Raw genomic sequence first — 115,343 nt, 5'->3', positions numbered from 1 at the left:
AAACGAGTATTTCCAAGCACGCCGTGCGCTCGTCAATGCCGAATACGACCTGTCGCTCGCCAAAGCGCGAGTTCTGGGAGTGAACGGCACTTTGCTGAGTGCGCTTAAGCTGCGCCCCTTGGAAGTGAACGTCCCCGAGCAAAACGGTGGCACCGACGCCAACGACGACGCGATGCTGTGCGCCAGTGACCTAGGCCCCGACATCGTTCTAGACAAGAGCACGTTGCCAAAACCCACCTTGGCAACACCCGTAGCTGCGGTCGTCCCGGCACCGGCTCCCCTGCCAGTGCCCGTGGCACCTGCTGCACCCAACAAGGCTTTGTGTGATGCGGTAGCGCCTTCCGTTGAAAAGTGGATCGCATCGTGGAATAGCAAAGACATCAATGGCTATTTCAGCGCGTATTCCGACAGCTTTGTACCTGCACAAGGCCTGAGCCGTTCGCAGTGGGAAAACTTGCGTAAAAAGCGGGTGGGCAAGCAAGGTGGAATCTCCACCGTGCTGAAAAACATCACCCCCGCGCGCTGCGATGGCAAGACCACCGAAGTGTCTTTCACCCAAGAATACGGCTCCGAAGACTACCGCGATACCGTTGAGAAAACACTCTCGATGGAGTACGCGAACGGCGCCTGGAAAATCCTGAAGGAAACCGTCACCAAAGGCCGCACCTTTTAAGCCGCAGTCCTCCACGAAAAAAGCGACCCGAGGGTCGCTTTTTTTATGGGCATCACCAAGCGGCAGAGCCGCTGTTGCAAGCCAAACTCTGGTGACCGAGTCTTAAAACGGAATGTCGTCGTCCATATCGTCAAAGCCGCTGGCCGGGCGCGGGGCCGGCGCCTGGCGAGGCGCAGGGGCCGGAGCAGCAGCGCGCGGGGGCGGTGCCATGCGGCGGGGTGGTGGCGCACCCCCCTCATCGCCCGCATCCGAAGGACCGCCCATGCCTTCACGACCACCCAACAATTGCAGCTCGGTAGCCACGATATCGACCGTATTCTTTTCAATACCAGACTGGTCGGTGTATTTGCCGTATTTCAAACGCCCTTCGACATAGATCGGGCGACCTTTTTTAACGTACTCACCGGCGATCTCTGCCAAGCGGTCGTAAAACGTCACACGGTGCCATTGGGTATCTTCTACGGTTTCGCCCGTATTTCGGTCTTTGCGACGACTACTGGTGGCCACACTGACGTTCGCCACCGCCTGACCGGAGGGCAAGTAGCGGATTTCAGGATCGCGGCCGCAATTGCCGACCAGAATGACTTTATTGACGGATGCCATGGTTTTCTCCAGATTAGTCGCTGATTATCCCGCCTTTGCCGCAGGTTTAGCAGCAGGCGCCTCCATTCGCCACGCGACGAGCAGCCATGCCACCATGGCGCCACCACTGGCCACAAACAGGGCCTGAGCTCCGGCGGACTTGACTAACCAGCCGCCCAAAGCGCCCCCAGCAAAGAAACCCAGGGACTGCAAGGTGTTGTAAACCCCCAGTGCCGCACCACGGGCCGAGGCTGGCGCCGCCTTCGAGGCCAAGCTGGGCTGACTGGCCTCCAGCACATTGAAGCCACAAAAAAACACAAACAGGACAAGACCCATGGTCCAGATACTGGGCCCGGCCTGGGTGAGCAGCCATAGCGCCACTTGCACCACCGCAATCAGCCCAATGGCGGACAAAAACACCGCGCGCAGATAGCCTTTTTTCTCGAGCGGAAAGAGGGTGGCTCCCATAACGAAGAACGAGGCCAACACCGCCGGCAGATACACCTGCCAATGTTGATCGCGCGCCAATCCCGCTTGCACCAACATGGCAGGCAGCGCCACCCACATGGCCAGCTGCACCGCATGGAGTACAAAAACACCAAAATCCAATCTCAGCAAAGCAGGGTGGCGCAGGACGGCGAGCACACCGCTTCTGGCTTGGTCGACCTGCTGCAGTGGCGCTGGCGGTACCCACCAGATCACCACCGCGACCCCGCCCAGCGCCAACGCGGAGGTCAGGGCAAACAAGCCGTGCAAACCGATGTGGGCCGCGAGCAAGGGAGACAGCACCAGAGACACGGCAAACATCAACCCGATACTCGCCCCCACCAAAGCCATGGCTTTGGTACGCACGATGTCCCGGGTCTGGTCTGCCAACAAGGCAGTTACCGCTGCGGAGATAGCCCCTGCGCCTTGAAGTGCCCGGCCGGCTACCAGCCACTCCAGGGTAGGCGCCCACGCGGCCACAGCACTCCCCAGCGCAAACACCAGCAATCCAACCACCATCACCGGCTTGCGCCCGAACCGGTCGGAAGCCATGCCGAAGGGAATCTGCAACAAGCCCTGCGTCAGGCCATACACGCCCATCGCAATCCCCACCAGCGCCGCATCGTCCCCACCGGGGTATTTGCGGGCTTCCAGCGCGAATACCGGGAGCACCAGAAAAAGCCCCAGCATCCGCAACGCAAAAATCAGTGCCAGCGATGCACTGGAACGCCGCTCCAGCGGGGTCATGGTGGTGTCGGAATCAGTGGGGACGGACAAATCGGTCACTCTCAAGCGTTAAAGGGTGGCAGAAACCGGAGGGTGACGCCACAGCCCGACATTGTCTATCATGGCGGGTTACTCTTCCGGCGGCCACTCTCTTGAACTCCTCTTCTGACGACGGTAAATATCTCGCCCGCGCTTTGCAGCAGCAAAACATCAGTGTGCGGGGTGCGCGCACCCACAACCTGAAGAATATCGACATCGATATTCCGCGAAACCAGTTGGTGGTCATCACCGGCCTGTCGGGCTCGGGCAAGTCCAGCCTCGCGTTTGACACCCTCTACGCGGAGGGGCAGCGCCGCTATGTGGAGAGCCTCTCGACCTACGCGCGCCAGTTCCTGCAACTGATGGACAAGCCCGATGTGGACATGATCGAAGGGCTCTCGCCCGCCATCAGCATCGAGCAAAAAGCCACCAGCCACAACCCGCGCTCCACAGTGGGTACCGTCACCGAAATTCACGACTACCTGCGCCTGCTGTTCGCCCGCGCTGGCACCCCTTATTGCCCGGACCACGACCTGCCCCTGCAAAGTCAGACCGTCAGTCAGATGGTGGATGCCGTGCTGGCGCTGCCGGAAGACACCAAGCTGATGATTCTGGCGCCCGTGGCGCGGGAGAAGAAAGGGGAATTCCAGGACCTGTTTGCCCAGATGCAGGCGCAGGGCTATGTGCGATTCCGGCTCAATGGCAAGCCCTATGAAGCGGAAGACCTGCCTGAACTCAAAAAAACCGAGAAGCACGACATTGACGTAGTGGTCGACCGCATTAAGGTGCGGCAGGACCTCAAGCAACGGCTGGCCGAGAGCTTTGAGGCCGCCCTGCGCATTGCCAGCGGCCGCGCGATTGCGCTCGAAATGGACACGGGCGTGGAACACCTGTTCAACGCCAAGTTCGCATGCCCAGTGTGCAACTATTCGATCGCGGAGCTGGAGCCGCGGCTGTTTTCGTTCAACTCACCGGTCGGCGCCTGCACGACCTGTGACGGTTTGGGCCAACATGAGTTTTTTGATCCGGCCCGCGTGGTGGCCTTCCCCACGCTGAGCCTGGCCAGCGGCGCCATCAAAGGCTGGGACCGGCGCAACGGCTACTACTTCAGCATGCTGGAGAGCCTAGCCAAGCACTACGGGTTCGACATTGACGCCTCGTTTGAGAGCCTGCCGCACACGGTGCAGCACGCCATCCTGCAGGGCTCTGGCTCTGAGGAGATCAAGTTCAGCTACATCATGGATTCCGGCGCTTCTCAGGGCAAGAAGGTCACGAAAAAGCACCCCTTCGAGGGCATCATCCCCAACATGCAGCGCCGCTACCGGGAAACCGACTCTGCAGTCGTCCGGGAAGACCTGGGCCGCTTGCGCAGCACCCAGCCCTGCCCGGACTGCGGCGGCTCCCGCCTGCGCAAAGAAGCCCGCCATGTGAAGATCGGCGAAGGCACCGAGGCGCGTGCGATCTACGAGATCAGCCACGTCACGCTACGCGAAAGCTTTGAGTACTTCAACAGCCTGCAGATGCCGGGCGCGCGCGGCGAAATTGCAGCCAAGGTTATCCGCGAAATCGGCCTGCGCCTGAAGTTTTTGAACGACGTGGGTCTGAACTACCTGAGTCTAGACCGCAGTGCAGAAACACTTAGTGGCGGTGAGAGCCAGCGCATCCGCCTGGCCAGCCAGATCGGCTCGGGCCTGACCGGCGTGATGTATGTGCTTGATGAGCCCAGTATCGGCCTGCACCAGCGCGACAATGACCGCCTGATCGGCACGCTGCAACACCTGCGCGATATCGGCAACAGCGTGCTGGTGGTCGAGCACGACGAGGACATGATGCGCGCGGCCGACCATGTGATCGACATGGGCCTGGGCGCGGGCGTGCACGGTGGGCGGGTGATCGCCCAGGGCACGTTTGACGAGGTCAAAGCCACCCCGGCGTCGCTCACCGGCCAGTACCTGGCCAAGACCCTGCAAATTGAAGTGCCCAAGCGCCGCACCCCTTGGCTACCCGTGGTGGAAGAGGCCAAGCCGGTTGCCAAAGGTGCCGGCAAAGGCGCTCCCAGCAAGGCAGCATTGGCCTGGGCGGAGCGGCAGGCGCAGCACATTGCCACCCAAGGCGAACTGCAAGCCATCCGCATCACCGGCGCCACGGGGCACAACCTCAAACACGTGAGTGTGGACTTCCCGGTCGGCTTGCTGACCTGCGTGACCGGCGTGTCCGGCTCAGGCAAATCCACGCTGGTCAACAACACCTTGTACGCCGCGGTAGCGCGTCAGCTTTACCGCGCACACGACGAGCCGGCGGCGCATGAGAGCATCGATGGCATCCAGTATTTCGACAAGGTCATCAACGTCGACCAGTCGCCCATCGGCCGCACGCCGCGCTCCAACCCGGCCACCTACACCGGTCTGTTCACCCCTATTCGCGAGCTGATGGCGGAGGTGCCCACCGCGCGCGAACGGGGCTACGGCCCGGGCCGCTTCAGCTTCAACGTGGCCGGTGGCCGCTGCGAGGCTTGCCAAGGCGACGGTATGGTGAAAGTGGAGATGCACTTTTTGCCCGATGTGTATGTGCCCTGCGATGTGTGCGCCGGCCAGCGCTACAACCGCGAGACGCTGGAAGTGCTCTACAAAGGCAAGAACATCGCCCAGATTCTGGACATGACGGTGGAAGCTGCCTACGAGTTTTTGCACGCAGTGCCCACCATCGCCCGCAAGCTACAAACGCTGCTGGATGTAGGCCTGTCCTACATCCGCCTCGGGCAGGCTGCTACCACGCTATCCGGTGGCGAAGCACAGCGGGTGAAGCTGGCGCTGGAGCTATCCAAAAAAGACACCGGCCGCACGCTCTACATCCTGGACGAGCCCACCACCGGCCTGCACTTTGCCGACATTGCGCTGCTGCTCAAAGTGCTGCACCAGTTGCGCGATGCGGGCAACACCATCGTCATCATTGAACACAACCTGGACGTGATCAAAACCGCTGACTGGCTGATCGACATTGGCCCCGAAGGCGGCGCAGGTGGTGGCACCGTGGTCGGCGTGGGCACGCCGGAAGACATTGCCGCCAACCCGGCCAGCCACACGGGGCGCTATTTGAAGGCGCTGCTCTGAATCAGTATGTAGGCGCCTTCTTTGAACAAAACAAGGCTCTAGCCCTTATAAAACATGCGCAAGTAGCTACAAATTCAGTAGCAAATATTGGCGGCGAATCAAACGCCGGCAGCAGCCAGCTTGCGGTACAGCGTCTGCCGGCTGATGCCCAGCTGGCGAGCGGCCAGCGACACATTGCCGCGCGTGGCCTCCAAGGTCTGCTGAATGGCCACTTGCGAGAGTGCTTGCAAGCTCTGGGGCACCTGCATTGCCGCGGGCTGAGCCCCTAGTGGTGCAGTCCCTGCAGCCACTGCCGGGCCCGGGGAGCTCGCCGCCGCCACAGGCGCTACGGCTTGTAGCGCCTCCAGCAGGTCGTCGGGCATGTGCGCCCAGTCCAGCGTGTCTTCGCTGTCTTGCAACATCGCGCAGGCAGTGCGCAGCACGCTGGCGTATTGCCGCAAGTTGCCGGGCCACGGGTAGGCCGCCAGACGGCTGAGCAGCTCCGGGGCGACCTGCAGTGCCAGAGCGGGGCTCAGGTCGCTCAACAGCCGCTCGGTGAGTGCTGCGAAGTCACTGCGATCGCGCAGGGCAGGCAAGGTAACCGTCAGGCCGTTGATGCGGTAATACAGGTCGTGGCGGAACTTGCCATTGGCCGCCGCTTCCGCCAGCTTGCAATGGGTGGCGCACACTAGCGCAAAGTCCACCGCCACGGCTTTGCCTGCGCCCACCGGGGTCACGGTGCGCTCTTGCAACACGCGCAGCAAGCGAGTTTGCATGGTCAGCGGCATATCACCGATTTCGTCCAGAAACAAAGTGCCGCCGTGGGCCTCGCGCAAGCGGCCGGGGCTGCCCTCTTTGCGCGCACCGGTAAAAGCGCCCGCCACATAACCAAACAGCTCGGACTCGATCAGGCTCTCGGGGATAGCCCCGCAGTTAATGGCCACAAATGGGCCGTCACGGCGCGGGCCACTGGCGTGCAGGGCGCGGGCAAACATCTCTTTGCCTACCCCGGATTCCCCCTGTACCAGCAGCGGGATCGGCTTAGCCACGATGCGGCGCGCCTTGTCGGCGGCGCTGCGCCAGCGGGCATCGCCGGTGTCCAAGGCGCTCAGTGCGTCGACTCCGGGCCTAGCAGCAGGCGTGGCAACAGGCGATGCTGCGGCATAGCTGATGGCGGGCAGCACCGCAGGATCTACCTGAATCTGCGCGAACACGATAGCGCCGTTGTGCAGTCGCAGTTGCTGGGCTTGCAGAGGCCGGCGCTTGTGGCGGGAGAGCAGGTCGTCGAGCCGCACATCCAGCACCCGCTCCAGCAAGGTGGCACCGATGTCGCCGGTGTTGAGCCGCAGCAGCGCTAGGCCCACGCGGTTGGCGCCCACAATCCAGCCGTCGTCTGACAGCGCAATGATGCCTTCGGCCACACTGCCGATGCCCTCCGGGTGCGCGTGCAAATGCAGCCGGATATTGCGCTTACAGGTGGCCACCATGAGGCGGTTTTCAATCATGCGGGCGGCGGTGCTGACCAACCCCAAGGTGTGGGCGTGGCCATTGCGGTGGTCTCCGGAGATATCCAGAATGCCGCTTAACTCGCCGGTGGCCGACAAAATCGGCGAAGCCGCGCAAGTCAAGAAACCATTGCGCTCCAAGAAATGCTCCGAGCCATGGATCTCCACCGCACCGCGCTCCGCCAGCGCAGTGCCGATGGCGTTGGTGCCCCGGTGGCTTTCGTTCCAAGATGCACCGCTAGTCAGTGCCACCCGTTCGGCCTTGTCGACAAAATGCGGGTCGCCCAGGGTGTGCATCAACATGCCGGCGGAATCGGCCAGCACCACCACGCTCTGGCTTTGGCGCACCTGGTCAAACACATATTCCATGACCGGGCGCGAGTGGGCCAACAGCGCATGGTTACTTGCTAGCACATGGCGCAAATGGTGGGTGCTGGCATGTTCGGGTGAGACCCGGGCAGTGGGCGCCAAACCCGCCGCCATGCTGCGGTGCCACGAGCGAGCGAGCCGCTCATCCACGATACCGGCCGGGCACTGCCCGGTTTCCAAAAGCTGCTGTCGGGCCTGACGTAAGGCCAGCAAAGGGGAAGGTGATCGCACGTTGTCTCCTGCGCGGAGTCATGTCGCCCCGCTCTGCGTTTCAGTATGGGGGTTGTGCGCGCAGGGAGCAATGGCGCAGACCCTCAAAACTGTCCGAGTGTTCCATTTTGTGACACCTGTCACTGTGGCAAAGCGTGACAGCACAGGCTAGCGGACACTGGCGGACGAACTTGTAGACAGAAAAAACCCAATGAAATCAACGCTGGTCATGCGCACCTGCAGGTGGCACGCCTCTTGAGTCACAAGAGCACCTGCCGGAAGCCACTCCGCAGGAAATCAAACCAAGCACAAGAGGACGACAACCATGGCTATTTACGCAGCACCCGGCGCAGCAGGCGCCAAGATCTCGTACAAATCCCAGTACAACAACTTCATCGGCGGCAAGTTTGTGCCACCGGTCAAGGGCCAGTACTTTGACGTCATCACCCCGGTCAGCGGCAAGGTTTACACCCAAGCTGCGCGCTCCACCGCAGAAGATATTGAACTGGCACTCGACGCTGCCCACGCCGCCAGCGACGCTTGGGGCAAGACCGATGCGGCCACCCGCAGCAACATCTTGCTCAAGATTGCTGACCGCATCGAGCAAAACCTGGAGCTGCTGGCCTATGCCGAAACCGTGGACAACGGCAAAGCCATCCGCGAAACCCTGAATGCCGACATTCCGCTCACCGTGGACCACTTCCGCTACTTTGCAGGCTGCGTGCGTGCACAAGAAGGCGCCTTGTCCAACATCGACGAGAACACCGTGGCATATCACATCCAGGAACCCCTGGGCGTGGTCGGCCAGATCATTCCTTGGAACTTCCCGATCTTGATGGCAGCCTGGAAGCTGGCGCCTGCCTTGGGCGCCGGCAACTGCGTGGTCCTCAAGCCCGCAGAGAGCACCCCCATCTCCATCCTGATCCTGGCCGAGCTGATTGCAGACTTGCTGCCGCCCGGTGTGCTCAACATCGTGAACGGTTACGGTCGTGAAGCCGGTATGCCTTTGGCGACTTCCAAGCGCATCGCCAAGATCGCGTTCACCGGCTCCACCACCACCGGCCGCGTGATTGCCCAAGCTGCTGCCAACAACCTGATCCCTGCCACGCTGGAACTGGGCGGCAAGAGCCCCAATGTGTTCTTTGCGGACATCATGGACAAGGACGACGCCTTCCTGGACAAAGCCATTGAAGGCCTGGTGCTGTTTGCCTTCAACCAAGGCGAGGTTTGCACCTGCCCAAGCCGCGCACTGATCCAAGAAAGCATTTACGACAAGTTCATGGAGCGTGTATTGAAGCGCGTGGCCGCCATCAAGCACGCCAACCCCCTGGACACCGACAGCATGATGGGCGCGCAAGCCTCCAAAGAGCAGCTGACCAAAATCCTGAGCTACTTGGACCTGGGCAAGCAAGAGGGTGCTGAAGTACTCATCGGCGGCGGCCAAGCCCACCTCGGTGGCGACTTGGAAGGCGGCTATTACGTGCAGCCCACCCTGTTCAAGGGCCACAACAAGATGCGCATCTTCCAGGAAGAAATCTTCGGCCCCGTGCTGGCCGTGACCACCTTCAAGGACGAAGCCGAAGCCTTGGCGATTGCCAACAACACGCTCTACGGCCTGGGCGCCGGTGTGTGGAGCCGCAACGGCAATGTGGCCTACCGCATGGGCCGCGCTATCAAAGCGGGCCGCGTGTGGACCAACTGCTACCACGCCTACCCCGCACATGCTGCATTCGGTGGCTACAAGGAATCAGGCATCGGCCGCGAAACCCACAAAATGATGCTGGACCACTACCAGCAGACCAAGAACTTGTTGGTGTCGTACTCTGAAAACAAGTTGGGCTTCTTTTAAAGCGAATCACGTCAACTGACACCCAACGCGATAACCCGACGGGGCGGCCACCGATTTCTGGTACTCCAGCATGAGGTGGACGCCCCGTTGGGTTATTGCGTTGCGAGAGCCAACAAAAGCCGTTTGGCTGTGAGCATCTAGAACGTAGATTCAAGTGATATTGCGAACAGGAGACAAAACCATGGTCGACAAAGTAGTAGCCACCCCCGCTGCCCTGGAGCTGGTGGCCTTCCTCAAAACCAAGCATGGCCCCGATTTGATGTTCCACCAAAGTGGCGGTTGCTGCGACAACAGCGCAGCCAACTGCTACCTGCCCGGCGAAATCACCATGGGTGCGGGCGATGTGTATTTGGGCGACATTGGCGGCAGCCCCTTCTACATCGGCATCGGGCAATACGAGTACTGGAAACACACCCAGCTCATCATCGACGTGATCGAAGGCCACGGCGGCACGTTCTCACTCGAAGGGCCAGAGGGGAAAGCGTTTCACACGCGTTCCCGGGTGTTCACGGATGCTGAACTCGCCGAGCTGGGCATTGAGAAGCCTCAGCTCTAAATAATGCATAAAATCAGGCTGTAGCGCACGTAAAACATGCGCCTACAGCTCCTGATTTCATAGCATCACGTCATAAAACCCAGATCCCACGGGTAGTCTGCCCGGCCGGCGGGCGCCCCGAAGTTGTTGATATTGCCCAGCACTTGGGGCATTTCGGTGTTGGTCACGCCGAACCATTTGGCCAGCGTGGCGGCGTACTGATCGACCGAGGTGCGGGGGAGCAAGCGGCCCTGACCAACATGCCATTGTTCAGCTGCGGTGTAGACCCTGGGCCAGCCGGTGCCATCGGTCACATTGATGGGCGGGGCTTCACCGAAATAGCGCTGGCCATCCACTGCACCGCCCACGACAAAGTGGTGGCTACCCCACCCGTGGTCGGAGCCATCGCCATTGGACGACAGGGTGCGGCCAAAGTCAGACGCAGTGAACGAGGTGACCTGGTTTTCCACGCCCATTTCCACCGTCGCGTTGTAAAACGCGGTCATGGCATCGCTGACCCGGCCTAGCAAAGTGCCATGGTCCCGGATCAGGTTGTCGTGCAAATCGAATCCGCCGATCGACACAAAAAACACCTGCCGACGCACGCCCAAGGCGGCCCGCCCTTTGATCAAGCGCGCCACCATCTTGAGCTGGTTGCCCAGTGAATCATTCGGGAACACGGTGGAGGGCTCTGCCTCTGACAAGGCGGTGGTTACCGCAGACTCGGCATCCAAAGCGCGCTTGGTGACGGCGTTGTATTCGTTCTCCAGTTTGTGCACGCGGTTTTCCCGCATCAGACTGGTAATCGCAGCTGCGACGGAAGGGTTTCCATAAACCCAGGTGTTAGTCGCTGGCTTGATTTTGATCGCTCCAGCGGTGCTGACCTGGTACTGGAGCGCTGTATCGCCGGACAAGAACACCGCGTTCCCCGAAACCGAAATCCCGGTGAACACCGATTTGCTGTTCAAACTGTTCTCAAGCGTCAGATCGCCCAGGTTACCGCCCCAGCCGACCGTCGACCCCTCGGGGGAAGACGATTGCCAAATACTTTGCTGGTCGTTATGCGAAAACAACTGTGGAGGTCGCGGAAAGCTGACCCGGTCGTTGCTGTCGTACTGGGCGCGCGTCAGCGGCTTCACCAGCGGCCCGACGTTGAGCTGCACTGCCATCTTGCCGGTATTGAAAAGGCCGGCAAGCCCGGTCATGGTGGGATTCAGGGCAAACTGCCGCCCGGTTTGGCCTTGGCTATCCACCGGGGCAGCAATCGGGTTCAACAGGGTTGACGTCAAGCTCGATTTGGCAAGCGCGATGCCACCGGCCGTCTGGCCACTGCCGCCGCCACGAATCGCGCTGTAAAGGTTGTAATTGGCGTCGTCGTAAGGGATCAAGGTGTTGGCGTAGTCATTGCCGCCATACAAAAACACGCACACCAGGGCCTTGTAATCCCCTGAAGGGGCATTGAACGCTGCGGCTTCACCCAAGGCGGCCAGGTTCATTGCAAATGGCAGGGCGGTACCGGTCAGGGCGAGTTGGCCCGAGCGGCGCAAAAACGCACGGCGCTGCATATCAGGAAGGGTTGAGCTTGTCATCGGTTTGCGCCTTATTTTTGAACCAGATATTCCACACTCGCCATCACCATGAGAACCGCCGCGCACACCCGGTTGCGCTTTATCGCGGCACTGCTGCTGGCTGTCACGTTCACACCAGACAGAGCGGTGACAATGGTACTCACCGTGCTAGCGGACAACTGCCCTGCAGCCATCAGCAGGTTCAGGCGTTGCACCAACGCTGTTGGGTCGAGCACCAGCGTCAGCTCGGTGGTGTACGCGGCCTTGATGTCGCCGGAGTTAAAACCCGTGTCGATCACATTCATCATGAGGTTCAGGTAGCCTCCGACGCTGCTCTCGTTCACGATCTGGAATTCGGGGGCCACTTTCCCAGCACTCAAGCCAGTCGCCGGTGGCGCCACTGTAGACGGCGGCACATAGCCGGGACGGAAAAAATTAAACACCGACGGAGACCGCAAGGGGCTTTGGCCCAAGGAATCAGCCGCGTTGCTCGTATTCCAAATCTTCCAGGTGCCCGCGGCGGAGGTCACGTTGAAGGTGCGTAACCACTGCACCAAGCGCAACATGGGCTCACGCAGCTTGCCGAACTCCGGGGCAGTCAACCCGGTGGCGTTGCGTGCCTCGTCGTCATTCAAGATGGCGGCAAACACATAGGCCATGTCGCCCCGCACACCCGCCCCGTTATTGGCAAAAACGGCCGCCACACGGGCCACGTAGGCCGGAGTGGGGTTGCTCGTAACCAAGCGCTGGATCAACTGTTTGCAAATGAATGGGGCCGTATTTTGGTGGTTGAACAAGGTTTTCAGCGCGGCCCTTAAGGCATCTGCTCCCAGCGTGTTCTCCGATATGGTGCTTCCCAAGAATTCGACTTTCAATTTCGAATGCTTGGATTCCGTGAGCGTCATCGGCAAGCGGACATAACTGGTGTTAGGAATGGTACGGGTGCCGCCACCGGTTTGGGGGATCACGGTATCTACGTTCTGGCTGCGATCGAAGTCATAGCCGGTGAATACACGGGCCAAGTTGGCAACATCGCTGGGGGTGTAGGTTTCTTGCGGTTTGCCGTTGCCGTCCAACTGCTGAGTGCCATCCGGGTTCAGCTTGTAGAGCCCGATGGTGAATAGCTGCATGACCTCGCGGGCGTAATTCTCATCGGGCAGGCGCCCAGTGCTGGCGTTTTCTTTCAGGTTGCCTTTGGTATTGAGGTAGACCCCCATCGCAGCATTCAGGGTCACGGCCTCCAGCAGGTCCCTGAAGTTGCCGAACGCGTGCTGCACCAAAATGTCCCAGTACCGTGCGATCGCATGGCTGCGCCAGCTGATATCCAAGCCAGTGAGGGACACCACCAATATCTCTGAAAGTGCCAAGGCGGCGCGCTTGCGCATGGGATCTGAAGCGGTCGCCAATTGGCTCCAGATCATGTGGTCGCCGGGAGACTCAGAGTCGTAAAAGTTGCCGGGGTTCAAGGCATTGCCGTAACCCTGCGAGTCGAGCCAGTCCCATCCACTGATGCCTGACGGTTTGGCGATCTCGGCCTTCATCCAACCGGCGTAGCCCAAGCTGCGCACCGAGGCAATCTCGGCGCTGCTCGCAGACAAACCCGCCTGCAAGAGAAACCGGGCCGCCTGCGCATCATTGACAGGCGCGGCAGAGCTGGTCAAGGCCACGCTCCTGCCTGTGTCTACCGGTGTGTAAGTCGTCGTCGTGGCGGCAGTACTACCACCCTCTCCTCCGCCGCAAGCGGCAAGCGCAGCTGCTGAGAGCCCCACCATGGAGATGCCGGCACTCCGCTGAGGTGCACTGGCGCGCGGCTGCTGTGTAATAGGAGATGTATCTGTTTCCATACCGTCTTTCATTGGCGGATTGACTTGCGCACCCTTGCTAACAAGCCCTTCAATGAAGATTACGGTGTGGTACCCCTATTCCATCAGCTGCGTTACAAACACTTACCGACGGTGACTAAGCAGCCGCCGCCTGCTGCAAGGTTGCGCGGGTCCGGATTGCTTCTGCCCGGGCAGCAGACGCAAAGTCCATACCCGCAGACGCATACAAAATCGCACGGGAAGAGTTCACCGCGATCGGCGCGGTCGTCTCGCCGTTCACCGACTTCCAACCGGCCTTGACGGTGGCGACCGCATCGCCGCCCTGAGCGCCGACCCCGGGAATCAGCAGGGGAACCGTGGGCGCCAATGCCCGCACCCGCTCGATCTCCGCTGGATAGGTCGCTCCGACCACCAGCCCTAACTGGCCGTTGAGGTTCCATGGCCCTTGTGCGAGGGCTGCAATGTGTTCATACAGCCGTGGCTGCCCGGGCACATCCAGCAAGCGCTGCGGCTGGAAATCGTCGCCCCCGGGGTTGGAGGTGCGGCACAACAGGAACGCGCCTTTGCCGCGGTACTTCAAATACGGAGCGACCGAGTCAAAACCCATGAAGGGCGAAAGGGTGACCGCATCGGCGCCGTAGCGCTCAAACGCCTCTTTGGCGTACTGTTCTGCGGTGCTGCCGATGTCGCCGCGCTTGGCATCCAGAATGACCGGCACGCCCGGCGCGGTACGGCGCATGTGCTCCATCAGCTTTTCGAGTTGGGCCTCGGCTCCATGGGCGGCAAAGTAGGCAATCTGCGGCTTGAACGAGTTCACCAGATCCGCCGTGGCGTCGACGATGGCCGCGCAAAAGTCGTAAATCTTGCTGGCGTCTCCGCGCCAATGGGTCGGAAATTTGGCCGGCTCCGGGTCCAGCCCCACGCACAACAACGAGCCGTTTTCGCGCTCGGCAGTGCGCAATTGTTCAATAAATGTCATGGGGACCTATTTTAAGAAGGGGTGACGCTGTCCATGGCCAGGCACAAGTCGGCCCAGGCTTTGGCTTTGTCCGCGCTATTGCGCAGCAACAGCTTGGGGTGGTAACTCACCACCACCGGAATGCCGCGGTAGCGGTACACCATGCCGCGCAGCTTGCCCAAGGGTTGGGTGGCCAGCGCGCCATGCTCGGACAACAGCGTCTGAATAGCGAAGCGGCCTACCGCAAAAATCACTTTCGGCCGGACCAGCTCCACCTCGCGCTGCAGGAACTGCGCGCACTCCGCCAGGTCGGCAGGCGCGGGGTTGCGGCCATGCGGCGGGCGGCACTTCACCACATTGGTGGCATAGGCGCCTTGCGGCCCGCTGCCGGTGCGGCTTGCTCCCACGGCTTGCAGCATGTTGTCGAGCAGTTGCCCGGGTGCACCGGTGAAGGCTTGGGCGGCGGCGTCTTCCTCCTCTTCCGGCGGATCCCCCACCACCATCCAATCGGCCTGGGTTTGGGCGGCTGGTTGCAGGGTGCCGAATTTGCGGCCCGCGCACAAGCCGCAGGCGGTGCAGGCCGCGGCAGTGTCTGCCAAGCCATTCCAGTCCAGCGTGGCCAAGTCCGAAGGTTGCACCGGCAACGCCTCCGGGGCGGCTGCAGGGGCCTTGGGCACTACCGGTGCGGGCTGCGGCGCACGGAGCACCGGGCTGGCCACCGCCGCACGGGTGGGCGCTACGGGTGCCGGGTCGTTATCTGCCTGGACTGCGAAGGCGGTGCCTGGCAACCAGACGCGAACGCCCATTTCCAGCAGCATGGCGCGTTGGCGCTCGTCGAGTTGCAATGTCATGGTGTTCAGTGCTCCAGTGCCAGGCTCATGACAATGGCGTCTTCGCGCTGCCCGCGGTCTGCGGGGTAATAGGCTTTGCGCATGCCCACGCGGCGAAAGCCATGCGCCTCGTAGACCTGGATGGCGCGTGCGTTATGCACCCGCACCTCCAGCCAGAGCCACTGTGCGCCTTGCCCGCGGGCCCAGACGCCCAAGGCATCGAGCATGACGCGGGCCCAGCCCTGGCCTTGGTATTCGGGGGCGACCGTGATGTTGAGCAAGTGCACTTCGTCCACCCCTTTCATGGCCACAAAGTAACCCAACAACTCGCCGCGGCCAGTGATCATCTGGGCCTGGTAGCCACTGTGCAGGGCATCAATAAAGTTGGCACGACTCCAGGGGTGGGCGTAGGTGCGTTGCTCCACCTGAAGCACCCGGTCCAGCGAATCCGCGAGCATGGGCTCGAACGTGGCTTCGTGGACTACGTCTGCTGCGGGCACCGCGCGATAGGGGCTCATGGCACAGCGGCCGCAAGGGCAGCGGCTTTTTCAGCCTCCCGCTCGGCAGTGGTTTTGGCGACTTTGTCGCGGATGTAGCTGGGCATGGCCAAAGCAGCATCCACGGCCAGACCCTGGGCGAGCAAGGCAGGTGCCACACGCAACATGGCGGCAGCCAAAGGCAAGGCCGGCACGACCTGAGCAGCCTGCAGCGATGCAGGAGACAGGCGATCGGCATATACCGTAAATACATTGCCCGCGACGACATGGGGCGCGTCGTCCGCGGGGCTGGCAGCCCAGTCCTCGGGCCGCAGTAGGGCACTGGCGCTCAAGGTCTGCCACTGGCCGTTTTCAAAACGATAACGGGCGGCATACATCTCGTCCATGCGGGCATCCAACAGGGCGGTCACTTGCAGCACCGGCACGTCCGGCAGGGCACGAAACCGCGCGTCTTCGGCAACAACCAACAGCGAGTCCACCGGCAACACCGGCACCCCTGCCCCGAAGGCCAAGCCCTGCACCACCGAGCAAGCGGTGCGCAAACCGGTAAACGAGCCCGGGCCGCTGCCAAAGCAAATGGCGTCCAGGTCTGCCAAGCGCACCCCAGCGTCTGCCAGCATCTGCAATACGGCCGCAATCAAATCGGTCGATGCCTTGGCCCCCCCGGCGCTCTGATGCTCGACGACACGCGAGCCATGGGGCCCGTCGGTGCGCAGGGCGATCGAGAGAAATTCGGTTCCGGTATCTAGGGCCAACAGGTTCATGCCCCAATTATCCCTGCTGGGGCGGGCCGGATAATGCCCCCATGTTGTTCTCCCGCTCACTTTCCCGCTCCGCCTGTGCCGCCCTCGCCGTGTGGGCCCTGCACGCCGCCGTCTCGGCCCAAGCCCTGCCCCCCGAAGTCGATGCAGCGCTGGCCCGCGCCAAAGTACCGCGCGATGCAGTGTCTTTCCTCGTGACCGATGCCCAAGGCGGCGCAACACCGCGTTTGGCCCACCGCAGCACCAGCCCCATGAACCCGGCGTCCACCATGAAACTGGTGACCACCATTGCCGCCCTCGACCTGCTGGGGCCCGCTTACACCTGGACCACGCCGGTGTACCTCGATGGAACGGTACAAAACGGCGTGCTCAATGGCAGCCTCTACCTCAAGGGCCAGGGCGACCCCAAGCTGGTGATGGAGCGACTGTGGCTGCTGATGCGCCGGGTGCAGGGCATGGGCATCAAGACCATTGCCGGCGACATCGTGCTCGACCGCAGCGCACTCGACGTGCCCGAGCCCGACCCGGCCAAGTTCGATGGTGAGCCCCTGCGCCCCTACAACGTGGCCCCCGATGCGATGCTGCTCAACTTCAAGTCGGTGGTGATGACATTCACCCCGGACCGCAGCGCCAACCTCGCCTATGTGCAGTACGACCCACCCCTGGCCGGAGTGAGCCTGCCCGCCACCGTAGCGCTCAACACCACCGCCGCCGAATGCGGGGACTACCGCGGCGCTCTCAAGGCCGATTTTTCAGACCCCTTGCGCGTCCGCTTTGGCGGCAACTACCCCGCGGCGTGCGGTGAAAAAGTCTGGCCTGTCGCCTACGCCGACCCTAAAGCCTATGCCGTACGCACCGTGCAAGGCCTGTGGGAGAGCATGGGGGGCCGGGTGCTGGGCAGCGTGCGCACTGGCAGCGTGCCAGCAGCCCTGTTGGCCGGCAAACCGGCACTGATGACCCAGTCCGCGTCGCTGGCGGAGGTGATTCGCGACATCAACAAATACAGCAACAACGTGATGGCCCAGCAGGTGTTTTTGACGCTGGGCCGCGTGGCAGGCACCGCCCAAGGGTTGCCGGTCGACACAGTGGCGGACGTCAACCTGCCACCGGGCAGCTTTGCCGCCAGCCGCACGCTGGTGCAACGCTGGTGGAAAGACCGGATCGGCACCGACGACGCCCCAGTGCTGGACAACGGCTCCGGCCTCTCCCGCCAGGAGCGCATCAGCGCGCAAGCCATGGGCCGGCTGTTGCAAGCCACGTTCACCGCCCCCTTTATGCCGGAGTTGATGTCATCCCTACCGATCACGGGGGTCGATGGCACGCTCAAGCGCATCAAGACCCGCACCAGCGGCACCGCTCACCTGAAAACCGGCACCCTCAACGGCGTGGTCACCTTGGCGGGCTATGTGCATGCGGTGAGTGGCAAGCGCTATGTGCTGGTTGCCTTTATCAACCACCCCAACGCCAATGAGGCCCGCCCTGCGCTGGACGCCTTGGTGGACTGGGCCGGGCGGGATCAGTAAAACGCAGGGTGGCGGGCGGCTTCAGGCCGCTGCGCGGGTCAGGCGGTCGCGCACGCCATCCCACTCGGGGGTGTCGGGCGGAGTTTCAACCCAGATCAGCTTCACGCCGAGCGCATCCATCTCCCGCAGCTTGGAGAACAGCTCGTGCGCCGCCGGCTGGGCATGCACCGGCATGCGGTGGGGGGACACCAACGGCGAACGCACCTGCAGCGGGCTGCGGTGGTACAGCGCAATCGTGGGGCGCGGGTCCGCAGGTTTTGCGCTGCTCAGCAAATCAAGGGCCGCTTGCAGGGCCTGGGCGTCCATCAGACGCACGGTGGCGCTGGGCGCATAGTGAGACTCCAGAGTCCCGGAGGCCCGGGGCGCCTGCTGCGTCTGCGCCTCCAGCTCTTCTTTTGATAGCAATTTACGCCCGCACGCGTCTTCGACCTGCTGGGCAGTGATGGACCCCGGGCGCAAGAGCACCGGCGCACCCCGGGTGCAGTCGATGATGGTGGACTCAATGCCCACCTCGCAGGGGCCGCCATCGAGGATCAACAAGTCGTCCCCAAATTCGCTGTGCACATGGGCCGCGGTGGTAGGGCTGACCCGGCCGAATTTGTTGGCGCTAGGGGCCGCAATCCCCCAGACCACGCGCCCGCCATCGGAGGGCTTGCGCAGCAAAGACAGCACCGCTTGGGCCACCGGGTGTGACGGGCAGCGCAGTCCGATGCTGTTTTGCCCGCCGGCAGCCGCTGCGCCTACGCCGTCCTTGCGCGGCAGGATCAGGGTCAGTGGACCGGGCCAAAAGGCCGACATCAGCTGCTGGGCAAACGCCGGCACCCGGGCGCAATAGTGCGCCACACCGCCCATGCCGCCATCAAAGGCCGCCACATGCACGATCAGGGGGTGGTCCGCCGGACGCCCCTTGGCGGCGAATATCTGCCCCACGGCCGCCGGGTCGGAGGCGTCAGCCCCCAAGCCGTACACCGTCTCGGTAGGCAAGCCCATCAGGCCTCCAGCGCGCACGGCATCTGCGGCAGCAGCTATGGAATCAGGAGCAAGCTCAATACCGTCAGCGAAATGGTAGGCAGAAACAATCATGCAGGTTGCGCTCGGGTAAGGACCGGTCAAAAAGCGGCAATGCCGAGAATGCGGGCCGCTTCCAGCGCGGTGGCGCGCACCTGCTCGATGGTGGCGCCGGTGATATTGAGGTGCCCCATCTTGCGGCCCTTTTTGGCGTCGAGCTTGCCATACAGGTGCAGGTGGGTGCCGGGCAAGGCCAGCACGGCAGACCAATCGGGCACACCGCCATTACGACCATCCTCAGGCCACACATCGCCCAGCAGGTTGAGCATGATGGACGGGCTGTGCTGGCGCGGTTGCACCAGCGGCAAGCCAGCCAGCGTGCGCACCTGCAGGTGGAACTGCGAGACATCGCAGGCGTCCATGCTGTAGTGGCCGCTGTTGTGCGGACGCGGCGCCATTTCGTTGACCACCAAGCCGCCCAGGCCAGCAGCGGCAGGGTTCGACTCATCGAGCACAAAGAACTCCACACACAGCACACCGACGTAGCCCACACCCTGCGCTATCGATTTCGCAGCAGCAACCGCACGCTCCGCGAGGGCTGGAGGCACATTTCCTTCATAAACCTCAGTGACCGCCAGAATACCGTCGCGGTGCAGGTTGCGCTGCACTGGCAGGTTCACGCAAGTGCCATCGGCACCGCGCGCCACGATGACGCTGCACTCCCACTGAAGGGGCAACATCTTCTCCAGCACACAGGGCACTTGCCCCAAGTCGGTCCATGCGGCAGCCAACTCGACGGGGGTTTTGACCCGCACCTGGCCTTTGCCGTCGTAGCCCATGCGGGCGGTCTTCAGAATACCGGGCAGCAGATTGGCATCAATGACGGCCAATTGCTCAGCCGTCTCGATCACTGCGTAAGGGGCGCAAGGCACGCCGCATTGCACAAAGTGCGCCTTTTCCGCCGTGCGGTCTTGCGCGATGGCAACCGCAGCCCCGCTGGGCGCCACCGGGCGGCTTCGCGCCAGTTGGTTCAGCGCCTCGGCCGGCACATTCTCAAACTCGGTGGTGATGGCGGCAGACACCGCAGCCAATCGGGCCAAGCCCTCAGGGTCGGTGTACGCAGTTTGCACATGGTGGTGGCTGATGCGACCGGCAGGGCTGGTCGTATCCGGGTCCAGCACGGCGGTGAAAAAACCCATCTGCTGCGCAGCATGCGCAAACATGCGACCTAGCTGGCCACCACCCATCACGCCCAAGGTGGTCTCTTTGCTGCCGCCTAACGCGGCAGCGGCCGGTGCGGTGTCCATCGCGGCCATTAGGTCGCGCTACCGGTCACCGGCAGGGTCATGTTGCGGGCGGTTTGCGTCTGGTCGATGCGGAACGCATCCAGCTCCATACGCAGGTCAGGGTTTTCGTTGGCCAGCAGCGCTACTGCAAACAGGGCAGCGTTGGCAGCACCGGCGCTGCCGATGGCAAAGGTCGCGACCGGAATGCCCTTGGGCATTTGCACAATGCTGTGCAAAGAGTCGACCCCGGAGAGCGCTTTGCTCTGCACCGGCACACCCAGCACCGGCACCGTGGTTTTGGCCGCCAGCATGCCCGGCAGATGGGCCGCACCGCCCGCTCCGGCGATGATGGCCTTCAGGCCCCGGCCCGCAGCGGCCTCGGCGTAGCGGAACATGTCGTCAGGCATGCGATGGGCGGAAATGACGCGCGCCTCAAAGCCGATACCAAACTGTTGGAGAATCTGGACTGCGTGTTGCATGGTGTCCCAATCCGAGTTGGAACCCATGACGACGCCGATTTGAATTGTTTTCATAGTTGAATTTTACTTTTTCACCCCGAGCTAACTTCCCATGATCGACGTCACCCTAGAAAACTTCGAAACCGAAGTCATCGCCGCCTCCCACCAGGTGCCCGTTCTGGTCGATTTTTGGGCGCCTTGGTGCGGCCCTTGCAAGACGCTGGGACCGCTGCTCGAGAAGGTAGAAGCCGACTACGGCGGCCGCTTCAAGCTGGTGAAAATCGACTCCGACCAGGAGCAACAGCTCGCCCAGGCTTTCGGCATCCGCAGCATTCCGACCTGCGTGCTGATGATCAACGGCAAGCCGGCAGATGGCTTCATGGGCGCGGTGCCTGAGAGCAAGCTCAAAGAGTTTCTGGACAAGCACGTGCCCACCGAAGAAGTGCTGGAAGCCGAAGCCGATGTGGAAGACGCCCAGTCTCTGGCAGAAGCAGGTGACCCCCGTGCCGCTTTACAAAAGCTGCACGAAGCCCTGACCCTGAACCCCGGCAACGATGACGCTCGCTACGACTACGTCAAGCTGCTGATCGAGAGCGACATGATCGAAGACGCCGAGGCCGCCTTGGCCCCGACCTTGGCCTACATCCCCAAGCAGCAGCGCTTTGAGGCACTGGCGCAGTTTCTGGATGCCATCAAGTTCGTACTGACCGACGACAAAGGCCTGTGGACCCCGTCCCAGTTTGACGAAGTGATCGCCACCAACAAGCGCGACTTCGACACCCGCTTAGCCAAAGCCCGTGTGCTCATGGTGGGTGGTGACTGGACCGGCTCGATGGACGAGCTGCTGGAAATCATCATGCGCGACAAGGCCTGGAACAACGAAGTACCGCGCAAGACCTTTGTGGCTATTCTGGAACTACTGACCCCGCCCAAACCCAAAGTCGACCCGGCAGCTGCCGGCAAGGCCACAGGCGGTATCGAGGTGCTGGGCAAAGTGGTCACGGAACAAGACCCGCAAGCGCAGCTGGTCGCCAGCTACCGCCGCAAGCTCAGCATGGCGCTGAACTGAGCGAAGGCACCTTCCGCCCAATAAAAAAGGCCCCTCGGGGCCTTTTTTGTTTCACGCCGTCGCTGCTGGGGCCACAGGCGAAGTGCCTGTGGCCTTGCCTCAACACATCAAGCGGTCAAGCGCTGCAGGGCTTCGCGGTACTTGTCAGCGGTCTTCTCGATCACCTCCCGGGGCACGCGGGGTGCGGGGGGCGTTTTGTCCCACGGCTTGCCGTCCACCAGCGCTTGCTCCAACCAGTCGCGTACAAACTGCTTGTCGTAACTCGGGGGGTTGGTGCCAACCTGGTAACTCTCCACAGGCCAGTAGCGGGATGAATCGGGGGTCAAGACCTCGTCCATCAGCGTCAAGGTGCCATCTTTGTCCAGGCCGAATTCGAACTTGGTGTCCGCGATGATGATGCCCTTGGTGAGCGCAAACTCGGCTGCCACTTTGTAAATCTGGATACTGATGTCGCGAATCTGTGTCGCCAGATCGAGACCGATCATCTCGACAGTTTTCTCGAACGTGATGTTCTCATCATGGTCACCGACCGCGGCCTTCGCGGCAGGGGTGTAAATCGGCTCCGGCAGCTTGCTGGCATTTTGCAAACCAGCCGGCAAAGGCACGCCGCAGACTGCGCTGTTCTGCTGGTACTCTTTCCAACCGCTGCCCGCCAGATAGCCGCGCACGACGGCTTCGACCGGTAGGGGCTTGAGGCGCTTCACCAACATCGAGCGCCCGGTCACTTGGGCCACCTCTGCAGCAGTCACCACGCTCTCGGGGGCGTCACCCGTCAAATGGTTGGGGCACACATCGGCGCCATTTTTACCCAGCTTCTCGAACCAGAACAGCGCCATCTGCGTCAGCAGCGCGCCTTTGCCCGGAATCGGCTCACCCATGATCACGTCAAACGCGCTCAAACGGTCGCTGGCCACCATCAGGATACGGTCGTCGCCCACCGCATAGTTGTCGCGCACCTTGCCGCGGGCAAGCAATGGAAGGGACAGGGCGGAGGTGTGCAAAGCTGAAGTCATGGCGTCCAACAAATTAAAAAGGCTTCGCCCCGGAATGGAAGGCGAAGCCTTGGATTATCGCAAGTTCGCGCCGGCGTGCGGCGAGTGAGCGGCTCAGGCGGTGACCGCGCTGTCCTGCACCACTTGAGACAACTCGCCACGCGCGTACTGGCCAGCCACCACTTGCAGGCTGTGGCCCTTGATGCTGGCCGCACGACCTTCGCAACCGAACTCGATGTAACGCTGTTTGCACAACTGTTTGGCAGCTTCACGGGCGGGCTTGAGCCACTCGCGGGCATCGAACTTTTCAGGGTTCTCAAACATGAACTTGCGCACAGCAGCGGTCATGGCCATGCGAATATCGGTGTCGATATTGACTTTGCGCACACCGAATTGAATGGCGCGCTGCACTTCTTCGACTGGCACGCCCCAGGTCTGGGCCATCTTGCCGCCGTATTGGTTGATGGCGGCCAGCAACTCTTGCGGTACTGCGCTGGAGCCGTGCATCACCAAATGGGTGTTGGGAATACGGGCGTGAATTTCTTTGATGCGCTCAATCGCCAAGATATCGCCCGTGGGCTGGCGGGTGAACTTGTATGCGCCGTGGCTGGTACCGATGGCAATGGCCAAAGCGTCCAGCTGGGTACGTTTGACAAACTCAGCGGCTTCTTCAGGGTCTGTCAGGAGCTGCTCACGGGTCATGACAGCGTCCGTGCCGTGGCCGTCTTCCTTGTCACCCTTCATGGTCTCCAGGGAGCCGAGGCAGCCCAACTCGCCTTCCACGGTCACACCCAACTTGTGGGCCATGTCCACCACCTTGCGGGTGACTTCGACGTTGTATTCAAAGCTGGCGATGGTTTTGCCGTCGGCTTCCAAAGAGCCGTCCATCATCACCGAGCTGAAGCCCAGGTCGATCGCGCCCTGGCATACCGCGGGGCTTTGGCCATGGTCTTGGTGCATCACCACCGGAATGGTGGGGTAGCTCTCAACAGCCGCCTGGATCAGGTGCTTGAGAAAGTGTTCGCCGGCATATTTGCGGGCGCCGGCGCTAGCCTGCATGATCACGGGGGCACCGGTTTCCTTGGCGGCCTCCATGATGGCCTGGACTTGCTCCAGGTTGTTGACGTTAAACGCTGGAATCGCATAGTTATGCGTTGCCGCGTGGTCCAGAAGCTCGCGCATCGAAACGAGTGCCATTTTTCTATCCCCAGGAAGTTAAAAATCCGTCAACGGCCCGACTTGGTAACCGCTTGGTAACTTTTACCGTTGCCGGATTCTACTCGCCAAGGGTTAACCCCCGCCACTTCGACTTGGGGGCATAAAAAAGGGAGCCTCAGCTCCCTTTTTCGTCTGCAGTTGCCGCTTAGCTGACCGCGCAAATCTTCAACATGTTGGTACCACCCGGTGCGCCCATCGGCTCGCCACAAGTGATGGCGTAGATGTCGCCCTTTTGCACAATACCGCGGGTCTTGAGGTGCTTTTCAGCATCCATCAACGCGGTATCGCGGTCCGCGCTGGTGCCCATCAGCAAAGGGCGCACGTTGCGGTACAGCGTCATCTTGCGCTGGGTGCTGACCTTGGGGGTCAAGGCGTAAATCGGCACATGGATCAGGTGGCGGCTCATCCACAAGGCGGTACTGCCGCTGTCAGTCATGGCCACGATGGCTTTGGCACCCAGGTGGTGAGCAGTGAACAGCGCGCCCATGGCGATGGACTGGTCGATGCGGGTGAAGGTCTTGCCGGTGAAGTCTGCATCCAGCTTGACCATTTCGCTGCTCTCGGCTGCCAAGCAAATCTTGGCCATTTCGATCACGGTTTCCAGCGGGTACTTGCCAGCTGCGGTTTCAGCGGACAACATCACCGCGTCGGTGCCGTCCAGCACCGCGTTGGCCACGTCGCTCACCTCCGCGCGGGTGGGCACAGGGTTGGTGATCATGGATTCCATCATCTGGGTCGCAGTGATCACCACTTTGTCGTGCTCGCGGGCCATCTTGATCATGCGCTTTTGCAGTGCGGGGACTGCAGCGTTACCCACCTCCACAGCCAAGTCACCACGGGCCACCATGATGCCGTCCGATGCCAGCAGAATTTCTTCGAGCTTAGGGATGGCTTCAGCGCGCTCGATCTTGGCGATCAAACCGGGCTTGTGGTTGTACTCGGCGGCGGCCACGTTGCAGAGCTGGCGTGCCATTTCCATGTCGGTGGCGTTCTTTGGGAAGCTCACGGCCACGTAGTCCGCCTGGAAGCTCATCGCAGTGCGGATATCTTCCATGTCTTTGCCGGTCAGGGCAGGCGCTGTCAAGCCGCCGCCTTGTTTGTTGATGCCCTTGTTGTTGGACAGCTCGCCGCCCAGCTTGACGGTGGTGTGCACCTTGTCGCCGACCACAGAGTCCACCACGATCACGATCAAACCGTCATTGAGCAAGAGCACGTCGCCGGCTTTGACTTCGCTGGGCAGGGATTTGTAATCGAGACCCACCGCGTCGATATCACCCAGCTCGGTGCGGGCTGCATCCAGCACAAATTTCTGGCCTTGCTCCAGAAATACCTTACCTTCGGCAAACTTGCCGACGCGAATTTTGGGGCCCTGCAGGTCGGCCATGATGGCCACTTCACGCCCTGCGCGCTGCGCCGCTTCGCGCACCAAACGGGCGCGATCAATATGGTCTTGCGCCTTGCCGTGGCTGAAATTCAGCCGGACCACGTTCACACCGGCCCGGATCATCTGCTCCAGAATGGCGGCATCGCTGGAGGCGGGTCCGAGGGTGGCAACAATTTTGGTGGCGCGGCGCGGCATATGTCTGTCTCCTAGAGGTAGTTACCTATTTTTACACGCTTGTATGTACCTTGGTTACATGCAAGGGACAAGATCGCACAGTGGCGGGTATCTACGGGGGCCGGCGAGTTACGGGTCATGGTGGAATCACCAGCTTTGCCGCTTATTAGTTCATCGCCCGCACCATGAATGCCGCTGCCTCACACACTGCCGCCTTGCTGGACAGCACCCACGGCAAGCCCAAGCTTCTGGTGGTCGACGACCAGCCCGTACACCTGCAGTTGCTGATGCACACGCTCTCTGCGGATTACCAGGTCTATATGGCGACCAGCGGTGAGCAGGCCTTGGCGCTGTGCCGTAGCGACCCGCCCGACCTGGTGCTGTTGGATGTGCTGATGCCGGGCATGGATGGCTTCACCGTGTGCAAAGCCCTGAAAGCCGACCCTCAGACGGCTGCGCTCCCCATCATTTTTGTGACCGCCCGCTCAGACCCCGGCCAGGAAACCCACGGCCTGAGCTTGGGCGCAGTGGACTTTATTGCTAAGCCGATCAACCCGGCAGTGGTCAAGGCACGGGTGCACACCCAGCTCACACTCAAGTTCCAGGCAGACATGCTGAAGAAACTGGTACTGCTCGACGGCTTGTCTGGGGTGTTCAATCGCCGCTATTTTGATCAACAGCTCGCCTCGGAGTGGGCGCGCTCGACCCGCAGCGGCCAATCACTTTCTTTGATTCTGGTGGATGTGGACCACTTCGAGGCCTACAACACCCGCTACGGCCATCAAGCCGGAGATGACTGCTTGCGCACAATTGCGTTAGCGCTCAAAGAGGTGTTGCGCCGCCCGGCCGACGTAGTGGCCCGTTTTGCCGGAGAAGAATTCGCCTGTCTATTGCCAGACACCTCGCCCGCACACGCGCGCAAGCTTGCGAACCACATGGAGCAACGTGTGCGCGAACTCGTGGGGCTAAAGCCGGATCAGTCTGCAGGGCGACAGGTCACGATCAGCCTGGGACTGGTGACCCGCTTGCAGGCCGCGCCTGTGACTTGGGAAGCGTTTTTACAGGCCGCCAGCGAGCAACTCCAACACGCCAAAAAAGCAGGGACCGGGCAGATCCGTGCCCTGCAACTCGACGGCGCAACCCAGCCGGCCACCTGATCGCGAACACGCCCATAAAAAAAGGCACTGCCAGCTGAATGCCGGAAGTGCCCTTAGCGCACATAGAACTTGCGCCTCTAGCTATTAAAATAATAGCAAATCAACCCGCTGCGCGCTTGCCCAAAATCTCGAAAGCCGGCAGGGTTTTGCCTTCCAGCACTTCGAGGAACGCACCGCCACCGGTAGAGATGTAACCCACTTGTTTTTCGATGCCGTACTTGGCAATCGCAGCCAGCGTGTCGCCACCGCCGGCAATGCTGAAGGCACTGCTCTCCGCGATGGCGTGGGCAATCACCTTGGTGCCGTTCTCGAAAGCCGGGAATTCAAACACACCCACCGGGCCGTTCCACACAATGGTGCCGGCCTTCTTGAGTTGCTCAGCCAACGCCTGGGCCGTCTGCGGGCCGATATCCAGAATCAGGTCATCATCCGCCACGTCGGTCGCAGCCTTGATGGTGGCGGGCGCATCAGCCGCAAAGGTTTTGGCAGTGACCACGTCCGTCGGGATAGGCACTGCGGCACCGCGCGCTTTCATGGCCTCGATCACTGCAGTGGCCTCTGCCAACAAATCGGGCTCAGCCAAGCTCTTGCCGATTTTCAAGCCGGCCGCCAGCATGAAGGTATTCGCGATACCGCCGCCCACAATCAACTGGTCCACGTTGTCGGCCAAGCTCTTCAAAATGGTGAGCTTGGTGGACACCTTGGAACCCGCCACGATGGCCACCAGCGGGCGCTTGGGCGCCAGCAGGGCTTTGCTGATCGCATCCATTTCCGCGGCCAGCAAGGGGCCTGCACACGCCACCGGCGCGAATTGGGCGATACCGTAAGTGGAAGCTTCCGCGCGGTGGGCAGTACCAAACGCGTCGTGCACAAAGATGTCACACAGAGCGGCCATTTTCTTGGCGAGTTCTTCGTTGTTCTTTTTCTCGCCCTTGTTGACGCGGCAGTTTTCCAGCATCACCAGCTGGCCGGGTGCAACCGTCACGCCGTCGGTCCAATTGGCCAACACCGGAATCTCGCGGCCCATCAGCTCGCCCATGCGCTTGGCCACAGGGGCCAAAGAGTCTTCAGGCTTGAACTCGCCCTCAGTGGGGCGCCCCAAGTGGCTGGTCACCATCACGGCAGCTCCGGCATTCAGCGCCATCTCGATGCACGGAATGCTGGCGCGGATGCGGGTGTCTTCAGTGATGTGACCGGCATCGTCTTGAGGCACATTCAAATCGGCACGGATGAAAACACGTTTGCCGGCCACCTGGCCTTGGGCGACCAGATCAGAAAAGCGGATCACTTGCATGAAAAAACCTCGAGATAGTTAATTGAAAAACCGGTTCGGCAGCCGCGCAGCGCTGTCACTGCGCGCATTGTAGAAGCGCACTACCGGTGTGCGGGTTCCCTACCCGGTACGGTACGGTGCAGCGCCTACCAGCCCCAGCCAATATGCAGCGGCAGATACACCGCCATGCCGGACATGATGGTGCCCAGCACGGCCTGCCCCCGTCCACGCCGCCAGAAAAAATACGCCAAACCCGCGGCGACCGCATACAGGCGCGCGTCTTTGAGCGTGTGAATTATCTGGCCCTGAACCATCACGATCTCCGGCACGATCACGGCTGCCAAAGCGGCGATGGGCGCATATTGCAAGCCACGCTGCGCCCATGCAGGCATTTCCCAGTGCCTGTCGAAGATGAAAAAGAAAGAGCGCGCAACCACGGTTACGCACGCCAGCCCCACGATCGTCAGCAGGGTCCAGACATCGGTGTTTTCAAAGAGACTCATCCCGCAGCCTCCTCCGGCTTAAGGGGTGCGAGCCGTGACTCCAGCAACAGGCAAACCGCCACCGCAGCAGCAATCGCCACCAGAATATTGAGTTTGAGGGGCAAAGCAAAAGCCGCCACCGCAGCAGAACCGGCAACGCCGGCCGACACCCAACGCATGCGGCTGCTGGCCAACGAGGCCAACATGCCGACCAGTGCCAAGATGCCCGCAAACCCCAAGCCCCAGGCCGTGGGAACAAAATTGGCCAGCACCACCCCGGCCACGCTGCTACTCACCCAGCTGGCCCAGTTGATACCGCCATTGCCCGCGAGATAGGCCATTTGGGCGCGCCGGGCTGCTTCCCCTTCACCCGGCTGCGGGTAGCGCTGGGTAAACAGCACATAGGTCAAATCGGCAGACAAGTAGCCGGTGACCAGACGCTGCCAACGGGGCAGGTGCATCAGATACGGCCGCAAATGCGCACTGAACACTACGAAACGCAAATTCACACAAAAGCCGGTCGCCAAAATCACCCAGACCGGCGCACCGGCTTGAATGAGCGGCATGGCCGCGAGTTGCGAGCTACCGGCAAACACGGTGAGCGCCATCAGCAAGGCTTCAGTGACGCTCAATCCGGACTTCACCATGGCCACGCCCGTCATCAGGCCCCACGCGGCGATGCCGGGGGCCACGCCGGCCATGTCGCGAAAGCCTTTGCGAAACTCAGGGTGGCGGTAGTTTTCCCGCAGAAAAAACATGGATGAGCCAGCCCTTACAGCGGCGGCACATCGAAGCGCTGGCCGACCTGCAAGGGCATGCCGCGCAAAAAGTCAGCCACCGGGAGGCGCTTGCCCCCGGGGCGCTGCAACTCCGTCAATAGCACTACAGAATTCATAGCAGCCACCGCAATACCATCGGGCGTTACAGCAACAATTTGCCCAGAAGGAACCGCTGTTTCCGTCGCCTGAGCTTGCGCAGCCCAGACCTTGATCACCTCACCCTCCAACACGGTGCTGGCACCGGGAAATGGGTTGAAGGCCCGAATGCGCCGCACGATGGCACCCGCATCGTCGGCCCACCGGATAGGCGCTTCGTCTTTATCGATTTTGTGGGCGTAGGTCACACCCTCAGCAGGCTGGACCACCGGCTGCAAAACGCCCTGCGCAGCATCGGCCAAGGCTTGCACCACCATGCGCGCGCCTAGCGCGGCCACCTTGTCATGCAAGGTCGAGGTGGTGTCGCTATCGGCAATCGGGAGCGATTCTTTGAGCAACATATCGCCGGTATCCAGGCCCAGATCCATTTGCATGATGGTGACGCCGGTTTGGGTATCGCCGGACTCGATTGCCCGGTGGATAGGCGCAGCCCCCCGCCAACGCGGGAGCAAGGAGCCGTGGATATTCAAGCAGCCATAGCGGGGCCGTCCATCGGCATGGGGGGCGGCCATGTCGTCGAGCACCCACTGGGGCAATATCAGCCCATAGGCAGCCACCACCATGACATCCGCTTGCGCGTCGGCAATCGTCGTGCGGGCCAAACCGGCATCGTCCGGATACTTGCCGTCCAAGCGCAAGCTGCGTGGTTGGGCGACAGGAATTTGGTGTTCCACCGCATATTGCTTGACCGCCGAGGCCTGCAACTTCATGCCACGACCCGCAGGCCGATCAGGCTGGCTCAACACCAGCGCGATGGTGTGGCCGGCGGCATGGAGCTCAGCCAAAGCGAGCCGGGCGAATTCAGGGGTGCCTGCAAATATGACCCGAAGCGGCTTGAACGCTGCCGGCACTTAGCGCGCTTCCTCGCGCTTGGCCTTGAGCATCTTGGTTTTGATCCGGTTGCGCTTGAGCGGCGACAGGTACTCGACGAACACTTTGCCCATCAGGTGATCCATCTCGTGCTGGATGCAAACTGCCAGCAAACCGTCCGCTTCGATCACCCGACTTTTGCCGTCCGCGTCCAGAGCCTTGCAATGGACCGCGTTAAAACGCGTCACGCCATCGTAAATGCCCGGCACGGAGAGGCAGCCCTCTTCATTCAGGTGCGTTTCCGCGCTGGTCCAGACCAATTCGGGGTTGATCAACACCATGGGTTGGTCGCGGTCTTCCGACACATCAATCACGATGACACGCTCATGGACATCGATCTGGCTGGCAGCCAGGCCGATGCCACTGGCGTCGTACATGGTTTCGAGCATGTCCCGCGTCAATGCGCGGATGCGGTCATCAACAGCGCTTACGGGTTGGGCCACCGTGTGCAAACGGGGATCGGGAAAACAAAGGATGGGAAGTAGAGCCATGAATGCTGCCTTGGAGATGTGGGTATTTTCGCCACTTTTACGCTTGCTTGCATTACGGGCTGCCCAAAATCGTTGCTGAATCAAGGGCTTGAGCGCAAAATCGCGCGTAAATTATCAAGTTTAGACCCTGATTTGCACCCTATGACGACACACCTGATGGCGAAATCCCGCTTGGCCTTGGCCGCTGTAGCTGCTCTGGCTGGGGCGCTGACAAGCGCAAGCGTAGGGGCGCAAAGTTTCCCGATTACCAGCGAACAGCGCCAGACCGCCGCTGCAGTGGCGCAAAAGGGTGTGCCCTTGAGCGAATTGGCCGCCAACGCGCCCGATCGTTACACCATCAAGAGCGGCGACACGCTATGGGGCATCTCAACCCTCTTCTTGAAGAGCCCTTGGCGCTGGCCTGAGCTCTGGGGCATGAACCTTGAGGACATCAAGAACCCTCATCGCATCTACCCGGGCCAAATTTTGCTGCTGGAGCGGAACAACGGCGTTGCTACCTTGAGGCTCGCCAATGCCGTCGGCACAGCGAACGGTGCACCGGACACCGTGCGGCTCAGCCCTCGTACCCGCTCCGAGAATTTGCCTGACTTTGCGCTCCCCACACTTCGCACCAGTGTGATTGAGGCGTTTTTGGCAGAGCCGATGATCGTAGATGAAGCAGGTCTGGAAGGCGCTGCCCGCATTGTGGCGACGCAAGAAGAGCGGGTGCTGCTGGGACGTGGCGACCGGGCCTACGCCCGCGGCACCGATTCGCCCCTGCTGGACAACCAAAACAAGGAACAACTGTTCCGCGTGTTCCGCAATGCCAAGCCTCTTAAAGATCCCGGCACCGGCGAGGTGCTGGCGTATGAGGCGCAGTACGTCGGGAAGGCGGTCCTTGCGCGGAGTGAAAGCACATCCGAGGTCAACGGCTCCGATGGGAAGGTGCAGAGCGCAGTAGTGCCCGCCACCATCGATATCGTGTCGGCCAAGGAAGAGATGCGGGTGGGTGATCGGCTGATTCCCGAACCACCCAAGCAGTTCGCCAGCTACACGCCGCGTGCCCCGGAAGCGCGCGTCAACGGCCGCATTGTGTCGGTCTATGGAAGCACGTCGATTGTGAACGCCTCCCAGAATCAAGTGGTGGCGATCAGCTTGGGCAAACGCGATGGCATTGAGTCCGGCCATGTGTTGGCCATCCAAAAGGATGGAGCGCGGGTGGTGGATCGATCCGACCCGTCCCGTCCTCTGATGAAGTTGCCCGATGAACGCAATGGCATTTTGATGGTGTTCAGTTCTTACGAACGGGTGTCGTATGCGCTGATTCTGGAGATCAGTGACTCCGTTCGGATCGGCGACCGCCTGATCAACCCCCGCTGATCCACGGCAAGGCAGGGACTGTGGAGTCGATTGAACTGCGCGCATGGCTGCGCTTGGGGCTCACGGATGGCGTGGGTGATGTCACCGCGCGGAGTCTCCTGCAACACTTCGGTCTGCCACAAGCAATTTTTGAGGCCAGTGAGTCAGAGCTGCGTGCTTGTGTCACGGTCCGCCAAGCGGGTTCACTATGCCTCGTACCGGAAGGCTTAGATGCCCTTGTCTTGCGCACGGAAGAGTGGCTGAGCCAAGCCCCGAGTCAACGGCGCATCATCACACTGGGCGATAGCGCCTACCCGCAGGCCTTGTTGGACACCGAGGATCCTCCGCTCATGCTCTACGCGCTGGGGCGTGTCGAGAAGCTCGTCGAAGGCTTTCAGGATTGTGCCCGGACTGGCGTGGCCGTGGTGGGTAGCAGGAACCCAACGCCACAGGGCGTGCAGAATGCGCGGCAGTTTTCGGAGTCACTGGGGCAATCGGGCATCACCGTCGTTTCCGGACTTGCCTTGGGGATTGATGGCGCTGCCCACGAGGGCGCGCTTGCAGGCTATGCAGGTCCAGCCTGGGGTACCGTGGCAGTTGTAGGGACCGGGTTAGACCGTGTCTACCCGAGAGCCCATTTTGAGCTTGCACACCGTATTGCAGAAAACGGGGTTCTCCTCAGCGAGTATCCCTTGGGGTCTGCGCCGCTCTCGGCAAACTTCCCCAAGCGCAACCGCATCATCTCGGGCCTGTGCAAAGCCACCTTGGTGGTAGAGGCGGCCTTGAAGTCAGGCTCCCTGATCACGGCCCGCTTGGCCGTGGAGCAGGGCAAAGACGTGTTTGCGATTCCCGGCTCTATCCATTCCACACAAGCACGGGGTTGTCATGCGCTGATCAAACAAGGTGCCAAATTGGTCGAGTTTGCGCAAGACATTCTGGATGAACTCCCCATCGCCTCCGGTGGCCGCGATTTATCCTCATCTGCCGGGACTTCCAATAGCGGGCAAAGCGACGCTGCTTTGGATGGACTTTCGTCTCTGGAGACGGGTTTACTCAACGCCCTGGGCTTTGAGCCGACCACGCTCGATAGCCTGCAGCAACGCAGCGGGATGGACACCCCCACTTTGCAGGCTTTGCTGATGGGTCTCGAGCTTGCCGGCCGGGTTGCCCGCTTGCCGGGCGGCAAGTTCCAGCAGCTCGGACGGGCCTGAAAAACACTTCTAACGGTTCAATCCGAGGAAATAGGGGGCAGTTCTGGCCGCCTTGGGAAGTCGGTTTTTTGTGCGATATATTGGCTTCCATGTTTGAAGTCCTCGCCTTTGTGTACGAAAACTTTTACGCGGAAGACAGCTGCCCGGAACCGGCGCATCTGCAACGCAAACTCAGCGGTGTGGGGTTTGACCCCGAAGAAATCGCTGACGCACTGGATTGGCTCACGGGTCTTGGCAACGCCGCTCGTTTTGCCAAACCGGCAGTGGCGGCGATTCCCACTGTCTTGCCTGCCGCGGGCTTTCATTTACCGACGGCCGGCAGCATGCGGATCTACTCGCCACGGGAGCAGAACCATTTGAAGTCCGAATGCATTGGCTACCTTCACTTTTTGGATCATGCGGGGATCACACCCGCCCATATCCGCGAAGTCGTGTTGGAGCGCGCAATGGCGGTGCAAGAGGGCCCCGTCTCACTGGATGAATTGAAGATCATCATCCTGATGGTATTTTGGAGCTTCGGCCAGGAGCCGGACGCCCTCGCACTGGATGAGCTGTGCGAAACGCACGAGACACGCACGATTCACTGAGCGGCCTACTGAAAAATCAGGCGAGTAATCGCTCCGGATTGGCTTCCAATTTCGCTAACGCATCACGGGTGGCCCGGACCGTCAGCGCCTCCTCTTCCTGGGGCAACAAAAGTCCCGCCTGCAAGTAGGCAGCCAATCGTCCGCCTTGGATCAGGAAACTCTTGCCGGCGGTGGAAGCAAACAAATTAAGGTGCTTCTTGTCGCTGCGCCAAGCGAACTGAACTTGGATGATCTGATGGTTGTGGTCGAGGGTGTACCAGCTACCAATCTGCAGCTCATGTGCCCAAGTCAGCATGGCAGCGGTGGGTTTAGAGCCTCCATTCACCACCACCTCAATCGCTGAAGCATCGATGCCAAGCATCATTTCGATGCTTTCGGCATCCAGCGGCAAATCGCCCATGCCATCCTCGGAAACAAAGTCCTCAAGATGACCAAGGCGCTGCGCCATCGCATCAATTTGGGCCTGCGGGATCGCTTGGGTTTTCGACATGAACGCGTCGGCGAGGGTATCGCTGATTCGCTTGACATTCGCCTCTTGCTCAGACGGAGCCATGGCCAACAAGGTCATGCCGGAGCGCAAGCGTAGCAAAAGATTCGGCAAATCCTGGATGACACGAGCCCTGTCGTTGCGGTCCGGCTTGGCGCTTGCCGCCCACACCAAATCCGTCGCAGTTTTTTTCAAAATCAGCGTGTCTGCATGCTGTGGGCCTTTGCGAACGGCCGCAACGGCCAAAACCTCTGACCAGACTTTGAACAAAAACTCACGGATCTCGTCCCGCACAGGCATGTCTTTCAACATGTTGCGCATTTCGATGGTGTATTGAATCGCAAGCGTCTCTTTTTGCTCGACCTGCTGTGCGACTCCCACCACCTTTTGGGCGGGGCCCTTTTCAGTCAAAAACTTGGCAAGGAATTTTTGGAACTCGTCAAAAACGATCTGATAAACCTTCTTGCCGGTTTCAGGATACTGCTCAATGACCTGAACGATCCGCTTGATCTCCGCTTCCATCGCGCTGCCATGTACGCCCACCGCGTCAAAACCCATGACACAGGAACCCATGCGGTCAATCAACATCCGGGCGGGATGCGTAGCGGTACCGAAAAAATCCGCATCCTCCAAAGCGACCCGCAACACAGGCATTTGCAGTCGGGCAAACCAAACGCGTATGCCCGTGGGGATGCGCTCTTCAGCCAGAATTGCCTGAAACATGAGGGCGACGATTTCAATCGTGGCTTTTTCCCCCTTGGTTTCCGCTTTCTTTTTGAGCTCCTGGGTTTTCTGACGCAAATCACCAGCGACACGTGCAACCCCTGCAGGGCTGTAGTCTTCAAATTGCGTGCCGCCAGGCGCATAGTCTCCCGCCACGCCAGGTCGATAGGCCATGGCAGCAGCCAAAGCGGGTGATGGTGGCTGGTGCTCAGCGACACCATAATCGCCGCCCGCATGACTCACAAACAGTCTGCGAATTTGGCCGATGACCCCTTGTGCACGACTCCGCGCCCGCGCGAGCGGCGTGGTTGCTGTCAGCATGCGCGTCTCGTCAGTCGCGCCGTATGCGTTGCCCGATGCACTGATGGTCGTGGACTGTCGCCAGAATGGCGTAGGTGTCGAAGTGCCTACTCCTTGCGCACCCGAAGCTAACGCTGCACCTGCGCTCGATGAATCGGCGGCAGCCCCGCCCCAACCCAAACGGCCACTGAAAAGGCGGGCATCCCGCGCCTCAGAGCCCGAAGCAACAGCTCCCCCGGCATAACCCCCCCCATAAGAGGCCCTATCTCCAGCCAATGAAGGTGCACCCGTGCCTTGAGAGCCGCGCGGACCACCAAAGCCTGCTTGGTAGGGGTCACCATTTTCATACCCTGCTCCGCTTAACTCAGCACCACCAGATACAGGTGCGCCTGAATTGGGCGGGCGTTGGTTGGGTCCTTTGACAGGTGATTTGACCCGGTCTTTCAACTCGATCGTAGGCAATACGCCCTTGCTGATCAGAACATCGTTCGCATTTTTGTAGGCAGTAATCAGTCGCTCAATCAATAAGCGCTGGACAACTTCTGTCACCATCGGCCAAGAGTCACCCGGCATTCCTGAAACAGACCATTGCTCCACCAGCAAGAGGACCAGCACCTCCGGGCGGAAAAGGTCTTTTCCGTCCAGATCATCCAGGCCCTCAAGGTATTTGATCCGCACGCGCAAGTCTTCAAGCTGCGGCAAGACTTTTTCGTTCACGGACAATACCATCCGCGACGCGAGGATTTTGTTTTCGACGACCTCGGTGCCCACAAGCTCCAGGTTCACGGAACGGACTTCTGTCGCCTTCTTTACTTCAGAAGGAGACAGGCATTCTCGCCAAGACTTCTGTGTGCCCTCGACCCACAAGGGACGGCTTTGCTTGTAAGCCATCCAGATGTCACGACGAGTTTGCGAATCACGGGCATTGCTAGGCTCGTCGACCAGCTCTGTGAGCCGATCCTGAACTGCTGCGCCGATTTCCAACAAGGCTTTGCAAGATTCCGCGAAAAACCGCTCCCGCAGTGCGCGAGCGAGTTGCAATCGAGGCGAAAGCGCCTGGCCGGTAGCCATGTTGGGAGAGTCCTTTTACTAAACTGCCGCCCCTGCGTTCGGGTCGTTTGGATCGAGATCCTTTTTGGGCCCGCCTTTTACCAAATCTTCCCGCTGGATACCTAACCACATGGAAATGGAAGCAGCCACAAACACAGACGAATAAATGCCAAACAAGATGCCGATCGTGAGCGCCATCGCAAAGTAATGAAGCGTGGCACCGCCGAAAATCAACATCGACAACACCATCAACTGGGTCGAGCCATGGGTGATTATGGTTCGACTGATTGTGGAGGTAATCGCATTGTCAATGATTTGCTCCGTGTTCATCTTGCGGTAGCGCCGGAAATTCTCACGGATCCGGTCAAAAATCACAACCGACTCGTTTACCGAATAACCCAAGACAGCCAAAACCGCTGCCAGTACCGGGAGTGAGAACTCCCACTGGAAAAAGGCGAAGAAACCGAGAATGATGATCACATCATGCAAGTTGGCGATGATGGCTGCGACGGCAAACTTCCACTCAAAACGGATAGCCAAGTAAATCATGATGCCGACCACCACGAACGCAAGCGCTTTCAAACCATCAGCGGCCAGTTCATCGCCAACCTGAGGTCCCACAAACTCCGTGCGGCGCAAGGTTGCTGTGGCATCAGACGCCTTCAGCGCAGTCAACACCATGTCGCTTTGCTGCCCGGAAGTACTGCCTTTTTGAACTGGCATCCGGATCAACACATCCTGTGCAGTGCCAAAGTTTTGGACCTGCACATCATTGATTCCCAACTTTGCCACCGTGGTGCGAATAGCGTCGAGGTTGGCAGGCTGGGAGTAGCTCACCTCCATCAACGTTCCGCCGGTGAACTCTACCGACAGGTGCAGACCGCGGGAGAACAGAAAAAATACGGCCGCCAAAAAAGTGACGAACGAAATTACATTGAAAACCAAAGCATTCCGCATGAACGGAATGTCACGGCGGATTTTAAAAAATTCCATGACTTTTCCTTAAGGGGTAGTGACTTCGGTGCCGCTGTCCGGACGCCACACGGTCCCAATAGAAACCGTTTTCAGCTTCTTCTGACGACCGTACCACAAATTAACCAAACCACGCGAGAAGAACACGCCGGAGAACATGCTGGTCAAAATACCCAAACAGTGCACAACCGCGAAACCTCGCACGGGGCCGGAACCGAATGCTAACAATGCCAAGCCTGCGATCAGGGTGGTTACGTTCGAGTCGATGATGGTCGCCCATGCGCGGTCATAACCGGCGTGAATCGCGGCTTGGGGAGATGCGCCATTGCGTAACTCTTCCCGAACGCGTTCATTGATCAACACGTTAGCATCAATCGCCATACCCAGAACCAGCGCCATCGCGGCCATGCCTGGCAATGTCAAAGTCGCTTGCAGCATGGAGAGCACCGCCACCAACAACAAAAGGTTGAAGGCCAGCGCTAGGCTGGAAATCACGCCGAACAGCATGTAATAAGCGCACATGAAAATGGCAACCGCCACAAAGCCCCAGGTCACGCTCAGGAAACCCTTGGCAATATTCTCGGCACCCAAGCTCGGCCCGATCGTGCGCTCCTCGATGATCTCCATCGGAGCCGCCAAAGATCCGGCACGCAACAGCAGCGCAGTGTCTGCCGCTTCCACGGTGGTCATCCGGCCGGAAATCTGAACACGCCCGCCACCGATTTCGGCGCGAATCACCGGTGCGGTCACGACTTCGCCTTTGCCTTTTTCAAACAACAAAATCGCCATGCGCTTGTTGATGTTCTCGCGGGTCACATCACGGAAGATTCGGGCGCCCTTGGCATCCAGCGACAAATTCACGGTGGGCTCTTGGGTCTGGCCATCAAATCCGGGTTGCGCGTCTGTCAGGTTCTCGCCCGTCAGAATCACTTGCTTCTTTACGATGACCGGGATGCCTTCGCGATCCAGGTAACGCTCAGAGCCGAAGGGAACAGGGCCGGTTCCGGTTTCCGCCGCACGGGCTTCGGAGCCTTCATCGACCAGGCGCACTTCCAGTGTTGCAGTGCGTCCGAGGATGTCTTTGGCCTTCGCTGTGTCCTGCACGCCAGGCAACTGCACCACGATACGGTCCAGGCCTTGCTGCTGAATCACTGGTTCTGCAACACCCAGCTCATTGATCCGGTTGTGCAAGGTGGTTATGTTTTGCTTGAGCGCTTGGTCTTGGATGGTTTTTCCGGAGACCTGTTTGATCGTGGCGACCAGTTTGACGTCCTGCCCATCAGCGGCAGACACAGCATCCAGATCGGTGAACTGGTCCTGAATGATGCGCTGGGCTGCCTGAGCGGTAGCCGCGTCCCGGAACCGGATCTCGATGGCTTGGCCGTTGCGGGCAATACCGCTGTGGCGCACGTTCTTTTCACGCAAGATGGTGCGAATGTCGCCGGACAGCGACTCTGCCCGTTTGGTGAGCGCTGCCTGCATGTCGACCTGCAACATGAAGTGCACACCACCGCGCAAATCCAATCCCAAGTACATCGGCGATGCGCGCAAGGACGTCAGCCAGGCAGGCGAACGCGACAGCAAATTGAGCGCAACGATGTAGGAAGGATCCGCACTTTCAGGGTTGATCGCTTTCTGAACCGCATCTTTGGCCTTGAGCTGCGTGTCCGTGTCGGAGAAGCGCGCCTTGATGGACGCACCATCCAAGGCCACTGCATCGGGCGTCAAGCCGGCGCTCTTCAGCGCCTGCTCTACCTTGGCCAGTGTGGCTGCATCGACCTTCACCGACGACTTGGCCGTTGAAACCTGCACTGCCGGTGCTTCGCCAAACAGATTGGGCAGGGCATACAAGCCACTGACCACCAGCGCGACCAGAATGATCGCGTACTTCCACACCGGATAACGGTTCATGATCGCGCTTCGCTAACAGTTAAAAACGGCCGCTTACTTGATGGAGCCTTTGGGCAACACTTGCACTACCGCGCTACGCTGCACTTGGATTTCCACGCCGCTGGCCACTTCCAGGCCGACATAGCTGTCACCCATCTTGCTGACCTTGCCCAGTACGCCACCAGCAGTTACCACTTCATCACCCTTGGCCAAGGCGTCGATCATGGCGCGGTGCTCTTTCTGCTTCTTCATTTGGGGGCGGATCATCACGAAGTACAGCACCACAAACATCAGCACCAAAGGCAGCATGCTCATCAAAGAGGATTGCATGTCACCGCCAGCGGCAGCAGGAGCAGTTTGAGCAAAAGCAGAAGAAATGAACACAGGCAAACTCCACAAAAGGGATCAGAACAAATAGTTTTCCACCCGCGGCACAGCCGCACGCGAACCGACCGGCTGATAACCAGTCAACCAGTCATTGTAAGCGGGGGAAAAGGCCCGCCCATGATGGGCGGGCAAGGCCTTAGGCGGCTCGGGCCTGTTGGGTAGCGGGGCTTGCGTGGTAGCGGGCCAACAAATCGACCCACTGGGTCCGAGCAGCCTTCAAGTGACGGGCCTTGACATGGCCATAGCCGCGGATGTGCTCGGGCACACGGGCGAACGCCAGCGCGGCATCACGGTTGGACGCGCTCAAAGCAGGCAACATTCCTTCAATGGCTGAGCGGTATTCGCCAATCAGCGCCCGCTCCTCACGGCGTTCCTCGGTGTATCCGAAGACGTCCAGTGCGGTACCCCGGAGCACTTTCATGGGTGCCAGAAGACGGAAGCCCCAGCCCATCCAGGCGCCAAACCGAGACTTCAAGGCCTCGCCCTGCTCGTTTTTACGCGACCAGATCGGGGGTGCCAAGTGGTAGGCGAGCTTGAAATCTCCCTCAAACATCCCGCTGATCTTGCGGTGAAATGCGGTATCGGTGTGCAGACGGGCGACCTCGTACTCGTCTTTGTAGGCCATCAGCTTGAACAAGTAGCGCGCAACCGCTTCCGTCAATGCCAGCTTGCCCCCCTCGATGCCAGACTCTGCTGTGCGCACCCGGGTAACAAAGTCGACATAACGGCCCGCGTACGCTGCATTTTGGTAAGCCGTTAAAAACTCGCTGCGCCGCTGGATAAGTTCATCCAACGTTTCTTTGCTGCGGGGAACAAATGCCAGTACCTGTCCTGGCGACATGGCCCGCTGCACAGCAGGCCAATCCACCGCAGCACGGCGTCCCCACTCGAATGCCGCCTTGTTGTTGCCCACCGCCACTGCATTGAGCTCGATGGCGCGCATCAGCGATGCCAGCCCCAAGGGAATCCAGCCCTTTTGCCACGCGTAGCCCAGCATCATGGGGTTGGTGTAAATGCTGTCTCCCAACAATTTGGTAGAGGCGGCATCCGCATCGAACAAGCCCACATGCGCCTCACCCACCGTGCGGGTGATGTCGGCGACGCACTGGTCGCCGGGGTTGGCCCAGTCGGCGTTGCGCACAAAGCCGGCGGTCGGCACCGTGTTGGCGTTGAGGGCCACATGGGTGCGACCGGGACGCATGCGGATCAGCGTTTCTTTGCCAGCCACCACGACCGGATCACAGCCCAGCACCAAATCTGCAGACGCGGTGCCCACACGGGTCGTGCGGATCGCGTCTTGGGATGCGCCGATCAACACATGGCTCCAAGTCGCGCCGCCCTTTTGTGCCAAACCACCGGCGTCCTGGGTGACGATACCTTTGCCCTCTAGGTGGGCTGCTACGCCTAGCAGCTGTCCGATGGTGATCACGCCCGTACCGCCCACGCCGGCCACGATGGTGCCCCACACGCCGCCTTGTACCCTTGCGAGGTCGGGGAGCTGCGGGTCCGGCAGCGCCGGCCAGCCGCTGGCATCAGTTTGCAGCTTGACTGGTTTCTTCAGGCTGCCGCCTTCCACCGTTACAAAGCTGGGGCAAAAGCCTTTGACGCAAGAAATGTCTTTGTTGCAGGTACTCTGGTTGATTTGGCGCTTACGTCCGAAAGGTGTTTCCAGCGGCTCCACGCTCATGCAGTTGCTTTGCACGCCGCAATCGCCACAGCCTTCGCACACCAACTCGTTGATGACCACGCGCTTGGCGGGGTCCACCATGGTGCCGCGCTTGCGGCGGCGGCGCTTTTCGGTCGCGCAAGTCTGGTCGTAAATGATGACGGTAGTGCCTTTGATGTCGCGGAACTCGCGCTGGATGCGGTCCAGCTCGTCGCGGTGCTCGATGGCAATACCTTCGGGCAGTCCATCCACATCGTCGTATTTTTCAGGTTCGTCCGTCACCACTATGATTTTGATAGCGCCTTCCGCACGCATGCTCTGGGCTATCTGTACCACCGAGTGCCCTTCCGGCCGCTCACCCACTTGCTGGCCGCCAGTCATGGCCACCGCATCGTTGTAGAGGATTTTGTAGGTGATGTTGACGCCGGCCGCAATGCTCTGGCGAATCGCCAGCAAGCCGCTGTGGAAGTAAGTGCCATCGCCCAGGTTGGCGAAGATGTGTTTGTCGTTGGTGAACGGCTGCTGCCCGACCCATGGCACGCCCTCGCCGCCCATCTGGGTAAAACCATCGGTGCTGCGGTCCATCCAGATGGTCATGAAATGGCAGCCGATGCCGGCCATGGCGCGCGAACCATCGGGCACCCGTGTGCTGGTGTTGTGCGGACAGCCTGAGCAGAACCAGGGCTGGCGAACCGCAGCCGCTGCACCGGAGTTACCCAAGTCAATGACGTGCATAGCCCGCTCTTTGGCTTCCAGAATCGCCATCTGGGCATCGATGCGGGCGCTGGTGTCGGCATCCAGCCCCAGCTTTTTGATGCGCTGGGCAATCGCGCGGGCGATGATCGCCGGCGACAAATCTGCATTCGCACGCAACAAGGTGTTGGCGCTCGGGTTGGGCATGGACCACTCGCCACCGGCGCCATAGTGATCTGGCGTTTCCACCTCGTTGAATTTGCCCAACACTGTGGGGCGCACGTCCGCGCGCCAGTTGTACAGCTCTTCCTTGAGCTGATATTCGATGACCTGGCGCTTTTCTTCCACCACCAGAATCTCCTGCAAGCCGGTGGCGAATTCGCGGGTCAGTTGCGCCTCCAGCGGCCACACCACGCCCACCTTGTGCAGGCGGATGCCGATGCGGCGGCAGGTGTCATCGTCCAACCCCAGGTCCAACAACGCCTGGCGGGTGTCGTTGTACGCCTTGCCACTGGAAATGATGCCGAAGCGGTCATGCGGCCCTTCAATCACGTTGTGGTTCAGTCGGTTGGCGCGGATGTAGGCCAGCGCGGCATACCACTTGTAGTCAAACAGGCGGGCTTCCTGGTCCAGCGCATGGTCGGGCCAGCGGATATGCAGGCCGCCGGGTGGCAACTCAAAGTCGGCCGGCATGCGGGTGAGGACGCGCTCGGGGTCGATGGTGACGGTGGCGCTGGACTCCACAATTTCCTGGATCGTCTTCATGCCGGCCCACACGCCGGAAAAACGGCTCATGGCAAAGGCGTGCAGACCGAGGTCCAGAATCTCCTGCACATTGGCCGGGAAGAACACCGGGAACCCGCAAGCCTTGAAGATATGGTCGCTCTGGTGGGCGGCGGTAGAGCTTTTGGAGATGTGGTCATCCCCCGCCACGGCGATCACACCGCCCCAGGGCGTGGTACCGGCCATGTTGGCGTGCTTGAACACGTCAGAGCAGCGGTCCACGCCGGGGCCCTTGCCGTACCAGATGCCGAACACGCCGTCGTATTTGTTAGTGCCGGGTGGTGCAAAGCCCAGTTGCTGGGTACCCCACAGGGCGGTGGCCGCCAGCTCCTCATTCACCCCCGGCTGGAACTTGATGTGGTGGGCCTCCAGGTACTTTTCTGCCTTGACCAGCGACTGGTCATAAGTGCCCAAGGGCGAGCCACGGTAACCGCTGATAAAGCCGGCCGTGTTCTTGCCCGCACGCTGGTCGCGCACGCGCTGCAGCATGGGCAGCTTGACCAGCGCCTGCACACCGCTCATGAAAGCGCGGCCGTGGTCCAGGGCGTATTTGTCGTTCGAGGGTGACCGAATCCAGCGCCGTGCGGATGTGCGCGGGCAGGTCCCGGTTGAGGGGTGCATTCATGGTGCTTGTCTCCGTGTTTTTGTTCGGCAAAGTGTATGCCCGCAACTCAGATAGGTGTTTGCGTTCTTTGCCTGAAAACCACCTCTCAAAGAACGATTCTTTCTCCATAATGCGTTTTATGGAAACACTTGACCGTTATGACCTGGCCATCCTGAGCGAGCTGCAAAACGATGGGCGCCTCAGCAACGCCGAACTCGCCACCCGCGTGGGCCTTAGTGCGGCGCCGTGCTGGCGGCGGGTGAAGGCGCTGGAGGACAGCGGCTTCATCACCGGCTACCGGGCAGAAATCAACCGCCAAAAAATCGGGTTGGGGGTGCTGGCCTTTGTGCGCCTGGACGCCAACCGGAACAGCGGCGATGTGCTGCACGAACTTGAAGAGGCGATTCGGCGGATCCCGGAGGTCATCAGCTGCCACTACATCAGCGGCACCGGTACTTTTGAGCTGCAGGTGGTCAGCCGCGACCTGAACAGTTTCAGCCAGTTTGCACGCGAGGTGCTGATCAACCTGCCCAACGTGAAAGACCTGCACACCAGCTTCTCGCTGGGCGAGGTCAAGGCCAGTAGTGCGCTGCCCTTGAGCCAATTACAAGCGCCGCCCACAGGCGCCACCATGAAAGGACGCCCATGAACCGCAGAGATTGGCTGGCTTTAGCATTGTTTTGGCACCTGGCGCCCGTTGCGCATGCGCAAGCAGCTATCAATTCAGGAGCAAACGCAACCCCCTTGCCCTTGCGCAATCTGCTCATCGGAGTGCGGCAGGTGCAATCCGAAGATGGCCAGCAGGCGGGCTTAGACGTACAAGGCGGCAGGGTCACAGGCGGCCTGGCGCAAGGCCGGAGCAGCGGCACGGCGGTGCAACAAATCCTCATTCTGAATGGCCGGCCTGCACGCATCGCGGTGCAAACGCAAACGCCATTGCGCTTGCTGCAAAGCTTTGTGCGCAACGGGCAAATCGTGACCACCCAAGGGACCGTGCTGATCGAGGCGGGAACGGGCTTTAGCGCGCTGCCGCGCTGGGAGAGTGGCGATGTGGTCGAGGTCGAACTCAATACCCAGCAAGCTCTGCGCCCCCTGTTTCCCCAAGCCGGGGCAGTGAATGCCCCACCGGCACAGTCCAGCACCGGCAACAGCATGCTGCTCCCTTTGGGCGAGTGGATGACAGTGGCAGAGACCGAGCAAAACCTGCAGAACAACCAACAGAGCCTGCGTGGCGCGCAGATCCAGAGTGGCGTGACCCGAACGGAGGTTCAGCTCAGGGTGAGCTTGCGCTGATAGCCCGCGGCGGCCACCTCAGGCCGCCGGGTGGCGCTGCCCTTAGCGGTGCAGCACTTCGCGGATGGTGGCGGCCAGTTCTTCTTCCACGAACTTGGCAATGTAGGCATCCGCCCCCACGCTCTTCACATGGCTCTCGTTGGTGGCGCCGGTTAGCGAGGAGTGAATGATCACCGGAAGGCTGCTGAACCGGCCATCTTGCTTGATGTTGCGGGTCAAAGTGAAACCGTCCATTTCGGGCATTTCGAGATCGGTCAACACCAAGGCCACTTTGTCTTTGATGGACTTGCCTTCATCCGTGGCTTGGGCGTTGAGCGATTGCAGTTTCTCCCACGCTTCCTTGCCGGTTTTGGTCATGATGTAAGGGACATCCATGCCTTTGAGGCCCTTCTCGATCATCATGCGTGCCACGGCAGAATCGTCAGCCGCCAGAATGATCTGACCCGGCTCCAAGCGCAGCTTGGGCGCGGTGCTTGGCACCTCTTCCTTGACTTCTTGGGGCATCACATCACGGAGGATCTGCTCGACATCCAGCACTTGGGCCAAGCGGGTGTTTTCGGCATTGCCATCCAAGCGCGCAATACTGGTCACCAAGCCGCCGCCGGTGTTTTCGGCAGACAGCACTTGCTTCCACTCCAGGCGCACGATTTCGTTGACCTCTTCGACCGCAAAGGCTTGTGTCGTGCGGGCGAACTCGGTCACCAGCAGAATACCCAGCCCCTTGGTCGGGGTACAGCCCACCACCTGCGGCAAGTTGATCACGGTGATCATTTGGCCCCGGATGTTGGCGACGCCCATCACGGCGGGCGGTGAATTCACCATGGCGGTGATTTCGGGCATCACCAGGATTTCTCGAACCTTGAACACATTGATGCCGAACAATTCGCGGCGCTGGGTGCCGGGGGCCTCGCCCAATCGGAACAGCAGCAGTTCGAACATGCTGTTGGCGGCCAGATTGGTCCGCTCATCAATGTCGCGCATCTCTTTGCTCATAAGTCCGTCCTTAATTTCCGAATCTCACAGATTGAATGTATCCATACTAACGGTTTCTACGCTATTTGGGCCACAAAATCCACATTTGCAATGGTTGTCGCATACGACCAGCTAGCTCTGCCGCGTCCGGCCCCCAGCCGGCAAAGTAGTCGGCACGTACCGCACCGACAATCGCGCTCCCGGTATCTTGTGCAAGTACCAATTTTTGCAAATTTGTTTGATTTCCCGTTGAAGTCAACCAGACCGGCGCGCCATAAGGGATGCTGCCGGGGTCTACGGCGATGGAGCGCCCGGGCGTCAAGGCAACGCCTTGGGCGCCTTTGGGCCCGAAGGCAGCATCCAACTCACCGAGTGGCTCTTCCTTGAAAAAAACCACCCGCGGGTTCGACCACAGCAGCTCCTGCTGGCGCTGCGGGTTTTGCGCCAGCCAGGCTTTGATGCCGGGCCATGAGGCGTCTTTGATCAAGCCTTGATCCAAGAGCCAACGGCCGACACTGCGGTAGGGCTGCTCGTTGGTACCCGCGTAGGCCAGGCGAACCCAGCGCACGCTGCCGTCAGGCTGGGTAATCCGTACCCGCCCGGAACCCTGAATCTGGAGCACCAACGCATCCACCGGATCCGCCAGGTACGCGATCGCCTTGCCACGCAGGGCTGCCTGCGCTTCCGGCAAGGTCTCCATTTCCTGGCGGGTGAACCACGGTTTGCGGGGCGTCATTCCGGCGGGCAGCTGGTACAGCGGCACTGAAAAGCCGGGTGCCTGTTGCCGACTGGCATCCAATATCGGCTCGTAATAGCCGGTCAACAACCCTGTGGGCTCACCTTGCAATGTCTCCACACGGTGCGGCTGGAGGCGGGCTTGCATCCACTCCATTTGCTCTTGGGGACTTCCAATACTCAAACGGCGCACTTCTGCACACAAGGCAGACATGGGCGGCTGAGGCCTCTCGCAGCTCTTTAACCACGCGTTCCACGCCTCAAACAGGTTGTCAGCACCCCAACCGGGAAGGCTGTCCCACGGAACCGGCACCCAACGGCTGCGCGATTGGGTCACTACCGGGCCGACTGCAGGCGCGGGGCCAGGCGCTGCCGGTACCACGGTGCGTACTGGCTCGACCGGTGCGCGCACCACTGGCGGCGCGCTACCGCACGCGGCCAGAATTCCTACAATCAGGGCCGATACAGACCACCCCAAACAACGACGCATGACTTTGCTACTCCTCGAAGCGCTAGGCGCTGGCCTGATATTCATAGGCATCATCTGGTGGACCATGTTTCACGGGCGCAAGAACGGGGAACTGCCGCCCGAAGAGAATAATGACAAAAAAGAGGACTAGCCCAGACACTGATTGCGCAAATTGCTACTAATTTAATAGCAATCATCCCAAAATCCGGTGCTGGAGCGCCGGCAACTGGGCGCGGCAATGCTGGAGCTGACGATAGTCCAGTTCCGCCAGCACCACGCCCGGGCCTTCGGCTTGCTCAGCGAGCACTTTGCCCCACGGATCGATCAGCAGACTTTGCCCCCAGGTGCGCCGCCCGCTCGGATGCACGCCCCCTTGAGCGGCCGCAGCCACGAACGACAAGTTTTCAATCGCCCGGGCACGCAAGAGCACCTCCCAATGTGCCTCTCCCGTGGTGTGGGTAAAAGCACTCGGGGCCAAGAGCAAATCGACACCGCGTGCGGCGTATTCCCGGTAGAGCTCGGCAAAGCGCATGTCGTAGCAGACGCTCATGCCCACCGACCAGATGTGCCCATCCCGAGACGGAAGGCTGAAGACGGTGGGCGTGCTGCCCCGCTCGAGCACCCGGGATTCGTCGTAACTCTCGGCACCGTTATTGAAGCGAAACAGGTGGATCTTGTCGTACCGGGCAACGCACTCCCCCTGCGGATTGAAGGCCAGCGAACTATTGAACACATGGTCGGGCTGGCTGGCCGTCAAGGGCAAGGTACCGGCCACGATCCAGATCCCCAGCGAGCGTGCTACCCCGGCCACAAAGTCCTGGATGGGGCCGCTCCCGAAGGGCTCTTGAATCGCCAGCTTGTCGGAATCACGCAGCCCGATCAAACAAAAATACTCGGGCAACACGGCGAGCTCGGCCCCTTGGAGTGCGGCCTCTGTCAGCAAGGCTTGGGCGATCTGCAAGTTGTCCTGCACATGGCCGGTAGACACCATCTGGATGGCTGCGACTTTCATAGATCAACTCCGTATCAAACGTATCAGTGCGTCAGGGCTTGCGCGGCACCTGGGTTACTTTGGGGTCCAGCCAAGTGCCGTCCACCACAAACTCTTGGGTAGCCGCATTCACCAATGGGCCACGCAATAGCAGCTGGGCCAGAAAGGTGCTCAAGCCGACCACCGGATTGATAGCTGACGCGATCAGGGAGGCGCTACCCGCATTGATTTCTGGCACCACCACCACCCGCAGGTTCTGCGTTTCTTTGCTGATGTCGGCCTGGCCATCCATCAGGACTGCGGCATTGACGCCTTTCATCTGTAAATTATTGGTCTTGGCGACCCCTTGCTCGATCGCAATGTCGCCCCGGAAATAATCAAAGGCAAAGCCTTCGCTGAACACATCGCGGAAATCGAGCATCAGCCGGCGCGGCAGGCTTTGCAAGCTCAGCACGCCCAGCAGTTTGGCAATACCGGGTTCGGCTTTGAGAAACTGGCCTGTTTCCACGTTCACATTGAATTTGCCGCTCATGCTGGGGTAATCCACCGTGATCGGGGAGCCGGCCCACGCAACTTGGCCCTCTACTTTGCCTTCGCCCTTGCGCACCACCCCGGGCATGCCCAAACGGCTGAGCAGTTCGCCCGAGTCGCGGATATCGAGCTTGAAGTTCAGGACCGTGCGGCGACGATCCCGCACACTGCTCCCCGGTGATGCGGCAGACGCATTGATAGCAGCCCAGTTGCCACTGGCTGTCAGCTCGGCTTCGGGGGTACGGATATTGAAACGGTTGAGACGCCATTCACGGGCACCCGCACTCCCCAGGTTCACCGCCTCGACATCGATCCGGCCCAATTTTTTGCCACGCAGCACAAAGTCTTCAACCTCGATATCCAGCGCTGGAATCGCGGCAGGCTGCTCGTCCAAAAGCGACTCCACATCTTGCGCACCACTCTGGGCAATAGAGAGCCGGGCCAAGCGCGCGTACAAGCGCCCGGCATTGCTACCAGAAGGCTGGCGGTATTCGACATAGCCGGACAGCTCCGTCGCGTCCACGTTGGCGCGCCACAAAGGACCTTCGCGCCCGCCCCCCACCACAACGTTGTTGAGTTGGCGTCCGGAGGCCAGCAGCTCCTTGGAGCGGAGCACCAGCACATTGGGCAGGTACTCGGAGGCGGACATCGCACCCGGCGAGGGGCTTTTTGCAGTGTCAGCCACTCCATCGGTACCGAGCTTGTCCGCAACTGCGGTCCACGCATCCACATCCAACCGCGGGATGTTGAGGTTAGCGACGACACCGGCATCGGGCAACGGAGCCGCCTCATCAGGGCCCAGACCGACGGCAATCGCTCCACTTTGCACATGGGGCTCCGGGCCTGAAATATCGCGCACAAAAATGACCGAAGCCAGCCGCCCGACGTCCAGTTGCAAACGGTCTTTCAGGCGTGTGGCCACCGCCGGCCCTGCCGGGCGCAGCACCGCCGAGTCGAACCGCACCGGTAACGCTGCCTCGGCGGTTTTGGTCAAGGGTGCTGGCAAGTTCAATGCCATGCCGACCAGATTGGAGTTGATTTGCAGCTCCGGCACTCCCGAGCGAAAACCCAGGGTCGCGATGTAACTGGCGCTACCGCTGGCGAACTGGGCTGCTCGTGCGGCGGGGCCTAGTTCCTTAGCCTGACGCAAGCCTTCAGAAGTGGCGGTGCCACTGAAGCGCAACTGCGACGCCACAGGCTTGGCGGCACCCGCGCTGCCAGACACCGGGGCCACCGACAAGCCCCCTTCAATACGCACATCCCCTCCCAGAGCGCGGGCTTGCGCACCGCTCAAACTGAAGCCCGATTGGTTGAAGTTGATGGTGCCCCGAAGGCGGGAGAGTTTGGGGGTATCGGGGCGAATCTGCAGGTCATTGCCCGGCAACACCACGGTGCCTTGCACCGCCATTTTGTTGGTGTCCGCCAAGGGAAAGCCTAGTTTGAATTTGTAATCCGCCACCCCCGTGGCAGAAGTCTGCGCCAGTGCTTTGTCCAAAGCTTCGGTCAGCGGAGAGCTATTTACAGCGCTCACCACATCCATGACCGGCCCTTTGGCCTCGGCTGTCACCGCTACGGTAGATGCATCAAACAAGCGGCTGACCTGGACATCCGCCTTTGAAAACTGCACACCACCGCTCCCCAGAGTGCCGCGGGTGAGTTTGACTTGGAGCTGATCTTTGTCCAACACCATGTCGCCCTGCAGCTGGTTCAAAGCAGGCCAGGGCAAACTGTCTTTGGGCATGACCACCGCTGGCGCGAATGCAAAGCTGCCATTTTGAAAAGCCGCCGCAATTTTGAACTCGCCCTGGTTGGCGGTGCGAAACGGGAAGCGGGCCAAGTCCCCTTTCACCTTAAAAGTTCCGCTGGTCAGCGCACCACCCAGCAGGGCCGCTTGCAAATAGTCGCGCCCATCACGCTCCATCGCCAGGGGCAAATAGCGGGGCAAGCGGGCTGCGTCAGCCCGGCTCACGCTGCCCTGCAAATCCAGAATGCCCGGGTTTAGCGCAGTCACAGCTCCCACCTCCGGGCTGCTCCAAGTGAACTTCAACTCGCCAGCGGCATCCGCATTGGAAAAGCGCACGCCGCTGCCGCTCAGCTGCAGGCGCTTGCCGTTGAGCTTCCACTGTAGGTCACCGGCGAGTTGGTCAAATGTCATCAGCGGCTCTGCCAGCAAGTCCACCATATCCGCAGTGCCGCGCTGCATCGCCAAGGTCGCCTTGCCGCCGGACTGGTCTAACTCGAAGGTGGCATTCAGCCCCTCAAAACCGGGGCGGCTCTCGGTGCCGCAACGGCATGCAGGCACACCCAGCTGGCTGACCCGCCCTTTGACAGCGTACTCAGTCGGGCCGGTGGTCGGGCCACTCCAACTGGCGTTAAGAGTCTCCATCACGCCCTTGGGGCTCAAGCGGAGCAAGCTGTCGTGAACACTAGCATCAAGCGGTAAGCGCGCAGCGATTTGGGTCAACGCGGCGAGATCTAGGCGATCTGCACTCAGAGTACCCCGCTCTTTTTGGCTCGGGGTTTGCGCAAACAGTTGCAGTTGCACATTGCCTCCAGGCCAATGCAAGCCGTCCTGGGTAACGAACTGGAGTGCCTCTGTGCTGAACTGATTGCCACCGGCCAGCGTTTTCGCACCCAACCGGCCCGACACCGCGTTCAATTCGAGCGGCTCCAAACCTTGGCGCGTGGTCAATTGCACTTGCTGGAGGCTGACGTCGGCCACGGCACCTGTAGGCGTACCGGCCACGACATCGACCCACGCCCGCATCGCGCCCTCTCCGCGTGTCAGTGCCACCCCCAAATCCACGTAGCGACCCAACTCTGCCAAATGCACTTGGGGCAAGTCGACAAATGCCTCGCCGTCCCAGTCCTGCCATTGGCCCTCGTGGCGTGACAGCAAGGGTTGCTTGAATATGCCCCGCGCACTCAGGCGTTGCCCCCAGGATGCGGGCGGCGTCGCATCGAGGCGCAATGCATGGCCACGCAAACTGTTGCGAATTACCAAGTCAACATCGTCAAACACCACAGACTCCACCGGGCGGGTCTCGTCCGTCCAGGTGACCCGACCACGAAGCAAGGCAATTTCAGGCTGGGAGAACAACCAGTCGGCCACGCGCCCGTCTGTGTTGTTCGAGCCACTTACCGGCAGCCCGGCAATCCACCAGCTTCCGTCGGCGGAGCGCCGGATGTCTAACGATGGGCTGTCGATGTGCAACTGCTCCAACCCACCGACCAGCAGTGAGCGAGGCGACAGTGCTGCTAGCACACTGGGCAGCACGAGCGCCTCACGCCCTTCTTGATCCAACACACTGACCCGCAGTAACTCAACAGACGGGATCACGCCGTTGGAGCGGGCCTGCATATCCCCGATGCGCACGGGCAACCCTAGGGCTTGCGTGGCCTGCGTTTCTACCCATGGGCGAAGTTCTGCGATTCGCGGCACAATGAGAAAATGCAATCCGCACCAAAGCAATCCGATAGCCAGCCAGCCCATAGCCAGCACCCGCAGCGCCCACTTTGCCAGGCCTGCGAACACCCGAAAGCGGAGTGAGGGAGCGGAGATTAAATCGTTCATCGTGCTATGGGGACTATTCAGGAATTATGACCCGCCTTGAAAACCAGGCCACCGTGGCACACGCCCGTTTTGTCCAACGTGTCAGACGCCGGTACGCCACAGAATCCGCTTTGTTGCCCCCCGGCCTTCCGGGCAAAGCGGCTATCGCATCTCTCGCTTCATCCCTGGAGTCTGCAGGCCATGAGCCAGGCCATGTGCTGCGGATCACACGGCAGCTGATACTGGAGAGATTGGCCACTTTGGACTGCGAAGAGCGGTCAACGGTAGAAGACGTGACCGCGTCGATGACGGCCCTGGCCGAGTTTTCGCTGGATCGCGCCTTTGCACTCAGCTACACGGCTTTGACAGCCCAGTACGGCACGCCCCTATCCACCTCCGGCACCGCTGCGCAGTTATTGGTAGTGGGCATGGGCAAGTTGGGCGCCCGCGAACTCAATGTTTCAAGCGACATTGATCTCATTTATGTCTATGACCAGGATGGCGAGACCACCGGCGACAGCGTGGGTCGCGGCCGGATCTCTAACCAGGAGTTTTTTGCCAAGATGGTGCGCGGGATCTACGCACTCATCGGAGACAGCACAGACCACGGCTTTGTGTTCCGGGTAGATCTCGCGCTTCGACCGAATGGCAACTCAGGGCCCGCAGCGGTGTCGCTGAGCGCACTCGAAGAGTATTTGCACGTGCAGGGCCGCGAGTGGGAGCGGTTCGCTTGGCTCAAGAGTCGTGTGGTGGCGCCTGCGGCAGCGGTGGGCAGTGGATTCGCATTGCAACTGCGCGCCGTGGTGGTTCCGTTCGTGTTCCGGCGCTACCTGGACTACAACGTGTTCGATGCCCTGCGTGTATTGCACCGGCAAATCCGCGACCATGCCGCCAAGCGCAGCGCGGGCCGGCCCGAGAGAAGCAACGACGTCAAATTGTCACGTGGCGGCATCCGGGAGATTGAGTTCACGGTCCAGCTATTGCAAGTGGTGCGGGGTGGCCAATTCCCAGACCTGCGCACCAGGCCCACGACCAGTGCACTCAGCCGACTGGTGCGCGCAGGCTTGATGCCCCAAGACAGCGCTACGGCCCTGACCGAGGCCTACCTCTTCTTGCGCAAGGTGGAGCACCGCATCCAATACCTTGACGACCAACAAACCCATGTGCTGCCCACCAACGAAGAGGATTTGTGCTGGATCGCATCGACGCTGGACCTCCGTGACAGCGGCGAACTTTTGCAGGAGCTGGACCGGCACCGCGAGGTAGTGGCCCAAGAGTTCGACTCCTTGCTAGGGGGCAGCGAGCCCTCTTGTAAAGGCTGCACAGGCAAGCCCAATGCCAGCTTGATGGACCTGGAGTCCGTGCTGCCTGGGTTGGAAGGCAGCTTCCAGGCCCGGATCAAGGATTGGCAAAGCCACCCCCGGGTGCAAGCGCTCAAGGATGAATCGCGGCACCGGCTGATGCGACTGATTGTGCGTACCGGTCAATGGATAGCAGAGGGCCGGACCACAGAAGACGCGGCCGTCAGGCTCGCAGACTGGATAGAGCCTTTGCTGCGCAGAGAAAGCTATCTCGCCATGCTCCTGGAGCGCCCGCAGGTGCATGAACGCTTGCTTCGCATGTTAGGCGCGGCCCGTTGGCCGGCGCGTTATTTACTCAAACATCCCGGGGTGATCGACGAACTGGCAGATAGCCGGACACTGGACGATCGATTCGACGCCCCGCTCTTCGAAGCGGACTTGGAGCGCCGCAGATCTGCACTCCAGGTCAGTGGCGAAGATGATGATGAAAGCCTGCTCAACCTTTTGCGCCGGGCTCACCACGCGGAGGTTTTCCGTACGCTGACTCGCGATATCGAAGGTCGCCTGACGGTCGAGCAAGTCGCGGATGACTTGAGCGCGCTGGCGCAATCCGTTCTCTCGGTGACGACGCGATGGTGCTGGATGCGGTTGAAAAATCGACACGCAGAGATTCCACAGTTCGGCATCATTGCCTACGGAAAGCTAGGCGGGAAAGAACTGGGTTACGGCAGCGACCTCGATATCGTGTTCGTGTACGACGATGCTGACGAACGGGCCGCCGAGGTGTACTCGGCACTGGTGCGCAAGCTCATCAATTGGTTGACCGTCAAGACCGGTGAGGGCGACTTGTATGAAATCGACACGGCCCTGCGACCGAATGGCAACTCCGGCCTCTTGGTCACCAGTTTTGAGGCGTACTCCAACTACCAGCAACAGCGCGGCAGCAACACGGCGTGGACTTGGGAACACCAGGCCATCACCCGGGCCCGCTGCGTATTCGGTAGCGCCGCTTTGGCACAACGCTTTGAATCCGTGCGCCATGCCGTGATCTGCAGCCCACGGGATGTGCCCTCACTGCGGGCTGAAATACACCACATGCGTGACCGTGTGCGACAAGCGCACACGGTGCAGCCTGACTTTTTCGACGTCAAACACAGCCCCGGCGGCATGGTGGATATCGAATTCGCGGTCCAGTTTTTGGTGCTTAGCTATGGAAGCATTCATGCCTCGCTGCTGGATAACGTCGGAAACATTGCGCTGTTGCAGCGCGCGCAAGCCGCGGGGCTACTGCCCGGCTCGATAGGCTCCGATGCGGCGCAAAGCTACCGGGAACTGCGACACATCCAGCACACCGCACGACTCAACGAAAGCCCGACCACGATCGTGAGCACAGCGCTACCGGCTGAACAGGCTGCGGGCCTTGCCCTGTGGGGACACGTGTTCGGGACTTGATGCGCGTTGGCACCAGCGTCTTACGAGGCGCTTGCCCGTATCTTTTTTACCAAACCGGTGGTGGAGTAACCACTCACAAACGGCAAAGCCTGCGCCCGCCCGCCCCACGACTCCACCAAGCGGGTTTCGGGCAGAACCGACATGTCGTAATCGCCGCCCTTCACCAGAATATCCGGGCGGATGCGGGCGATCAGGGCCTCTGGCGTGTCCTCGGCAAACCAGGTGACCAAGTCCACAGCGCCTTGACTCGCCATGACGACCGCACGATCCGCCTCCGCGTTTAGGGGGCGGTCATCGCCTTTGCCCAATCTGCGTACCGATGCATCGGTGTTGAGCGCCACAATCAGGCTACCGCCCAAGGCGCGGGCCTGTGCGAGATACAGCACATGCCCGCGGTGCAAGACATCGAAAACACCATTGGTGAACACCCAAGGGCGAGGCAGCACCGCCAATGCAGCGGACAAGCTGTCTGCAGGCTGGATTTTGTCGAGGAACGCAGGAAGTGGAGCAGATGAAGTCATGAGCAGCATCCTAGCAGCCCCATTTACCGGTAAGCCGTGGCTCAAGTACGGTCCGTTGCAGCCGATGGAAATTGCATAATCACCCGGTCCTATGCACCTTGTCCCCATCAATATAGAAACCATCCGCATCGGATCGCCGCTTCCTTTTCCATTGATGGACAAAGACGGGGTACTGCTCGCTCGCAAGTCGTATGTGATTTCCTCGCGCCGGGATTTAGAAGAGTTTTCGCAGCGAGGCGGCGGCTTGTTTATCAATGTGGCGGACTCGGAGGCCCTGCACCGTGCCTATGTCGAGCGCCTCTATGAACTGGTGCGCGACGACAAGTCACTGGGAGAAATCGCCGAGACCAAACTTCCGGGCGATGCACTGATAGAGCGTCAAGCTGCGCAAGACGACCGCATGGACTGGCTGGATCTGCAAGCCATTTCCAACGCCCTTTTACGCGACACGCAACCGGCAAGCTTTCGCAGCCGGCTGGATCGCTTGTTGCGTCAATTGCAACGCCACAGTCGGCGCAACCCGGATGGAACGCTGTTCGCCCTGATTTACCTGTCTGCCGCCGAGCTGCGCATGTACAGCGCAACCCATGCAATGCTCGTGAGCGTCATGTGCATGATGGCCGCAAAAGAGGTGTTGAATTGGTCGGACGAGGATCAGCAATTGGCAGGGGCCGCAGCGCTGACCATGAATGTGAGCATGACGGACCTGCAAGACCGGTTGACGACGCAAGTGGAGCCGCCGTCCATGGCGCAACGCGCGGAGATTGATCAACACGCGGAACATACCGTAGCGCTGATGAAAAAAATGGGCATCACCGATCCCGATTGGTTGCAAGCCATCCAGCTGCACCACACGGCACCGCCCGGCCCTTTGGCGCCACGCTCCCGCGGTGAGAGGCTTGCCCGTCTGATCCGGCGGGCCGATATGTTCGCAGCCCGCTTGGCCCCGAGGGCCTCGCGCATGCCAATTTCCCCCGCAGCAGCCATGCAGGCTTGCTATTTCGACGAAAACCAGGCGATCGACGAAACCGGTGCAGCCATCATCAAAGCCGTGGGCATTTATCAGCCGGGCTCATTCGTACGCCTTGCAACGAACGAGGTGGCTGTTGTGATTCAGCGTGGACTGAACACCACCACGCCGAAAGTTGCCGTTTTGTTGAACCGCAGCGGCGTGCCCACGATTGAGCCCACCATTCGTGACACGACGGTGCGCGACTACCGTATCGTGGCCAGCGTGGCACACAAGGATGTCAAGGTTCAGCTGAATTTGGAGCGGCTGCTTCCGCTTACCGCCCTCCCGAAATCAGACCGTCCCTGGTGAAGCTTCAGGCGCCGCAGCCAAGTCTTTGGAAAGCTCCTTGCGATACTTGTTGAGCTCTTGAACCGTGGTGAAGCTGCGCTCCATCAGCAAACTCAGGTTGTGAAGAATGCGTTCGACCACCTTGGTCTCCCAGACCGCATCAAAATTGATCTGACGGTCCAGCCAGTGCTCCAACCACTCAGGGTTTGGCAAACGGCTCTGAATCGTATCCCGCGGAAACAACGATTTGTTCACATGCAAATTCGTGGGGTGGAGCGCCTGCGCTGTGCGGCGCGCACTCGCCATCAGCACGCCCACTTTCGCAAACGCCGACTTTGCCTCGATCCCGAATTTGCCGATGGCACGCTTCATGTACTTGAGGTAGGCACCGCCGTGGCGAGCCTCGTCCTGGCTGAGTTTGGTGTAGATCGCCTTGATTACCGGCTCTGTGTGCCAATCGCTCGCGCGGCGGTACCAGTGGTTGAGTCGGATCTCACCGCAGAAGTGCAGCATGAGCGTTTCCAATGCCGGTGCCGGATCGAATTCAAAACGGATGGCATGCAGCTCTTCTTCCGTAGGCACGAGGTCCGGGCGGAACCGGCGGAGATATTCCATCAGTACCAGAGAGTGCTTTTGCTCCTCGAAGAACCAGATGGACATGAACGCGGAAAAGTCACTGTCGCCGCGGTTATCGCGCAGGAACATCTCTGTGGCAGGTAGCGCAGCCCATTCAGTGATCGCATTCATTTTGATCGTCGCAGCCTGCTCGTCCGACAACTGGGCGGGATCAAAACTAGCCCACGGAATATCTTTCTCCATATCCCAGCGCACCGATTCGAGTTGCTTAAAAAGTTCGGGGTACAGCATGACTACCTTTCAAAACTGAACAAATTCTAGACCGAAGCTGTGTCAATCGCTTGACATGTTTACCGATTAAGCACCCCGGGCGGAATCGCGCAATCAGCACAAAAAAAACAGACACACAAAACTTCTCTTGCGATATATTACCAATCAGTCACAAAATTACCAACACGTTCAAAAAATTACGCTCATGAGACTCGCGATCATCGGTTCCGGCATCTCCGGCCTTGCTGCGGCTCACCGCTTGCGTGGCCAGGCGGATGTCACTTTGTTTGAGGCAGGCGCCTACTTTGGGGGCCACACCCACACGGTAGACATCACCTTACCCGGCCCGCGCGGCGCAGTAACGCACGGTGTGGACACGGGATTTTTGGTGTTCAACGAGCGCACCTACCCGAACCTGATTGCTCTGCTGGCCGAATTGGATGTGGCGACCTCTAAGTCAGACATGTCTTTTTCTGTGCAGGTCCCGGGCGCCAAAGGAAGCCACGCGCTCGAATGGAGCGGGTCATCGCTGGACACGGTGTTCGCCCAACGCAGCAACCTGGTCAACCCGCGTTTCTTGCGTATGCTGCGCGATGTGTTGCGGTTCAACCAACTCGCGACCGACATTGCGATCCGAAATGCAGAAACAGAGCTCATGCAACCGCTGTCGGCTTTTCTAGACCAACACCGGCTGTCTACAGAGTTCCGCGATTGGTATTTCCTGCCCATGCTCGGTTGCATCTGGAGCTGCCCGACAGACCAAATGCTGCAATTCCCTGTGGCGACCATGATCCGCTTTTGCCACAACCATGGGTTGATTCAGGTGAGCAATCGTCCGCAATGGTGGACGGTGACCGGCGGAGCTCGCCACTATGTGGAGAAAATTATCGCGGGCATCCCAGATAAGCGCCTCAACACGCCGGTCCAGCGCATTGCGCGGGATGAGCAAGGTGTGCTGATTACTACCGAGGGCAGCACCGAGCGCTTTGACAAAGTCGTGCTGGCCTGCCATTCGGACCAAAGCCTGGCCATGCTGGCGGACCCCAGCCCCGCGGAACAAGCGACTCTCGGAGCGATTCGGTACCAAGCCAACCGCGCGGTGTTGCACACCGATACTTCGGTATTGCCACAACGCCGCAAAGCGTGGGCCGCGTGGAATTACGAGCGCAGCCAAGACGAGGGGCAAAACAACGCGCGCGTCTGCTTGCACTATCTGCTGAACATGCTGCAACCTCTGCCGTTTGAACAAAGCGTGGTGGTGTCGTTGAATCCGGTGTCAGAAATCAAGGCCGAGCATGTTCACGGCAGCTTTGACTACGCACACCCTGTTTTTGACCTTGCCGCCATCCGGGCACAGGCGGAGGTACCTGCCTTGCAAGGGCAGCAACACACTTATTACAGTGGTGCGTGGACAGGCTACGGATTTCACGAAGATGGTTTGAAGTCGGGTCTGGAAGCAGCGCGACTGCTGAAGCAGCACGTAGGCCTTGCCGCTTAATCCCGTATGAATGCGTCGACCACTCCACTCCATGTGCCAGCGCACTCAGCGCTGATCGGATTCGGGGAAGTCCGCCACACAAGGCATCGCCCTGTGCGCAACGCATTTGCCTATGGCACGTATTTCTTAATGCTGCCGATGCGCAGCCTGCAGACCCAAGGCAATGGTGCACTCCCGCGGAATCGCTTTGCACCCATCAGCTTTTACGACTCCGACCATGGAGACGGCCGGGACCTGGCCGCCGGCGGCGCCTTGGGTTGGGTCGACGCGCTGCTGGCAAAAGAAGGTATTGCAGATGCCACCGGAGAAGCCTGGCTCCACTGCTACCCACGGGTATGGGGTTTCACCTTCAAACCCGTGAGCTTTTGGTACTGCCACCGCGCGGATGGAAGCCTGCGGGCGATTGTGGTGGAAGTGAACAACACCTTTGGCGAGAGGCATTGCTACTTGCTGGATGCCCCGCAATTCGGCCGCGAACTGCAAGCCGCCAAAGTTTTCCATGTGTCACCCTTTTGTCCGGTAGAGGGCGGTTACCGCTTCCGTTTCATGGTGACCCCTGATATGCGCCGCACCGTGGCACGCATCGATTACCACGATGCCAATGGTGCGCTGATCGACACCAGCGTGAGCGGTCAACTCGAGGCACTGAGTCCTGAAAGTATCCGCCGCGCGCTATGGCGCTACCCCGTCATGACCTGGGGGGTAGTCGTCAAGATCCATTGGCAAGCACTGAAGCTGTGGCTGAAAAAAGTGCCCTTTTTCCACAAACCCGTACCGCCTGACACCTTGGTCAGCCGATAGAAACCCATCCACTTTTCATGGACCAGTCCGGAGATACCGTCATGAACACCAACACCCTGAAACCCTCACCGATTACGGGCCAGGCATCTGGCGCGGCAGCGCTTCCGGCGGGCACACCCGCTGCCACTCGCACCGTGTTCAAACTGTTGCAAAAGCTGCGGCATGGCAGCCTCAGCGTACAACTGCCCGATGGCAGCGTTCATCGCTTCGGTGGCGATAGTGCCCCGCACGCCAGCCTGGTTCTGCACAACTGGAAGCCTTTCAGCGCAGCGCTCAAGTCTGGCGATATCGGATTTGCCGAGAGCTTTATTGCAGGCGACTGGACCACCCCTAACCTGACGGAATTGCTGCGCGTGCTGGTCAAAAACCGCGCAGAAGTCGAAACGGTGATTTATGGCAGCTGGCTGGGCCGATTGCTGTACCGCATTAAGCACTTGCTCAACCGTAATACCAAGACCAACAGCCAGAAGAACATTCACGCCCACTACGATTTGGGCAACGCCTTCTACAGCCTGTGGCTGGATGACACCATGAACTACTCGTCGGCGTTGTTCAGCTCCGACCTGGACCAGCCGATGGCGCAGGCTCAAAAAGCCAAAGTCCGCCGTGCCCTGGAAGAGGCGGGCGTAAAAGCCGGCGACCGGGTACTGGAAATCGGGTGCGGCTGGGGCGCCTTGGCGGAAATGAGCACCACTGAGTTCCAAGCCCACATCACTGGTGTAACGCTGAGTACCGAACAACTGGCCTTTGCCCAGGAACGCCTGCAGCGGCTTGGCATGGGTGCCCAGGCCGACTTGCGATTGCAGGATTACCGTGACATCCCCGATGCACCATTCGATGCGGTGTGCTCCATTGAAATGGTGGAAGCAGTGGGTCGTGAATTCTGGCCTACCTATTTCGCAACCGTAGCTGACAAGCTAAAGGCTGGCGGGCGCGCTTGTATCCAAAGCATCGTGATCGATGATGGCTTGTTTGAGCGCTACATCAACTCGACGGACTTCATCCAGCAATACATCTTCCCTGGCGGTTGCCTGCCTTGTCCGCGTGAATTCCGTGCCCAAGCGCGTGCCGCAGGCTTGGAGGTAGTGAATGAACTCTCTTTCGGACATGACTATGCGGAAACACTCAAGCGCTGGCGCGACGCCTTCCTGAGCAAGCGCACGGATGTGTTGTCCAAGGGATTTGACGAGCGCTTTATGCGGATCTGGGAGTTCTACCTCTGCTACTGCGAGGCCGCCTTCCTGGAAAACAATATCGACGTAGTGCAGTACACACTGCGCAAGCCGGCGTAAGCAGCCCACGAAACCAGCACCATGCAACGCCGTCACATTCTCGCGGTAGGAGCGATCACAGGGTGGGAAAGCCTCACGCACCAAGCCTTGGCCAACGGTGCGCCCGCCCCTACAGAAATCAGCCGCGAAATGCCCGATGCGGTGCTTGCGGGCAGCGCACGCATGCGGTATTTCGGCTTCTCGGTGTGTGATGCGCGCTTGTGGGTTCACCCGCGCTTTCAACTCGCCACTTACTGGCAGCATCCGTTGGCACTGGAGCTGACCTACCAGCGAGACCTGAAGGGAGCCGCGATTGCCCAGCGCTCGCTGGAGGAAATGAAACGAAACGGCCCGATTGCAGACGACACCGCTGCCACGTGGCTCACCACCATGACGGGCATTTTTCCGAATGTCAGCACCGGCGATCGCATCACAGGCCTGCAGATGGTGAACGCAGGTACTCGCTTTTGGTACAACGGGCAAATGCGTGCCACCGTGGCAGATGCCGAGTTCAGCAGGCTCTTTTTTGGCATCTGGTTGTCAGACCGCACGAGCGAACCTCGCTTGCGCGCTGAGCTGTTGGCAGGTTTGAAGTCATGAGCCATTCCGACGCCTTAAGCATCCGGCAGGGCTTGCGCTACGGGATGATGGGTTTGCCGTTGGCCTTCGTTGCACTCCCCCTGTATGTGGTGCTGCCGAATCACTATGCGAAGACGTTCGGCGTCTCGATGGCAGCGCTCGGCGGAGTCCTCCTTTTCGCCCGGCTGCTCGATGCGTTTTTTGACCCCCTGCTGGGACGCTGGAGCGATGCCCTCTACCAACGGGGCGCCAGCACACTCCTGAAACGGGCAGCGGTGGCATGTGCGCTGCTGGGCGCTGGGTTCTATGGACTGTTTTTTCCCATGGTGAGCGATCCCCAGCTCTTGCTCGTCTGGGCGGCGGGCACTCTACTGGTGACCTATCTCGCTTACAGCTTTTTGAGTATCAGCCACCAAAGCTGGGGCGCGATGCTGGGTGGAAACGAGCACTATCGCAGCCAAGTCGTGGCATGGAGGGAAGGCTTGGGCCTGGCTGGCGTGATTACTGCGGCAATTGCGCCCACAGCCCTCGGTTTACCTGCGACTACCGCTATATTTTTTATAGCAATTAGCATGGGATGGTGGCTGTGGACTCGTGCTCCCAAGCCGCAAGCCCTACCTATGGCGAGCAATGTAACAAGCACGGTATCCAAGCAGTCCGTGTGGCGCCCCTTGGCCCGTGCGGACTTCCGGGCACTGCTCGCCGTGTTTGTGGTGAACGGAATCGCCAGCGCAATTCCCGCCACCCTGATTTTGTTTTTTGTGCAAGACCGCTTGCAAGCCGCACCTGCACACGAACCCCTGTTTTTAGGCAGCTACTTTATTTCTGCTGCTGTCACCATTCCCCTGTGGCTCAAAGTGGTCGCCCGAATCGGGCTGGCGCGCACCTGGCTGTGTGGAATGTTGCTATCGATTGCAGTCTTCATCTTTGCCTCCCAACTCGGCGCAGGCGATACCGTGCCTTTTGTGCTGGTGTGTGCCCTATCAGGCATTGCACTGGGAACCGACCTCACGATCCCCGGCGCGCTGCTCGCTGGACTCATCGCGCGGCAAGGGGATCAGGGGCAATCTGAAGGGGCCTACTTTGGTTGGTGGAACTTTGTCACCAAGCTCAATCTGGCACTGGCTGCAGGCGTGGCGCTGCCCGCACTTGCGTGGTGGGGCTACGCACCCGGCGCCAGGGACCCGGTCGCCCTCAATGCCCTGACTGTGGCTTACTGTCTCTTGCCCTGTGGCCTTAAAGCAATCGCCGCCGGACTGCTCTACACCCTCATTTTGCGGAGGTCGCCATGAAACGACGCTTACTTCTTACGGCTGCTACCGGCAGTTTGTTGGCCTTGGGGGGTTGCGCCTCCCAATCCATTGACCAATACCGCAACGACAAGCCCACGCTGGACCTCAAAGAGTACTTCAACGGCATCCTGGACGCTTACGGCGTTTTCACTGACCGTTCGGGCAGCGTCGTCAAGCGCTTCACCGTCGTGATGAACTGCAGCTGGCAGGGGAATCAAGGGGTGCTCGATGAAGACTTCACTTACTCGGACGGCAGCAAGCAGAAACGGATCTGGCGCCTGACCCGCCTGGCAGACGGCCGCTACACGGGGACGGCCGACGACGTCATTGGCATTGCGCAGGGACAGGCACGTGGCAACGCGTTTTACTGGACCTACACGCTGAGTTTGCCGGTGGACGGAAGCGTCTACGAAGTGCGATTTGATGACTGGATGTACCTGATGACGGACAAAGTCATGCTCAACAAAGCCACCATGAGCAAATTTGGTGTGAAGTTGGGAGAGGTCACTCTCTCATTCACGCGGCGCTGATCTATGTCCAAAAATCACTTTGCAAGCACTGGGAACGGCAACAAAGCCCCCCCGCAAGCAGCCACTACAGCCTGGCCTTCGTTGTGGGAATCGCTCAACCCCCGCATTACCGACTGGGCCGGTAAACGGGTGTGGCTGGTGGGTGCCTCAACAGGAATAGGTGAGGCCACTGCCTCGGCCCTGCATGCACAAGGCGCGATCGTGACCGTATCGGCCCGCAAGCGAGATGCGCTACAAGCCTTTGTAGATCGTCACCCGGGCAGTTATGCACTCCCCCTCGATGTGTCGGATGCAGCGGGCGTGGAGTCCGCCTCACGCGATGTGCTGGCGATGGGACCCTTGGACTGCGTGGTCTATTGCGCAGGTCACTACAACGCCATGCGCGCTTTTGCCATGGACGTTGTCGATATGGAGCGACACCTGCAAGTGAACTATATGGGTGCGCTTCAGTTGTTACACGCCGTGATTCCAGCCCTCCTGGCCCAAGGCCATGGCCACATCAGCCTGGTCGGCAGCGTAGCCGGCTACCGTGGCTTGCCCAACAGCCTTGCCTACGGCCCTACCAAGGCCGCAATGATCAACCTGGCCGAAACGCTGTACCTTGATTTGCGTAATCGGGGCGTGGGGGTGTCACTTATCAGTCCGGGCTTTGTGCAAACGCCACTGACCGCCAACAACCAGTTCTCCATGCCAGCCCTCATTACGCCGGCAGAAGCCGCCCAGGCCATGTTGCGGGGTTGGGCACGCGGCCAGTTTGACATTCACTTTCCGAAGCGATTCACACTCTGGATGCAGCTCTTGCGACTGCTGCCAGATCGTGTGTTTTTTGCCTTGGTGCGACGGATCACCGTATGAACACGCCTCAAAAGGAAGCTGCAGACAACTCGCCCGCCGTTGCGCGGGTGGTGGGTTTTTTTGAAGGGCTGACGTCCGAAACGGTTGCGGACTTACGGACCATCTATTCGACAAACGCCCGCTTCAAGGATCCGTTTAACGACGTCACCGGCTTGGGCCCCATTGAGCACATCTTTCAGCACATGTTTGTGGCGCTGGAAAGGCCCCGGTTCGTCGTCACCGAGCGAGTCCTGCAAGGGAGCCAATGCTTCTTGACTTGGGAGTTCCGGTTCAAATTCCGGCGGTTTGATACGGACTCCGAACAGGTCATTCTCGGCGCCAGCCACCTGGTGTTTGATGACACAGGCCTTGTCTGCCTACATCGCGACTATTGGGATGCGGCTGAAGAGCTGTACGAGAAGCTGCCGCTCGTAGGAAGCCTGATGCGTTGGCTCAAAAAAAGAGCCAACAGCTGAGCGTAGTTAGCGCATCCCGGCTTCAAGCGCCGAAATCTTGCTACTCTGAAAATCCATAGGGGGACGTGGCTGCCACCAATCCCGCAAAGAAGCAAAAACATTGCGGCAACCGGTGCACTTGTATTCGCCGGTGGCTTGCAGCGAACCATTGGCTGAGCGATCCAGCACTCTCTGGTAGCTTGTGGCACCACACTCGCGGCATCTATAGACAGTGTTGTACGTCTTCATGATGTGCGCAACTGTAAAGAATCATGCGCTTTTTGGCGAGTGTATTGTTGTAATTCGTTGTAAACATGCGGCTTCCGGGCCGTTTTCGGCCAGAAAGCCCCGCGGGGCTTAGGCAGGCAAGGTGTCAGCGAAGCTGGGCCGCTGCGAAAGCTTGTCAAACAATTTGGCCAAGCTGGCGTGTTCATTGCGCCAAGCGATTTCGGGGAAGCGGAAATCAAGGTAGCCAAGTGCACAACCCACGGCCAAATCCGCCAGGGTAAGGTGAATGCCAGCGCAGAACGGCTTATCGGACAAGCCCCGCTCCATGGCTTTGAGCGCCTCGTGGATCTTGAGCAGCTGCCGGTCAATCCAGGCTTGGCTACGCTCGGCGGGCGCGCGGCCCGCCCATGCAGCCTCTAGGCGAGCGAGGACTGCGGCCTCCATGAGTCCATCAGCCAAGGCCTCCCAAGTCTTGATTTCAGCGCGCTCGCGACCCACGGTGGGAATCAATTTACCGACAGGGGACAGGGTATCCAAGTACTCCACGATCACGCGGGAATCAAACAGCGCCTCGGCACCCTCCATGATCAGGCAGGGGACTTTGCCCAGCGGGTTGGATTCGGCAATGCGTGTGTCAGCAGCCCAAACGTCTTCGTGAATCAAGACGTAATCAAGTTTCTTCTCCGCCATCACAACACGAACTTTACGAACGAAGGGGCTTGAGGTGGATCCGATGAGTTTCATGAGCGCTTTGCAGTTAACTAGCACTTGATTCTATCCAGCGGGGCCTGCCCCCACACCCTGCGGTCATTGCAGTGGCGCACAACCTACAATCGGGGAATGACCTTCTCCGCCATTTCCGCCCTCTCTCCGCTGGACGGCCGCTACGCCGCCAAACTCGCCACCCTGCGCCCGCTGACCAGTGAGCTGGGCTATATGCACCGCCGTGTACAGGTGGAAGTGGCCTGGTTTATCGCCTTGAGCGACGCTGGCTTTGAAGAGTTTAAACCCCTGACCCCTGGCGCCCGCACCTACCTGCTGGGCTTGGTGAAAAACTTCTCGGAAGCCGACGGCGAGGCCATTAAGGCTATTGAAAAGACCACCAATCACGATGTAAAAGCCGTTGAGTACTGGATCAAGTCCAAGTTTGAAGCCCGGCCCGAGCTGGAAAAAGCTGGCGAATTTGTGCACTTTGCCTGCACCAGCGAAGACATCAACAACACCAGCCATGGGCTGCAGTTACGCGCCTCGCGCGATGTCGTGGTGTTGCCTGCCTTGGACAAAATTGTCCTCAAGCTGCGGGACATGGCCCACGCTTACGCCGATGTGCCCATGCTGAGCCGCACCCATGGCCAGACTGCCAGCCCCACCACCGTTGGCAAGGAAATGGCCAACGTGGTCATTCGCCTGCAAGCCGCCTGCGACCGTATTGCCAACGTGAAAATTCTGGCCAAGATGAACGGGGCTGTCGGCAACTACAACGCTCACCTGAGCGCTTGGCCTGACTTCGACTGGGAAGCTTTCAGCAAGAAAGTGGTGGAGACTCCAGAGCCACTGGGCCTGGGCCTGACTTTCCAGCCTTACAGCATCCAGATCGAGCCCCATGACTACATGGCGGAGCTTTTTGATGCCGTCGCGCGCACCAACACCATCCTCATTGACCTGAGCCGCGATATCTGGGGCTATGTGTCGCTGGGTTACTTCAAACAAAAGCTCAAGGACGGCGAAGTGGGCTCGTCCACGATGCCGCATAAGGTCAACCCGATTGACTTTGAAAACGCCGAGGGCAATCTTGGCTTGGCCAATGCCTTGTTGCGCCACCTGAGCGAAAAGTTGCCGATTTCCCGCTGGCAGCGCGACCTGACCGACTCCACCGTGCTGCGTAACATGGGCGTGGCCTTGGGCTACGCTGTACTGGCCTACAGCTCGCTGATGACCGGCTTGAACAAGCTGGAAATCAACGAAGCCGCCATCGCCGAAGACTTGGACTCCTCCTGGGAAGTGTTGGCTGAGCCCATCCAGACCGTGATGCGCCGCTTCGGACTGCCCCAGCCCTACGAGCAACTCAAGAAGTTCACCCGGGGTGCAGCCATGACCCGTGAATTGATGCAGGGCTTTATTGCAGGTTTGGACATCCCAGAGGCTGAGAAAGAGCGCCTGCTGGCCATGACGCCCGGTAGCTATACCGGCAAGGCGTCTGAACTCGCGAGACGCGTGTAACCCCCTGAGCGGCTCTCGCCGCTTCCCCCTGGAAGGGGGACAACACCAGCGGCCCGGCTAAGCCGGTTCCGCGGTGTTCCACGCCCATTCCCCCTTACTCGCACGCCATGGCCCTGAAATCCACCATCTACAAAGCCAATCTGCAGATCGCAGACATTGAGAACAGCTACTATGCGGACCACGCGCTCACGCTAGCTCGGCACCCCAGCGAGACAGATGAGCGGATGATGGTTCGCTTGGTGGCGATGGCTTACAACGCCCACAAACTTCAAAGTGTGTGCAACGGAGATGGCACTCTGGCCTTCGGCGCCGGCTTGTCCGACCCCGAAGACCCGGACGTTTCGCTCACCGATTTCACAGGACAGAAGCGCCTGTGGATTGAGGTGGGTCAGCCGGAAGACAAGCCTATCTCCAAGGCTTGTAACAAGTCCGACGCGGTATTCCTATATCCATTTGCACACTCAGCGGACATTTGGTGGAAAGGCATCGAGTCGAAATTGAGCCGCTTGGACAAGCTGCAGGTTTGGCGTATTCCCTCTGGAACGTCCCAAGCATTGGCGAAACTGGCAGCGCGCAGCATGCAGTTGCAAGCGACGGTTCAAGAGGGCGTCCTGATGCTGGGAGACGGAAGTAGCACCGTGGATATCGAGCCTATCCGCTGGAAGTAGCACAGGCTTTTAGCCAAATCCGCCCTAGCCCGCCGTATTTACTGCGGAAACAGCTATTATTTTTATAGCAGATTCGCCTTGGAACGCGATTCTGCTGCACGCTCCGCATAGCGGTTAAAGCGCCACGACGTGGCATCTAATGTGATGCGCCGCCAGGTTGCACGCTTTTCGGCGGGGCCCATTTGCGGCCAAAGCTGCACTTCTTCAAAGGTACGCCCGCAACCTTTGCATAGCTCATCGCCTTGGCTGGTGGAGCAAATCGCAATACACGGCGTATCGGGTGTCGTTTCATACCAAGTCTGCCAAGCCGTGAGCGCTTTTGCCGGCATGCTGAACTCGTCGGCCTCTGTCTCGTGGTAATAGATGAGCAGTGCGTAAACCTCAGCGAGGGCACGTGTGGGGCTCGGTAGCGACACACCATCGGTAGAAGGCTCGCGCGCACGCCAGAAATTGATGGCCGACTCGATATCGGTGATGTGTATGCCTGCCACGCTTGTCGATTGCCTCTGGTGCCTGTAGGAAGGCGCATGATATACCGAGGCCCCCTTCCAGCGGAGCGAGGGGTCTTGCCTGACGCGAGGTGGGGACTAGCAATCTCTTGCCCCTGAAATCTATACGCCTACAAGTTTTGTTGTTATAGTTCGGCCTACTCCGAAGGGGAGTAGCTCCAAGCGTTGCAAAACGCTTCGACTGATCGTCAATACGAAGCCTGCGCTTCCGGTCTGTCGGGGTTCCCATCCATGGGGGCCTGAGCAAGACCTTCGATTCACGTCCCTTGCGGGCGGAGTCGTTGGTGTGGCTTTTTAGCTTCTTTAACCTCTTCGCCTACAGCGGCTCCTCTTTCTCGTTGTTAGGATATTTCATGGAATTCATGTCAGCGCCTTGGTGGTCTGCCCTATTGACCATCATTTTGATCGATCTGGTGTTAGCTGGCGATAACGCTATCGTTATTGCGTTAGCCGCACGCAACCTCCCCCCGCACTGAAACAAAAAGCAATTATTTGGGGCACCGTAGGCGCCATCGTCGTTCGCTCCGCAATGACTGTGGGCGTCGTCTGGCTCTTGAAGATCCCTGGTCTGATGCTGGTCGGCGGCTTGGGGTTGCTGTGGATTGCTTATCAACTCCTCGCTGACCAGGGCGATGGCGATCACGATGGCCCCTCGGCCAGCACATTTTGGGGTGCCATGAAGACCATCATCGTGGCAGACGCACTGATGGGCGTTGACAACGTATTAGGCGTAGCAGGTGCAGCGCACGGCGCCATGGACTTGGTCATCATCGGCCTGCTGATCAGCGTTCCGATCGTGGTTTTCGGTAGCAACGTGGTTCTCAAGCTGGTGGAGCGCTTCCCTTCCATCATCATGATCGGCGCAGCTGTGCTTGCGTTTACCGCAGCAAAGATGGTGGTTCACGAGCCTTGGTTGGTGTCCCTCTTTGGCACAGATGCTGACTTGACAAGCACACAAAGCATGACCCGCTGGGCGGTCTATGTGCTGGCCATTGTTGCCGTCTTGGGTGCAGGTTGGTTGACTCAGAAACGCAACTCGGCGGGCGATACCGCCGCCTGAGCTTCCTGATGCGGGCTCAATGCTATGCTGAGCTGCATGAAACTTATCTTTAAATGGCTGCTATGCGCTGCCGCCTTACTGGCGGTCGCGCATTTTTACAGTGGCGTACAGGTGCAGAGCTTCGGCTCAGCACTGATCGCGGCACTGGTTGTAGGCCTGTTTAATGCGCTCCTCCGGCCCATTTTGGTAGTCTTCACCTTGCCGGTTACTTTGCTGACATTGGGACTTTTTCTCTTTGTTATCAATGCCACACTGTTCTGGTGGGCTGCAAGCCTGTTGGATGGATTCGCGGTGCGGGATTTCAGCGCTGCATTGTTGGGTTCTTTGATATACACCGTGGCCGGCATAGTGATCAACTCAGCGCTCGATCGTCTGTTCCCGAAGTAGCTGCTCCACTTGTCGTAAACGCACATCGACGATCGACGCCTCGATGTGATCTCCGTCTTGTGCACTGGTTTTAGATATGACTTGTGCGGCTTTCAGCCGGCTGATGGCCGTGGCATAGTCCTGCTGCGAAATGTTGATTTCCGCCTCCGCCCGCACCGCTGCAGCCATACGACCCTGAGATGCCCTGGCGATGGCGAGTTGCTGCCACATACTAGCGTCAGTGGGGTGGTCTAACAGCCACAGCTGAGCGGCGTCCGCCGCCACGCCTGATTGCCTCATTGCCACTTTTAATGGAATCCACGCCAGTAAATCGGCACGCGCTTTGGGCGCAGATGCATGGCCCAGCGTACGCAGAGCGACCTCTGGATTGCCCTCTATTACAGCCAGTTCCGCCCGCAGGTAGCGCCACTGTCGGGCTGCGGGCTCGTCATTCGCAACGATGGGGCCCAATGCAGTAGCGTAAGCGCTGGCCTTAGTAAACTCGCGTAATTTAATAGCGGCCAGCGTGGCACCGTAAAGCGATGCTGCACGCTGCAAGTTGGTTTGCTTGGCCAACGCGCCGGGCTCTGCTTCTAGATACCAGTTCCGCAAACTATCTACCGAGCCGTTGGCAAGGAGCCGTGCGCGCGCAGAGACCATGCTGTGCTCTAGGGTGCCACCTGCCGTCGGTACAGCACCTTCGGGAATACGCGACTTCATGTCTGCAATCCGCTCGGTAGTAAGGGGGTGGCCGCGCAGGTAGGGGAAGTTGCTGGAATCGTTGTTGCGATTATTCAGCTGCAGCTTTTCAAACATGCTAACAAAGCCCTGGGGAGCAAAGCCTGCGTCGACAGACACACCGAAGCCGCTGCGGTCTGCCTCGCGCTCCATATCCCGGGAAAAATTGAGCTGGGACTGGGCTGCTGCTGCTTGCCCCCCCACTATGACGGCATTGGCCCCCCCAGGATTTTTACTGGCGGCCAGCGCGCCCAAAATCATGGCGCCCACCAGCCACGGCGCCTGCTCAGACTGGCGGGTAATCAAGCGGGCGATATGGCGCTGGGTGACGTGGCTCAACTCGTGGGCTAACACGGAGGCGAGCTCGTCTTGAGTGGCCACGATACCGATCAGACCGAGGTGAATGCCGAAATAACCTCCGGGCAAGGCAAAAGCGTTGACGCTTCGGTCACGCCCTTGGAGTAATTGCCAGGCGAATGCGGCGTCCAGCTCTGGCGATAGTTCCGAGCGCTTACGCGCTGCGGCCAACAGGGGCTGCCAGATGGACTGGAGGTAGTCGGCAATGACCGGGTCGTCGAGATAGTCCGGATCGCGGTAAAGGTCGCGGGCGATGCGGTCGCCGAGACGGCGCTCGGCAGCGAGCCCAAGAGACACGCCATCGGTCTGCAATCCAGTTGCTTGCACTTGAGCGAGTGCTTTAGCCGAAATGTTTGCTATTAATACGATAGCAAACAACGATTTACAGACGAGCGTAAAGTGCTTTTTATTCATGTAAGTTAAAAGCCATCGCCTTTGAGGTAACCGATGATTTGCCCCTGCTCATCCAACAGCGCTACCCAGTCTTGCCGCCCTACAACCGGCAAATATTGAATCTCGGCTACGTCAAGCCCCTTTTTACTCGCAATGTCTTCCGCTTCCTTTCGCTGGTCTGGGTATTTTTGTAAGAACTCCACCAGTTTTTTAGCCCTAAGAAGGGTTCTGAGTGCCGCTTCACCTTTGTAAGGCACATAGAACTCAGGCCGTTCGGCATAGTCTCTACCGCCATCGACAGACTCGAAGAGGACTTTGCTTCTTTCCTCAGCGTCTTTAGGGGGGCGAATGCCAACCGTCACAGGAGCCCCTATCCAACGCGGTTGCATTTCGGCTGGCAGATCCTGTAATTTGGCTTCACGCAAATCAGGGGCCGAAATGACCTTAAACCGGTCAATCTCCATCACAAGATACAAGGGGCGCGCTTCCCACACCGTAAACAACCCATAAGCCAGTGCGCTCAGCTGAATCACCACTACGAATGCTAGGTCCCGCAGCAGCTCTAGACGCGGCTTTGCCGAGTTGAACAATACCAGTGTGAGCAAAGGGCCGCAAACCACATCGACCAATATGATTAATAAAAACAACTCGCGCCCACCAGAGAGGTCGCGGTACGGAAATGGATACCAAGCTGCGAAAACCAAAACAGCCGCTAACCCCGCAATAGCCAAACAAATAAATAGATGTACGCTAGCTGCTGAGGCTGCCTTCTTCAAACGGATCAATATTGCGTACATAAATTAAACATTGAATTGTCGCTGCGCGGTTCTATAAATGAAAAAGAGCGCCAAGGCGCTCTTTTTCAGCTTGATGGCTACAAAATCAACGGCATTCGCCTGGTGCCAAGCGTGCTGGCAACGTTGCCGTTGCTGCTGCAACACCAGCTACTCGGGTAGCAACACCGGCGGCATAGCAATCCCAACGAATAGGACCAGCGGGAGGAGTGCTAAGTGCAGCGGTGCCTGCAAGAGCAGCGCCGTTTGAAGAAGGAACAAGCTCCAAACGATTTGTTGCTTGGGGCTGGACTGCAACGGTGTAGCCGATCGAAATGCGTCCAGTTGCTTGCGCAATACCGATACCCAGGTTCCCTGCTGCAGCAGCAGCTGTGAAAGTTGTGTTCAACTCAGCTGGAGTTGCAGCACCAGCAGCAGCAGCCACGTTCACGCCCACCGAACGTGAACCGGTGGTACCACCATATCCTGTCGCAAAAGGTGTTGCGTTTGCCGCATTTTCCGCAACAGCCAGTTTAGCTGCACCTGCCAAGGCCAAGCCTTCTGTTACACGGGCTCGCACTGTGTAGTCCTGATAAGCCGGCAATGCCACAGCAGCCAAGATACCAATAATCGCAACCACGATCATCAGTTCAATCAGGGTGAAACCCTTTTGGATAGAACGCTTCATTTAAAACTCCAGTTTTGAAAAGTGAGGCCTCTTGCTTTGCACACTTCGTGCCAACGTTTTGGCGGCTGTTTAACCTCCACAAATGCCTTTTTTGTACGCCTTTTCTATTCATTGCCCGTCATGTTTGCAAGGGACTGCAGGTTGAGTGACTTTTTTGTCAGGGCTGGCTTATTTGATGCACACCTGTCTCACCATCTTCAAGTCGGTGAGGCCCATCAACACTTTTTCCATGCCGTCCATCTTCAATGTTCTCATGCCGCCCTCTACCGCTGCAGCAAATAGCTCCGCTACTCGTGCCCGCTCTTGAATGAGCTTTTTCACATAATCGTCTGCCACCATCAACTCGTGTAAACCGATGCGCCCTTTGTAGCCGGTTTTATTGCATTTCTCACAGCCGACAGCTTTGTAGAGCTTTAAGGGTCCGCCATCGCTATAAGCATCCCTCCATTGCCGAATCAGTTTTTGGGTCTCCGATTCGTAATCGCTTTTCCATGCATCCGTATTCCGCAACTCTTCGGCGTACTCTTTACAAAACAACCGCAACTCATCCTCAGTCGGCACATACGCCACCTTGCATTCACACAGCTTCTTGGCAAGTCGTTGAGCCAAGATGCCCAGCAAGGCATCTGCAAAATTGAAGGGATCCATGCCCATATCTAGAAGGCGGGTAATGGATTCAGGCGCAGAGTTGGTATGGAGCGTCGAAAAGACCATGTGCCCAGTCAATGATGCCTCCACACCCATCGACACCGTTTCTTTGTCACGCGACTCGCCGACCATGATGATGTCTGGATCCGCGCGGAGAAAGGCCCGCATCACCAGCGCAAAGTCGATTCCAGCTTTCTTGTTAATTTGGACCTGGCGCAAACCTTTTTGCGTAATTTCTACAGGATCCTCTGCGGTCCATATCTTGGTATCTGGCGTGTTGAGAAACTTCAATATGGAGTGCAACGTAGTAGTCTTACCCGAGCCCGTTGGCCCGCAGACATAGAAGAGTCCATAGGGTTTGCTAACCGTTGCTTCCAGCCGGCTTTTATTGTGAGTCGTAAGGCCTAGTTTCTCCAAAGGAATAGGTTCGCCAGCTGCCAGAATCCGCATCACCACATCCTCGACCCCACCTGCTGAGGGAATAGTTGCGACACGTAGCTCAATATCTAGAGGGCCGTACTTTTTAAACTTGATTTTCCCGTCTTGCGGCTTTCGGCGCTCCGATATGTCAAGGTCACACATGATTTTTAGGCGTGTGACCATCGCCTGGCGAAAGTGGGCGGGAACCTCGACATAAGGGACGAGGCTTCCGTCGATCCGAAAGCGGATACCGGTTTTAAATTTACCCGGCATGGGCTCAATATGTATATCCGAGACCTTCTGGTGATAGGCATCAATAATGACTTTGTTGACGAACTTCACCAGTTCATTATCTGCAGCGGCAGACTCTAGTGACTCATCATTACCGGAATCTTCAATAGGCCCACCGTCCATATCGGCGAGTAATTGATCAATGGTGCTGGAATCCGCAGTCGCTCCAAATAATTGCCCAAGCGTCTCGACAAACTCTATTTGTGTGGTCACCCGGTACGCAAACTTGCTAATCCGCGGAAAAACTTGTGGCACCACTCTCGAGCCTTTTACCGCTTCGGGGTCAAGACACATGATCACTAAACCCTCAGGTGTCACGCGCAGTATGAAAATGACACGCAAACGCGGTGAGGAATTGATACACCTCGACTAACGTGCCAAGCCATCCGAACCATGGATGGGACTGGCAATGATTACGAACGAGGAGTACATGGAACTCAAGGTTTTAAGGAAGCACAGGCTGAGCTTGCGCGAGATATCGGCGCAAACTGGAATGGCAGTCAACACGGTGCGTAAGTATTTGGAGGGCGGTCCGCCGGCCATGAAGAAACTGCCGGAACGTAAAAGCAAGCTCGATCCATTCAAGGACTACTTGGCTGGACGTATTCAGGCGGCCAAGCCTGATTGGATTCCCGCAACGGTGCTGCAGCGTGAGATTGCCGCACAGGGGTATACGGGCTCCGTGCGCATCCTGCAGGAGTACCTCAAGGAGTTGCGTCCACAGGCGCGCCCGGATCCGGTTGTGCGGTTCGAGACCCAGCCCGGTGAGCAAATGCAGATGGACTGGATCGAGTTCCGCAAGTCTGGGCATAAAGACGGCATGTTGGCGGCGTTTGTGGCAACGCTTGGCCACAGCCGGGCGACCTTCGCGGAGTTTGTCACAGACATGAAGCTGGAGACACTACTGGCGTGCCATGTCAGGGCGTTCGAGAGCTTTGGTGGAGTCACCCGTGAAGTGCTGTACGACAACATGAAGACCGTCATCCTCAAGCGTGACGCCTACGGCAAGAACCTGCACCAGTTCCAGGGTGCCTTTGCTGACTTTGCGCACCACCATGGCTTTGTGCCGCGGGTGTGCAAGCCCTATCGGGCCAAGACCAAGGGCAAAGTCGAACGCATGAATGGCTACATCCGGCGCAGCTTCTGGGTGCCATTGGTGGCGAGTATGAAGCAGCAATGCTTGGTGGTGGACGCGGACACAGCCAATCGGGAAATGCGCACCTGGCTGCGTGACGTTGCCAATGTGCGGATCCACGGAACCACTGGGTGTGTGCCGGCACTGGCTTTGCAACAGGAGCGCACACATCTGCTGGCCATCCCCAGCGCCTACAGTGGGCGAACAGTGCGTCAATTGCAAAAAGTCACCGGTAGCGGCGCAGCAGTCCGGCCAATTCCAGCCGCGGCATGGCGAGGCCTGCAGCATCCTCTGGCGATGTATGACACGCTGGTGCACAACCAAGCCTCAGCAGGAGGACGACCATGAGCCTGCAAATGGAAAGACTGCGTGAACTGTGTGATCAGCTGCGCCTGCTCAACTTACCCGATCAGCTTGCCCACTTGGGGCAAATGGCGGCCAAGAAAGAGCTGGGGTACCTGGAGTTCCTGGAGCAAGCCTTGCGTGGCGAGGCTCTAGCCAGAGTGGAGAGAACACGCGCCATGCTCACGCGCATAGCGGGCTTCCCCGCCATCAAGACGCTTGATGAGTTTGACTTCCAGTTTGCCAGCGGCGTGCCCAAACCCCTGGTACAGGAGCTTGGCAGTCTGGCCTTCGTGGAGCGCAGCGAGAACGTGGTCTTGCTGGGCGCCAGTGGGGTGGGCAAAACCCACTTGGCCATCGCCTTGGGCTACAGGGCAACCCAGGCTGGAATCAAGACGCGTTTCATCACGGCGGCAGATCTGCTGATGACACTGAGCACGGCACTACGGCAGAACACCCTGGAAGAGGCTATCAAACGCATCGTGCGTCCCTACCGGCTGTTGATCATTGACGAGGTCGGGTACCTTCCCATGAATCGGGAACAGGCGAATCTTCTGTTCCAAGTCATTGCCAAACGCTATGAAGTGGGAAGTCTCATCCTGACCTCCAATCTGCCGTTTGGGCAATGGGACCAGACGTTTGCAGACGATGCCACGCTGACAGCGGCGCTACTTGACCGACTGCTCCACCACGCCCATGTGGTCCCGATTTCAGGAGACTCCTATCGCCTGAAAGATAAGCGGCGTGCCGGTGTGATTGCCGCCAGCAGCAATACCCTACTCAAACGAAAACGCAGTCACCTTGATACACAGGAGGAACAGGCAGCCTAAGGGCGCCAAGCAGTCAGTGGCGAGCCACTGACTGCTTGAAAGACAAGCAAAGACAAAACAGACAATCGCCCCACACAACGGTGTATCAAATCCACGCCGCGTTTGCGTTCGACAGCTGTATCAAATCGAAACTGCGTTTGACACAGGCGACTCCTCCAGAGGAACCCAACCCTGCTCCTCGAGAAACTCTCGTTTTAGAGGCCCATGCAATGCCTCCGAACGGATGCGAGAGCTGCTACGCGGCTCATAGGCCACCCCGAAAAACTGCGCCAAACCGGCTCCAACCTGACTCGGCAGCAAACCCGTGCGGCCGATGATGAGCTGCTCAAGCGGTTCACCTTCGTCGCGTGCTTCTTGTGCAAGTTGTTGAAGATCGATATCCGTCAACAACCCGGCATTCACTAAACTGTCATAGCGAGTACGCTCACGTCGGGGCCGATTCTCTTGGGTGGCCACCCGTTGTCGGATGGCGGTGGCAAGGGTTTTGCAGAGCTCCGTCACCCCATCAAGCTCCAACTCTCCAAAGGGCTCGTCGCTCTTGCTATTGATGACCTGCAGAACGCCATGTAAAACGTTACCGTCGAGAATTGGCGCAACCATCATCTGCTTGGTTCGGTAGCCGGAGCGCTTGTCCACTTCTTTTAAGAAGTTGAGGGACGGGTGTATCTTGCGCAGCGCCTCTTCGTTATACACATCCGGCAGATTGAGGATGGTCCTGCTATAGGCCGCGTAGCCGGCAAGACTTTGCGGAGATATTGGTAGCTTCAGTTCCTTGCTTGTATTGAGACCGGTCTTTATCTTTGAGACGATAGAAACACCATCATCCGCTACTGCGTACAAGGTGAGTCGATCCGCATTGAGCAGCTTGCATATCTCTTGGCTGGTTTCGAGCATGATTTGCTCGAGTTGCACCGTGTCGTGAATACGCGCCGTTACTTGATGCAATTGCCGATAGAACAGTGCCTCAAACGTCATTCCGCGTTTTTTAACGGGCTGCTTTTGTGAGTCGTAAAAAGCCTGCTCACTCAACGAGGAACTCCCCCCTCCTGGCTGCGAATGATTCATGGAATTACTTCTTTCTTTTTCGGACAGTCAAATAGCATGAACAGCCAACGACGGCTAAACGGCAAAAGGAGCAGACATCCCTTTAAGTGGACCCGAACTGCGTGCTTCCGTCCCACTCCGGATCCAACGGTAACCGTTTCAAACTTGCAATCCGGGCAGCGTAATAGGTATACAGAGGTTTGGTACCGGCAACGTCCAACAAGTTCAACAGCACCCTTTCAGCGGCCGCCCATGATTGCCGACGGTAGTGCCCCAAAAATTCACTCCACAGAAGCAACTCTCCGCCAACCGCGGCATCCGGCACATCGGGGGGCGACCGAGGAGTCCAAATGCTCACGGACTGTTCTTTGCCTTTTACCCTAACCTTGTCTAGCTCTTGCCAAGCGAGCTCAGGAATGAGCGCTTTTGTGGTTTCATTCACGATGATGCTAACGCCGTAAATCTTGGTCAGCCCTTCCAAACGGGAACCAAGGTTTACTGCATCGCCAATCACCGTGTAACTGCGCCGCATCTCGGACCCCATATCACCGACACACATGAGCCCCGTATTGATGCCGATGCCGACGCCGATCTCAGGGAGGCCTCGCGCTCGGTGTTCCGTGTTTAGTGTTTGAAGCATCTGCTCAATTTCAACGGCGCACTTTACTGCCAAGGCGGCGTGATCCACCGCCTCGACTGGCGCCCCCCAAAAGGCCATGACGCAGTCGCCCATGTATTTGTCAATCGTGCCTTTTTTAGCACGGATGACAGTAGTAATACGACTGAATATGTCAGTCAACATGGACTGCAATTGGATCGGCTCCATGGACTCTGACATCCTTGTGAAACCACGCATATCGCAAAACATGACCGTCAACTCACGGCTGGTGGCCTGCATGGTGTAACTGTCCGGATCCCGAACCATTTCATCTACCAACTCTGGCGGTACATAGGTTCCAAACAGATTCGCCAACTCTCTCTTTGAACGGCTTTCGACAAAATATCCATAGCTCATGTTCAGCGCGAACGCAGTCACGGTCATCGCCAGCGACGTCGCCAGCGGCAATGCCAAGCCAAACTCATCGTAGAGCCAGAAGTTGGAGGCGACCAATACAACGAGCATTGCAAAACTCATCAGCACTGCTTTGAACGCCGAAAGCAGAGGCAAACAAAAAGCAAGCATCAAGCCGGCGCTCAACAGCATGATGAACTCGTACCCGAACGCATAATCAGGCTTTACTTTCAAGCGCCCATCCAGCATGGAGGACAAAACACTCGCATGTGTCTCAACCCCAGGGTAGGTTTCTCCGGCCGGCGTCACCCGCATATCAAACAAACCCAGTGCAGTTGTACCAAGCAGCACGATCTTGTTTTGGAGCATTCCAAGGGGGAGCGTGTTGTTCAGTACATCTACCGCAGAGACGTAGCGAAAAGACCCACCTGCAGGCCCGCCTGGGCCACGGAAAGAGATGAGTGCTCCTCCACGATTGTCAACGGGCAGCACAAGACTCTTTCCCTCTTTCGTAAGCACCAAGCTTTCAAGGCCGCGATATGCCTTGGGCAAAACAGTTTCTTTGGAGAATGAAGGCTTAACCTGTGGCTCCCCTGTGAGCGCACGGAACATGGCCAGGGAGAGAGACTCGTAGAACGCATCACCATAGCGTGCAACGAGCGGCAAGGACCTGACAACGCCATCCGCATCGGTAAAAGAATTGGTATGACCCGCCATTGGGGCCACATTAGAGAACATGGCGAGGTTCGCCCCGAACGCTGACCACTCAGGCGCCATCACGGAATGACCATCAAGGTCCGCCCCTGTAAAAACTGCGGCAGGCAGCGCGCCTCCCGAGCGAAACGCCGGCACGTCAGAGAAGAAATAGCCCAGAACTACCAGCCTGTTCGTTAAAGCGGTTGCAAGCCTGGCATCGAAATCAAGGCTTGGTGCGAGCCGATCGACCTGCTCAGTAAAAGCCGGATTGTCTTTGAGCTCATTCGCAGCCAGCGAGCGCAGATGCTGAAGCCCTGAACTTGTGTCTGGCTCTGCAAGAACGACATCGACGCCAAGCAAACCTATGTCGTGCTTGTCAAATAGCTTATCGACCAAGTCGGCGAGTACATCACGACTCCATGGCCAGCGTCCTATTTGAGCCAGGCTCTTTTCATCTACATCGACGATGACGATACGGTCGTCAATAGTCCGTGGCATCGTGGCCCGAAGACGCGCGTCGTAGATGAGGTTATCCAACCGGTGAAGTGCACCGAGTTCCAGTACCCCTAAAAGGTGAAGCACTGAAAAAATAAACGGCACCAGAGTGACCGCGATACGGGCTCGATGCCGATAGATGGAATTCACCTCTCAAGCGTTATTGCGCGCAAGGGACTCTGTGTGCGAGGCTATTCAATGCAATATGAACTGCATCTGGGTTCCTGCCAACTCCACCAAATCCCCATTTTTCAAGGGAAGTGGCGCAGCACCGATAGGAGCACCGTTCAAAGTTGGATTACCCGCACCTTCCACATGGTGCACCACGAAACCTTGTTGGCGGCGGGTAATCGCGGCAACCGCAACGCCCGGCTTTCCAATGGTAGTGACTACTTTCGTAAGCGGTACTTCCCGCCCGGATGCGGCGCCAGACAGCACTTTGATTGCAGCGTGAAACGCTCCCAGCCCTTGGGAATCCCCTGCGACCGTAGCAAACCCTGAATTCAAAGGTTGTGTAGTGATCGCAGACGGACGGGCAGGCACCACCATCGTTTTGTCAAAACTATCGACCATACCGTCAGCCATGTACTTGATCTTATATTTGCCGATTTCGATACCGTCGCCGTGGCGGAGTTGCTGTTTTTTAACCGCCTTACCATTCACATAAGTGCCATTAGTGCTGTTGAGGTCTTCAAGGAAAATGTCTTGTCCCGCCATCAAAATAACAGCATGTTCGCCACTTACAGCTAGGTTATCAATCACGATGTCGTTGTAAGGCCTGCGCCCCAAAGTTGTCCGATCTTTAGTAATTTGAACTTCTTTGATCACGACCTCATCGATCGATACGATCATTTTCGGCATGATCGACTCCTTTTCCTGTAGTTGCTTTTTGAAAGCGTTTCGACTTTATTTCCCGAGCAGCTTGGCAATAAAGCCTTTTTTTTCAACTGCTTCCCCTGCGGCAACCAACAGAACAGAAATATTGTCACGGCCACCACACTCATTGGCAGCCAAGATTAAATGCTCTGCAAGGGGCTCCAGACGCAGGTCCTCACAGGCAATTCTAACGATTACTTCATCAGACACCATATCTGAAAGCCCATCTGAGCACATTAGATACACATCGCCAGGTTCGATGCTGAACTCGTTGACCTCCAACATCACCCCTTGCTCAACACCGAGCGCTCTTGTGACCAGATTCTTGATGGGGGAGCCAGCCGCTTGCTCTGGTGTAATCAATCCTGCGTCCATTTGCTCCTGCAACAACGAATGGTCTTTGGTGATTTGCTCCATACGACCCTGCCGGATCCGATAACAGCGGGAATCACCGATATGCCCGACCAACAGTCTTCCGTCTTTAATCACTCCGAGAACCAAAGTGGTCCCCATCCCGGCAAACGAAGGGTTGGCGTTGGCTGAGTTGTAGATGGCGATATTGGCGTTGTCCACGCATATCTCCATGGCCCGGCGAATATCCCTGATTTGTGCATTCGCACCGGCTTCTGACAGCCAACGACTCAGCTCCGCCTTGATAAAAGCAGTCGCCATCCCGCTGGCAATTTCTCCTGCGTTGTAGCCGCCCATTCCATCTGCGAGGACAGCAACCAAGGCCTGATCATCAAAAGCCACGGAGTCTTCATTGTTTTCGCGGCATCGACCCGGATCCGTTTTGGCGTGGAATTGGTACATCATGGTTGTTTAGATTTCGATATCCGGCGCCGGTCGAGCTGGCCGTTTCAGTGGAATCGTGTTTTGCATCGTAATGTCTTCAGTGACGGCTTGAACACCTTCCGGCGATATGTTGCCGTGATTTGTGACGTACTTCTCAAGGCACAGCGCAAACTCAGCCCCTGTTTGAAACCGAGCCTCAGGGGCTTTCATCACGGCGCGCTGCAACAGTCTCGCGAGCTCTTCCGTCAAATCCGGGCGATGCAGGCGCACATCCACAGCATCTTCATGGGTAATTTTGTAAATCAACTCCGCCATAGAGTCCCCACGAAATGGAAGTACGCCTGTCAACAACTGGTACAGCGTTACACCCAGTGAGTACAGATCAGAGCGCCCGTCAGCAGATGCCCCTGCCAATTGCTCGGGCGACATGAAACTGGGCGTACCCAACACTAGGCCCGTTTTGGTTTTATAGCTGTCAGAGATTCTTGCAATACCGAAGTCTGTCACCTTCACCGCATTGGTATCGGGCTCGAACATGATATTCGCTGGCTTTATATCGCGGTGCACTACCTGTTGCCGGTGGGCATAGTCCAAAGCCAAGGCAACGCGAGTCACAATACTCAAAACGCTGTCAACAGGGGGCAGATTTTCGGGCTTGGTGTGTTTGACGAGGTCGGTTCCACCGACGAACTCCATGGCAATGTAGGCCAAATCGCTCTCTTCGCCAGCGTCAAAAATAGTCACGATATTTGGATGCTGCAAACGCCCTGCAGTTTCTGCCTCACGAAAAAAGCGCGCACGCGTATCCACCAACTCATCGCCAGAAAACTCCTCGGCAAGAGCCATTGTTTTCAGCGCCACCACCCGGCCAATTTTCGGATCCAGACCACGGTAAACCACACCCATCGCGCCTTTGCCGAGTTCGGCATCTAAGGTGTACCGGCCAAGTGTGGGCTTTTCTATGGTTTCATTTTCGAAAACAGCCGCCGTGATCCGTTTGTCATCGCGTCCCATCACGATAGAAGTGGACAGTCGCTGCGCTTGCACTCGCTTCAGTTTCACATCTTTGAAGCCGGGGTCTTGCGCAGCAATGTATTCATAGACGGCAAGAGCCTTGTTGAACTGACGTTTACGTTCAAAATCAAGTGCCAATTGGTACAAATTCTCACGAACCGAATCACTAGCAGGCACCCGTCGGAAGCGGTCAAAAGCCATGTCCAGTTGACCTTGGCCCTGCAAAGCCAAGCCCATCATGCGGTTGGCCTCAGCGGACTCTGCATCAGACTGCGTTTTCCCTAACTCCACCATCCAGAAGCGCTTGGTCGTCAACCCGATGTGGCCGATGGCCAAAACCATCGCAGGTAGCAGCAACTTCACCCAAACTGCAGAGTTGACCAGCAACAGGTATTCACCTCCGACCAAGCCGACCAATGCAAGGGCAGTCAGCGCTGCAGCGACAGGCGCTGAAAGTGTGCCCAGCACTCCCATTAAATAGGCACTGACGAGCAGCAGGGCAATAACGCCCACCCAATCAGCCCACGCCGGTTGAGAGGTGGCGTGTTGCTCCAGAAGACTGGACGTCACATGCGCCGTTGTCTCTGCTGGGGACAAGGCCATCTGCCCCGCAACGGGAAACTGAACGCCAATACCTGCCGCAGTAGCTCCAATAATGACAATCTTGCCCTGGTACTTGGCAGCGGACACTTTCTTGGTCAGGACGTTATAAAACGAAGTGACCGGGAAGGCTGGCTTGCCATTGCGCGTCGCATAGAACTGGGGGAGCATCAAGGCGTGCTCGTCCGTTGCAATGTGCAGATTTCCGAGCTGGAGACCTTTGCCGGGCACAAACCGAACATCGGTCGCAGACAAGCCCAATGCCTGGACAACGGCGGATAATGCGAGTGAGGGTACCGCCTTCCCACCCGCATTGATCCAGAGTGGCTCGGTGCGAACCACGCCATCAGGATCAAGCATCTGGTTCAGGTGTCCCCCACCGGCCGCGGCTTGTGCCAATTCGTCCATCGGAAACTGGCCCTGTTCTGCAGGAAAAAAATCAGAGGCAGCTACAGAAACGCCTGCCTTCGTCCAAAAATCGGGGAGTGATGTGTCAGGTGCAGATCGGGCCACACCCCACTTGAAGACCACAGGCAGCAAGACATTCCCCGCACCACGAATGCTCTGCGCGAGCGCAGCGTCAGTGTTGAGGGCAGTCTCAGCCTCGGCAAAAGCTTTGTCGATAGCCTCTTGATTGGCCATCTCCCCTGCTTCGGCCATCAGCGCTTTTAACTTTTTGATATGCACCAAGCCGGCGTCCCGTTGCGGCTCAAAAAAGAAGATGGTTTGAACAATCGCCGCAGGCTTGGCCTGCGCCAGTAGATCTATCAATTCAGCGTGGTAGTCCCGCGGCCAAGGCCACCGCCCCAGCTTCGAAACACTGAGGTCGTCAATCGCAATGATGGCAATTTGGTCAGAAGGCAGGCGCGCATTGGAAGCACTGGCAATATCGTAAAAACGCCGCTCCAAAGAAGCCGCCAAGCCCGTTGTCAGCAGTGCAACTGTCGCGACTGCGGAAACAAGCAATCCGACAAACCAATCAGTTCGCCAGAACGCTCTGTTTTTGGGTGCGCTAGCCACCCTCACCGACTCCCCGATTGTCCTTGCGCATACTTGTTTGTGTGCTTCGCATTTACTCACCTGACAGCTCGACGCACCTTACCAGAGGCGCTTTCTCGCGGCAACACACGCAACCTGATAGACGTAAAAAAGCCCGGTCCTGAGACCGGGCTCCTGTCTGTTCCCTGCGCTTGGATAGCAGCAGGTCTGGCGCGCTTGTTACAGCAAGGCCTTCAACAGTTTTGCCATCTCAGAAGGGTTACGGGTCACTTTGAAACCGCACTCTTCCATCACCGCCAGCTTCGCGTCAGCAGTATCTGCACCACCGGAGATCAAGGCACCCGCGTGGCCCATGCGCTTTCCGGGAGGCGCTGTCACACCAGCGATAAAGCCAACAACCGGCTTCTTCATGTTCAGCTTGCACCAACGTGCTGCTTCAGCTTCGTCAGGCCCACCGATTTCGCCGATCATGATGACCGCATCGGTATCAGGATCATCGTTGAAAGCTTGCATCACATCAATATGCTTCAGGCCGTTGATCGGGTCACCACCGATACCGACAGCAGAAGACTGACCCAGACCGATTTCGGTCAGCTGAGCCACTGCTTCGTAAGTCAATGTACCGGAACGGGACACCACGCCGATACGGCCTTTGCGGTGAATGTGACCGGGCATGATGCCGATCTTGATTTCATCGGGAGTGATCAAACCGGGGCAGTTGGGTCCCAACAGCAGAGTCTTTTTGCCGCCGGCAGCTTCTTTGGCCTTCATGCGGTTGCGCACTTCCAACATGTCCTTGACCGGAATGCCTTCAGTAATGCAAATCGCGAGGTCCAGATCGGCTTCTACAGCTTCCCAGATGGCAGCAGCAGCGCCCGCTGGTGGCACGTAGATCACCGACACGGTTGCACCGGTTTGACCGGCAGCTTCCTTGACGGAGGAGTAGATTGGAATGTTGAAAATCGACTCGCCAGCCTTCTTGGGGTTCACACCCGCTACGAAGCAGTTCTTGCCGTTTGCGTATTCCTGGCATTTTTCAGTGTGGAACTGGCCGGTCTTGCCGGTAATGCCTTGGGTAATGACTTTGGTGTCTTTGTTGATAAAAATCGACATGGTGATTCCTTAGCGGGCTTTGACGGCTGCAACAACTTTTTCGGCCGCTTCGGCCATGCTGTCGGCGCTGATGATGGGCAAACCGGACTCGGCCAACATCTTCTTGCCCAGGTCTTCGTTGGTACCCTTCATCCGCACCACCAAAGGCACAGACAGGTTCACTGCCTTGCAAGCAGTGATCACGCCGGTGGCAATGGTGTCGCACTTCATGATGCCGCCGAAGATGTTGACCATGATGGCCTCGACCTTGGGGTTCTTCAACATGATCTTGAAGGCTTCTGTCACCTTCTCGGGGGTTGCACCACCACCCACGTCCAAGAAGTTGGCTGGCTCAGCGCCGTACAACTTGATGGTGTCCATGGTGGCCATGGCCAAGCCAGCGCCGTTCACCAGGCAACCGATGTTGCCATCCAGGCTGATGTAGGCGAGATCGAACTTGGAAGCTTCCACTTCGGCCGCGTCTTCTTCGTCCAAATCGCGGTAAGCCACGATTTCAGGGTGACGGAACAGCGCGTTCGGATCGAAGTTGAACTTCGCGTCCAGGGCCATCACATTGCCCTTGCTGTCGCAGTTCAGGGGGTTGATTTCCACCAGGGACGCATCGGTGTCCATGTAGCACTTGTAGAGCTTGGCGAAAATGTCCACGGCCTGGTCTACGGAAGCACCGGTCAAGCCGATGGCTGCCGCCACCTTCTTGCTCTGCTCGGTGGTAATGCCGGTCAGGGGGTCAATCATCTCAGTGATGATTTTCTCGGGGGTGGAGTGGGCCACTTCCTCGATGTCCATGCCGCCTTCGCTAGATGCGATCAGGGCGATTTTTTGTGTAGCGCGGTCGGTGACCAGCGACACATAGAGTTCGTTCTTGATGTCAGCGCCGTCTTCGATGTACAAGCGGCGGACTTTTTGGCCTTCTGGGCCGGTCTGGTGTGTCTTGAGCTGCATGCCCAGGATTTCGGTGGCGAGGCGTTTGACATCGTCAATCGACTTGGCAACCTTCACGCCGCCGCCCTTGCCGCGACCACCTGCATGGATTTGTGCCTTGACAACCCAAACTGGGCCACCGAGTTTTTGAGCGGCTTCCACCGCTTCTTGCACTGTGAAAGCCGGAATGCCGCGGGGAACGGGCACACCGAATTGACGCAAGATTTCCTTGCCTTGGTACTCGTGAATCTTCATGACGTCTCTCTTTGGGACAGGACTATGTTCACCGTGTGGTAACGAGGATGTAATCACCACGCGGCACTGGACACATCAACCCGCGAATGTATCATGCTGCGACGCACAATACTGGTGCGAGGCTTACAGCTGGTGCATTCCGGGTCGGTCATGCTCCATGCAGCGCGCAGTTTGAAGCACATTATTTGCCCCTTGCTTACACCATGAAAAAAATCTTTATCGACGGCGAAGCCGGCACTACCGGCCTCCAGATCCGCGAACGTTTGCAGACCATGCCGCAGGTGGCACTCATCAGCATCGACCCCGCGCTGCGCAAAGATCCGCAGGCCAAACGTGCGCTGATTGCCGAGGCAGATCTGGTGATTTTGTGCCTGCACGACGATGCCGCCAAAGACACGGTTGCTATGATCGACGCCATGGAGCGCGAGACAGGTCAACCGGGACCGCGCATCATCGATGCATCTACTGCACACCGTGTGGATCCGACATGGGTCTACGGTTTTCCGGAACTTGCCGCAAACCAGCGCGATGCTGTGATTCAAGCTCGTCGTGTAAGTAACCCGGGCTGCTACGCCACCGGTGCAATCGCACTGCTGCGCCCTTTGATCGATGCCGGATTGTTGCCGGCCGACCACCCGGTTTGCCTGCCTTCGGTCAGTGGCTATTCCGGCGGCGGTCGCGCGATGATCGAGGCTTACGAACAAGGTAGCGCAGCACCTTTTGAGCTGTATGCACTGGGCCTGAAGCACAAGCACATTCCTGAAATCATGCAATACACCGGTCTGACCCGCAGGCCCCTGTTTGTGCCCGCGGTCGGGAATTTCATTCAGGGCATGCTGGTGCAGCTCCCGCTGCACCTCGACACATTGCCCGGCAAGCCAAGCGCACAAGCCTTGCACGACGCATTGGCGCACCATTACGCCGGCAGTCAATGGGTGAGCGTGGAGCCGGCCACCGCGGATTTGAAATTGGATGCTGTGGCCCTCGCAGACACCAACAAGCTCGAACTCCGGGTGTTCGCCAACGACGCTGCGGCTGATGGCTTTGCCCATGCGGTGCTGGTAGCCCGGTTGGACAACCTGGGCAAGGGTGCCAGCGGCGCTGCGGTGCAAAACCTGCAGCTGATGCTGGGCTTGTAAGGCTTACAGCCCCTCGTCGTCCCCGCCACCGGACACCACACGGTGGATGGTGTCGCCGCCAAAGCCCCGGCTGGCCAGAAAGCGCATCTGCTTGGCCCGCTCAGCCACATCTTGCGGTTGAGTGCCAAACTTTTTGCGCCAGACTTCGCGGGCCCGCTCCAGCTCGGTGCTGCGCAAGGCAGCCACCGCCTCGGCCACCGCGTCGGGCGCTAGTCCTTTCGATTGAAGCTCCTGCTTGATGCGGGACGCCCCCATCTTGCCCGCCCGCCGGTAGACCACCGAGCCGATCACACGATCTTCATTGATGAAGTCTTTGGCGGTGAGTGCATCCAGCACCCGGGCCAAGGCACCGGGCTCCTCCTCGTAGCGCTGGAGCTTGCGCTCCAGCTCTGCGCGCGAGTGCTCCCGGGTACTGAGCAGCCGCAAGGCCCTGCCGGTGAGTGAGAGTGCTTGAACTGCCACAGCCTGACTTCTTCTTATTTGGCTACTAAATTAATAGCTGCTAGCGCATATTTAATGAGCGCCAGCAGCCGATTTGACCCTTATTCCGGCTTGTCCGCTTTGTCTGCCTTTTTGCCTTTGGGCTTGGCATCAGGCTCTGCGACCGGCAGCAAAGGGATACCCAAGGACAAGCGCACCTTGTTCTCGATCTCCACCGACAAGTCAGGGTTCTCACGCAAAAACTCGCGGGCGTTATCCCGGCCTTGGCCGATCTTTTCACCCTGATAGGCGTACCACGCACCGGACTTTTCCAGAATGCCGGCGGTCACGCCCATGTCGATGATTTCGCCGTGCCGGCTGATGCCTTCCCCGAACAGGATGTCGAACTCCGCCGTCTTGAACGGGGGGCTGACTTTGTTCTTGACCACTTTGACTTTGGTCTCGTTCCCGATCGCCTCTTCACCCTTCTTGATCGTGCCGGTGCGGCGGATGTCCAGGCGCACAGAGGCGTAAAACTTCAGCGCGTTGCCTCCGGTGGTGGTTTCGGGCGAGCCGAACATCACGCCAATCTTCATGCGGATCTGGTTGATAAAGATGACCATGCAATTGGTCTTCTTGATGTGGGCGGTCAGCTTGCGCAGCGCTTGGCTCATCAGGCGGGCTTGCAGGCCGGGCAGGCTGTCGCCCATTTCACCTTCGAGCTCGGCCTTGGGGGTCAGGGCGGCCACCGAGTCCACGATGATCAGATCCACCGCACCGGAGCGCACCAGGCTATCCACAATTTCCAGGGCCTGCTCACCGGTGTCGGGCTGGCTGATCAGCAGGTCTTGCAGGTTCACACCCAGCTTCTGGGCGTACTGGATGTCCAGCGCGTGCTCGGCATCCACAAAGGCGCACTGGCCGCCTTGCTTCTGCATCTCGGCCACGACTTGCAGCGTCAGGGTGGTTTTGCCGGACGACTCCGGGCCATAGATTTCCACCACACGGCCGCGGGGCAGGCCGCCCACACCCAAAGCGATGTCCAGCCCCAAAGAGCCGGTGGACACAACCTGAATGTCTTCAATCACCTCGCCCTCGCCCAAGCGCATGATGGTGCCCTTGCCGAATTGCTTTTCAATCTGCGCAAGCGCGACTTGAAGGGCTTTGGCCTTTTCTGCGTTGGCGGCGGGGTTCTTCACTGCGTCCATGGGAATCTCCTGAAAAATCAAGGGTGGGGTGACTGTTTATCCATCTGTCATTAACAACAGGCTGGATGCTTGAACAGTAGTCTAAGCGCCCTATTAAATTCAAACAAGCCGATATTTAGTCAGTTTGCATTACCATTTACCCCATGTCGATTCCCGCATCACTCGATACCTGGCGGAGCAACCACGTCGGTCATTGGTTGCGGCTGGCGCTGGAGCGCTTTGATGCCAGAGTCCTCGAGCTCATGGCTCGTCATACCGCAGCACCCTTGAGTTTGGCCAACCTCGCTGCCCGCGGGCAGGTCGGGGCAGCCCATATTCACATCACACGGCACCTCGAACTCCAGGGCAGCCGCCTCACCGACCTTGCCACCCGCGCCGGCATGACCAAACAGGCCATGACCACCCTGGTAAACCAATGCGAGGCCTGGGGCATGGTGGAGCGCACCGACGACACGAGCGATGCCCGTGCCAAACACATCCGCTTCACCGCCACCGGGCTGGCATGGCTGCAGGCGTATCAAGATGCTGTGGCCCAAGCCCAGGATGAGCTGCAACAAGCAGTCGGCCCCGAGGTCGCCACCGTGATCCATCTGGGCCTGGAGGCCTACTGCGGCCATTGAGCCTGCCGCAAGCTGACGCCTTGCACAGCAGCTGCACGCCTAGAATGGCGTCAAGCGGACACAGTGCCGCACCCTGCCAGGAGACACGCATGCGCATACTGATAGCTGAAGACGATCAAGTTCTGGCCGATGGCCTGTTACGCGCACTGCGCGGCGCGGGTGCAGCGGTAGACCATGTGGCCAGCGGCACTGAAGCCGACGCCGCGCTCATGACCAACACCGAATTCGACTTGTTGATTCTGGATTTGGGCTTACCAAAGATGCACGGCCTGGAAGTCCTCAAGAAACTGCGGGGCAGGGGGTCCTCATTGCCCGTGTTGATCCTCACTGCTGCGGACAGCGTGGACGAGCGGGTCAAAGGCCTCGATTACGGTGCAGACGACTACATGGCCAAACCCTTCAGCCTGCAAGAGCTGGAAGCCCGGGTGCGCGCCTTGGTCCGCCGCGGCATGGGTGCGACGAGCAGCAGCATCAAACACGGCCCCCTCACCTACGACCAGGCCGGCCGGGTCGCCACCATCGACGGCAAGATGGTCGAGCTCTCTGCCCGCGAACTCGGCCTCTTGGAAGTGCTGCTGCAGCGCGCGGGCCGCCTGGTCAGTAAAGACCAGCTGGTGGAGCGCCTGTGTGAGTGGGGCGAAGAGGTGAGCAACAACGCCATCGAGGTCTATATCCACCGCCTGCGCAAGAAGATCGAAAAGGGCCCCATCCGCATCGCCACCGTACGCGGGCTGGGCTACTGCTTGGAAAAAATACCAGGATGAAAATATTCCAGCGGGAGCAACGCAGCCTGTTCGGGGAAATCCTCGACTGGATGCTGACCCCGCTGTTGCTGCTGTGGCCCGTGAGTCTGGTACTGACCTGGCTCGTAGCGCAGGGCATTGCCGGCAAGCCGTTTGACCGCGCCCTCGAGTACAACGCCGGAGCCCTGGCCCAGCTGATTACGGTCAGCAAAGACCGCGTGCAGTTTGTGCTCCCTCTGCCTGCCCGCGAGCTACTCAGGGCAGACGATGCGGACACCGTCTACTACCAAGTCCTCGGCAGCCAGGGTGAGTACCTCAGCGGCGAAAAAGACCTGCCGGCGCCGCCCGACGACGACCGGGTACCGCAGGGCGAAGTCCGGATGCGGGAGCTGGACTACAAAGGGGTCGACTTGCGAGTCGCCTCCATGTGGGTGCGCACAGACATCCCCGGCGGCCGGCCTGCGCTGGTTCAAGTCGCAGAAACCATGGACAAGCGCTCGGTCCTCGCGACCGAAATTGTCAAAGGGGTGATGCTGCCCCAGTTTGTCATCCTGCCTCTGGCGGTGCTGCTGGTCTGGTTGGCGCTGGTGCAAGCGATCAAACCCCTGAACCGCCTAGAAGAGCGCATCCGGGCCCGCAGCCCGGACGATTTGAGCCCGCTGGATGTAGAAGCAGTGCCCCTGGAGGTCGTGCCGCTCGTCTCCTCGGTCAACGACCTGCTGATGCGACTCAAAGACTCGATCTCGACCCAGAAGCGCTTCTTGGCCGACGCAGCGCACCAGCTCAAAACCCCGCTGGCAGGTCTGCGTATGCAAGCCGATCTTGCGCAGCGGCAAGGCGCGAGCGCAGACGATTTGAAACAGTCGCTGCGCCAGATCGGCCGCTCCAGCATCCGCGCGACCCACACCGTCAATCAACTGCTGGCCCTTGCCCGCGCCGAGAGCAGCGGCACCGTGCTGGCACACCAGCCCTGCGATCTGGCAAAACTCACCATGGAAGTGGTGCGGGACTGTGTGCCCAAAGCCTTGGAAAAGTCCATTGATCTGGGCTACGAAGGCGTGGAACCGGGAACACCCGGCGTCGCGATTCCGGGCAATGTCACCCTCCTCAAAGAAATGGTGCGCAATCTGGTCGACAACGGCATCAACTACACGCCGTCCACAGCAGACCGTGCAGGCGTGATCACAGCCAGGGTCTTGCTGGATCCGTTCAGCGGCGCGCTGGTACTGCAGGTAGAAGACAACGGCCCAGGCATCCCAGCGGCCGAGCGGGAACTCGTTTTTCAACCGTTCTACCGGGCACTCGGCAACGAAGCCGATGGCTCCGGCTTGGGTTTGCCCATCGTTCAGGAAATTGCGCGCCAGCACCACGCAGAGATTGCGGTGGAAGACAGCAGGCCCAGTTACTCGCCGCCGGGCACCACGTTCACCTTGCGGTTTTCGCCCTCCGCGGCCAACCCGCCCTCCGAGGGCGCTTAACTGCAGCTCTTGAGCCCGTGCCCTTGCAAGGCGGCCTTCACATCCTGAAGCCGGAGTTTGATGGCCTCGGTCGCCGCCGGCACTCGCAACTGCTGCACAGTGGCCGCCTGGCGCTCTTGCAGCACTTTGATGCCACGGATGCCTCTGGGCGCCAAACGGGCGAGCTCCGCCTTGGCGGCCGCCTCCGTTTCAAAGCCTGCCAGTACCAAACCGGGTTGTAGATCCGGGTTCGCCACCGGTATCGCCTTGATGCCCAAAGCCGCCAGATCCGCAGTCTTTTTGGCCAGCGTCTCGCCTTTGGCCAGCTTGCCCACGTAAACCACCCAGCGCGCACTCACTTTGACAGGGTCCACCTGCCAGCCGCCTGCGGGCAGCGCTTCATTCAGCACCCGGCGCAGGGCCGCGGCTTCCTCGTCACTGAAGGGGCCGGCTTGCAGGCACTCCTTGGGGCCCGCATCGGCCAGCATCTGGGCTTCCACCTTTTTCAGCTCTGCAGCCGTCAACAGCTGCACCGAGTCCGGCTTGATCTGCTGCTGCACCCGTTGCGGCTCGCTGCTGGTGTGCGGGGCAAAGCCGTACATCTGCAAATAACGGTGACTCCACGCGAAGTACAGGCCGTTTGCCAAAAGGAGTAGCAGGACAATCAGTCGCAACATAGAAGTCAGGAGGGGTTGAGGGGGGGTGCAGATACCGGACGCACGCTCACTTCCGCGCTGTTGATTCTGACAGTTCCCGCCCCGGTGTCGACCAGCAGCACCCCGCTGGCATCTACACCCAGTGCGGTGCCTTGTGTGCCATCGGTACACACCACCGCCTGACCCGCCAACAGATCACGCGCCTGGTAGGAACTGCGCAACGGTGCAAAACCTTCGGTCGCAAACGTCAGCACCGCTTGCACCAAAGGCGCGATCACCCGGTGCAAGACCTCTGGCGCATCCACATCAGGCAGCAATTCTTGCAAGGCCGCAGGCGGGGTGCGCAGACCATCCCCCTTGCGCGGCGTGATGTTGATGCCCACACCAATGACGGCGTAGCGTTGCGTGCCAGCGCTGGCGGTTTCAATCAGAATGCCAGCCAGCTTGCGGCCCTGCCACCAGACGTCATTGGGCCACTTCAGCTGCAACTCCGGGTGCAAGCTCTGCACCACGGACAGCCCCACCGCCAGCGACAGCCCCGACCAATCCGCAGGCTGCAAAGGCAGGCCCAACGAGAAGGTCAACGTGCCCCCGTCGCCCTGCGTGTCGCTTTGCCAGTCGCGCCCCAGGCGGCCACGGCCGGCGGTCTGCCGCTCTGCGACCAGCAGCACCGGCTCACATTGGCCAGCCCGTGCGCGCCGCATCAGTTCTGAGTTGGTGGAATCAATTTCCGGCAACACCTCGACAGTAAAACCGGGAAGGACCGCAAACACCGCTTCCCAAATCGCTTCCGCAGGCCAGCGGGTGACGTTCATCGCTTGGGGGCCAACAAGGTGCCGCGGCAATTACTGCTGCCACACCAGCAGGGATATTCCGCCTTGAGCTTCTTGGTGTAACGCTCTTCGAGAATCAGGCCGTAGTCGTAGTTCAGCTCTTCGCCGGCGCGGATGTTGCGCAACGCCTTGATAAAGACCCGGCCGCCTTCCTCGTCAGCAATGCAGTTGCCGTCGCAAGAGTGATTGATCCAGCGCGAGGAATTTCCGCCGAACAAGGCGTCGATCACGTTGCCATCTTCGAGCGAGAAGTAAAACGTGTGGTTCGGGTCTTTCGGGTCGTGGGGGTGGCGGTCCTGGGCTTCCTGCCAGCTGATGATCTCGCCCACATACTCAATGATGGTTTCGCCTTCGGCGATATCCTGCAGCGCGAACACCCCTTTGCCATGTACCCCGGAGCGCCGTGTCTGGATGCGCCGTGCCGGCGAGGCGGGCACACTTGTGGAGGATTTCACTGGGGTTTTTGCCACGGCCGGAAAGTTTGGTATGGTGAATCGTATGGGCGCGCATGTGTGCGTGCCTGCGTGTGCAAGTGCGCGCCTGCGCGCACGCGAGAATTGGATTGTAGTCAGATGAAAAACACCGTTTTGAACAAAACATTGGTTATTGCTGAAAAGCCGTCGGTCGCACAAGACATCGTGCGTGCACTCACTCCGGTGGCGGGCAAGTTTGAAAAACACGACGAATATTTCGAGAGCGACAGCTACGTGGTTTCCAGCGCCGTCGGTCACCTGGTCGAGATCCAGGCGCCCGAGGCCTATGACGTCAAACGCGGCAAATGGAGCTTTGCGCAGCTGCCCGTCATCCCGCCCCACTTTGACCTCAAGCCCGTCGACAAAACCAAGACGCGCCTGAACGCGGTGGTCAAGCTGGCCAAGCGCAAGGATGTCGACAAGATCGTGAACGCCTGCGACGCGGGCCGCGAAGGAGAGCTGATCTTCCGCCTGATTGAGCAATACGCCGGTGGCGCCAAGCCGCTGGGCAAGCCGGTCAGCCGCCTATGGTTGCAGTCCATGACGCCCCAGGCCATCCGCGATGGCTTTGACAACCTGCGCACCAATGCCCAGATGCAGCCCCTGGCCGACGCCGCCCGCTGCCGATCCGAAGCCGACTGGTTGGTGGGTATCAACGGCACCCGTGCGATGACCGCGTTCAACAGCCGCGACGGCGGTTTCTTCCTGACCACCGTGGGTCGGGTGCAGACCCCCACGCTCTCAGTGGTGGTAGAGCGCGAAGAGCTGATCCGCAAGTTTGTCAGCCGCGATTACTGGGAGATCCACGCCACCTTCGCCGCCCAAGCGGGCGAGTACGCGGGCAAGTGGTTCAACCCAGCCCACAAAAAAGAGGCCGACGACGCCGAGAAAAAGGCCGACCGGGTCTGGACACAGGCCGAGGCCAAGGCGATTGCAGACGCGGTGCGCGGCCAGCCCGCCACCGTGACCGAAGAGAGCAAGCCCACCACCCAGGCGTCTCCCCTGCTGTTTGACCTGACCAGCCTGCAGCGCGAGGCCAACGGCAAGTTTGGTTTCTCGGCCAAGACCACCTTGCAGATTGCCCAGAGCCTGTACGAGCGCCACAAGGCCCTGACCTACCCGCGTACCGATTCGCGGGCCCTGCCCGAAGACTATGTGCCGGTCGTCAAAAAGACCTTCGAGATGTTGGCCGACAGCGACATGCGCCATCTGGCGCCGCACGCACTGGTCGCACTGAATAACAACTACATCCGCCCCACCAAGCGCGTGTTCGACAACGCCAAGGTATCGGATCACTTTGCGATCATCCCCACCCTGCAAGCGCCCAGCGGCCTGAGCGAGGCGGAGCAAAAGCTGTACGACTTGGTGGTGCGCCGCTTCATGGCGGTGTTCTTCCCGAGTGCCGAATACCAGGTCACCACCCGCATCACCACCGCTGCACAGCACGCCTTCAAGACTGAAGGCAAGGTGCTGGTCAAGCCGGGCTGGCTGGCCATCTACGGCAAAGAAGCCGCCGCCGAAGTGGAAGACGCGAAGGAAGGCGACAAGGGCCAGAACCTGGTGCCCGTGGCGCCCGGCGAAAAGGTCAAGGGCGACCCGGTAGACCCCAAGGGCCTCAAGACCAAGCCTCCTGCTCGCTACTCCGAAGCTACCTTGCTTGGCGCCATGGAAGGTGCGGGCAAAACCGTGGAAGACGACGAGCTGCGCGAAGCCATGCAAGAGAAGGGTCTAGGCACACCAGCCACCCGCTCCAGCATCATCGAAGGCCTGATTGCCGAGAAATACATGCTGCGCGAAGGCCGCGAGTTGATTCCTACCGCCAAGTCCTTTCAGCTCATGACACTGCTGCGCGGCCTGGACGTGCAGGAACTGACCAAGGCCGAGCTCACCGGCGAGTGGGAATACAAGCTCGCCCAGATGGAGCAGGGCAAGCTCAGCCGCGAAAAGTTCATGGCCGAGATCGCTGCCATGACCGAGCACATGGTCAAAAAGGCCAAGGAATACGACCGCGACACCATCCCCGGTGACTACGCCACCCTGGCGGCCCCTTGCCCCAACTGCAGTGGCATCGTCAAAGAAAACTACCGCCGCTATACCTGCACCGGTGCAGATGGCCACAGCGAAGGCTGCGGTTTCTCGTTCGGCAAATCCCCGGCAGGGCGCACCTTCGAGCCCGCAGAGGTGGAGCAGTTCCTGCGTGACAAACACATCGGCCCCTTGGACGGCTTCCGCTCCAAGGCCGGCTGGCCTTTTGTGGCCGAGATGGTCATCAAGTTTGATGAAGAGGCAAAGAACTACAAACTCGAGTTCGACTTCGGCGATGACAAAGCCGGCGAAGAAGACGGTGAACTGGTCGACTTCGGCACACAGACCGCCTTGGGCGCTTGCCCCAAGTGCGGCGGCAACGTGTTTGAACACGGCAAAAACTACGTGTGTGAAAAATCGGTCCCCACCGATGCGCAGCCCACCCCGAGCTGCGACTTCAAGAGCGGCCAGATCATCCTGCAGCAACCCATCGAGCGCGAGCAGATGCAAAAGCTGCTGGCCACCGGTAAGACCGACCTGCTCGACAAGTTCGTCTCGATGCGCACCCGCCGTGCCTTCAAGGCCATGCTGGCCTGGGACGCGGCCGAGGGCAAGGTGAACTTCGAGTTCGCACCCAGCAAATTCCCGCCCCGCAAGACCGCCTTCAAGGCAGCTGCCAAGACCGGTGCCGCTACCAAAACAGGAGCTGCCCGCGCAGGAACCACGGGCGCTGCGGCCAAAAAAGTACCTGCAAAGAAGGCCGCTGCCGTCAAAGAAGCCAAGCCCAAGGCTCCGCGCAAAACCACAGCCGCCAGCGGCAAACAGCCCAGCGCCGAGTTGGCCGCGGTGATTGGCGCCGAACCGGTTGCGCGCCCGCAGGTCATGAAGAAGCTGTGGGACTACATCAAGGCCAACGGCCTGCAGGATGCCAAGGACAAGCGCAGCATCAACGCCGATGCCAAGCTGCTCGCGGTGTTCGGCAAGCCGCAGGTCACCATGTTTGAGTTGGCCGGCATTGCCGGCAAGCACCTGTCCTGATGCGTGGCCTGTATTCGGAGCACGGTAGTTGCACACATACGGGCGAAATTGAGCTGAACTGCTCGGCGGGCCTGTCCTCCTCGTGAGACTGGAACTGGATTTCGCTGATGACGGCGTCGCGCAGCGCATTCGCCAGGTGCTGCCCGTCTTCTAGCCGCAGTTGCGGGCGATGTAGAGCTTCACCGCCAAGGACATTCGAACCGCCTGGTTGCTAAAAGATGCGATCCGTATGAATACCTGCGAAATGGGTAGAAAAGCTTACAAGGGCAGCTTGACCTCAAGCCGGATCGAGGTCGTAAGCGACTCTACTTGAAAGTGGGGCTGTAGGAAAGCCGCGGCGCTATAGACGCCGGGCTCGCCGGGAACATCTGAGACCTGGATGAATGCCGTCCGCAAGGGATAAGAGGCGTTCACTTCCTGAGAGGCTTTGTCGTCCAGCAGTACGTATTGGCCAATCCAAGTGTTGAGATAGGCTTCTACATTCGCTCGGGTCAAGAAACTGCCCACCTTCTCCCGCATGATGACTTTGAGGTAATGGGCGAAACGGGAAGCGGTGAGGATGGCCGGTAAGGTGGACGCGAAGTATGCGTTGGCATTGGCATTCGCCTCGTCAGAGATGTACGCACGAGGACGGCTTGTGCTTTTTGCGCAAAGGAAGGCGGCCTCGGCGGTATCTTTGCGCTGGCAAAGGGCAACAAAGCCCAAGGCGTCCAGTTCTAACAGCCGACGGTCGGTGATGGGAAGTTCGGTCGGCCCAACTTGGGGTGCTCCGCCTGCGCATGGGTCCAGACGAAAGCAACTCAGCCCCGATATCAGCCCGCCAGATTCGACTCCTCGGAACGCGGCAGGCCAGCGATTGCGGGCGAAGGCGCTGGCGATGCATTCCGCCAGCAGGAAAGCCGGGTTACCCCAAAGAAGCCGATCATGCAGCGGCGGTGCAGCGGGATCGCCACTGTCGTTCAGGCACTCTCGGAAATCCAATACCGAAGCACTCGTGTCACCCACCCCTGCGGGCACACGCATCAGCACCCGAGGTAGTGCCAGCGCAACGTAGCGGGCATCTTCCGACTCACGGAATTCACGCCAGCCGATGAGCTCAACCGACTCGAAGATTTTGGCAAGTGTGCGAGGCTTATGAAGGTCGGTGAAACTCTGTAAGTCAAAGAGGCTCGGGTCGGCAGCAGCGATGAACGGAGCGTGGGCGGCGGACGAAACTTTCGCAATCTTCTTCAGGCCTTCAATGGAAGCGGCATCACGGCCGAACTCATAGGCGCCCACCAGCAGGCTGTAAGGCGTGCCTCCGAAGGTACCGTATTCCGCTTCGTAGATCAGTTTGAAAAAGCTACTCTGGTCAAAGTCCACGGCTTTTTCCAGATCGTTCAAAAGCTCCTGGCGGCTGGCGTTCAACACCCGGAGTTTCAACAGCTTCCCGGTTTCGACGCGAGAGACCAGCCGATACAGCCCACGCCAAGTGGCCTCGAGCGCCTGGAAAGAGGGAGATTGCAAAATCAAGGACAACTGACGGCTGGCCGTCGACTTCCCCTCCGGCGTTTCAAAAAGGGACGGCAGTCCCTCGATGCGGGCCACAACAGCCGATGCATCAAAGTCTGCCAGTTTTTCAAAATTCAGGATACCCGCCAGCTTCGGAGAGGCGGCCCCCGGCAGCAGGTTATCCAGCGCAGAGAGGTCTACGCCGGGTCGGCAGGCCCGAAGTACTTCATCGAATTGATCCCGGTCGATTTCGACCATGTTTCGGTACTTGAGGACTGCTTCGGGCCGGTTGGCGCCAGACAAATCCGCCAGAATGCCTACGATAAAGGGCAATTCCCGTTTGTCGATGGTGCCACCGGTATTTACGTCATAAGTGATTTTCACCGGGGTCACTACTGGCGTCGGCTGGTTCTCGCCGGCTCTGACAAAGGGGTGTGTTTTCATTCATTAACTCCGTGAATGTGTTCCGTCTGGAGGCGAGACACGACCCACCCTGCAGATCGAGATATTTTCATGGTTTGCGGCTTGGGGGCCCTATGCTGAGAAAACAAAGTTTCGCAATGCCGACTAGGCCCGGGACCCGATGCAATTGGCCAGGGAATAGGAAATTCAAGCGCCTGCAGCCCAGTATGGCACGGGTTTTTGGCCTTAAAAGGGCTTTGATTTGCGCAGCTGGTGTGCTCGCCAATGGTCGCAATTTTTACCTTGACTCCAGTACTGGCTCACCTCTTTTGGCAATGTGATAGCGTCAAGCCTCTCACCACGGGGAGCGCCGTGCATGGCGCAACGCTACAGCGACGGGTCACTTTGTGATTTCACCCATGCAAAAGGCCAGGCTTTGCCGCCCTTTTGGTTTCACCTTTCGGGAATCTCATGCAATTTACCGAACAAGAAGACGAACACGCCCCCCACAGTGCCGCTGAACGCGCGGCAGCTGCGAGCCGCAGCACCTGGGTGAGCGTGGTGGTGAACGTGGTGCTGGCCAGTGCCCAGATCATTGTGGGCACGCTCACCAAGTCACAGGCGCTGATCGCGGACGGTATTCACTCACTGTCTGACCTCGTGTCGGACTTTGTGGTTCTGTTCGCCGGCCACCATGCCAAAAAAGATGCGGATGACGACCACCCTTACGGGCACCAGCGGTTTGAGACCGCAGCGTCGTTGGCCCTGGGCCTGATCCTGCTGGCTGTGGGCGGCGGAATGGTCTGGTCGGCCCTGGGCAAGCTGGAGTCGCACGACACCATTGCCCCGGCCCACACCACGGCCTTGTGGGTGGCGTTGGGGGCCATCGTCACCAAAGAGCTCTTGTTCCGCTACATGCTGCGCGTCGCCAAGGCCGTCAAATCCAGCCTGCTGGTGGCGAACGCTTGGCACGCGCGGTCGGACGCCGCCTCGTCATTGGTGGTGAGCCTGGGCATTCTCGGCAGCATGGCCGGCTACCCCTTGCTCGACCCGATTGCCGCCCTGATTGTGGGCTTCATGGTCGGCAAAATGGGTTGGAGCTTTGCGTGGGATGCGCTGCACGACCTGATGGACCGCGGCCTTGATGAAGCTGAAGTCCAAGCCATTCGCGCCACTCTGCTGGCCACGCCAGGGGTATCAGGCGTGCACGATGTGCGCACCCGCAAGATGGGCGACATGGTGGTGGCAGATGCCCACATCGAGGTGGACGCGCTGCTCACCGTGGAAGAGGGTCACAACATCGCCGTGGCGGCCCGCCAAGCGGTGCTCCAGCGCCACCGGGTTTTGAATTTGATGACCCACGTCGACCCGGCGCACCGGCCCGACGCGGACCACGCTCGTACTTAATCTGCCCGGGCGCTGCGCAGGGCAGCGGGTGCGCCGGCCGACCAGCGCCAAGCCACCAGCCCTGCCACCACCACCAGATGCAAGGCCATGCCGAGCCAGGCGCTCGCACCGAGCGACTCTTCTCCCATCGCCAGCGCTTTGACACCGAAAAACGGCTCCAGCCAAGGCGCCAAGCCGGGCGCTGCGCTGGCCACCAGGGCCGGCAGCACCACCCCCAGCACAAACAGCGTGAGCAGCGTCATGGCGGTGGGCTTGCGGCTGGTGTTGCGCAAGGCAAAGAAGTGGTAGATGCCGCAGTCCCGCAGGGTGTGCAGCAAGGCCATCCACATCAACCCCTCGAGCGCGGGCACATCGCGGGCAGCCTCACTGGCAGCACCCCCGGTAAGCGAATAGGCCACCAGGCACACGGCGGCCAGCGCCCAACTCACCGGCCACAGGGGCAGGGCCTGCCAGACCCGGCGTGCCGGGCTGTGCGCGCGGTGGTAGAGCACGGCCTGCCAGACGAGCCGGTTGTTGGACTCGGTGAATAGCGCCCCGTAGGTAGATGCCAGCGCGGTACACGCCAGCGTCATCCACAGCGGCGCGCCCCAGCCGGGAGCCGGCATGAAGCCGGCGATCACCCAGCCCAGGCCCAACACGCCCAGTGCCCAAGCCCAGGGCACACCGCGCACCATCAGCTGCTTGCCCATGCTGCGCCACAGCGCCAGCAAGCCCAGCGCCAACAGCAGCAAAGCCACCAACAACGACTGAATGGACAGGGGCAGCCCCCAGCCCCACCAACTGCCCAGACCCTCGCGGTCCGGCGAGCTCGGGTCGCGCAACACCATGAAAATCACCGGCAAGGTTTGCAGCACCAGAAACACACCAAACAGGCGCCCGGCCATGCCACTGGCTTTTTCCGAGCGGATATCCAGGGTATGCAAGCGACTCGCCATCAACCACGCGTGCAACGCCACCGTGCCCACGGCACCCACCAGCAACCAGACACAACGGCTCCAGAACGCCGGCCCTGACAAGGCCGCCACTACCGCGACGAAGGCGCACAGCAAGCCGCCATACCAGGCGTAGGCAGCGCTGCCGAACAGCTTGCCCCAGGCCATGTCCCACGGGCTCAGGGCACTCAAGCGCTGCTGGTCCCAGGTGCGCTCGCTCACCTCGTTGTTGATGCTCGACACCACCAGCAAACTGCCCCAACCCACGGTCAAACCGACAAACAGCACCGAGAACGCTACAAACAAGCTGCGCTGCGGGTCGTCCGGGTTCAACACATAGACCAACAGGCCGATCAAGGCCAGCACCCCGGGCATGATAGCCAAGCGGGTGGGCGACATTTCCAGCCAGAGATTGCGTTTGAATTCGGGGTTCATGCGGACTCTCCTGGGCGGCCGGATACACCGGTCTGGTCATAACTGGCTTGCAGCGTAGTGCGCACCTCCTGAAAGCCACACACCGGTACACCGGCAGCGGTCAGGCGCGCCAGCAGCGCAGCGCGTGCCGCCAAGTCGCCCGCGGGCAAATACACCGTGCTGGGGGCCAGGCCTTGCACATCCAGATGGGCCACCTCGTAGGCCCCCAACAGCCCGGCCAATTGCGGTGCGGGCGCAGCAAGCTGAATCTGCACCAGCGTCTTGATCACCCCTTCAGCGCCGGTCGCAGTGGCAGCCAAGCTGGCAAAGCGGCTGACCCGACCATCGCGGATCGAAAGGATATGGGTGCAGTACTCGTCGAGCTCACTCAAGATGTGGCTCGACACCACCAGCGTCATGCCCTTGGCCTGCAAGGTGCGAAACAGGGCCGACAAATCGGCCCGGGCTTCGGGGTCCAGGCCGCTGGCGGGCTCGTCGAGCAATAGCACCTGCGGCATGTGCACGATGGCCTGGCCGATCGCTACCCGCTGGCGCTGGCCGCGCGACAGGTTGCTAGCCAGACTTTGCAGCTTGTCGGTGAGGTTCAAAAAGCGGGCCACGTCCTGCACCCGCTTGGCAATGTGCTTGTCTGCAATCCCCTGGGCGGCCGCGGCATAGCTCAGGCACTGCTGCACCGTGAGCTCCTGATAGAGCCCGAAAAAGTCTGACAGATAGCCCAGCTTGGTGTGCACCTCGCGCGGGTGCTCTTGCACATCGACCCCGCCCACCGTGATGCTGCCCGAGAGCGGCGTATCCAGCCCCGCCATGCAGCGCATCAGGGTCGATTTGCCGGCTCCGTTGGGGCCCACCAGTGCAGTCACCGTGCCTTTGGGGATATCGACCGACACGCCGTGCAGCGCCCGGTGCCCCAGGTAGTCGAACACCAGATCGCGAACTTGAATCATGAGAATCCGTCCCTTGTTACGCCACTTTTGCTATATTTTTAGTAGCTACTAGCGCAGTATTTACGTGGGCAAAAGGCTTATTTGATTCAAAACCCTGCACCCCGGGGGCAGGCCACTGCCTAGTGGCCTGCGGCGAACCTGCCTTAGTGGCTGGTGTTCTGGTGGCTGCTGTTGAGCAGCTTGTCGGTGTAGGCAATCGCAATTGCCGAGAACAAGAAAGTGATGTGAATCGCCGTTTGGGCGATCAGCACTTTTTCGTCGTAGTTGGCAGCGTTGATAAAAGTCTTGAGCAGGTGGATGGAGCTGATGCCGATGATGGCGGTAGCCAGCTTCACCTTGAGCACCGACGCGTTCACATGGCTCAACCACTCGGGCTGGTCGGGGTGGCCGTCGAGGTCCATGCGGCTCACAAAGGTCTCGTAGCCGCCCACGATCACCATGATCAGCAGGTTGGAGATCATCACCACGTCAATCAGCGCGAGCACCACCAGCATGATGATGGTCTCGTTTAGCGCGGGCACCGGCACATCTGACTTGTAGCCGATGCTGGTCACCAGCGCCTGCAGCGCGGTCTGGCTGCCGAAAGCGGCTTCCAGCAAGTGCACCAGCTCCAGCCAGAAATGGAAGACGTACACACCTTGTGCCGCAATCAGCCCGATGTAGAGCGGCAGCTGCAGCCAGCGGCTGGCAAAAATGAAACTGGGAATGGGGCGCAACTTGGGGCGCTTGGAGGAGGATTCAGGAGAATTCATGGAGGTTTCCGTTAGAGGGTGCCGGGCACCGTGTGCGCCGGCATTGTAAAAAAGCGGGGCTTAGCCCTACGTGGCGGTGACCAAGTACTGGCTACCTTGCCAGTGCGCGCCCGGTGTCAGCTGCACCGGCACACCCACCGAGGCCGCCTCCACACACAGAAAGCGGGCATAGCCTCCGGCGGGCAAGTCGGCAATCACGGCCTGCGGCCCGGGGTTCCAGACCACTGCGTCGGTAAAGCCTGCGTGGGCCATGTCCAAGGCACTGGCAGGGCTGCGCAGGGCAAAGGGTCCGGGCACAGATTCAAACAAGTGGTCAATCGGCTCGGCCAGCGACAAGACCTCGCCTTGGGGCAACACGCCGGCCAGCGTGGTTTGGGTGACGTCACCCACCTCGAGGTAGGTGTGGAGTGCAGCATGGAAAGTCAAGGGGCTGCTGCCGGTGTTGTGCACTGCCAGCGTGATGCGCAGGCCAGCCGCCTCCAGAACCACGGTCAGGGTACACACACAGTCATGGGCCCACAGCTCGGTTTCTGCGGCGGCATGTTCCATGCGCAAGACCAGCGTGGGGTGGACGGCACCGGCGGGTGTGTCGGCCAAAGCCCAGTCGCGGGTGCGGGCAAAGCCATGGCGCATCAGGGGGCCGCGCCCACTGAATTGCGGAAAAATCACCGGCACCCCGCCCCGCACGGCTTGCGGGCCGGCCAGTGGCGAGAGCGGGCTGCAATACAAGCGCTCGGTGCCGCTTGCATCGATCCACGAGATCACCTGGCCACCCCGCAGCAGCGCAGTAACCGAGTCCCCGTGCGGGCCCTGCAGCCGGACTGCAGGCGCACCGTCTATCGTCAAAGTTTCAAATGTCATTCCCCCAGTTTATCGGGTGCTTGTGACTTTCGAGAGATGGGGCGGCTGGTCCGGGTCCAGCCCGCGCGCACGGGCCACGGCTTCCACCAGCAAATAGAAGCTCTGGATGGCGGTGATAGGGTCCAGGTCCTCCTGCGGAGCGGTGGAGAGGGTGAGGTCCCGCTCTGCCACATCGGCCGGTGCAGCCAAGAGCACCCGTGCGCCACGGCCGCGCATCTCGGCGGCCAAAGTAATCAGGCTCTGCTGGGCCGGGCCGCGCAGGGCAAAAATCAGCATCGGGTAGTTGTCGTTCACCAGCGCCATGGGGCCGTGTTTGACTTCGGCGCCACTGAAGGCCTCGGCCTGAATACCGCAGGTCTCCTTGAACTTGAGAGCCGCCTCCTGCGCAATCGCCAGTCCCGGGCCGCGGCCTATCACCATGAGCTGGCTGGCGGTGCGCAGGGGCTCGATAGCAGCGCTCCAGTCCTGCTGGCAAGCCTGTTCCAGCGCCGCTGGCAGTGTCTTCAAGGCCTCCAGCAAATCTGCATGGGCACCCCAGTGCGCGGCCAGCCGTGCACCGCCCACCAAACCGCAAATAAAGCTCTTGGTGGCCGCCACACTCTTCTCGGGGCCGGCGTGCAAGGGCATGGCCCAGTCCACCGCTTGCGCCAGCGGCGAGCTGATGTCGTTCACCAGCGCCACCGTGGTCGCCCCGGCTTTTTCAAACACCTGCATCGGCTCGTACAAGTCCGGGCTGCGGCCCGACTGCGAGATGGACACCGCCAGCACCCGCTGCCGCGCCATGGGCGCCTTGTAAAGGGTGAGCAGCGACATGGGCAGCGAGGTCACCAGCTGCCCGGTGCGCGACATCACCAAATAGGCGAAGTAGGCGGCTGCGTGGTCCGAGCTGCCGCGGGCAATGGTGACCGCACCCTGGGGCGGTAGCGCGCGAAGCGCCTTGCCGAGGGCGGCGTAGCGACCTTCGTCGCCGGCCAGTTGTTGCGCCACCTGGCGCGCTGAGGACAGGGCCTCTTGCAACATCAATGTTGTCATTCCGGAATCTCTCTTCATGTCATTGCATACACAGGGTCAGGGCGCCGTCCATGGCGTCGCCCTGCGGTGGCACTACACACGCACCCACCAAGCCACTGAGCCGGGGCACCAGGCGCTGGCCGATGCTGCCGGCCACCACCAGCGGCAGCGTGTGGTTGGGATCTACAGCGCGGGCGAGTGACTCGAGCTGCTCCAAGGAGTAGCAGAGCAGGCGAGCGGCCTCCGGGTCCTGGTGCTCATGGGCGAACACACAAGGCACCAGCGTGGCGTACTCAAACTGGCGTGCGGCACCCGTCCATGCCAACAAAGCGTCGGGAGTGTCGCCGGTGGCTTGCAGAATCGCAGTACTCAAAGGCCCAGCCACAGCCCGCCCATCCAACGAGCGCTGGGTCAGGTTCACGGCGCGCAGGCCGATATCGGCGCCGCTACCGTCGTCCCCGCACGGAAAGCCCCAGCCACCGCTGACGCGCTGTTGACCATCGGGCAACAGGGCCAGCCCGATAGCGCCTGTGCCCACAATCACCAAGGCCCCGGCATTCCCGCCGTGGGCACCCCACAAAGCGGTCACCGCATCCGACTCCAGCTTGAGCCTGGCATAGCCTGGGTCAGCGGCCAGAAAGTCTGCGTGCCACCCCCGGTTGTTGGCACCGGCCAAGCCCAGCCCCAAGGCGCAGTTGGCCGGCACAGGCTGCGGCCAGCCGGCCTGCAACCTGCCCTCGGTAGCGTGCGAAATAGCCTGTGCAATGTGGCGCCAGGCTTGCGGGATACCTTGCATAAGGCCCGAGGCACCGGCCTTGCCCTCACCCACCACCACACCACTGCGGTGCACCACCCGCGCGCGGGTGCTGGTGCCGCCGCCGTCAATGCCGATGGCGTAGTGAATGTGTGCGGGCAGCGACTCAGCGTGCATGGGCCGAGCGCATGTTGCCGGGGTTCAAGCGGGTGCAGGCCACGCCGTCAGCGCGGAAGAGGTACAGGGCCGAAGGTGCCGCACGCACAATGACCGAGTCGCCCAGGCGCACTTCGGCATTGCCGTCACCACGCACGATCAGCTCCTGCCCGTCGTCCATCTTGAGGTACAGCAGGTTGGACTCACCCAGGTGCTCCACCAGCGTGATCTCGGCGTCCAGGGCGGTGTCGTCCGCTGCAGGCGCCACACCGGCGGGCAGCACTTCGCAGTGCTCGGGGCGCAGGCCCACTTCCACACTTTCACCCACTTGCAGCTGGCTGCTGTCCACCGTGGCCAGCACCTTGCTGCCATTGCCCAACAGCAGGCGGGCGCCGCCGTCGAGCACCTCCACCACACGGGCCGGCAACAGGTTGATGGTGGGCGAGCCGATGAAGGTCGCTACAAAGCGGTTGGCAGGCTGCTGATACAGCGTGAGCGGGGTGCCAGCCTGCTGCACATGGCCTTCGCTGAGCACCACAATTTTGTCGCCCAAGGTCATGGCTTCCACCTGATCGTGCGTCACATAGACCATGGTGGCGCCCAGGTCGCGGTGCAGACGGGCCAGCTCGATGCGGGTCTTGGCGCGCAGCGCAGCATCCAGATTCGAGAGCGGCTCGTCAAACAAAAACAAGCGCGGCTCGCGCACGATGGCACGGCCAATGGCCACGCGTTGGCGCTGCCCGCCCGAGAGCTCGCGCGGCAAGCGTTCCAGCAGGTGGTCGATGTGCAGCACCTTGGCGGCGTCGCGCACGCGCTTGTCGATGTCGGCCTTGTTGGCGCCGTGGATCTTGAGCCCGAACGACATGTTGCGGTACACCGTCATGTGCGGGTAGAGCGCGTAGCTCTGGAACACCATGGCAATACCGCGCTCGGCGGGCGGCAGGTCGTTGACCAGGTCGTCGCCGATGCGCAGCTCGCCACTGCTGATGTCTTCGAGCCCGCAGAGCACACGCAACAAGGTGGACTTGCCACAGCCGCTGGGGCCGACCAGCACCACCAGTTCGCCGTGCTCGATCTCGAGGTTGATGTTGTGCAGCACCGGCGCGTTGTTGCCGTAGCGCTTGCTGATGTTGGTGAGGGAAACGCTTGCCATGGTGTTCTGCTTTACTTGACGGCGCCCGCGGTGATGCCGCGGATCAGTTGACGGGAGAAGAGGGCGTAGAGGGTGACCACCGGCACGATGGCCAGCGAGAGCGAGGCCAACACGGCATTCCAGTCAGTGGCGTACTGCCCCACGAACTGCTGGATCCCCAGGGTGATGGTCTGTGTCTGCTCGGAAGGCGCGAGGATCAGCGGAAACCACAGGTCGTTCCAGATAGGCACCATGGTGAACACGGCCACCGTGGCAATGGCCGGGCGGATCAGCGGCACCACCACCTGGAAGAAGATGCGGAACTCGTCAATGCCGTCGCAACGCGCCGCATCCTTGAGCTCACCGGGCACCTGCCCCATGAACTCTGACAGGATCATGATGGCCAGCGGCAGGCCCTGTGCCACATACACCAGCACCAGTGCGGTGAGGGTGTTGACGAGGTTGAGCTCCACCATCAGCTGCAGAATGGACACCGTGCCGAGGCGGATAGGCACCATGATGCCGAAGGCAAAAAAGAACTTCAGCCAGCGGTTGCCCTTGAAGCGGTATTCCGACAAGCCCCAGGCCGCCATGGCCCCGAACAGCAATATGAAAAACAGCGACGCAATCGTGACGATGAAGCTGTTGCCGAAGTACATCAGCACGTCCGAGCGGCCCAGCACCTTGGTGTAGCCGATGAGCGAAAACGTCTCGGGCGTAGGCCACGACAGCGGGTCGTTGAAGATCGCGTCACGGCTCTTGAACGAGTTCATGAACACCAACAAGATAGGCAGTAGCGCCAGCAGCAAATAGCTAATGAGAGTCAGGTGCACAAACACGCGGCTGGGCGCGAAAGGCAGCGATTTGGAAGAGGTGTGGTTTGCCATGGGCGGCCTCACATTGCAAAGCGCTGCAGCTTGCGCTGCACCGCGAGGAAGTACACCGCCACGCCCACCAGAATCACGAGGAACATGAGCGTAGCCACGGCCGCGCCCATGGTCGGGCTGGCCACTTGCGACTGATAGCCGAAGAAGGTGCGGTAGAACAGCGTGCCCAGAATGTCAGTGCTGTAGTTGGGGCCTGCCACCGCGCCCTTGACCGTGTAGATCAAGTCAAACGCGTTGAAGTTGGCCACAAAGGTCAGGATGGTCACCAGCCCCAGCGTGGGCAGGATGAGCGGCAGGCGGATCTGCCAGAAGATGCGCCAGGGCGAGGCGCCCTCGACCACGGCGGCCTCGATGATGTCCTCCGGAATAGCGATCAGCGCGGCATAAATCAGCATCATCGGCACGCCGATGTACTGCCACACCGACATCAACGACACGGTGATCAACGCCGAGCTCTCCAGCCCCAGCCAAGGGGCGAACCAGTCGCCCAGGCCCACCAGTGTCAAAAGCCGCTCAGACACGCCCCACAGCGGCGACAAGATAAGCTGCCACACAAAGCCGATGATCACCACCGACAGCAGCGTGGGCAAAAAGAACACGGTGCGGTAGGTGGCCGCAAAGCGCACATTGCGCAGCGACAGCAGGGCCGCCAACAGCAGGCCCACCGGGTTTTGCACCAGCATGTGGATGCCGAAGAACTTCAGGTTGTTGCCCATCGCATTCCAGAAGCTGGCCGACCACTGCGGGTCACTCAAGATGGTCTGGTAGTTCGAGAGGCCGGTGAAGCTGCGCAGGCCGGTGTCGTCTGCGCTGTAGAGGCCTAAGCGCAGGGTATCGATCAGCGGCAAGGCGCTGAAGGTGGCGTAGATCAGCAATGCCGGGGCGATAAACACCAGCACCCGCCAGGAAAAGCCGAGTTTCATGGGAGACCTTGTTGGTCAAAGAGACAAAGGAGAACGGGGGAAGCGACGCCCCTGCTGGGCGCCGCCGGAGTGCAAGCCACCGGCCTGCACCCTTGACTCACACGCTGCGCTTTACTTCGCAGGCGTGTACCACTTGGCAAAACCGTTCTGGATCTGCGCAGCAGCATCTTTGGGCGCCATCTTTCCGTTCATGACCTGGGAGTTCACGTTCCAGAACTCGTTTTCCATGCTCGGGGTACCGCGGCTCATGATCTGGGCGTTCAGGCGGATGGTGCTCTTGCACTGCTTGCGCCAGCCGATCATTTCCTTGGCCACCGGGTTCTTCACATCAATCGCATGGTTAGAGAGCGAGAAGAACCCGGTCACCTTGTTGGTGTACAGGTCGGCAAACTCTTTGCTCGCCAGCCAGTTCAGGAACACCTGGGCGTCTGCCTTGTTCTTGCTCTTGCTGTTCACACCCATGGCGATGTCGGTGTGGTCCGAGATATAGCAAGGGTCACCAGCCTTGGCCACGGGCGGCTTGAAGGCGCCGAATTCCACTTTGCTGTTGCCTTCAAAATAGGAGATGTCCCACGATCCGGTCGGGTAAATCGCTGCACGGCCGCTACCGAACAGGTTTTGCGAATCGCCATAGGTCTGGGCCTGGTAGCCCTTGGGCAGGTAGTTGGCCCACTTGCCCATCACGTCCCAGGTTTTCACAAACTCGGGGTCGGTGAACTTCTTCTTGCCGGCGATCAGTGCCTTGCGACCTTCCTCGCCCTTCCAGTAGTTCGGGCCGATGCCGGTGTACACGATCTGGTGGGTTTCCCACTGGTCGGCGGTGCCCATGGCAATCGGAGCGACCTTGCCGGCGGCCTTGACCTTGTCCAGCACATTGAAGAAGTCAGCTTCGGTCACGGGCGGGTTCAGGCCGAGCTCGGTAAACACCTTCTTGTTGTAGAAGAAACCGTGGATCACCGACGCCATGGGCACGCAGTAGGTGTCCTTGCCGTCATCGGTCTGCCACGCCACTTGGGCGGACTCGGGGAAGTTCTTCAGGGCGGCGTTGCCGTTGAGCTTGTCCAGGTGGCCCTTCTTGTACAGGTCCAAGGACACGTCAAACGGGCGGCAGGTCACCAAGTCACCTGCAGTGCCAGCGGTCAAGCGGGCATTCAGCGCAGAGTTGTACTCAGGCGGCGCAGTGGGCGCGAACTTGACGGTAATGCCGGGGTGGGCTTTGTAGAAGGCGGGCAACAGCACGTCTTCCCAGAGTGTTTTGTCGTCGACACGCCAGCTCTCAATCGTTAGGGTACCGGCACCTGCAAAGCTACTGCAAACCAGCGCTGCCGCAGCTGCGGCGAGGCGAAGGGAATGGGACATGGAATCTCCTGATCATTTGTTGAATGAAACTGCCGGCTCCGTGCATGGCGGTAGCCGTTCAGTGGGGCGGAGGTTATGCTTTGACCCCTGTAATATCAAACCGCACCAAGCAGGCCCTATTACAAAGATAAGTCGTTGATTCCATTGGATTTTTTCGCCATGCACCGCCCCTGCGCATTACGCTTTATTACCTGCCGCGCGGCCCCCGCTAAGGCCGCTGGCGGGGGTGCGGACGGGCAGGCATACACAACATTACAAATCGACAGGAAATGAAAGGTTTCGCCCGCCTCGCCACCCTGCTGCTGTGTTGTGTCTGCCTGCACAGCGCACAGGCGCAGCCCACGGGGGTGCCCATGGACGTGCTGCACTGGTGGACCTCGGCCAGCGAGCGCAAAGCTGCCGACCAGCTGGCCCTGCAGCTGGCGCAGGCCGGCGTGCAGTGGAAGGATGCCGCCATCCCCGGTGGCGGGGGCATGGCGGCTGTCAAAGTGCTCAAGAGCCGGGTGCTCATGGGTGACCCGCCGGATGTGGCGCAGCTCATCGGCACCACTCTGACCGACTGGGCCGACATCGGGCTGGTGATGCCACTCAATGCGGTGGCGCAGCGCCAGCGCTGGTCGCAGGTGCTGTTCCCTACCGTGCTTGAACTCGTCACCTACAAGGGCGATGTGATTGCCGCGCCACTGGGCATTCAGCGCATCAACACCCTGCTCTACAACCGCAAGGTCTTCAGCAAGCTGGGCCTCACGCCGCCCCGCAGCTGGGCCGAATTTGAAATGGCCGCCCGCAAGCTGCAGGCCAAAGGCATACGGCCACTGGCCTGGAGCGACGAGCCCTGGCAGATTGCCACCGTGTTTGAGACCGTGCTGCTCGGCGACGCTGGCCCTGCGCTCTATCGCGAACTGATCGTGCAGCGCAAGAGCAGCGCCTGGATGGACGCCCGCGTAGAGCGCGCCCTGCAGCGCCTGCGCTGGCTGCGCGCACTGGCTACCGATGCGCCGGTGGAGCGCCCCTGGACCGAGAGCACCCGCGAGCTCATGGCCGACAACGCCGGCATGATGATCATGGGCGACTGGGCCAAGGGCGAACTCATGGCCTGGGGCGCCAGCCCGGTGCGCGACTTCGGCTGCGCCGTAGTGCCGGGCACCGAGAACATGCACCTCTACAGCGTGGACACCCTGGCCATGCTGGTGAGCGCCCGCCCGCGCGAGGCTGCCCAAGAAAAAATGGCCGAGGTGGTCACCGGCATTCCGGCGCAGCTGGCCTACAACCGCATTAAAGGCGCGGTGCCGGTGCGCCGCGATATTGATCCCGCTGCACTCGACAGCTGCGCCCGCGACTCGTGGGAAACCTTTGCCCTTGCGCGCAATGCGCGCGTACCCAGCCTGGCCCACCGCATGGCAGCGGACGAAGCCATCAAAGACGCGGTGGCCCAGACCCTGTGGCGCTACCTGACCGACTCCCGCATGGAAACCCCGGAGGCCCAGCGCCGCCTGGCCTCCGTGATCCGCGCAACCAGCACTGAGCGCTAAACCCGCACGACCAGCCCATGACCCGCACTCTGCTTGTCGTTGACGACGACCAAAAAACCCGCAACCTGCTCAAGACCTATCTGGAAAAGCACCAGTACGAAGTCCGCGTGGCCCACGACGGTGCCAGCTTCAACGCCGAGTTCGAGCGCTTCAAGGATGAGCTGAGCCTGGTCATTCTGGATGTGATGCTGCCCGACACCGACGGCTTCACCCTGTGCCGCAGCGTGCGCAGCCAGTCGCCGGTGCCCATCATCATGCTAACCGCCAGCGCGGACGACACCGACCGCATCGTCGGGTTGGAGCTGGGTGCCGACGACTACATCGCCAAACCCTACAACCCGCGCGAGCTGCTGGCCCGCATCAAGGCCATCCATCGCCGCATGCAGCTGGGCGCGCCCGGTGCACCCGTGCGGTATTTGAAGTTTGCCGGCTTCAGCATGGACGTGGTGGAGCGTGTGCTCACCGACCCGCAAGGCCAGCCGGTGGTGCTCACGAGCATGGACTTCAACCTGCTGCGCTTTTTTGCCGAACACGCCGGCGAGACGCTGGACCGCGCCCGCCTGATGGAGCAAACCCGCGGCCGCGACCTCGGGCCCTTGGACCGCTCACTCGATGTGCAGGTGAGCCGCCTGCGCCAACGCCTGCATGACGACGGCAAGCAACCTGTATTGATCAAAACCGTGCGCGGCAGCGGCTATGTGTTCTCGGCGGACGTGAGCGCCCATGCCGAACCCTGAGCGCCGCCGCTGGACGCGGCGCTACCTGCCCGACAGCCTGCTGGGCCGCATCGTGGTGGTCATGGCGCTGGGCGTCATCAGCGCGCAGCTGGTGGGCACCTTACTGTGGGCGCGGCAGTTGCGCGAGAGTGCGCGCGCCGAGGCGCTGAGTGCCGGCCATGCGATTGCGCTGAATGCGGCGGGTTCCATCCGCTTCTTTCGCGACCTGCCGCCGCAGTTCAGGCCCATCCTGATTGAGCAGTTGCGCACCATGGGCGGCACCCGGTTTTTTATCAACGTGAACAAGGCGCGTGTGCCGGTGCAGCCGGTGGAAGGCAACGGCCTGGTGGACGCGGTAGTGGAAGCCATGGAAGGCGATCTCACCCGCAACCTGGCGGGCAACACGCAAGCCCCCAGCGTGGCCTTTGCCTGGCCCGACACGCTGCAGGTATCAGACGACGGGCGCATGGTGCGCGACCTGCCGGACTCGTGGGTTGAAGCCACCCTGCTGCTGCGCCCGCGCCCTGCACCGGTGCTGGTCATCCAGGCCGAGTTCGAGCCCGGGCGTTGGCTGTACCTGGCCACCACCATGCCCGACCCCTACTTTCTGGAAAACGCCAACCCCCTCACCTGGGACCGGGTCGCCCTGCAGCTCGTGACGCTGGTAACCGTGCTGGTACTGAGCGTGCTGCTGGTGCGCGGGCTGATACGCCCGCTCAACCGGATTGCCTCGGCCGCCAAGGCCTTTGGCAGCGACACGGCGCCTGAGAGCGTGCCCGAAACCGGCACCGCCGAGCTGCGCCGCACCGCGCGCGCCTTCAATGAAATGCAGGCCCGGATTCAGGGCTATCTGGTGGACCGGGAGCGGCTCTTTCTCGGCATTTCGCACGGGCTCAAAACACCCATCATGCGGCTCAAGCTGCGCACCGAATTGCTGGACGACGACACCTTGCGCGCCGAGTTCCACGAGGACCTGGACGACCTTGATGTGATGGTCAAAGCCGCGTTACAAAGCGTGAAAGACACCGACATTCACGAGAACCTCACCCCCGTGCGGCTGGACACCCTGCTCGCCCGCCTGGCGCAACGCCCCATTCACCCCGACGCCACCATCGAATGCACGGCAGAGCCGGTGAGCGTCCTGGGCAAACCGCTGGCGCTGGAGCGCGCCCTGAGCAACTTGCTGGACAACGCGGTGCTCTATGGCGAGCGGGTGCAGGTGCGCCTGAGCCTGCAAGGCAGCCGCGCGCTGGTGGAGGTGCGCGACTTCGGGCCCGGCATTGCGCAGGCCAGCATGTCGGCCGCGTTTGAGCCACATGTGCGCCTCAGCCACGGCCAGCAGCAAAACCGCACCGGCACGGGTTTGGGGCTTGGCATTGCGCGCAACATCATCCAGGCCCACGGTGGCGAGATCAGGCTGCACAACCACGCCGAGGGCGGGCTGGTGGTGACAGTGCTGCTGGCGGCGCTGCCGGCGGAGTGACCGGCGCACCGGTATGTCCACCAACGAACAGACCGGCCGCCCCATCCACCTTACTGTGAAGACTCTCAGGCCTGCATGGCCTGCCACAGTTTTCACTTTAAGGATTCCCCATGAAAACCACCCACACCTTGCTAACCAGCGTCGCCATGGCAAGCTGCCTGCTGTTTGCCGGCACTGCCATGGCGCAGATGTCTCCGATTGATTACAAGGCCAGCAAGGCGCGTATCAAAGACGACTACAGCACCGGCAAGAAAAACTGCAACGCCCAGTCCGGCAATGCGCGCGACATCTGCGTCGCTGAAGCCAAAGGCAAAGAGTCGGTAGCCCTGGCAGAGCTGGAAAACAGCTACAAGCCCACCCTCAAAACGCAATACAAAGTGCGCACTGAGCAGGCAGAGGCCACCTACGACGTCGCCAAGCAAAAGTGTGACGACCTCTCTGGCAACCCCAAAGACGTGTGCGTGAAAGAAGCCAAAGCCGCCCGCACCGCGGCCAAAGCCGATGCCGAGGTGCAAATGAAAACCACCAAAACCAACGCTGATGCCAAGAGCGACAACAAAGAAGTCCGCACCGACGCCGCTGCCGACAAGCGCGCCGCCGACCTGAAGGTAGCGGAAGAGAAGTGCGACGCTTTGGCCTCCAGCACCAAAGATGCCTGCATGGCCGACGCCAAGGCCAAGTTCGAGAAGATGTAAACCGCCAGACGCAAAAAAGCCGGCTACCAGAGCCGGCTTTTTTGTGGGCGTTTAGCGCTTAGTAGCTGCTACGGCCGCCGCGGTAGCCATCAGAGCTGCCACGGTCTTCACGCGGACGGGCCAGGTTGACCACAATGGAGCGGCCATCCACGGATTGACCGTTCAAACCGTCAATGGCGGCTTGGGCAAATGCGGGAGTGCTCATTTCCACAAAGGCAAAGCCTTTGGAACGGCCGGTGTCGCGGTCCATCATGACCTTGGCGGAGGTGACTTCGCCGAATTCGGCGAAATTGCTCTGCAAGCTGTCATCGGTGACGGAGTAGGGCAGGTTGCCCACGTAAATTTTGCTGCTCATGGTGAGCCTTTCAGTGAGTGCGCTGTCAGCCCGGGTGGCTGGGGTGCGCGGGTTTGCAGCCTTTGCGGGCGGCGGAATAGGGTGATGTGTGTCGAGTGCGTCCGGCCTGCTTCAGCAGGTTTGCGGATTGGCACTGCCGGTTTCAAGCCAGCCTTGGGTAATGGCGTACACGCGGGCAGCTTCGCGGGAGACAAACTCGCAGTCGAAGTTAAAGACCCGGCAGTAAGCGCCTTTGCTCTGGCTGCGTTGGACAGCGATGGAGGCACGGAACAGACCGGCGCTG

97 protein-coding genes and 4 pseudogenes (2 of these 101 running past the window's edge) are annotated in these 115,343 nt (G+C 59.9%); 39 read left to right on the top strand and 62 right to left on the bottom strand.

Features of this window, described 5'->3' with window-relative positions:
- On the top strand, positions 1 to 673 hold the end of the coding sequence (locus RAE21_RS17485; RefSeq protein ID WP_313882456.1) for a TolC family outer membrane protein. 1,169 nt of this gene lie to the left of the window's left edge; only the last 673 of its 1,842 coding nucleotides appear in the window; its start codon lies beyond the left edge, outside the window; it ends in the stop codon at positions 671 to 673.
- Between the two features lie 102 nt (positions 674 to 775).
- On the opposite strand, the gene ssb is transcribed toward RAE21_RS17485, so the two are convergent.
- Positions 776 to 1,276, bottom strand: coding sequence for a single-stranded DNA-binding protein (gene ssb, locus RAE21_RS17480; protein WP_313882455.1), 501 nt, complete (start codon positions 1,274 to 1,276; stop codon positions 776 to 778).
- A 24-nt stretch (positions 1,277 to 1,300) separates the two neighbouring features.
- Positions 1,301 to 2,488, bottom strand: a complete 1,188-nt coding sequence (locus RAE21_RS17475; protein ID WP_313882727.1) for an MFS transporter — start codon at positions 2,486 to 2,488, stop codon at positions 1,301 to 1,303.
- A 131-nt stretch (positions 2,489 to 2,619) separates the two neighbouring features.
- On the opposite strand from RAE21_RS17475, the gene uvrA reads away from it, so the two are divergent.
- Positions 2,620 to 5,616, top strand: a complete 2,997-nt coding sequence (gene uvrA, locus RAE21_RS17470; RefSeq protein WP_313882454.1) for an excinuclease ABC subunit UvrA — start codon at positions 2,620 to 2,622, stop codon at positions 5,614 to 5,616.
- A gap of 98 nt (positions 5,617 to 5,714) precedes the next feature.
- Here the strand turns inward: uvrA and RAE21_RS17465 are convergent, their stop codons facing one another.
- Positions 5,715 to 7,700 (bottom strand): sigma-54-dependent Fis family transcriptional regulator, encoded by a 1,986-nt coding sequence (locus RAE21_RS17465; protein ID WP_313882453.1) that lies wholly within the window; start codon positions 7,698 to 7,700, stop codon positions 5,715 to 5,717.
- Positions 7,701 to 8,004: 304 nt separating this feature from the next.
- Here RAE21_RS17465 and exaC point away from each other — a divergent pair, with 304 nt between their 5' ends.
- Together exaC and RAE21_RS17455 are read left to right on the top strand one after the other, a co-directional pair.
- Positions 8,005 to 9,528, top strand: a complete 1,524-nt coding sequence (gene exaC / locus RAE21_RS17460) for an acetaldehyde dehydrogenase ExaC (RefSeq protein ID WP_313882452.1) — start codon at positions 8,005 to 8,007, stop codon at positions 9,526 to 9,528.
- Between the two features lie 181 nt (positions 9,529 to 9,709).
- Complete coding sequence (locus RAE21_RS17455; protein WP_313882451.1) at positions 9,710 to 10,084, top strand: DUF779 domain-containing protein; 375 nt, start codon at positions 9,710 to 9,712, stop codon at positions 10,082 to 10,084.
- Between the two features lie 65 nt (positions 10,085 to 10,149).
- Here the strand turns inward: RAE21_RS17455 and RAE21_RS17450 are convergent, their stop codons facing one another.
- The 6 genes from RAE21_RS17450 to tsaB all read right to left on the bottom strand — a co-directional run bounded on the left by RAE21_RS17450 (position 10,150) and on the right by tsaB (position 16,503).
- Complete coding sequence (locus RAE21_RS17450) at positions 10,150 to 11,652, bottom strand: DUF1501 domain-containing protein (protein WP_313882450.1); 1,503 nt, start codon at positions 11,650 to 11,652, stop codon at positions 10,150 to 10,152.
- Between the two features lie 11 nt (positions 11,653 to 11,663).
- A complete protein-coding gene (locus RAE21_RS17445) occupies positions 11,664 to 13,475 on the bottom strand; it encodes a DUF1800 domain-containing protein (protein ID WP_313882449.1) in 1,812 nt (603 codons plus the stop codon).
- A 115-nt stretch (positions 13,476 to 13,590) separates the two neighbouring features.
- Positions 13,591 to 14,433 carry an orotidine-5'-phosphate decarboxylase gene (pyrF, locus tag RAE21_RS17440; protein WP_313882448.1) on the bottom strand — a complete coding sequence of 281 codons (843 nt, stop codon included), beginning with the start codon at positions 14,431 to 14,433 and terminating at the stop codon, positions 13,591 to 13,593.
- Positions 14,434 to 14,444: 11 nt separating this feature from the next.
- A complete protein-coding gene (locus tag RAE21_RS17435) occupies positions 14,445 to 15,263 on the bottom strand; it encodes a uracil-DNA glycosylase (RefSeq protein ID WP_313882447.1) in 819 nt (272 codons plus the stop codon).
- A 5-nt stretch (positions 15,264 to 15,268) separates the two neighbouring features.
- Positions 15,269 to 15,760, bottom strand: coding sequence for a ribosomal protein S18-alanine N-acetyltransferase (rimI, locus tag RAE21_RS17430; RefSeq protein WP_428984043.1), 492 nt, complete (start codon positions 15,758 to 15,760; stop codon positions 15,269 to 15,271).
- Positions 15,757 to 16,503: a tRNA (adenosine(37)-N6)-threonylcarbamoyltransferase complex dimerization subunit type 1 TsaB gene (gene tsaB, locus RAE21_RS17425; RefSeq protein WP_313882446.1), complete on the bottom strand. Its 747-nt coding sequence runs from the start codon at positions 16,501 to 16,503 to the stop codon at positions 15,757 to 15,759. The genes rimI and tsaB overlap by 4 nt, the downstream gene beginning before the upstream one ends.
- Positions 16,504 to 16,544: 41 nt before the next feature.
- Here tsaB and dacB point away from each other — a divergent pair, with 41 nt between their 5' ends.
- Positions 16,545 to 18,023, top strand: a complete 1,479-nt coding sequence (gene dacB / locus RAE21_RS17420; protein WP_313882445.1) for a D-alanyl-D-alanine carboxypeptidase/D-alanyl-D-alanine endopeptidase — start codon at positions 16,545 to 16,547, stop codon at positions 18,021 to 18,023.
- Between the two features lie 21 nt (positions 18,024 to 18,044).
- Here dacB and RAE21_RS17415 read toward each other — a convergent pair whose 3' ends face one another.
- Genes RAE21_RS17415 through purE form a run of 3 tightly spaced genes read right to left on the bottom strand, consistent with a single transcriptional unit; the run spans position 18,045 to position 20,850 of the window.
- A complete protein-coding gene (locus RAE21_RS17415; protein ID WP_313882444.1) occupies positions 18,045 to 19,106 on the bottom strand; it encodes an L-threonylcarbamoyladenylate synthase in 1,062 nt (353 codons plus the stop codon).
- 26 nt (positions 19,107 to 19,132) lie between these two features.
- Positions 19,133 to 20,338 carry a 5-(carboxyamino)imidazole ribonucleotide synthase gene (locus RAE21_RS17410; protein WP_313882443.1) on the bottom strand — a complete coding sequence of 402 codons (1,206 nt, stop codon included), beginning with the start codon at positions 20,336 to 20,338 and terminating at the stop codon, positions 19,133 to 19,135.
- Between the two features lie 8 nt (positions 20,339 to 20,346).
- The gene (gene purE, locus RAE21_RS17405) at positions 20,347 to 20,850 is read right to left on the bottom strand and encodes a 5-(carboxyamino)imidazole ribonucleotide mutase (RefSeq protein ID WP_313874842.1); all 504 of its coding nucleotides are present in this window, start codon (positions 20,848 to 20,850) and stop codon (positions 20,347 to 20,349) included.
- A gap of 37 nt (positions 20,851 to 20,887) precedes the next feature.
- On the opposite strand from purE, the gene trxA reads away from it, so the two are divergent.
- Positions 20,888 to 21,844, top strand: a complete 957-nt coding sequence (gene trxA, locus RAE21_RS17400) for a thioredoxin (RefSeq protein ID WP_313882442.1) — start codon at positions 20,888 to 20,890, stop codon at positions 21,842 to 21,844.
- A gap of 107 nt (positions 21,845 to 21,951) precedes the next feature.
- Here trxA and RAE21_RS17395 read toward each other — a convergent pair whose 3' ends face one another.
- The 3 genes from RAE21_RS17395 to pyk form a co-directional block, all read right to left on the bottom strand.
- Positions 21,952 to 22,857 (bottom strand): phosphoribosylaminoimidazolesuccinocarboxamide synthase, encoded by a 906-nt coding sequence (locus tag RAE21_RS17395; RefSeq protein WP_313874834.1) that lies wholly within the window; start codon positions 22,855 to 22,857, stop codon positions 21,952 to 21,954.
- Positions 22,858 to 22,950: 93 nt separating this feature from the next.
- Entirely contained in the window at positions 22,951 to 24,033 is a 1,083-nt protein-coding gene (gene fba / locus RAE21_RS17390; protein ID WP_313882441.1) for a class II fructose-bisphosphate aldolase, read from the bottom strand.
- A gap of 166 nt (positions 24,034 to 24,199) precedes the next feature.
- Positions 24,200 to 25,633, bottom strand: a complete 1,434-nt coding sequence (pyk, locus tag RAE21_RS17385) for a pyruvate kinase (protein ID WP_313882440.1) — start codon at positions 25,631 to 25,633, stop codon at positions 24,200 to 24,202.
- A 164-nt stretch (positions 25,634 to 25,797) separates the two neighbouring features.
- On the opposite strand from pyk, the gene RAE21_RS17380 reads away from it, so the two are divergent.
- The gene (locus RAE21_RS17380) at positions 25,798 to 26,769 is read left to right on the top strand and encodes a diguanylate cyclase domain-containing protein (RefSeq protein WP_313882439.1); all 972 of its coding nucleotides are present in this window, start codon (positions 25,798 to 25,800) and stop codon (positions 26,767 to 26,769) included.
- 100 nt (positions 26,770 to 26,869) lie between these two features.
- Here RAE21_RS17380 and RAE21_RS17375 read toward each other — a convergent pair whose 3' ends face one another.
- The 5 genes from RAE21_RS17375 to def all read right to left on the bottom strand — a co-directional run bounded on the left by RAE21_RS17375 (position 26,870) and on the right by def (position 30,820).
- The gene (locus RAE21_RS17375) at positions 26,870 to 28,063 is read right to left on the bottom strand and encodes a phosphoglycerate kinase (protein ID WP_313882438.1); all 1,194 of its coding nucleotides are present in this window, start codon (positions 28,061 to 28,063) and stop codon (positions 26,870 to 26,872) included.
- A 125-nt stretch (positions 28,064 to 28,188) separates the two neighbouring features.
- Positions 28,189 to 28,545 (bottom strand): AzlD domain-containing protein, encoded by a 357-nt coding sequence (locus RAE21_RS17370; protein WP_313882437.1) that lies wholly within the window; start codon positions 28,543 to 28,545, stop codon positions 28,189 to 28,191.
- Positions 28,542 to 29,282, bottom strand: coding sequence for an AzlC family ABC transporter permease (locus RAE21_RS17365; RefSeq protein ID WP_313882436.1), 741 nt, complete (start codon positions 29,280 to 29,282; stop codon positions 28,542 to 28,544). The genes RAE21_RS17370 and RAE21_RS17365 overlap by 4 nt, the downstream gene beginning before the upstream one ends.
- A 14-nt stretch (positions 29,283 to 29,296) precedes the next feature.
- On the bottom strand, positions 29,297 to 30,310 hold the full coding sequence (gene fmt, locus RAE21_RS17360; protein ID WP_313882435.1) for a methionyl-tRNA formyltransferase: 1,014 nt from the start codon (positions 30,308 to 30,310) through the stop codon (positions 29,297 to 29,299).
- Positions 30,311 to 30,820, bottom strand: coding sequence for a peptide deformylase (def, locus tag RAE21_RS17355; protein WP_313882434.1), 510 nt, complete (start codon positions 30,818 to 30,820; stop codon positions 30,311 to 30,313).
- 141 nt (positions 30,821 to 30,961) lie between these two features.
- On the opposite strand from def, the gene RAE21_RS17350 reads away from it, so the two are divergent.
- The 3 genes from RAE21_RS17350 (at position 30,962) to RAE21_RS17340 (ending at position 33,956) form a co-directional block, all read left to right on the top strand.
- Positions 30,962 to 32,179: a LysM peptidoglycan-binding domain-containing protein gene (locus tag RAE21_RS17350; protein WP_313882433.1), complete on the top strand. Its 1,218-nt coding sequence runs from the start codon at positions 30,962 to 30,964 to the stop codon at positions 32,177 to 32,179.
- A 20-nt stretch (positions 32,180 to 32,199) separates the two neighbouring features.
- The gene (gene dprA / locus RAE21_RS17345) at positions 32,200 to 33,369 is read left to right on the top strand and encodes a DNA-processing protein DprA (RefSeq protein ID WP_313882432.1); all 1,170 of its coding nucleotides are present in this window, start codon (positions 32,200 to 32,202) and stop codon (positions 33,367 to 33,369) included.
- An 89-nt stretch (positions 33,370 to 33,458) separates the two neighbouring features.
- Positions 33,459 to 33,956: a Smg family protein gene (locus RAE21_RS17340; protein WP_313882431.1), complete on the top strand. Its 498-nt coding sequence runs from the start codon at positions 33,459 to 33,461 to the stop codon at positions 33,954 to 33,956.
- Between the two features lie 16 nt (positions 33,957 to 33,972).
- Here the strand turns inward: RAE21_RS17340 and RAE21_RS17335 are convergent, their stop codons facing one another.
- From RAE21_RS17335 to RAE21_RS17315, 5 genes and pseudogenes are all read right to left on the bottom strand, one after another.
- Positions 33,973 to 36,537, bottom strand: a complete 2,565-nt coding sequence (locus RAE21_RS17335) for a DUF1631 family protein (protein ID WP_313882430.1) — start codon at positions 36,535 to 36,537, stop codon at positions 33,973 to 33,975.
- An 18-nt stretch (positions 36,538 to 36,555) separates the two neighbouring features.
- Complete coding sequence (secF, locus tag RAE21_RS17330) at positions 36,556 to 37,509, bottom strand: protein translocase subunit SecF (RefSeq protein WP_313882429.1); 954 nt, start codon at positions 37,507 to 37,509, stop codon at positions 36,556 to 36,558.
- 9 nt (positions 37,510 to 37,518) lie between these two features.
- A complete protein-coding gene (gene secD / locus RAE21_RS17325) occupies positions 37,519 to 39,399 on the bottom strand; it encodes a protein translocase subunit SecD (protein ID WP_313882428.1) in 1,881 nt (626 codons plus the stop codon).
- Positions 39,400 to 39,432: 33 nt separating this feature from the next.
- The gene (gene yajC, locus RAE21_RS17320; RefSeq protein ID WP_313874818.1) at positions 39,433 to 39,762 is read right to left on the bottom strand and encodes a preprotein translocase subunit YajC; all 330 of its coding nucleotides are present in this window, start codon (positions 39,760 to 39,762) and stop codon (positions 39,433 to 39,435) included.
- Positions 39,763 to 39,901: 139 nt separating this feature from the next.
- Positions 39,902 to 43,532: pseudogene (locus RAE21_RS17315) on the bottom strand (indolepyruvate ferredoxin oxidoreductase family protein).
- Between the two features lie 118 nt (positions 43,533 to 43,650).
- Between RAE21_RS17315 and RAE21_RS17310 the strand changes: the two are divergent.
- Positions 43,651 to 44,160 carry an Lrp/AsnC family transcriptional regulator gene (locus RAE21_RS17310; RefSeq protein ID WP_087497345.1) on the top strand — a complete coding sequence of 170 codons (510 nt, stop codon included), beginning with the start codon at positions 43,651 to 43,653 and terminating at the stop codon, positions 44,158 to 44,160.
- On the top strand, positions 44,157 to 44,804 hold the full coding sequence (locus tag RAE21_RS17305; RefSeq protein WP_313882427.1) for a hypothetical protein: 648 nt from the start codon (positions 44,157 to 44,159) through the stop codon (positions 44,802 to 44,804). The genes RAE21_RS17310 and RAE21_RS17305 overlap by 4 nt, the downstream gene beginning before the upstream one ends.
- Positions 44,805 to 44,846: 42 nt before the next feature.
- Here RAE21_RS17305 and RAE21_RS17300 read toward each other — a convergent pair whose 3' ends face one another.
- Entirely contained in the window at positions 44,847 to 45,797 is a 951-nt protein-coding gene (locus tag RAE21_RS17300) for a chemotaxis protein (protein WP_313874814.1), read from the bottom strand.
- Between the two features lie 61 nt (positions 45,798 to 45,858).
- On the bottom strand, positions 45,859 to 47,001 hold the full coding sequence (gene mltA / locus RAE21_RS17295; RefSeq protein WP_313882426.1) for a murein transglycosylase A: 1,143 nt from the start codon (positions 46,999 to 47,001) through the stop codon (positions 45,859 to 45,861).
- On the opposite strand from mltA, the gene RAE21_RS17290 reads away from it, so the two are divergent.
- Positions 47,000 to 47,131, top strand: a complete 132-nt coding sequence (locus RAE21_RS17290; RefSeq protein WP_313874812.1) for a hypothetical protein — start codon at positions 47,000 to 47,002, stop codon at positions 47,129 to 47,131. The two genes, mltA and RAE21_RS17290, sit on opposite strands and share 2 nt — an antisense overlap.
- Before the next feature lie 42 nt (positions 47,132 to 47,173).
- Here RAE21_RS17290 and RAE21_RS17285 read toward each other — a convergent pair whose 3' ends face one another.
- A complete protein-coding gene (locus RAE21_RS17285; protein WP_313882425.1) occupies positions 47,174 to 47,992 on the bottom strand; it encodes a carbon-nitrogen hydrolase family protein in 819 nt (272 codons plus the stop codon).
- 31 nt (positions 47,993 to 48,023) lie between these two features.
- Positions 48,024 to 52,076, bottom strand: a complete 4,053-nt coding sequence (locus RAE21_RS17280; RefSeq protein WP_313882424.1) for a YhdP family protein — start codon at positions 52,074 to 52,076, stop codon at positions 48,024 to 48,026.
- A 26-nt stretch (positions 52,077 to 52,102) separates the two neighbouring features.
- Here RAE21_RS17280 and glnE point away from each other — a divergent pair, with 26 nt between their 5' ends.
- Entirely contained in the window at positions 52,103 to 54,808 is a 2,706-nt protein-coding gene (glnE, locus tag RAE21_RS17275; RefSeq protein ID WP_313882423.1) for a bifunctional [glutamate--ammonia ligase]-adenylyl-L-tyrosine phosphorylase/[glutamate--ammonia-ligase] adenylyltransferase, read from the top strand.
- Positions 54,809 to 54,828: 20 nt separating this feature from the next.
- On the opposite strand, the gene RAE21_RS17270 is transcribed toward glnE, so the two are convergent.
- On the bottom strand, positions 54,829 to 55,329 hold the full coding sequence (locus tag RAE21_RS17270) for an adenylyltransferase/cytidyltransferase family protein (RefSeq protein WP_313882422.1): 501 nt from the start codon (positions 55,327 to 55,329) through the stop codon (positions 54,829 to 54,831).
- Positions 55,330 to 55,420: 91 nt separating this feature from the next.
- On the opposite strand from RAE21_RS17270, the gene RAE21_RS17265 reads away from it, so the two are divergent.
- Complete coding sequence (locus RAE21_RS17265; RefSeq protein ID WP_313882421.1) at positions 55,421 to 56,650, top strand: HD-GYP domain-containing protein; 1,230 nt, start codon at positions 55,421 to 55,423, stop codon at positions 56,648 to 56,650.
- On the opposite strand, the gene RAE21_RS17260 is transcribed toward RAE21_RS17265, so the two are convergent.
- Entirely contained in the window at positions 56,633 to 57,496 is an 864-nt protein-coding gene (locus RAE21_RS17260; protein WP_313882420.1) for a ferritin family protein, read from the bottom strand. The genes RAE21_RS17265 and RAE21_RS17260 overlap by 18 nt on opposite strands.
- 184 nt (positions 57,497 to 57,680) lie before the next feature.
- On the opposite strand from RAE21_RS17260, the gene RAE21_RS17255 reads away from it, so the two are divergent.
- From RAE21_RS17255 to RAE21_RS17220, 8 genes are read left to right on the top strand one after another with little or no spacing between them, the layout of a single operon-like run.
- Complete coding sequence (locus RAE21_RS17255) at positions 57,681 to 58,973, top strand: NAD(P)/FAD-dependent oxidoreductase (protein ID WP_313882419.1); 1,293 nt, start codon at positions 57,681 to 57,683, stop codon at positions 58,971 to 58,973.
- 6 nt (positions 58,974 to 58,979) lie between these two features.
- Positions 58,980 to 59,774, top strand: coding sequence for a DUF1365 domain-containing protein (locus RAE21_RS17250; RefSeq protein WP_313882418.1), 795 nt, complete (start codon positions 58,980 to 58,982; stop codon positions 59,772 to 59,774).
- Positions 59,775 to 59,815: 41 nt separating this feature from the next.
- Positions 59,816 to 61,066, top strand: a complete 1,251-nt coding sequence (locus RAE21_RS17245; RefSeq protein WP_313882417.1) for a class I SAM-dependent methyltransferase — start codon at positions 59,816 to 59,818, stop codon at positions 61,064 to 61,066.
- Positions 61,067 to 61,087: 21 nt separating this feature from the next.
- Complete coding sequence (locus RAE21_RS17240; protein WP_313882416.1) at positions 61,088 to 61,645, top strand: chalcone isomerase family protein; 558 nt, start codon at positions 61,088 to 61,090, stop codon at positions 61,643 to 61,645.
- The gene (locus RAE21_RS17235; RefSeq protein ID WP_313882415.1) at positions 61,642 to 62,916 is read left to right on the top strand and encodes an MFS transporter; all 1,275 of its coding nucleotides are present in this window, start codon (positions 61,642 to 61,644) and stop codon (positions 62,914 to 62,916) included. The genes RAE21_RS17240 and RAE21_RS17235 overlap by 4 nt, the downstream gene beginning before the upstream one ends.
- On the top strand, positions 62,913 to 63,446 hold the full coding sequence (locus RAE21_RS17230; RefSeq protein ID WP_313882414.1) for a DUF3833 domain-containing protein: 534 nt from the start codon (positions 62,913 to 62,915) through the stop codon (positions 63,444 to 63,446). The genes RAE21_RS17235 and RAE21_RS17230 overlap by 4 nt, the downstream gene beginning before the upstream one ends.
- A 3-nt stretch (positions 63,447 to 63,449) precedes the next feature.
- A complete protein-coding gene (locus RAE21_RS17225; protein WP_313882413.1) occupies positions 63,450 to 64,301 on the top strand; it encodes an SDR family NAD(P)-dependent oxidoreductase in 852 nt (283 codons plus the stop codon).
- Complete coding sequence (locus RAE21_RS17220; protein WP_313882412.1) at positions 64,298 to 64,756, top strand: nuclear transport factor 2 family protein; 459 nt, start codon at positions 64,298 to 64,300, stop codon at positions 64,754 to 64,756. The genes RAE21_RS17225 and RAE21_RS17220 overlap by 4 nt, the downstream gene beginning before the upstream one ends.
- A 336-nt stretch (positions 64,757 to 65,092) precedes the next feature.
- On the opposite strand, the gene RAE21_RS17215 is transcribed toward RAE21_RS17220, so the two are convergent.
- A complete protein-coding gene (locus tag RAE21_RS17215) occupies positions 65,093 to 65,707 on the bottom strand; it encodes a glutathione S-transferase N-terminal domain-containing protein (RefSeq protein ID WP_313874798.1) in 615 nt (204 codons plus the stop codon).
- Positions 65,708 to 65,803: 96 nt separating this feature from the next.
- Here RAE21_RS17215 and purB point away from each other — a divergent pair, with 96 nt between their 5' ends.
- Together purB and RAE21_RS17205 are read left to right on the top strand one after the other, a co-directional pair.
- Positions 65,804 to 67,183, top strand: coding sequence for an adenylosuccinate lyase (purB, locus tag RAE21_RS17210; RefSeq protein ID WP_313882411.1), 1,380 nt, complete (start codon positions 65,804 to 65,806; stop codon positions 67,181 to 67,183).
- A 107-nt stretch (positions 67,184 to 67,290) separates the two neighbouring features.
- On the top strand, positions 67,291 to 67,851 hold the full coding sequence (locus RAE21_RS17205) for a YaeQ family protein (RefSeq protein ID WP_313882410.1): 561 nt from the start codon (positions 67,291 to 67,293) through the stop codon (positions 67,849 to 67,851).
- Positions 67,852 to 67,913: 62 nt separating this feature from the next.
- On the opposite strand, the gene RAE21_RS17200 is transcribed toward RAE21_RS17205, so the two are convergent.
- Positions 67,914 to 68,342 carry a DUF3717 domain-containing protein gene (locus RAE21_RS17200; protein ID WP_313882409.1) on the bottom strand — a complete coding sequence of 143 codons (429 nt, stop codon included), beginning with the start codon at positions 68,340 to 68,342 and terminating at the stop codon, positions 67,914 to 67,916.
- 371 nt (positions 68,343 to 68,713) lie between these two features.
- Between RAE21_RS17200 and RAE21_RS17195 the strand changes: the two are divergent.
- Both RAE21_RS17195 and RAE21_RS17190 read left to right on the top strand, forming a co-directional pair.
- Positions 68,714 to 69,420 (top strand): annotated as a pseudogene (locus RAE21_RS17195) (TerC family protein).
- Positions 69,421 to 69,456: 36 nt separating this feature from the next.
- The gene (locus RAE21_RS17190) at positions 69,457 to 69,807 is read left to right on the top strand and encodes a phage holin family protein (protein ID WP_313882408.1); all 351 of its coding nucleotides are present in this window, start codon (positions 69,457 to 69,459) and stop codon (positions 69,805 to 69,807) included.
- On the opposite strand, the gene RAE21_RS17185 is transcribed toward RAE21_RS17190, so the two are convergent.
- From RAE21_RS17185 to RAE21_RS17170, 4 genes and pseudogenes are all read right to left on the bottom strand, one after another.
- Entirely contained in the window at positions 69,778 to 71,178 is a 1,401-nt protein-coding gene (locus RAE21_RS17185; protein WP_313882407.1) for a M48 family metalloprotease, read from the bottom strand. The genes RAE21_RS17190 and RAE21_RS17185 overlap by 30 nt on opposite strands.
- A 122-nt stretch (positions 71,179 to 71,300) precedes the next feature.
- On the bottom strand, positions 71,301 to 72,050 hold the full coding sequence (tfpZ, locus tag RAE21_RS17180) for a TfpX/TfpZ family type IV pilin accessory protein (RefSeq protein WP_313882406.1): 750 nt from the start codon (positions 72,048 to 72,050) through the stop codon (positions 71,301 to 71,303).
- A 106-nt stretch (positions 72,051 to 72,156) separates the two neighbouring features.
- A complete protein-coding gene (locus RAE21_RS17175; RefSeq protein ID WP_313882405.1) occupies positions 72,157 to 72,735 on the bottom strand; it encodes a pilin in 579 nt (192 codons plus the stop codon).
- 168 nt (positions 72,736 to 72,903) lie between these two features.
- Positions 72,904 to 74,418: pseudogene (locus RAE21_RS17170) on the bottom strand (GspE/PulE family protein); the annotation flags it as partial.
- Between the two features lie 85 nt (positions 74,419 to 74,503).
- On the opposite strand from RAE21_RS17170, the gene istA reads away from it, so the two are divergent.
- Complete coding sequence (gene istA, locus RAE21_RS17165) at positions 74,504 to 75,577, top strand: IS21 family transposase (RefSeq protein WP_428984048.1); 1,074 nt, start codon at positions 74,504 to 74,506, stop codon at positions 75,575 to 75,577.
- On the top strand, positions 75,574 to 76,401 hold the full coding sequence (gene istB / locus RAE21_RS17160) for an IS21-like element helper ATPase IstB (protein WP_313879687.1): 828 nt from the start codon (positions 75,574 to 75,576) through the stop codon (positions 76,399 to 76,401). The genes istA and istB overlap by 4 nt, the downstream gene beginning before the upstream one ends.
- A 120-nt stretch (positions 76,402 to 76,521) precedes the next feature.
- On the opposite strand, the gene RAE21_RS17155 is transcribed toward istB, so the two are convergent.
- The 7 genes from RAE21_RS17155 to sucC all read right to left on the bottom strand — a co-directional run bounded on the left by RAE21_RS17155 (position 76,522) and on the right by sucC (position 86,221).
- A complete protein-coding gene (locus RAE21_RS17155; protein ID WP_313882403.1) occupies positions 76,522 to 77,466 on the bottom strand; it encodes a GAF domain-containing protein in 945 nt (314 codons plus the stop codon).
- Between the two features lie 82 nt (positions 77,467 to 77,548).
- A complete protein-coding gene (locus RAE21_RS17150; RefSeq protein ID WP_313882402.1) occupies positions 77,549 to 79,798 on the bottom strand; it encodes a CHASE2 domain-containing protein in 2,250 nt (749 codons plus the stop codon).
- A gap of 45 nt (positions 79,799 to 79,843) precedes the next feature.
- Entirely contained in the window at positions 79,844 to 80,509 is a 666-nt protein-coding gene (locus RAE21_RS17145) for an FHA domain-containing protein (RefSeq protein WP_313874788.1), read from the bottom strand.
- Positions 80,510 to 80,554: 45 nt separating this feature from the next.
- Positions 80,555 to 81,340, bottom strand: a complete 786-nt coding sequence (locus tag RAE21_RS17140; protein ID WP_313882401.1) for a Stp1/IreP family PP2C-type Ser/Thr phosphatase — start codon at positions 81,338 to 81,340, stop codon at positions 80,555 to 80,557.
- A 6-nt stretch (positions 81,341 to 81,346) separates the two neighbouring features.
- On the bottom strand, positions 81,347 to 83,953 hold the full coding sequence (locus tag RAE21_RS17135) for a CHASE2 domain-containing serine/threonine-protein kinase (protein ID WP_313882400.1): 2,607 nt from the start codon (positions 83,951 to 83,953) through the stop codon (positions 81,347 to 81,349).
- A gap of 198 nt (positions 83,954 to 84,151) precedes the next feature.
- Positions 84,152 to 85,045, bottom strand: coding sequence for a succinate--CoA ligase subunit alpha (gene sucD / locus RAE21_RS17130; RefSeq protein WP_296510162.1), 894 nt, complete (start codon positions 85,043 to 85,045; stop codon positions 84,152 to 84,154).
- A 9-nt stretch (positions 85,046 to 85,054) separates the two neighbouring features.
- Positions 85,055 to 86,221 (bottom strand): ADP-forming succinate--CoA ligase subunit beta, encoded by a 1,167-nt coding sequence (gene sucC, locus RAE21_RS17125; protein ID WP_313882399.1) that lies wholly within the window; start codon positions 86,219 to 86,221, stop codon positions 85,055 to 85,057.
- Positions 86,222 to 86,424: 203 nt separating this feature from the next.
- Here sucC and argC point away from each other — a divergent pair, with 203 nt between their 5' ends.
- Positions 86,425 to 87,360 (top strand): N-acetyl-gamma-glutamyl-phosphate reductase, encoded by a 936-nt coding sequence (gene argC, locus RAE21_RS17120; protein WP_313882398.1) that lies wholly within the window; start codon positions 86,425 to 86,427, stop codon positions 87,358 to 87,360.
- A gap of 3 nt (positions 87,361 to 87,363) precedes the next feature.
- Here the strand turns inward: argC and recX are convergent, their stop codons facing one another.
- Positions 87,364 to 87,822, bottom strand: a complete 459-nt coding sequence (gene recX, locus RAE21_RS17115; RefSeq protein ID WP_313882397.1) for a recombination regulator RecX — start codon at positions 87,820 to 87,822, stop codon at positions 87,364 to 87,366.
- Positions 87,823 to 87,902: 80 nt separating this feature from the next.
- Positions 87,903 to 88,988 carry a recombinase RecA gene (gene recA, locus RAE21_RS17110; RefSeq protein WP_313874782.1) on the bottom strand — a complete coding sequence of 362 codons (1,086 nt, stop codon included), beginning with the start codon at positions 88,986 to 88,988 and terminating at the stop codon, positions 87,903 to 87,905.
- A 143-nt stretch (positions 88,989 to 89,131) separates the two neighbouring features.
- Here recA and RAE21_RS17105 point away from each other — a divergent pair, with 143 nt between their 5' ends.
- The 3 genes from RAE21_RS17105 to RAE21_RS17095 all read left to right on the top strand — a co-directional run bounded on the left by RAE21_RS17105 (position 89,132) and on the right by RAE21_RS17095 (position 91,829).
- Positions 89,132 to 89,608, top strand: coding sequence for a MarR family winged helix-turn-helix transcriptional regulator (locus tag RAE21_RS17105; RefSeq protein ID WP_313882396.1), 477 nt, complete (start codon positions 89,132 to 89,134; stop codon positions 89,606 to 89,608).
- Between the two features lie 89 nt (positions 89,609 to 89,697).
- Positions 89,698 to 90,372: a response regulator gene (locus tag RAE21_RS17100; protein WP_029706776.1), complete on the top strand. Its 675-nt coding sequence runs from the start codon at positions 89,698 to 89,700 to the stop codon at positions 90,370 to 90,372.
- Positions 90,369 to 91,829: a sensor histidine kinase gene (locus RAE21_RS17095; protein ID WP_313882395.1), complete on the top strand. Its 1,461-nt coding sequence runs from the start codon at positions 90,369 to 90,371 to the stop codon at positions 91,827 to 91,829. The genes RAE21_RS17100 and RAE21_RS17095 overlap by 4 nt, the downstream gene beginning before the upstream one ends.
- Here the strand turns inward: RAE21_RS17095 and RAE21_RS17090 are convergent.
- The 3 genes and pseudogenes from RAE21_RS17090 to RAE21_RS17080 all read right to left on the bottom strand — a co-directional run.
- Entirely contained in the window at positions 91,826 to 92,485 is a 660-nt protein-coding gene (locus tag RAE21_RS17090) for an SPOR domain-containing protein (protein WP_313882394.1), read from the bottom strand. The two genes, RAE21_RS17095 and RAE21_RS17090, sit on opposite strands and share 4 nt — an antisense overlap.
- Positions 92,486 to 92,490: 5 nt before the next feature.
- Positions 92,491 to 93,279 carry a biotin--[acetyl-CoA-carboxylase] ligase gene (locus tag RAE21_RS17085; RefSeq protein WP_313882393.1) on the bottom strand — a complete coding sequence of 263 codons (789 nt, stop codon included), beginning with the start codon at positions 93,277 to 93,279 and terminating at the stop codon, positions 92,491 to 92,493.
- Positions 93,279 to 93,767, bottom strand: a pseudogene (locus tag RAE21_RS17080) (SET domain-containing protein); the annotation flags it as partial. The pseudogene RAE21_RS17080 and the gene RAE21_RS17085, both read right to left, overlap by 1 nt.
- A gap of 117 nt (positions 93,768 to 93,884) precedes the next feature.
- Here RAE21_RS17080 and RAE21_RS17075 point away from each other — a divergent pair.
- Entirely contained in the window at positions 93,885 to 96,833 is a 2,949-nt protein-coding gene (locus tag RAE21_RS17075; RefSeq protein ID WP_313882725.1) for a DNA topoisomerase III, read from the top strand.
- Between the two features lie 258 nt (positions 96,834 to 97,091).
- On the opposite strand, the gene tssC is transcribed toward RAE21_RS17075, so the two are convergent.
- A complete protein-coding gene (tssC, locus tag RAE21_RS17070) occupies positions 97,092 to 98,768 on the bottom strand; it encodes a type VI secretion system contractile sheath large subunit (protein WP_313882392.1) in 1,677 nt (558 codons plus the stop codon).
- A gap of 429 nt (positions 98,769 to 99,197) precedes the next feature.
- Here tssC and RAE21_RS17065 point away from each other — a divergent pair, with 429 nt between their 5' ends.
- The gene (locus tag RAE21_RS17065; RefSeq protein WP_313882391.1) at positions 99,198 to 100,133 is read left to right on the top strand and encodes a cation diffusion facilitator family transporter; all 936 of its coding nucleotides are present in this window, start codon (positions 99,198 to 99,200) and stop codon (positions 100,131 to 100,133) included.
- Here RAE21_RS17065 and RAE21_RS17060 read toward each other — a convergent pair.
- The 10 genes from RAE21_RS17060 to RAE21_RS17015 form a co-directional block, all read right to left on the bottom strand.
- Positions 100,130 to 101,500 (bottom strand): hypothetical protein, encoded by a 1,371-nt coding sequence (locus tag RAE21_RS17060; RefSeq protein ID WP_313882390.1) that lies wholly within the window; start codon positions 101,498 to 101,500, stop codon positions 100,130 to 100,132. The genes RAE21_RS17065 and RAE21_RS17060 overlap by 4 nt on opposite strands.
- Positions 101,497 to 102,444: an ABC transporter ATP-binding protein gene (locus RAE21_RS17055; RefSeq protein ID WP_313882389.1), complete on the bottom strand. Its 948-nt coding sequence runs from the start codon at positions 102,442 to 102,444 to the stop codon at positions 101,497 to 101,499. Before RAE21_RS17055 ends, RAE21_RS17060 begins: the two co-directional genes overlap by 4 nt.
- A 143-nt stretch (positions 102,445 to 102,587) precedes the next feature.
- The gene (locus RAE21_RS17050) at positions 102,588 to 103,196 is read right to left on the bottom strand and encodes a TIGR00645 family protein (RefSeq protein ID WP_313882388.1); all 609 of its coding nucleotides are present in this window, start codon (positions 103,194 to 103,196) and stop codon (positions 102,588 to 102,590) included.
- A gap of 66 nt (positions 103,197 to 103,262) precedes the next feature.
- Complete coding sequence (locus RAE21_RS17045) at positions 103,263 to 104,057, bottom strand: aldose epimerase family protein (protein WP_313882387.1); 795 nt, start codon at positions 104,055 to 104,057, stop codon at positions 103,263 to 103,265.
- A 9-nt stretch (positions 104,058 to 104,066) separates the two neighbouring features.
- Positions 104,067 to 105,089, bottom strand: a complete 1,023-nt coding sequence (locus RAE21_RS17040) for an SIS domain-containing protein (RefSeq protein ID WP_313882386.1) — start codon at positions 105,087 to 105,089, stop codon at positions 104,067 to 104,069.
- Between the two features lie 19 nt (positions 105,090 to 105,108).
- The gene (locus RAE21_RS17035; RefSeq protein ID WP_313882385.1) at positions 105,109 to 105,999 is read right to left on the bottom strand and encodes a glucosamine kinase nucleotide-binding domain-containing protein; all 891 of its coding nucleotides are present in this window, start codon (positions 105,997 to 105,999) and stop codon (positions 105,109 to 105,111) included.
- Positions 105,989 to 107,131, bottom strand: coding sequence for an ABC transporter ATP-binding protein (locus RAE21_RS17030; RefSeq protein ID WP_313882384.1), 1,143 nt, complete (start codon positions 107,129 to 107,131; stop codon positions 105,989 to 105,991). Before RAE21_RS17030 ends, RAE21_RS17035 begins: the two co-directional genes overlap by 11 nt.
- Before the next feature lie 11 nt (positions 107,132 to 107,142).
- The gene (locus RAE21_RS17025; RefSeq protein WP_313882383.1) at positions 107,143 to 107,997 is read right to left on the bottom strand and encodes a carbohydrate ABC transporter permease; all 855 of its coding nucleotides are present in this window, start codon (positions 107,995 to 107,997) and stop codon (positions 107,143 to 107,145) included.
- 8 nt (positions 107,998 to 108,005) lie between these two features.
- A complete protein-coding gene (locus RAE21_RS17020; RefSeq protein WP_313882382.1) occupies positions 108,006 to 108,920 on the bottom strand; it encodes a carbohydrate ABC transporter permease in 915 nt (304 codons plus the stop codon).
- A gap of 111 nt (positions 108,921 to 109,031) precedes the next feature.
- Positions 109,032 to 110,279: an ABC transporter substrate-binding protein gene (locus RAE21_RS17015; protein ID WP_313882381.1), complete on the bottom strand. Its 1,248-nt coding sequence runs from the start codon at positions 110,277 to 110,279 to the stop codon at positions 109,032 to 109,034.
- A 269-nt stretch (positions 110,280 to 110,548) separates the two neighbouring features.
- Between RAE21_RS17015 and RAE21_RS17010 the strand changes: the two genes are divergently transcribed.
- From RAE21_RS17010 to RAE21_RS16995, 4 genes are all read left to right on the top strand, one after another.
- On the top strand, positions 110,549 to 111,811 hold the full coding sequence (locus tag RAE21_RS17010; RefSeq protein ID WP_313882380.1) for an ABC transporter substrate-binding protein: 1,263 nt from the start codon (positions 110,549 to 110,551) through the stop codon (positions 111,809 to 111,811).
- Positions 111,812 to 111,828: 17 nt separating this feature from the next.
- Positions 111,829 to 112,548 carry a response regulator gene (locus tag RAE21_RS17005; protein WP_313882379.1) on the top strand — a complete coding sequence of 240 codons (720 nt, stop codon included), beginning with the start codon at positions 111,829 to 111,831 and terminating at the stop codon, positions 112,546 to 112,548.
- Positions 112,535 to 114,010 carry an ATP-binding protein gene (locus RAE21_RS17000; RefSeq protein ID WP_313882378.1) on the top strand — a complete coding sequence of 492 codons (1,476 nt, stop codon included), beginning with the start codon at positions 112,535 to 112,537 and terminating at the stop codon, positions 114,008 to 114,010. The genes RAE21_RS17005 and RAE21_RS17000 overlap by 14 nt, the downstream gene beginning before the upstream one ends.
- A gap of 110 nt (positions 114,011 to 114,120) precedes the next feature.
- Entirely contained in the window at positions 114,121 to 114,705 is a 585-nt protein-coding gene (locus RAE21_RS16995; RefSeq protein ID WP_313882377.1) for a hypothetical protein, read from the top strand.
- Between the two features lie 58 nt (positions 114,706 to 114,763).
- Here RAE21_RS16995 and rbp read toward each other — a convergent pair whose 3' ends face one another.
- A complete protein-coding gene (gene rbp, locus RAE21_RS16990; RefSeq protein WP_313874773.1) occupies positions 114,764 to 115,060 on the bottom strand; it encodes an RNA-binding regulator in 297 nt (98 codons plus the stop codon).
- 111 nt (positions 115,061 to 115,171) lie between these two features.
- Positions 115,172 to 115,343, bottom strand: partial view of a hypothetical protein gene (locus RAE21_RS16985; RefSeq protein WP_313882376.1) — the 3' portion only. Its footprint extends 68 nt past the window's final position; the window shows 172 of its 240 coding nt (coding positions 69-240); its start codon lies off the right edge, out of view; the stop codon is at positions 115,172 to 115,174.

It is taken from the genome of Rhodoferax potami (assembly GCF_032193765.1).
GTDB lineage: Bacteria > Pseudomonadota > Gammaproteobacteria > Burkholderiales > Burkholderiaceae_C > Allorhodoferax > Allorhodoferax potami.
The sequence above is the reverse complement of the archived record's forward strand: the minus strand, read 5'-3'. Positions and strand labels throughout refer to the sequence as shown.

Excerpts from the sequence above, each read along its gene's own strand:
- ssb (WP_313882455.1), bottom strand. The coding sequence starts at position 1,276 with ATGGCATCCGTCAATAAAGTCATTCTGGTCGGCAATTGCGGCCGCGAT.
- RAE21_RS17475 (WP_313882727.1), bottom strand. The coding sequence starts at position 2,488 with ATGACCCCGCTGGAGCGGCGTTCCAGTGCATCGCTGGCACTGATTTTT.
- exaC (WP_313882452.1), top strand. The coding sequence starts at position 8,005 with ATGGCTATTTACGCAGCACCCGGCGCAGCAGGCGCCAAGATCTCGTAC.
- RAE21_RS17455 (WP_313882451.1), top strand. The coding sequence starts at position 9,710 with ATGGTCGACAAAGTAGTAGCCACCCCCGCTGCCCTGGAGCTGGTGGCC.
- RAE21_RS17450 (WP_313882450.1), bottom strand. The coding sequence starts at position 11,652 with ATGACAAGCTCAACCCTTCCTGATATGCAGCGCCGTGCGTTTTTGCGC.
- RAE21_RS17445 (WP_313882449.1), bottom strand. The coding sequence starts at position 13,475 with ATGGAAACAGATACATCTCCTATTACACAGCAGCCGCGCGCCAGTGCA.
- pyrF (WP_313882448.1), bottom strand. The coding sequence starts at position 14,433 with ATGACATTTATTGAACAATTGCGCACTGCCGAGCGCGAAAACGGCTCG.
- RAE21_RS17435 (WP_313882447.1), bottom strand. The coding sequence starts at position 15,263 with ATGACATTGCAACTCGACGAGCGCCAACGCGCCATGCTGCTGGAAATG.
- rimI (WP_428984043.1), bottom strand. The coding sequence starts at position 15,760 with ATGAGCCCCTATCGCGCGGTGCCCGCAGCAGACGTAGTCCACGAAGCC.
- tsaB (WP_313882446.1), bottom strand. The coding sequence starts at position 16,503 with ATGAACCTGTTGGCCCTAGATACCGGAACCGAATTTCTCTCGATCGCC.
- dacB (WP_313882445.1), top strand. The coding sequence starts at position 16,545 with ATGTTGTTCTCCCGCTCACTTTCCCGCTCCGCCTGTGCCGCCCTCGCC.
- RAE21_RS17415 (WP_313882444.1), bottom strand. The coding sequence starts at position 19,106 with ATGATTGTTTCTGCCTACCATTTCGCTGACGGTATTGAGCTTGCTCCT.
- RAE21_RS17410 (WP_313882443.1), bottom strand. The coding sequence starts at position 20,338 with ATGGACACCGCACCGGCCGCTGCCGCGTTAGGCGGCAGCAAAGAGACC.
- purE (WP_313874842.1), bottom strand. The coding sequence starts at position 20,850 with ATGAAAACAATTCAAATCGGCGTCGTCATGGGTTCCAACTCGGATTGG.
- trxA (WP_313882442.1), top strand. The coding sequence starts at position 20,888 with ATGATCGACGTCACCCTAGAAAACTTCGAAACCGAAGTCATCGCCGCC.
- RAE21_RS17395 (WP_313874834.1), bottom strand. The coding sequence starts at position 22,857 with ATGACTTCAGCTTTGCACACCTCCGCCCTGTCCCTTCCATTGCTTGCC.
- fba (WP_313882441.1), bottom strand. The coding sequence starts at position 24,033 with ATGGCACTCGTTTCGATGCGCGAGCTTCTGGACCACGCGGCAACGCAT.
- pyk (WP_313882440.1), bottom strand. The coding sequence starts at position 25,633 with ATGCCGCGCCGCGCCACCAAAATTGTTGCCACCCTCGGACCCGCCTCC.
- RAE21_RS17380 (WP_313882439.1), top strand. The coding sequence starts at position 25,798 with ATGAATGCCGCTGCCTCACACACTGCCGCCTTGCTGGACAGCACCCAC.
- RAE21_RS17375 (WP_313882438.1), bottom strand. The coding sequence starts at position 28,063 with ATGCAAGTGATCCGCTTTTCTGATCTGGTCGCCCAAGGCCAGGTGGCC.
- RAE21_RS17370 (WP_313882437.1), bottom strand. The coding sequence starts at position 28,545 with ATGAGTCTCTTTGAAAACACCGATGTCTGGACCCTGCTGACGATCGTG.
- RAE21_RS17365 (WP_313882436.1), bottom strand. The coding sequence starts at position 29,282 with ATGTTTTTTCTGCGGGAAAACTACCGCCACCCTGAGTTTCGCAAAGGC.
- def (WP_313882434.1), bottom strand. The coding sequence starts at position 30,820 with ATGGCTCTACTTCCCATCCTTTGTTTTCCCGATCCCCGTTTGCACACG.
- RAE21_RS17350 (WP_313882433.1), top strand. The coding sequence starts at position 30,962 with ATGACGACACACCTGATGGCGAAATCCCGCTTGGCCTTGGCCGCTGTA.
- RAE21_RS17340 (WP_313882431.1), top strand. The coding sequence starts at position 33,459 with ATGTTTGAAGTCCTCGCCTTTGTGTACGAAAACTTTTACGCGGAAGAC.
- RAE21_RS17335 (WP_313882430.1), bottom strand. The coding sequence starts at position 36,537 with ATGGCTACCGGCCAGGCGCTTTCGCCTCGATTGCAACTCGCTCGCGCA.
- secF (WP_313882429.1), bottom strand. The coding sequence starts at position 37,509 with ATGGAATTTTTTAAAATCCGCCGTGACATTCCGTTCATGCGGAATGCT.
- secD (WP_313882428.1), bottom strand. The coding sequence starts at position 39,399 with ATGAACCGTTATCCGGTGTGGAAGTACGCGATCATTCTGGTCGCGCTG.
- RAE21_RS17310 (WP_087497345.1), top strand. The coding sequence starts at position 43,651 with ATGGAAACACTTGACCGTTATGACCTGGCCATCCTGAGCGAGCTGCAA.
- RAE21_RS17305 (WP_313882427.1), top strand. The coding sequence starts at position 44,157 with ATGAACCGCAGAGATTGGCTGGCTTTAGCATTGTTTTGGCACCTGGCG.
- RAE21_RS17300 (WP_313874814.1), bottom strand. The coding sequence starts at position 45,797 with ATGAGCAAAGAGATGCGCGACATTGATGAGCGGACCAATCTGGCCGCC.
- RAE21_RS17290 (WP_313874812.1), top strand. The coding sequence starts at position 47,000 with ATGACTTTGCTACTCCTCGAAGCGCTAGGCGCTGGCCTGATATTCATA.
- mltA (WP_313882426.1), bottom strand. The coding sequence starts at position 47,001 with ATGCGTCGTTGTTTGGGGTGGTCTGTATCGGCCCTGATTGTAGGAATT.
- RAE21_RS17285 (WP_313882425.1), bottom strand. The coding sequence starts at position 47,992 with ATGAAAGTCGCAGCCATCCAGATGGTGTCTACCGGCCATGTGCAGGAC.
- RAE21_RS17280 (WP_313882424.1), bottom strand. The coding sequence starts at position 52,076 with ATGAACGATTTAATCTCCGCTCCCTCACTCCGCTTTCGGGTGTTCGCA.
- glnE (WP_313882423.1), top strand. The coding sequence starts at position 52,103 with ATGACCCGCCTTGAAAACCAGGCCACCGTGGCACACGCCCGTTTTGTC.
- RAE21_RS17270 (WP_313882422.1), bottom strand. The coding sequence starts at position 55,329 with ATGACTTCATCTGCTCCACTTCCTGCGTTCCTCGACAAAATCCAGCCT.
- RAE21_RS17265 (WP_313882421.1), top strand. The coding sequence starts at position 55,421 with ATGCACCTTGTCCCCATCAATATAGAAACCATCCGCATCGGATCGCCG.
- RAE21_RS17260 (WP_313882420.1), bottom strand. The coding sequence starts at position 57,496 with ATGCTGTACCCCGAACTTTTTAAGCAACTCGAATCGGTGCGCTGGGAT.
- RAE21_RS17255 (WP_313882419.1), top strand. The coding sequence starts at position 57,681 with ATGAGACTCGCGATCATCGGTTCCGGCATCTCCGGCCTTGCTGCGGCT.
- RAE21_RS17250 (WP_313882418.1), top strand. The coding sequence starts at position 58,980 with ATGAATGCGTCGACCACTCCACTCCATGTGCCAGCGCACTCAGCGCTG.
- RAE21_RS17245 (WP_313882417.1), top strand. The coding sequence starts at position 59,816 with ATGAACACCAACACCCTGAAACCCTCACCGATTACGGGCCAGGCATCT.
- RAE21_RS17240 (WP_313882416.1), top strand. The coding sequence starts at position 61,088 with ATGCAACGCCGTCACATTCTCGCGGTAGGAGCGATCACAGGGTGGGAA.
- RAE21_RS17235 (WP_313882415.1), top strand. The coding sequence starts at position 61,642 with ATGAGCCATTCCGACGCCTTAAGCATCCGGCAGGGCTTGCGCTACGGG.
- RAE21_RS17230 (WP_313882414.1), top strand. The coding sequence starts at position 62,913 with ATGAAACGACGCTTACTTCTTACGGCTGCTACCGGCAGTTTGTTGGCC.
- RAE21_RS17225 (WP_313882413.1), top strand. The coding sequence starts at position 63,450 with ATGTCCAAAAATCACTTTGCAAGCACTGGGAACGGCAACAAAGCCCCC.
- RAE21_RS17220 (WP_313882412.1), top strand. The coding sequence starts at position 64,298 with ATGAACACGCCTCAAAAGGAAGCTGCAGACAACTCGCCCGCCGTTGCG.
- RAE21_RS17215 (WP_313874798.1), bottom strand. The coding sequence starts at position 65,707 with ATGAAACTCATCGGATCCACCTCAAGCCCCTTCGTTCGTAAAGTTCGT.
- purB (WP_313882411.1), top strand. The coding sequence starts at position 65,804 with ATGACCTTCTCCGCCATTTCCGCCCTCTCTCCGCTGGACGGCCGCTAC.
- RAE21_RS17205 (WP_313882410.1), top strand. The coding sequence starts at position 67,291 with ATGGCCCTGAAATCCACCATCTACAAAGCCAATCTGCAGATCGCAGAC.
- RAE21_RS17190 (WP_313882408.1), top strand. The coding sequence starts at position 69,457 with ATGAAACTTATCTTTAAATGGCTGCTATGCGCTGCCGCCTTACTGGCG.
- RAE21_RS17175 (WP_313882405.1), bottom strand. The coding sequence starts at position 72,735 with ATGAAGCGTTCTATCCAAAAGGGTTTCACCCTGATTGAACTGATGATC.
- istA (WP_428984048.1), top strand. The coding sequence starts at position 74,504 with ATGATTACGAACGAGGAGTACATGGAACTCAAGGTTTTAAGGAAGCAC.
- istB (WP_313879687.1), top strand. The coding sequence starts at position 75,574 with ATGAGCCTGCAAATGGAAAGACTGCGTGAACTGTGTGATCAGCTGCGC.
- RAE21_RS17155 (WP_313882403.1), bottom strand. The coding sequence starts at position 77,466 with ATGAATCATTCGCAGCCAGGAGGGGGGAGTTCCTCGTTGAGTGAGCAG.
- RAE21_RS17145 (WP_313874788.1), bottom strand. The coding sequence starts at position 80,509 with ATGCCGAAAATGATCGTATCGATCGATGAGGTCGTGATCAAAGAAGTT.
- RAE21_RS17140 (WP_313882401.1), bottom strand. The coding sequence starts at position 81,340 with ATGATGTACCAATTCCACGCCAAAACGGATCCGGGTCGATGCCGCGAA.
- sucD (WP_296510162.1), bottom strand. The coding sequence starts at position 85,045 with ATGTCGATTTTTATCAACAAAGACACCAAAGTCATTACCCAAGGCATT.
- sucC (WP_313882399.1), bottom strand. The coding sequence starts at position 86,221 with ATGAAGATTCACGAGTACCAAGGCAAGGAAATCTTGCGTCAATTCGGT.
- argC (WP_313882398.1), top strand. The coding sequence starts at position 86,425 with ATGAAAAAAATCTTTATCGACGGCGAAGCCGGCACTACCGGCCTCCAG.
- recA (WP_313874782.1), bottom strand. The coding sequence starts at position 88,988 with ATGGACGCAGTGAAGAACCCCGCCGCCAACGCAGAAAAGGCCAAAGCC.
- RAE21_RS17105 (WP_313882396.1), top strand. The coding sequence starts at position 89,132 with ATGTCGATTCCCGCATCACTCGATACCTGGCGGAGCAACCACGTCGGT.
- RAE21_RS17100 (WP_029706776.1), top strand. The coding sequence starts at position 89,698 with ATGCGCATACTGATAGCTGAAGACGATCAAGTTCTGGCCGATGGCCTG.
- RAE21_RS17095 (WP_313882395.1), top strand. The coding sequence starts at position 90,369 with ATGAAAATATTCCAGCGGGAGCAACGCAGCCTGTTCGGGGAAATCCTC.
- RAE21_RS17090 (WP_313882394.1), bottom strand. The coding sequence starts at position 92,485 with ATGTTGCGACTGATTGTCCTGCTACTCCTTTTGGCAAACGGCCTGTAC.
- RAE21_RS17085 (WP_313882393.1), bottom strand. The coding sequence starts at position 93,279 with ATGAACGTCACCCGCTGGCCTGCGGAAGCGATTTGGGAAGCGGTGTTT.
- tssC (WP_313882392.1), bottom strand. The coding sequence starts at position 98,768 with ATGAAAACACACCCCTTTGTCAGAGCCGGCGAGAACCAGCCGACGCCA.
- RAE21_RS17065 (WP_313882391.1), top strand. The coding sequence starts at position 99,198 with ATGCAATTTACCGAACAAGAAGACGAACACGCCCCCCACAGTGCCGCT.
- RAE21_RS17060 (WP_313882390.1), bottom strand. The coding sequence starts at position 101,500 with ATGAACCCCGAATTCAAACGCAATCTCTGGCTGGAAATGTCGCCCACC.
- RAE21_RS17055 (WP_313882389.1), bottom strand. The coding sequence starts at position 102,444 with ATGATTCAAGTTCGCGATCTGGTGTTCGACTACCTGGGGCACCGGGCG.
- RAE21_RS17050 (WP_313882388.1), bottom strand. The coding sequence starts at position 103,196 with ATGAATTCTCCTGAATCCTCCTCCAAGCGCCCCAAGTTGCGCCCCATT.
- RAE21_RS17045 (WP_313882387.1), bottom strand. The coding sequence starts at position 104,057 with ATGACATTTGAAACTTTGACGATAGACGGTGCGCCTGCAGTCCGGCTG.
- RAE21_RS17040 (WP_313882386.1), bottom strand. The coding sequence starts at position 105,089 with ATGACAACATTGATGTTGCAAGAGGCCCTGTCCTCAGCGCGCCAGGTG.
- RAE21_RS17035 (WP_313882385.1), bottom strand. The coding sequence starts at position 105,999 with ATGCACGCTGAGTCGCTGCCCGCACACATTCACTACGCCATCGGCATT.
- RAE21_RS17030 (WP_313882384.1), bottom strand. The coding sequence starts at position 107,131 with ATGGCAAGCGTTTCCCTCACCAACATCAGCAAGCGCTACGGCAACAAC.
- RAE21_RS17025 (WP_313882383.1), bottom strand. The coding sequence starts at position 107,997 with ATGGCAAACCACACCTCTTCCAAATCGCTGCCTTTCGCGCCCAGCCGC.
- RAE21_RS17020 (WP_313882382.1), bottom strand. The coding sequence starts at position 108,920 with ATGAAACTCGGCTTTTCCTGGCGGGTGCTGGTGTTTATCGCCCCGGCA.
- RAE21_RS17015 (WP_313882381.1), bottom strand. The coding sequence starts at position 110,279 with ATGTCCCATTCCCTTCGCCTCGCCGCAGCTGCGGCAGCGCTGGTTTGC.
- RAE21_RS17010 (WP_313882380.1), top strand. The coding sequence starts at position 110,549 with ATGAAAGGTTTCGCCCGCCTCGCCACCCTGCTGCTGTGTTGTGTCTGC.
- RAE21_RS17005 (WP_313882379.1), top strand. The coding sequence starts at position 111,829 with ATGACCCGCACTCTGCTTGTCGTTGACGACGACCAAAAAACCCGCAAC.
- RAE21_RS17000 (WP_313882378.1), top strand. The coding sequence starts at position 112,535 with ATGCCGAACCCTGAGCGCCGCCGCTGGACGCGGCGCTACCTGCCCGAC.
- RAE21_RS16995 (WP_313882377.1), top strand. The coding sequence starts at position 114,121 with ATGAAAACCACCCACACCTTGCTAACCAGCGTCGCCATGGCAAGCTGC.
- rbp (WP_313874773.1), bottom strand. The coding sequence starts at position 115,060 with ATGAGCAGCAAAATTTACGTGGGCAACCTGCCCTACTCCGTCACCGAT.